Source organism: Acinetobacter sp. F-1, assembly GCF_022869025.1.
GTDB classification, from domain to species: domain Bacteria; phylum Pseudomonadota; class Gammaproteobacteria; order Pseudomonadales; family Moraxellaceae; genus Acinetobacter; species Acinetobacter pseudolwoffii.
Genome location: NZ_JAJKFX010000002.1, coordinates 114588 through 229930, shown reverse-complemented (window position 1 = coordinate 229930; position 115343 = coordinate 114588). Strand labels below are relative to the sequence as shown.

At 43.3% G+C, this 115343-nt stretch carries 106 protein-coding genes, 2 tRNA genes and 1 pseudogene (2 of these 109 cut by a window edge); 49 read left to right on the top strand and 60 right to left on the bottom strand.

Going from position 1 to position 115343, the window contains the following annotated elements:
- Positions 1-707, bottom strand: the 5' portion of a protein-coding gene (locus LOZ91_RS02995; RefSeq protein ID WP_005097690.1) for a transglycosylase SLT domain-containing protein. Its footprint begins 409 nt before the window's first position; only the first 707 of its 1116 coding nucleotides appear in the window; it begins with the start codon at positions 705-707; the stop codon falls past the left edge of the window.
- Positions 708-1069: 362 nt separating this feature from the next.
- On the opposite strand from LOZ91_RS02995, the gene greB reads away from it, so the two are divergent.
- The 5 genes from greB (at position 1070) to epmA (ending at position 4309) form a co-directional block, all read left to right on the top strand.
- Complete coding sequence (greB, locus tag LOZ91_RS02990) at positions 1070-1564, top strand: transcription elongation factor GreB (RefSeq protein ID WP_005097688.1); 495 nt, start codon at positions 1070-1072, stop codon at positions 1562-1564.
- An 88-nt stretch (positions 1565-1652) separates the two neighbouring features.
- Positions 1653-1742, top strand: a tRNA-Ser gene (locus LOZ91_RS02985).
- A 258-nt stretch (positions 1743-2000) separates the two neighbouring features.
- A tRNA-Ser gene (locus tag LOZ91_RS02980) sits at positions 2001-2090 on the top strand.
- 180 nt (positions 2091-2270) lie between these two features.
- Positions 2271-3338: a 4-phosphoerythronate dehydrogenase gene (locus tag LOZ91_RS02975; protein WP_244782641.1), complete on the top strand. Its 1068-nt coding sequence runs from the start codon at positions 2271-2273 to the stop codon at positions 3336-3338.
- A complete protein-coding gene (gene epmA / locus LOZ91_RS02970; RefSeq protein ID WP_244782640.1) occupies positions 3335-4309 on the top strand; it encodes an EF-P lysine aminoacylase EpmA in 975 nt (324 codons plus the stop codon). The genes LOZ91_RS02975 and epmA overlap by 4 nt, the downstream gene beginning before the upstream one ends.
- Before the next feature lie 92 nt (positions 4310-4401).
- Here epmA and LOZ91_RS02965 read toward each other — a convergent pair whose 3' ends face one another.
- From LOZ91_RS02965 to ahcY, 6 genes are all read right to left on the bottom strand, one after another.
- The gene (locus LOZ91_RS02965) at positions 4402-5637 is read right to left on the bottom strand and encodes a multifunctional CCA addition/repair protein (RefSeq protein WP_100355621.1); all 1236 of its coding nucleotides are present in this window, start codon (positions 5635-5637) and stop codon (positions 4402-4404) included.
- A 94-nt stretch (positions 5638-5731) separates the two neighbouring features.
- On the bottom strand, positions 5732-8011 hold the full coding sequence (locus LOZ91_RS02960) for an NADP-dependent malic enzyme (protein ID WP_005169926.1): 2280 nt from the start codon (positions 8009-8011) through the stop codon (positions 5732-5734).
- A gap of 140 nt (positions 8012-8151) precedes the next feature.
- Positions 8152-11028 (bottom strand): bifunctional diguanylate cyclase/phosphodiesterase, encoded by a 2877-nt coding sequence (locus tag LOZ91_RS02955; RefSeq protein ID WP_244782639.1) that lies wholly within the window; start codon positions 11026-11028, stop codon positions 8152-8154.
- A 176-nt stretch (positions 11029-11204) separates the two neighbouring features.
- Entirely contained in the window at positions 11205-11915 is a 711-nt protein-coding gene (locus LOZ91_RS02950) for a 16S rRNA (uracil(1498)-N(3))-methyltransferase (RefSeq protein ID WP_100329084.1), read from the bottom strand.
- A 107-nt stretch (positions 11916-12022) separates the two neighbouring features.
- Positions 12023-12859, bottom strand: coding sequence for a methylenetetrahydrofolate reductase [NAD(P)H] (gene metF, locus LOZ91_RS02945; RefSeq protein ID WP_005097677.1), 837 nt, complete (start codon positions 12857-12859; stop codon positions 12023-12025).
- 261 nt (positions 12860-13120) lie between these two features.
- Complete coding sequence (gene ahcY / locus LOZ91_RS02940; protein ID WP_244782638.1) at positions 13121-14503, bottom strand: adenosylhomocysteinase; 1383 nt, start codon at positions 14501-14503, stop codon at positions 13121-13123.
- 223 nt (positions 14504-14726) lie between these two features.
- Between ahcY and LOZ91_RS02935 the strand changes: the two genes are divergently transcribed.
- A complete protein-coding gene (locus tag LOZ91_RS02935; RefSeq protein WP_244782637.1) occupies positions 14727-15755 on the top strand; it encodes a DUF4917 family protein in 1029 nt (342 codons plus the stop codon).
- Positions 15756-15789: 34 nt separating this feature from the next.
- Here the strand turns inward: LOZ91_RS02935 and LOZ91_RS02930 are convergent, their stop codons facing one another.
- From LOZ91_RS02930 to radA, 6 genes are all read right to left on the bottom strand, one after another.
- Positions 15790-16308: a tetratricopeptide repeat protein gene (locus LOZ91_RS02930; RefSeq protein WP_244782636.1), complete on the bottom strand. Its 519-nt coding sequence runs from the start codon at positions 16306-16308 to the stop codon at positions 15790-15792.
- A 98-nt stretch (positions 16309-16406) separates the two neighbouring features.
- On the bottom strand, positions 16407-16745 hold the full coding sequence (locus LOZ91_RS02925; protein ID WP_100534857.1) for a DUF3325 domain-containing protein: 339 nt from the start codon (positions 16743-16745) through the stop codon (positions 16407-16409).
- Positions 16742-18463 (bottom strand): PepSY-associated TM helix domain-containing protein, encoded by a 1722-nt coding sequence (locus LOZ91_RS02920; RefSeq protein ID WP_244782635.1) that lies wholly within the window; start codon positions 18461-18463, stop codon positions 16742-16744. The genes LOZ91_RS02925 and LOZ91_RS02920 overlap by 4 nt, the downstream gene beginning before the upstream one ends.
- 1 nt (position 18464) lies before the next feature.
- Positions 18465-18821, bottom strand: a complete 357-nt coding sequence (locus tag LOZ91_RS02915) for a hypothetical protein (protein WP_074383383.1) — start codon at positions 18819-18821, stop codon at positions 18465-18467.
- Between the two features lie 209 nt (positions 18822-19030).
- Complete coding sequence (locus LOZ91_RS02910; protein WP_180096890.1) at positions 19031-20035, bottom strand: Tim44-like domain-containing protein; 1005 nt, start codon at positions 20033-20035, stop codon at positions 19031-19033.
- 118 nt (positions 20036-20153) lie between these two features.
- Positions 20154-21545 carry a DNA repair protein RadA gene (gene radA, locus LOZ91_RS02905; RefSeq protein ID WP_244782634.1) on the bottom strand — a complete coding sequence of 464 codons (1392 nt, stop codon included), beginning with the start codon at positions 21543-21545 and terminating at the stop codon, positions 20154-20156.
- 174 nt (positions 21546-21719) lie between these two features.
- Between radA and LOZ91_RS02900 the strand changes: the two genes are divergently transcribed.
- The gene (locus tag LOZ91_RS02900; protein ID WP_005169959.1) at positions 21720-22124 is read left to right on the top strand and encodes a hypothetical protein; all 405 of its coding nucleotides are present in this window, start codon (positions 21720-21722) and stop codon (positions 22122-22124) included.
- A gap of 100 nt (positions 22125-22224) precedes the next feature.
- Here the strand turns inward: LOZ91_RS02900 and LOZ91_RS02895 are convergent, their stop codons facing one another.
- Positions 22225-23571, bottom strand: coding sequence for a sodium:alanine symporter family protein (locus tag LOZ91_RS02895; RefSeq protein WP_005097666.1), 1347 nt, complete (start codon positions 23569-23571; stop codon positions 22225-22227).
- 320 nt (positions 23572-23891) lie between these two features.
- Here LOZ91_RS02895 and LOZ91_RS02890 point away from each other — a divergent pair, with 320 nt between their 5' ends.
- The 7 genes from LOZ91_RS02890 (at position 23892) to LOZ91_RS02860 (ending at position 30039) form a co-directional block, all read left to right on the top strand.
- The gene (locus LOZ91_RS02890; protein WP_244782633.1) at positions 23892-25295 is read left to right on the top strand and encodes an amino acid permease; all 1404 of its coding nucleotides are present in this window, start codon (positions 23892-23894) and stop codon (positions 25293-25295) included.
- 133 nt (positions 25296-25428) lie between these two features.
- Positions 25429-25662 carry a lipoprotein gene (locus LOZ91_RS02885; protein ID WP_005097662.1) on the top strand — a complete coding sequence of 78 codons (234 nt, stop codon included), beginning with the start codon at positions 25429-25431 and terminating at the stop codon, positions 25660-25662.
- Between the two features lie 24 nt (positions 25663-25686).
- Entirely contained in the window at positions 25687-26931 is a 1245-nt protein-coding gene (lysA, locus tag LOZ91_RS02880; RefSeq protein WP_005097661.1) for a diaminopimelate decarboxylase, read from the top strand.
- A gap of 13 nt (positions 26932-26944) precedes the next feature.
- On the top strand, positions 26945-27790 hold the full coding sequence (gene dapF / locus LOZ91_RS02875) for a diaminopimelate epimerase (RefSeq protein ID WP_100534855.1): 846 nt from the start codon (positions 26945-26947) through the stop codon (positions 27788-27790).
- A 93-nt stretch (positions 27791-27883) separates the two neighbouring features.
- Positions 27884-28489, top strand: coding sequence for an alpha/beta hydrolase (locus LOZ91_RS02870; RefSeq protein ID WP_244782632.1), 606 nt, complete (start codon positions 27884-27886; stop codon positions 28487-28489).
- Positions 28490-29425 (top strand): site-specific tyrosine recombinase/integron integrase, encoded by a 936-nt coding sequence (gene xerA, locus LOZ91_RS02865; RefSeq protein WP_005097658.1) that lies wholly within the window; start codon positions 28490-28492, stop codon positions 29423-29425.
- A gap of 230 nt (positions 29426-29655) precedes the next feature.
- Positions 29656-30039 (top strand): hypothetical protein, encoded by a 384-nt coding sequence (locus LOZ91_RS02860; protein WP_034608955.1) that lies wholly within the window; start codon positions 29656-29658, stop codon positions 30037-30039.
- Between the two features lie 180 nt (positions 30040-30219).
- Here LOZ91_RS02860 and LOZ91_RS02855 read toward each other — a convergent pair whose 3' ends face one another.
- Positions 30220-30714 carry an Lrp/AsnC family transcriptional regulator gene (locus LOZ91_RS02855; RefSeq protein ID WP_004645712.1) on the bottom strand — a complete coding sequence of 165 codons (495 nt, stop codon included), beginning with the start codon at positions 30712-30714 and terminating at the stop codon, positions 30220-30222.
- A 112-nt stretch (positions 30715-30826) separates the two neighbouring features.
- Here LOZ91_RS02855 and LOZ91_RS02850 point away from each other — a divergent pair, with 112 nt between their 5' ends.
- From LOZ91_RS02850 to LOZ91_RS02825, 6 genes are all read left to right on the top strand, one after another.
- Positions 30827-31432: a LysE family translocator gene (locus LOZ91_RS02850; RefSeq protein ID WP_005097656.1), complete on the top strand. Its 606-nt coding sequence runs from the start codon at positions 30827-30829 to the stop codon at positions 31430-31432.
- 521 nt (positions 31433-31953) lie between these two features.
- Positions 31954-32706 carry an electron transfer flavoprotein subunit beta/FixA family protein gene (locus LOZ91_RS02845; protein WP_005097655.1) on the top strand — a complete coding sequence of 251 codons (753 nt, stop codon included), beginning with the start codon at positions 31954-31956 and terminating at the stop codon, positions 32704-32706.
- An 18-nt stretch (positions 32707-32724) separates the two neighbouring features.
- Complete coding sequence (locus LOZ91_RS02840; RefSeq protein ID WP_005169982.1) at positions 32725-33657, top strand: FAD-binding protein; 933 nt, start codon at positions 32725-32727, stop codon at positions 33655-33657.
- A gap of 153 nt (positions 33658-33810) precedes the next feature.
- Positions 33811-34470 (top strand): hypothetical protein, encoded by a 660-nt coding sequence (locus LOZ91_RS02835; RefSeq protein ID WP_244782631.1) that lies wholly within the window; start codon positions 33811-33813, stop codon positions 34468-34470.
- 320 nt (positions 34471-34790) lie between these two features.
- A complete protein-coding gene (gene gyrA, locus LOZ91_RS02830; RefSeq protein ID WP_218209260.1) occupies positions 34791-37784 on the top strand; it encodes a DNA gyrase subunit A in 2994 nt (997 codons plus the stop codon).
- Between the two features lie 68 nt (positions 37785-37852).
- Entirely contained in the window at positions 37853-38272 is a 420-nt protein-coding gene (locus LOZ91_RS02825; RefSeq protein WP_005169984.1) for a hypothetical protein, read from the top strand.
- 33 nt (positions 38273-38305) lie between these two features.
- Here LOZ91_RS02825 and LOZ91_RS02820 read toward each other — a convergent pair whose 3' ends face one another.
- From LOZ91_RS02820 to LOZ91_RS02800, 5 genes are all read right to left on the bottom strand, one after another.
- Positions 38306-39406, bottom strand: coding sequence for an ABC transporter permease (locus LOZ91_RS02820; RefSeq protein ID WP_244782630.1), 1101 nt, complete (start codon positions 39404-39406; stop codon positions 38306-38308).
- Positions 39406-40533, bottom strand: coding sequence for an ABC transporter permease (locus LOZ91_RS02815; protein ID WP_244782629.1), 1128 nt, complete (start codon positions 40531-40533; stop codon positions 39406-39408). The genes LOZ91_RS02820 and LOZ91_RS02815 overlap by 1 nt, the downstream gene beginning before the upstream one ends.
- On the bottom strand, positions 40533-41660 hold the full coding sequence (locus LOZ91_RS02810) for a biotin/lipoyl-binding protein (RefSeq protein WP_180075271.1): 1128 nt from the start codon (positions 41658-41660) through the stop codon (positions 40533-40535). The genes LOZ91_RS02815 and LOZ91_RS02810 overlap by 1 nt, the downstream gene beginning before the upstream one ends.
- A gap of 11 nt (positions 41661-41671) precedes the next feature.
- Positions 41672-43138 (bottom strand): TolC family protein, encoded by a 1467-nt coding sequence (locus LOZ91_RS02805; protein WP_244782628.1) that lies wholly within the window; start codon positions 43136-43138, stop codon positions 41672-41674.
- A gap of 137 nt (positions 43139-43275) precedes the next feature.
- Positions 43276-44457 carry a type I restriction endonuclease gene (locus LOZ91_RS02800; protein ID WP_244782627.1) on the bottom strand — a complete coding sequence of 394 codons (1182 nt, stop codon included), beginning with the start codon at positions 44455-44457 and terminating at the stop codon, positions 43276-43278.
- Between the two features lie 262 nt (positions 44458-44719).
- Between LOZ91_RS02800 and serC the strand changes: the two genes are divergently transcribed.
- Complete coding sequence (serC, locus tag LOZ91_RS02795) at positions 44720-45799, top strand: 3-phosphoserine/phosphohydroxythreonine transaminase (RefSeq protein ID WP_074383369.1); 1080 nt, start codon at positions 44720-44722, stop codon at positions 45797-45799.
- A gap of 593 nt (positions 45800-46392) precedes the next feature.
- Here serC and LOZ91_RS02790 read toward each other — a convergent pair.
- The gene (locus tag LOZ91_RS02790) at positions 46393-47325 is read right to left on the bottom strand and encodes a hypothetical protein (protein WP_005097639.1); all 933 of its coding nucleotides are present in this window, start codon (positions 47323-47325) and stop codon (positions 46393-46395) included.
- 239 nt (positions 47326-47564) lie between these two features.
- Here LOZ91_RS02790 and LOZ91_RS02785 point away from each other — a divergent pair, with 239 nt between their 5' ends.
- Together LOZ91_RS02785 and LOZ91_RS02780 are read left to right on the top strand one after the other, a co-directional pair.
- Positions 47565-48050, top strand: coding sequence for a YaiI/YqxD family protein (locus LOZ91_RS02785; RefSeq protein ID WP_005097638.1), 486 nt, complete (start codon positions 47565-47567; stop codon positions 48048-48050).
- Positions 48051-48062: 12 nt separating this feature from the next.
- Positions 48063-48977 carry an EamA family transporter gene (locus LOZ91_RS02780; protein WP_225553850.1) on the top strand — a complete coding sequence of 305 codons (915 nt, stop codon included), beginning with the start codon at positions 48063-48065 and terminating at the stop codon, positions 48975-48977.
- Positions 48978-48986: 9 nt separating this feature from the next.
- On the opposite strand, the gene LOZ91_RS02775 is transcribed toward LOZ91_RS02780, so the two are convergent.
- On the bottom strand, positions 48987-49550 hold the full coding sequence (locus LOZ91_RS02775; RefSeq protein WP_005097634.1) for a PilZ domain-containing protein: 564 nt from the start codon (positions 49548-49550) through the stop codon (positions 48987-48989).
- 26 nt (positions 49551-49576) lie between these two features.
- Here LOZ91_RS02775 and LOZ91_RS02770 point away from each other — a divergent pair, with 26 nt between their 5' ends.
- From LOZ91_RS02770 to LOZ91_RS02760, 3 genes are all read left to right on the top strand, one after another.
- Positions 49577-50812: a lipoprotein-releasing ABC transporter permease subunit gene (locus LOZ91_RS02770; protein WP_005097633.1), complete on the top strand. Its 1236-nt coding sequence runs from the start codon at positions 49577-49579 to the stop codon at positions 50810-50812.
- Positions 50805-51488: a lipoprotein-releasing ABC transporter ATP-binding protein LolD gene (lolD, locus tag LOZ91_RS02765; protein ID WP_005097632.1), complete on the top strand. Its 684-nt coding sequence runs from the start codon at positions 50805-50807 to the stop codon at positions 51486-51488. Before LOZ91_RS02770 ends, lolD begins: the two co-directional genes overlap by 8 nt.
- An 86-nt stretch (positions 51489-51574) precedes the next feature.
- Positions 51575-54040 carry a DNA internalization-related competence protein ComEC/Rec2 gene (locus LOZ91_RS02760; protein ID WP_244782626.1) on the top strand — a complete coding sequence of 822 codons (2466 nt, stop codon included), beginning with the start codon at positions 51575-51577 and terminating at the stop codon, positions 54038-54040.
- Here the strand turns inward: LOZ91_RS02760 and LOZ91_RS02755 are convergent.
- Positions 54029-55003 carry a lysophospholipid acyltransferase family protein gene (locus LOZ91_RS02755; RefSeq protein WP_244782625.1) on the bottom strand — a complete coding sequence of 325 codons (975 nt, stop codon included), beginning with the start codon at positions 55001-55003 and terminating at the stop codon, positions 54029-54031. The genes LOZ91_RS02760 and LOZ91_RS02755 overlap by 12 nt on opposite strands.
- A 126-nt stretch (positions 55004-55129) precedes the next feature.
- Here LOZ91_RS02755 and sppA point away from each other — a divergent pair, with 126 nt between their 5' ends.
- Both sppA and LOZ91_RS02745 read left to right on the top strand, forming a co-directional pair.
- On the top strand, positions 55130-56152 hold the full coding sequence (sppA, locus tag LOZ91_RS02750) for a signal peptide peptidase SppA (RefSeq protein ID WP_005170028.1): 1023 nt from the start codon (positions 55130-55132) through the stop codon (positions 56150-56152).
- Positions 56149-56952 carry an alpha/beta hydrolase gene (locus LOZ91_RS02745; protein WP_159138216.1) on the top strand — a complete coding sequence of 268 codons (804 nt, stop codon included), beginning with the start codon at positions 56149-56151 and terminating at the stop codon, positions 56950-56952. The genes sppA and LOZ91_RS02745 overlap by 4 nt, the downstream gene beginning before the upstream one ends.
- Before the next feature lie 61 nt (positions 56953-57013).
- Here the strand turns inward: LOZ91_RS02745 and purN are convergent, their stop codons facing one another.
- Positions 57014-57643 carry a phosphoribosylglycinamide formyltransferase gene (purN, locus tag LOZ91_RS02740; protein ID WP_074383364.1) on the bottom strand — a complete coding sequence of 210 codons (630 nt, stop codon included), beginning with the start codon at positions 57641-57643 and terminating at the stop codon, positions 57014-57016.
- A gap of 6 nt (positions 57644-57649) precedes the next feature.
- Complete coding sequence (gene purM / locus LOZ91_RS02735; RefSeq protein WP_005097626.1) at positions 57650-58720, bottom strand: phosphoribosylformylglycinamidine cyclo-ligase; 1071 nt, start codon at positions 58718-58720, stop codon at positions 57650-57652.
- 135 nt (positions 58721-58855) lie between these two features.
- Between purM and cxpE the strand changes: the two genes are divergently transcribed.
- From cxpE to LOZ91_RS02715, 4 genes are all read left to right on the top strand, one after another.
- On the top strand, positions 58856-60076 hold the full coding sequence (gene cxpE / locus LOZ91_RS02730; RefSeq protein WP_074383363.1) for a chloramphenicol efflux transporter CxpE: 1221 nt from the start codon (positions 58856-58858) through the stop codon (positions 60074-60076).
- A 14-nt stretch (positions 60077-60090) separates the two neighbouring features.
- Positions 60091-60795, top strand: coding sequence for a DnaA regulatory inactivator Hda (gene hda / locus LOZ91_RS02725; protein ID WP_005097624.1), 705 nt, complete (start codon positions 60091-60093; stop codon positions 60793-60795).
- Between the two features lie 120 nt (positions 60796-60915).
- Positions 60916-62715 carry a rhombotarget A gene (rbtA, locus tag LOZ91_RS02720; protein ID WP_180076234.1) on the top strand — a complete coding sequence of 600 codons (1800 nt, stop codon included), beginning with the start codon at positions 60916-60918 and terminating at the stop codon, positions 62713-62715.
- Between the two features lie 9 nt (positions 62716-62724).
- Complete coding sequence (locus LOZ91_RS02715) at positions 62725-65136, top strand: CSLREA domain-containing protein (RefSeq protein WP_179999219.1); 2412 nt, start codon at positions 62725-62727, stop codon at positions 65134-65136.
- 333 nt (positions 65137-65469) lie between these two features.
- On the opposite strand, the gene LOZ91_RS02710 is transcribed toward LOZ91_RS02715, so the two are convergent.
- The 5 genes from LOZ91_RS02710 to LOZ91_RS02690 all read right to left on the bottom strand — a co-directional run bounded on the left by LOZ91_RS02710 (position 65470) and on the right by LOZ91_RS02690 (position 68772).
- Positions 65470-65883, bottom strand: coding sequence for a DUF3106 domain-containing protein (locus tag LOZ91_RS02710; protein WP_005097618.1), 414 nt, complete (start codon positions 65881-65883; stop codon positions 65470-65472).
- A complete protein-coding gene (locus LOZ91_RS02705) occupies positions 65873-66190 on the bottom strand; it encodes a hypothetical protein (protein WP_005097616.1) in 318 nt (105 codons plus the stop codon). The genes LOZ91_RS02710 and LOZ91_RS02705 overlap by 11 nt, the downstream gene beginning before the upstream one ends.
- Positions 66187-66801: an RNA polymerase sigma factor gene (locus LOZ91_RS02700; protein ID WP_005097615.1), complete on the bottom strand. Its 615-nt coding sequence runs from the start codon at positions 66799-66801 to the stop codon at positions 66187-66189. The genes LOZ91_RS02705 and LOZ91_RS02700 overlap by 4 nt, the downstream gene beginning before the upstream one ends.
- A 167-nt stretch (positions 66802-66968) precedes the next feature.
- Positions 66969-67745 carry an RNA methyltransferase gene (locus tag LOZ91_RS02695; RefSeq protein ID WP_005097613.1) on the bottom strand — a complete coding sequence of 259 codons (777 nt, stop codon included), beginning with the start codon at positions 67743-67745 and terminating at the stop codon, positions 66969-66971.
- Positions 67746-67797: 52 nt separating this feature from the next.
- Positions 67798-68772, bottom strand: coding sequence for a class 1 fructose-bisphosphatase (locus tag LOZ91_RS02690; RefSeq protein WP_244782624.1), 975 nt, complete (start codon positions 68770-68772; stop codon positions 67798-67800).
- Positions 68773-68953: 181 nt separating this feature from the next.
- Here LOZ91_RS02690 and LOZ91_RS02685 point away from each other — a divergent pair, with 181 nt between their 5' ends.
- Positions 68954-69139, top strand: a complete 186-nt coding sequence (locus tag LOZ91_RS02685; protein ID WP_005097610.1) for an NF038105 family protein — start codon at positions 68954-68956, stop codon at positions 69137-69139.
- Between the two features lie 75 nt (positions 69140-69214).
- Here LOZ91_RS02685 and pal read toward each other — a convergent pair whose 3' ends face one another.
- The 7 genes from pal to LOZ91_RS02650 form a co-directional block, all read right to left on the bottom strand.
- Positions 69215-69787, bottom strand: a complete 573-nt coding sequence (gene pal, locus LOZ91_RS02680) for a peptidoglycan-associated lipoprotein Pal (protein WP_005097609.1) — start codon at positions 69785-69787, stop codon at positions 69215-69217.
- 54 nt (positions 69788-69841) lie between these two features.
- Positions 69842-71125: a Tol-Pal system beta propeller repeat protein TolB gene (gene tolB / locus LOZ91_RS02675; protein WP_171255748.1), complete on the bottom strand. Its 1284-nt coding sequence runs from the start codon at positions 71123-71125 to the stop codon at positions 69842-69844.
- Positions 71126-71328: 203 nt separating this feature from the next.
- Positions 71329-72666, bottom strand: a complete 1338-nt coding sequence (gene tolA / locus LOZ91_RS02670) for a cell envelope integrity protein TolA (RefSeq protein ID WP_244782623.1) — start codon at positions 72664-72666, stop codon at positions 71329-71331.
- A 3-nt stretch (positions 72667-72669) separates the two neighbouring features.
- Positions 72670-73119 (bottom strand): protein TolR, encoded by a 450-nt coding sequence (tolR, locus tag LOZ91_RS02665; RefSeq protein WP_005170046.1) that lies wholly within the window; start codon positions 73117-73119, stop codon positions 72670-72672.
- Positions 73119-73817, bottom strand: a complete 699-nt coding sequence (gene tolQ, locus LOZ91_RS02660; protein WP_004279111.1) for a protein TolQ — start codon at positions 73815-73817, stop codon at positions 73119-73121. Before tolQ ends, tolR begins: the two co-directional genes overlap by 1 nt.
- A gap of 26 nt (positions 73818-73843) precedes the next feature.
- Positions 73844-74251, bottom strand: coding sequence for a tol-pal system-associated acyl-CoA thioesterase (gene ybgC, locus LOZ91_RS02655; protein ID WP_004731733.1), 408 nt, complete (start codon positions 74249-74251; stop codon positions 73844-73846).
- A gap of 266 nt (positions 74252-74517) precedes the next feature.
- Positions 74518-75861 carry an amidohydrolase gene (locus LOZ91_RS02650; RefSeq protein ID WP_244782671.1) on the bottom strand — a complete coding sequence of 448 codons (1344 nt, stop codon included), beginning with the start codon at positions 75859-75861 and terminating at the stop codon, positions 74518-74520.
- A gap of 258 nt (positions 75862-76119) precedes the next feature.
- Between LOZ91_RS02650 and LOZ91_RS02645 the strand changes: the two are divergent.
- Positions 76120-76380: pseudogene (locus LOZ91_RS02645) on the top strand (acetamidase); the annotation flags it as partial.
- A 195-nt stretch (positions 76381-76575) separates the two neighbouring features.
- Positions 76576-77313: a hypothetical protein gene (locus tag LOZ91_RS02640; protein WP_244782622.1), complete on the top strand. Its 738-nt coding sequence runs from the start codon at positions 76576-76578 to the stop codon at positions 77311-77313.
- 13 nt (positions 77314-77326) lie between these two features.
- On the opposite strand, the gene ruvB is transcribed toward LOZ91_RS02640, so the two are convergent.
- From ruvB to LOZ91_RS02615, 5 genes are all read right to left on the bottom strand, one after another.
- Positions 77327-78334, bottom strand: a complete 1008-nt coding sequence (gene ruvB, locus LOZ91_RS02635; protein WP_005097600.1) for a Holliday junction branch migration DNA helicase RuvB — start codon at positions 78332-78334, stop codon at positions 77327-77329.
- Between the two features lie 222 nt (positions 78335-78556).
- The gene (gene ruvA, locus LOZ91_RS02630) at positions 78557-79159 is read right to left on the bottom strand and encodes a Holliday junction branch migration protein RuvA (protein ID WP_005097599.1); all 603 of its coding nucleotides are present in this window, start codon (positions 79157-79159) and stop codon (positions 78557-78559) included.
- A 120-nt stretch (positions 79160-79279) separates the two neighbouring features.
- On the bottom strand, positions 79280-80620 hold the full coding sequence (locus LOZ91_RS02625) for a deoxyguanosinetriphosphate triphosphohydrolase (protein ID WP_005097598.1): 1341 nt from the start codon (positions 80618-80620) through the stop codon (positions 79280-79282).
- A 173-nt stretch (positions 80621-80793) separates the two neighbouring features.
- A complete protein-coding gene (locus LOZ91_RS02620; RefSeq protein ID WP_005097597.1) occupies positions 80794-80925 on the bottom strand; it encodes a putative transporter small subunit in 132 nt (43 codons plus the stop codon).
- Between the two features lie 11 nt (positions 80926-80936).
- Complete coding sequence (locus LOZ91_RS02615) at positions 80937-82574, bottom strand: hypothetical protein (RefSeq protein ID WP_005170049.1); 1638 nt, start codon at positions 82572-82574, stop codon at positions 80937-80939.
- Positions 82575-83928: 1354 nt separating this feature from the next.
- Between LOZ91_RS02615 and purL the strand changes: the two genes are divergently transcribed.
- From purL to LOZ91_RS14590, 3 genes are all read left to right on the top strand, one after another.
- Entirely contained in the window at positions 83929-87762 is a 3834-nt protein-coding gene (gene purL, locus LOZ91_RS02610) for a phosphoribosylformylglycinamidine synthase (RefSeq protein WP_244782621.1), read from the top strand.
- A gap of 528 nt (positions 87763-88290) precedes the next feature.
- The gene (locus tag LOZ91_RS02605; RefSeq protein ID WP_051064989.1) at positions 88291-88737 is read left to right on the top strand and encodes a hypothetical protein; all 447 of its coding nucleotides are present in this window, start codon (positions 88291-88293) and stop codon (positions 88735-88737) included.
- Positions 88738-89089: 352 nt separating this feature from the next.
- Complete coding sequence (locus LOZ91_RS14590) at positions 89090-89215, top strand: KGW motif small protein (protein WP_005170067.1); 126 nt, start codon at positions 89090-89092, stop codon at positions 89213-89215.
- A gap of 189 nt (positions 89216-89404) precedes the next feature.
- Here LOZ91_RS14590 and LOZ91_RS02600 read toward each other — a convergent pair whose 3' ends face one another.
- Positions 89405-91147: an FAD-dependent monooxygenase gene (locus LOZ91_RS02600; protein ID WP_180000994.1), complete on the bottom strand. Its 1743-nt coding sequence runs from the start codon at positions 91145-91147 to the stop codon at positions 89405-89407.
- Positions 91148-91318: 171 nt separating this feature from the next.
- Here LOZ91_RS02600 and LOZ91_RS02595 point away from each other — a divergent pair, with 171 nt between their 5' ends.
- The 3 genes from LOZ91_RS02595 (at position 91319) to LOZ91_RS02585 (ending at position 94151) form a co-directional block, all read left to right on the top strand.
- Positions 91319-92194 (top strand): LysR substrate-binding domain-containing protein, encoded by an 876-nt coding sequence (locus LOZ91_RS02595; RefSeq protein WP_244782619.1) that lies wholly within the window; start codon positions 91319-91321, stop codon positions 92192-92194.
- Positions 92195-92223: 29 nt separating this feature from the next.
- Positions 92224-92541 carry a hypothetical protein gene (locus tag LOZ91_RS02590; RefSeq protein WP_005097590.1) on the top strand — a complete coding sequence of 106 codons (318 nt, stop codon included), beginning with the start codon at positions 92224-92226 and terminating at the stop codon, positions 92539-92541.
- A 140-nt stretch (positions 92542-92681) separates the two neighbouring features.
- Positions 92682-94151: a carotenoid oxygenase family protein gene (locus LOZ91_RS02585; RefSeq protein WP_244782617.1), complete on the top strand. Its 1470-nt coding sequence runs from the start codon at positions 92682-92684 to the stop codon at positions 94149-94151.
- 226 nt (positions 94152-94377) lie between these two features.
- Here the strand turns inward: LOZ91_RS02585 and LOZ91_RS02580 are convergent, their stop codons facing one another.
- Complete coding sequence (locus tag LOZ91_RS02580; RefSeq protein WP_005097588.1) at positions 94378-95181, bottom strand: nitroreductase family protein; 804 nt, start codon at positions 95179-95181, stop codon at positions 94378-94380.
- A gap of 73 nt (positions 95182-95254) precedes the next feature.
- A complete protein-coding gene (locus LOZ91_RS02575) occupies positions 95255-96055 on the bottom strand; it encodes an enoyl-CoA hydratase-related protein (protein WP_005097587.1) in 801 nt (266 codons plus the stop codon).
- A gap of 101 nt (positions 96056-96156) precedes the next feature.
- Here LOZ91_RS02575 and LOZ91_RS02570 point away from each other — a divergent pair, with 101 nt between their 5' ends.
- Entirely contained in the window at positions 96157-96726 is a 570-nt protein-coding gene (locus LOZ91_RS02570) for a nicotinate-nicotinamide nucleotide adenylyltransferase (protein ID WP_005097586.1), read from the top strand.
- A gap of 5 nt (positions 96727-96731) precedes the next feature.
- Here LOZ91_RS02570 and LOZ91_RS02565 read toward each other — a convergent pair whose 3' ends face one another.
- Positions 96732-97637 carry a LysR family transcriptional regulator ArgP gene (locus LOZ91_RS02565; protein WP_244782615.1) on the bottom strand — a complete coding sequence of 302 codons (906 nt, stop codon included), beginning with the start codon at positions 97635-97637 and terminating at the stop codon, positions 96732-96734.
- Between the two features lie 103 nt (positions 97638-97740).
- On the opposite strand from LOZ91_RS02565, the gene LOZ91_RS02560 reads away from it, so the two are divergent.
- The gene (locus LOZ91_RS02560; RefSeq protein ID WP_005097584.1) at positions 97741-98346 is read left to right on the top strand and encodes a LysE/ArgO family amino acid transporter; all 606 of its coding nucleotides are present in this window, start codon (positions 97741-97743) and stop codon (positions 98344-98346) included.
- 453 nt (positions 98347-98799) lie between these two features.
- Positions 98800-99363, top strand: coding sequence for a YceI family protein (locus LOZ91_RS02555; RefSeq protein WP_180086505.1), 564 nt, complete (start codon positions 98800-98802; stop codon positions 99361-99363).
- Positions 99364-99552: 189 nt separating this feature from the next.
- On the opposite strand, the gene LOZ91_RS02550 is transcribed toward LOZ91_RS02555, so the two are convergent.
- From LOZ91_RS02550 to dapD, 5 genes are all read right to left on the bottom strand, one after another.
- Positions 99553-100011, bottom strand: a complete 459-nt coding sequence (locus LOZ91_RS02550; protein WP_005170083.1) for a peroxiredoxin — start codon at positions 100009-100011, stop codon at positions 99553-99555.
- Positions 100012-100091: 80 nt separating this feature from the next.
- Positions 100092-100505 (bottom strand): hypothetical protein, encoded by a 414-nt coding sequence (locus LOZ91_RS02545; protein WP_005170085.1) that lies wholly within the window; start codon positions 100503-100505, stop codon positions 100092-100094.
- Between the two features lie 16 nt (positions 100506-100521).
- Positions 100522-101190, bottom strand: a complete 669-nt coding sequence (queC, locus tag LOZ91_RS02540; protein ID WP_244782613.1) for a 7-cyano-7-deazaguanine synthase QueC — start codon at positions 101188-101190, stop codon at positions 100522-100524.
- A 35-nt stretch (positions 101191-101225) separates the two neighbouring features.
- The gene (gene queE / locus LOZ91_RS02535; RefSeq protein ID WP_100357449.1) at positions 101226-101936 is read right to left on the bottom strand and encodes a 7-carboxy-7-deazaguanine synthase QueE; all 711 of its coding nucleotides are present in this window, start codon (positions 101934-101936) and stop codon (positions 101226-101228) included.
- 131 nt (positions 101937-102067) lie between these two features.
- On the bottom strand, positions 102068-102889 hold the full coding sequence (gene dapD / locus LOZ91_RS02530) for a 2,3,4,5-tetrahydropyridine-2,6-dicarboxylate N-succinyltransferase (RefSeq protein ID WP_005097576.1): 822 nt from the start codon (positions 102887-102889) through the stop codon (positions 102068-102070).
- Between the two features lie 318 nt (positions 102890-103207).
- Between dapD and carO the strand changes: the two genes are divergently transcribed.
- Complete coding sequence (gene carO, locus LOZ91_RS02525; protein ID WP_074383340.1) at positions 103208-103933, top strand: ornithine uptake porin CarO; 726 nt, start codon at positions 103208-103210, stop codon at positions 103931-103933.
- A gap of 60 nt (positions 103934-103993) precedes the next feature.
- Here carO and LOZ91_RS02520 read toward each other — a convergent pair whose 3' ends face one another.
- The 8 genes from LOZ91_RS02520 to LOZ91_RS02485 form a co-directional block, all read right to left on the bottom strand.
- Positions 103994-105196: a transport of long-chain fatty acid gene (locus LOZ91_RS02520; RefSeq protein WP_244782612.1), complete on the bottom strand. Its 1203-nt coding sequence runs from the start codon at positions 105194-105196 to the stop codon at positions 103994-103996.
- Between the two features lie 114 nt (positions 105197-105310).
- Positions 105311-106234, bottom strand: a complete 924-nt coding sequence (locus LOZ91_RS02515; RefSeq protein ID WP_005097573.1) for a CysB family HTH-type transcriptional regulator — start codon at positions 106232-106234, stop codon at positions 105311-105313.
- 54 nt (positions 106235-106288) lie between these two features.
- The gene (locus LOZ91_RS02510; RefSeq protein ID WP_005097572.1) at positions 106289-107350 is read right to left on the bottom strand and encodes a sulfate ABC transporter ATP-binding protein; all 1062 of its coding nucleotides are present in this window, start codon (positions 107348-107350) and stop codon (positions 106289-106291) included.
- Positions 107351-107361: 11 nt separating this feature from the next.
- Positions 107362-108255 (bottom strand): sulfate ABC transporter permease subunit CysW, encoded by an 894-nt coding sequence (gene cysW, locus LOZ91_RS02505; RefSeq protein WP_005097571.1) that lies wholly within the window; start codon positions 108253-108255, stop codon positions 107362-107364.
- Positions 108252-109085, bottom strand: a complete 834-nt coding sequence (gene cysT, locus LOZ91_RS02500; RefSeq protein WP_005097570.1) for a sulfate ABC transporter permease subunit CysT — start codon at positions 109083-109085, stop codon at positions 108252-108254. The genes cysW and cysT overlap by 4 nt, the downstream gene beginning before the upstream one ends.
- 87 nt (positions 109086-109172) lie before the next feature.
- Complete coding sequence (locus tag LOZ91_RS02495; protein WP_005170096.1) at positions 109173-109778, bottom strand: alpha/beta hydrolase; 606 nt, start codon at positions 109776-109778, stop codon at positions 109173-109175.
- A 29-nt stretch (positions 109779-109807) separates the two neighbouring features.
- Entirely contained in the window at positions 109808-110821 is a 1014-nt protein-coding gene (locus LOZ91_RS02490; protein ID WP_005170099.1) for a sulfate ABC transporter substrate-binding protein, read from the bottom strand.
- A 178-nt stretch (positions 110822-110999) separates the two neighbouring features.
- Entirely contained in the window at positions 111000-112007 is a 1008-nt protein-coding gene (locus LOZ91_RS02485; protein WP_074383336.1) for a sulfate ABC transporter substrate-binding protein, read from the bottom strand.
- 159 nt (positions 112008-112166) lie between these two features.
- On the opposite strand from LOZ91_RS02485, the gene pabC reads away from it, so the two are divergent.
- From pabC to LOZ91_RS02465, 4 genes are all read left to right on the top strand, one after another.
- Positions 112167-112979, top strand: coding sequence for an aminodeoxychorismate lyase (gene pabC, locus LOZ91_RS02480; RefSeq protein WP_005097565.1), 813 nt, complete (start codon positions 112167-112169; stop codon positions 112977-112979).
- A 1-nt stretch (position 112980) separates the two neighbouring features.
- Complete coding sequence (gene mltG / locus LOZ91_RS02475; protein ID WP_244782611.1) at positions 112981-114039, top strand: endolytic transglycosylase MltG; 1059 nt, start codon at positions 112981-112983, stop codon at positions 114037-114039.
- A 2-nt stretch (positions 114040-114041) separates the two neighbouring features.
- The gene (gene tmk / locus LOZ91_RS02470) at positions 114042-114653 is read left to right on the top strand and encodes a dTMP kinase (RefSeq protein WP_074383333.1); all 612 of its coding nucleotides are present in this window, start codon (positions 114042-114044) and stop codon (positions 114651-114653) included.
- Positions 114654-114737: 84 nt separating this feature from the next.
- Complete coding sequence (locus LOZ91_RS02465) at positions 114738-115154, top strand: PaaI family thioesterase (RefSeq protein ID WP_005097561.1); 417 nt, start codon at positions 114738-114740, stop codon at positions 115152-115154.
- A 108-nt stretch (positions 115155-115262) separates the two neighbouring features.
- Here the strand turns inward: LOZ91_RS02465 and nadB are convergent, their stop codons facing one another.
- Positions 115263-115343, bottom strand: partial view of an L-aspartate oxidase gene (gene nadB / locus LOZ91_RS02460; protein WP_244782610.1) — the final stretch only. It continues 1548 nt past the right edge of the window; the window shows 81 of its 1629 coding nt (coding positions 1549-1629); its start codon lies beyond the right edge, outside the window — the gene reads right to left on this strand; the stop codon is at positions 115263-115265.

Below are 115343 nucleotides of genomic sequence, written 5' to 3'. Positions count from 1 at the left end.
GATTCCTGATAACCAATGGCAGCTAATAAATGCCAATCTAGATCATATTGCTGCGCTGTCTGTTTAAAGCTTGCTTTATAGATCGGTAACCGGTTGCTCAAATCACGTTGAATGGCTGTCCAAGATTCCTCTTTCACCACATTCTGATTATAAAATGAAGCAAGCTGCTTGATGGCACCACTTTGTTTGCCTTTACAGATAAAAGCACTGGCAGTCTGGCTCAAGGGATCTGTGGCAGATTTAAATACCAGATTTAAATTGGTATTCAAGCCATTACTCACCAAAATAGACTGATCACCACAGGTGGCGGAGAATGAAGTCAGGCGCTTATTTTCAATTTCACCTAAATCGGTGGTGGTCATGGCCAGATTGGCTTTGCCCTGAGCAACCCATTGCAGTGCAGTGGCATTATTCGGGACAATTTTAAAATCCAGTTTCACATTCAGACTGTTGGCATAGTTGCGCACCAGGTCATAACCGAAGCCATGCAGATGTTGTCCATCCTGAAATACGGTGGTCGGATTTTCGACTGCAACCACGGTCAGCTTATTGCTATTGACCACATGATCAAACTGAAGTGTGGTCTTACTTGCATTGATACTGTGAAAGGGAATAAATGCAGTGCTCAGTACAAGTGCTTTCAAAGGGAGAGAAGAAATTACAGATCGTAGGCAAAGCCTCGACCCAGTGGATGAACTACTGTGCATGTTGTCTCCGCTACAAGTAATTTATGCCCTAAAAATCACAGCCAACATAGCCAGAAATTTTAACAGTTTGATAAATTCAATAAGGGTTGGGCAGTCATGACGTCATTCAAAATGACAAGAGATTTACGCATCATTATGTAGAAAAACTACATAGATTAAAAAGTAAGCATTTCCGGAAGTAGGTGGCATATTAATGATCTAAAAAACGATTGTCAAATTTTGTACACAAATTATTATTAAAAATAATTTTAAGATAATGAAATATAATGTGATTTTTTTTTGAATTTTTTCATTGTTTTGAAATGGTAAATAAAATAAGCTGTTTGTAAGTTAATACACTGAAAATTTGATCAGCACGACGTATGAAATCCAACTTAATCACCCGTGGTGGACACGATAAATTGGTGGCAGAACTTAAGAATCTCTGGCATGAAGAGCGGCCGGAAATCACCAGAAAAGTGAACTGGGCAGCGAGTCTCGGCGACCGTTCGGAAAATGCCGATTACCAATATAACAAGCAAATTTTGCGTAAGATTGACCGCCGGGTCAGATACCTAGGCAAGCGTCTTGAAGAGCTAAAAATCATCGATTTTTCTCCAGAGCAGGAAGGCAAGGTCTATTTTGGAGCTTGGGTCGAGATTGAAAATGAAGAAGGCGAGCAGAAAAATTTACGTATTGTTGGAGTCGATGAAATTTATGATCATCATCCGCAGCATATCTCGATCAGTTCGCCCATGGCACGTGCGTTGTTGGGCAAGCAGGTAGATGATGAGGCTGAAGTGCTGACACCTTCTGGAAAGAAACGCTGGTTCATCAATTCAATTCGTTATGAAAAACCAGAAAATTCAGCAAATTAATGGAATTGATTTTATTTTGTGCAATTGATGCAGTGAAAGCATGAAAATATTTGCCAAGCGTGATTTTTGTTTATATCATGTCGGCCATGGAAGCGTGGCAGAGCGGTTTAATGCACCGGTCTTGAAAACCGACGAGGGTGTGAGTCCTCCGTGAGTTCGAATCTCACCGCTTCCGCCAAATTCTAAAAACCCAGTCAATTGACTGGGTTTTTTTATGCCTTTATTTTTATATTCATTATCAAGCTAATTCTGATTCATGTCGTTGCTTTATCTTGAATTAAATACCTCTTGGCATCGTTTAAGTATTAACTTCTTTAAATAAAAATACATTTCAGCTTTTGTTTCGACTGATTTTTAACTGAATGAACAGCTTTTGCTAAAAGTTTTGCTAAATTTTATTGCCAAAAATCCGATTTATTTATATGATGACGGCCAAGGAAGCGTGGCAGAGCGGTTTAATGCACCGGTCTTGAAAACCGACGAGGGTGTGAGTCCTCCGTGAGTTCGAATCTCACCGCTTCCGCCAAATTCTAAAAACCCCAGTCGAAAGATTGGGGTTTTTTCTTTTTAGGCAGCAATGATTCAATACTTTATTCATCAATAACCAGCTCATAGCTTAAAACTTGAAAAATGGACGCATGTGCCAAATATAGAGTCAGAGACATCAACGCGCTATCATATGCCCAAGCATCATATGGATCTCATTATGAAAATTGTCGCAGATGAAAATCTGGCATTTACCGATTATTTCTTTTCTGAATTTGCAGACATTCGTCATTGTCCAGGCCGTAGCTTAATGGCACAGGATGTTCAGGATGCGGATGCATTATTGGTACGCTCAGTGACTCAGGTCAATGAAGCACTGCTACAGAATAGTTCGATCAAGTTTGTAGGCAGTGCCACTATTGGTACAGATCATCTGGATATTGCTGCATTGGAACAGCATGGGATTCAGTGGAGCAATGCAGCCGGCTGTAATGCACAAGCTGTGGCTGAATATGTCATTACCGCATTACTGCATGTACGTCCTGAGTTAGTAGATGCCAATGCAACATTTAGCCTGGGTATAGTCGGTTTGGGTAATGTTGGAACCCGTCTGGCTTATATGGCAAAACTTTTGGGCTGGCGCGTGATTGGCTATGATCCTTTGGTTCAAAGAACGCAGGTTGATCAAGTTGAATTTAATGAATTGTTGCAGCAAGCAGATGCGATTTCGATTCATGTCCCTTTAACTCAAACGGGTCTTTATCCAACTTACCATTTATTCAATACGGCTACATTGGCGCAAATGCAGCCTGATGCAATTCTGATTAATTCTGCACGTGGGCCAGTGATTGAAGAGGCCGCCCTGATCCAGGATCTTAAAGCGACACAACGAACCGTGATTTTAGATGTTTTTGAACACGAACCGGTTATTTCAGCAGAGCTTCTGGATCTGCTGACGCTGGTGACGCCGCATATTGCCGGTTATAGCCTGGAAGGCAAGGCGCGTGGTACTCAAATGATCTATGACGCTTTCTGTCAAAATTTTGCTTTTGCAGCACATAAACAGTTCGAAACCCAGCTTCCGGTCTGCAAGCAGTTTTTCCAAAATCAGGATTTAAAAATGGTGCTAAAGCAGTATTTAACGCAAATTTATGATATTGCCCGTGATGATCAAAATCTGCGTGCTTGTGTCAAGGATGGCAAAGTGGATCAGCAGGCTTTTGATCATTTAAGAAAAACCTATCCGCTGCGTCGTGAATGGGCTGCACATGGTGGGCCAAAAGCATGAATAGCACTTATCAGCCGACGTGTGACTTGAATGCCATGCGTGCACGTGCCACCTTATATGCACAAATCCGTCATTTTTTTGCTGAGCGGGATGTATTAGAAGTCGAAACACCAATTTTATCTCAAGCCGGTGTGACCGATGTGCATTTGGCTTCAGTACAGGCGCAGCGTCATGTACTGGCTAAAGCACATACGCATTATTTACAGACCTCACCTGAATTTGCCATGAAGCGTTTATTGGCCAGTGGCAGCGGGCCTATTTACCAGATTTGTAAAGTCTTCCGTGATGATGAACATGGGCGTAAGCACAATAGCGAATTTACCATGCTGGAATGGTATCGCCCGGGCTTTAGCTTAAAAGATTTGATGTTCGAAGTAGCCGATCTGCTTAATGTGACGCTTAAAGCACGTTTTGCTGAAATCCGTCCAACCATTTTGAGCTATAAACATGCCTTTATGGATCGTCTGGATATTAATCCATTGCAAGCGACCTTGCAGGAACTGAAAGACTGCTGTCGCCGTGTCGGTCTAAATTTGGATTTGGGTGAGGATCGGCTCGGCTATATCGACCTGTTATTTTCACATATGGTGGAGCCGAGTCTCGGTTTTGATACCGCAGTATTCCTGACCGATTTTCCGCCTGAAATGGCCTCTCTGGCGAAAACCCGAATCGATGAAGATGGGGAACTGGTCGCTGCACGTTTTGAGTTGTATATCGAAGGTTTAGAATTGGCCAATGCCTATGATGAGCTGATTGATGCTGAAGTTTTGCGCTCACGCTTTGAGACGGATAATGCAGAGCGGGCCAGACTTGGGCTGCATGTCATGCCTATTGATGTGTATTTACTGGCGGCTTTACCGAATATGCCGGAATGTTCAGGGATTGCCTTGGGAATTGACCGCTTGCTCATGATCGCGACCAATCAGATGAAACTGGAGCAAGTGATTAGTTTCCCGGCGGATATTTCCTGATCGGGATTTGATTTTCCTTAAGCTCTTTAGAGGGCTGGGTCTCTGCACTAAATGATTGAAGCAATAAAAAAGCACCCTCGGGTGCTTTGTCTTTATTCAATAGATACCGTTTGTTGAGCTTTAAGTTCACCCAGTGCCTGAATACGCCGTTCAATCAGCATTTCGCCAATATCCGGGCCTTGAATATCGGCAGGCAGGTCTTGTGCTTTAATGGCACGTACTATCTGCATGGCATCAAGTACATATTGCGCTTGTGGATAGGCACGATCTTCCAGTCCTAAACGGCCACGTGAATCACATTCACAAGCCTGTACAAAAGCTTCGACACGCTCGGGACGACGTAAAACGTCCAGACGCTGCAATAATCGCCATAAAGTACCGGGTTTGAGATTAAATGCCTGATGACATTTCAGATGCTCTTTACATACTGCCAACGCCAGTTGCTTGGTATAGGTCGGTACTTTTAAGCGATCACACAGATCATTGACCGGCTTGATGCCACGTTCTTCATGCATGATATGCCGCGGTAATTCTTCAACCGGGGTTAATGCTTTGCCCAAATCATGCACTAAAACGGCGAAACGTACATCCAGGCTATAGTTTTGACGACACGCCTGCTGCAAGGACATCATGGTGTGAATGCCGCAGTCAATTTCCGGATGATATTCAGGGCGTTGCGGAATACCATATAAGGCATCTATCTCAGGAAATAAGACTTTTAAAGCACCACATTGACGCAATACTTCAAAATACACATCAGCATGACGTTCTGTTAAGGCACGTGAAGTTTCTTTCCAGACCCGCTCCGGTGTTAATGCATTCAATTCACCGGATTCCGTCAAGCGCTGCATGAGTGCTAAAGTTTCATCCGCAATCAGAAAACCTGCACTGGTATAGCGGGCCGCAAAACGGGCAATTCGCAGCACCCGTAATGGATCTTCGACAAAAGCATCGGAAACATGACGCAGCACCCGGTTATTCAAATCTTGCTGACCGCCATAAGGATCATAAATCTGACCGGCATCATCCATCGCCATGGCATTAATGGTCAGGTCACGACGGATCAAATCCTGTTCCAGGGTCACACTGATATCGGTATGAAAGTCAAAACCATGATAACCGGTGCCGGATTTACGTTCGGTACGGGCCAGTGCATATTCTTCTTTTGTTTTGGGGTGTAGGAAAACAGGAAAATCTTTGCCTACGGGCTGATAGCCTAAGTCAAGCATTTGCGCCGGAGTTGCACCAACGACCACATAATCTTTTTCGTGATAGGGGTGTCCGAGCAAATGATCCCGAACTGCACCGCCTACTAAATAAACTTGCATGAAAAAACCTCTATTCTTACAAGCATCATGCTACAGAATAGAGGTTTTCTCAAGTTAAGAAACGAGGCGGATGCGTCGTTATCTTGTCATTGGATTAAAGTGCGTCTTGTTCCGCTTGCTGGATTTCTGCAACGGTAAGTGCAGTCATGTTCACCACGCGACGCGTAGTCGCAGTCGGAGTCAAGATATGTACCGGCTTCGCAGCACCCAACAGAATTGGGCCAATCGTCACGTTGTTGCCTGAAGTTGCTTTCAACAAGTTAAACGAAATGTTGGCAGCATCCAGATTCGGCATGATCAGTAAGTTTGCAGAACCTTTAAAACGTGAGTTCGGGAAGGCAAACTGGCGAATATTTTCATCCAGTGCAGCATCACCGTGCATTTCACCTTCAACTTCTAGCTCAGGCGCGATTTCAGACAGGATGTCATATACCTTACGCATTTTTTGCGCGCTGGCATCATGCTGGTCTGAACCGAAACTTGAGTGAGAAAGCAGGGCAATACGTGGGGTCATACCAAAACGGCGCACTTCTTCAGCAGCCAGAATGGTCATTTCCGCCAGCTGTTCAGCCGTTGGATTGGTGTTGACATAGGTGTCGGCAATGAACAGGTTGCGATCTTCAAGCATCAAGGCATTTAGGGTAAAGAAAGTGTTATGACCTTCTTTTTTGCCAATGATGTTGCTGACGAAGTCCAGATGAATGTCGTAGCTTGAATAAGTACCACAGAGCATGCCATCTGCCATGCCATGTTTGACCAGCATCGATGCAATTAAGGTAGAGCGACGACGCGCTTCACGCTGTGCATATTCAGGCGTAACGCCTTTACGCTGCATGATCTGGTAATAATCGTCTGCAAACAACTCATAATCCGGATTCTTTTCCTGATCAACAATCGTGATATTCACGCCATCTTCAAGACGTAGACCCAATTTTTTGATATTGGCTTCAATCACGGCTGGACGACCGACCAAAATAGGGATCGCCAAACCATCATCGACTGCAATTTGAACGGCGCGAAGTACACGCAGGTCTTCACCTTCCGCATAGGCAATACGCTTAGGATTCGATTTTGCCTGTTCAAAGATCGGTTTCATCACGAATGCCGAGTTATAGACAAACTCAGACAAACGTTGACGATAATGCGAGAAATCTTTAATTGGACGTGTTGCTACACCCGAATCCATGGCTGCTTGTGCCACTGCAGGTGCGATTTCAAGAATCAGGCGCTGATCCAGTGGACCCGGAATCAGGTATTCACGGCCAAATGATGCCGATTTCTCACCATAAGTTGCAGCATCCGCTTCGACGTGTGCCATACGCGCAATTGCATGTACACAGGCAATTTTCATTTCTTCGTTAATCGTGGTTGCACCAACGTCTAATGCCCCACGGAAGATGTATGGGAAGCAAAGTGCGTTATTGACCTGGTTTGGATAGTCAGAACGGCCAGTGGCCATGATCACATCATTACGAACTTCGTGTGCATGTTCAGGCAGAATTTCTGGATCCGGATTCGCCAGTGCGAAAATGATCGGATCTTTGGCCATCACCTTAACCATTTCTTTGGTCAGGATGCCGGCAGCAGAAAGACCAAGGAACATGTCTGCACCCGCGATCACATCACCAAGCTGAGTGGCTTCAATGTCCTGTACATACGCTTTTTTAGATTCATCCAGACCTTCACGATGCGTGGTCAGCAGACCACGTGAATCGGCAACGATGATGTTTTCTTTTTTAGCGCCCAAAGCACACAGCAGATTTAAGCAAGATAGCGCTGCAGCACCCGCACCTGATGCCACAATCTTGATTTCGTCAATTTTTTTGCCATTAATTTGCAGGGCATTCAGTAACGCAGAACCAACAATAATTGAAGTACCGTGCTGATCATCATGGAATACCGGAATATTCATGCGTTCACGCAGTTTTTGCTCGATGTAGAAGCATTCTGGCGCCTTGATATCTTCAAGGTTAATCCCGCCAAAAGTCGGCTCTAAGGATGCGATAATATCTACAATTTTATCTGGATCATTTTCAGCGATTTCGATATCGAATACATCAACACCGGCGAATTTTTTAAATAATACGCCTTTGCCTTCCATGACTGGCTTAGAAGCCAGAGGACCAATATTACCCAGGCCCAGCACCGCAGTACCGTTGGTCACTACAGCGACCAGATTACCGCGTGCGGTATACAATGCAGCAGTTGAAGGATCGCGTTCAATCTCAAGACATGGTGCAGCTACGCCAGGCGAGTAAGCAAGGGCTAAGTCACGTTGGTTGACCAATTGTTTGCTTGGTGTAACGCTGATTTTCCCCGGGGTAGGAAACTCGTGATAGTAAAGGGCCTGTTGCTTTAAAGATTGTTCGTCCATCAGTCTCTCGATCGTTGTAAAGATTACCCGGTCAGCGGGTAAAAAATTTATTTATGTCCCCGAATATACCATTTGTTCGCCAGTTCGCACAGCCAAAGACGGCCGTTTTTCCAACAATCTTATTGGGAGAGGGTATAAACTTAGACTTGATAAGTATAAGAATCATTGGTCATATTTTGTGTCAAATACGCAGTGGCTTCCTCTTCTGGCAGCGGTTTGGAGAATAAATATCCTTGAGCGATATCACAGTCTAAATCACGCAGATATGCTAACTGCTCTTCAGTCTCGATGCCTTCTGCCACTACGGTCATGCCCATGGCTTTACCCATCGCCACCATGGCACTGACAATGGCTTCCTGTTTGTTTTTACCAATCTTGGACACAAAACTGCGGTCAATTTTTAGGGTATCAATCGGGAAATCAGCAAGATAGGACAGGGATGAATACCCCGTGCCAAAATCATCCAGAGCAATATGGATCTGTCGCTGTTTGATTTCATTCAGCAGGTTTTTGACTGCTTCCGAATTTTCAATTAAAGAAGATTCGGTAATTTCCAGTTCCAGACTGGCACCTGAAACCTGGTTATCGGCAATGGCCTGATCCAGATCATCGAGTAACTGACCGCGGCGCAATTGCTGCGCCACGACGTTGACTGATACACAAATATGATTAAAGCCCAGATTGTTCCATTGGCGAATCTGTTTGGCTGTCTGCTGGATGACCAGACGGCCAATATCTGAAATCAGGCTGGTCTGTTCGGCTAAAGGGATAAACAAGCCGGGTGGAATAATGCCTTTTTCGGGATGATTCCAGCGAATCAAGGCTTCAAAGCCATAAATGCGCTGATCACTGAAATTAATTTTTGGCTGATAATAAACAATCAGCTCATTATTCTGGATGGCTTTACGCAAATCCCGTTCCAGAAAAATCCCCGTTTCTTGTAGGCCATCACTTTGATTAGAATAAAAGTGAATGGTATTGCCCCCCAGATTTTTAGCTTCGTTCAGGGCCTGTTCGGCACAGTTGTTTAAATAATCGAGTTGACGACCATGATCTGGATAAAATGCCACGCCCATGGAAAGCGTGATCACATAATCCTGACCGTAAATATTAAATGGAGTGGTAAATGCCTGAGCGATGCGTTCACAGTGTCGCTGTACTGAAGGGCGAATATGTGAAATCTCATAGATAATTGCAAAATCATCACCATTCAGATGTGCCACAAACAAGGCTTCTGCATTATTCATGCGCAGGCGCTGCGCGACCTGACGTAAAAGTTCGTCCCCGCCATTATTGGATAGATATTCATTTAATGGACGGAAGCGATCGATATTCAGGCGAATCACGGCCATCTGCTGAATGGAGTCTTTTTGCGAGACCAGATATTGATGCAGCTGATAGTTATAATAGAAACGATTCGGTAAATCGGTCAGTGGGTCATAATTTTCCAGATAAGACAGGCGCTGTTCCTGTAATTTGCGTTCGGTCAGATCCGAGACAATCCCGACATAATGGGTAATCCGGCCTTCATCATCGGTGACGGCATTGATGTGTAACCATAAGGCGGATTGTTTGCCCGACATGAATTTGGCGTATACCTCGCCATCATAGGAGCCAATCTTTTGAAGCTGTTTGATAATACTGGCATGGTTACTGCGCTGTTCAGCTTTATTTTGTGCAACAAGATCGAATAAAGACTTACCGATGATCTGCTCACGCTCAAAGCCACTCAGGTATTCATAGTGAGGATTGACATCAATATAATACAGTTCAGGATTGAGAATAAAAATCCCTTCCGCGGCCTGTTCCAGTACACTGGCAACCAGTTTTAAACGTTCTTGAGAAATACGTTCCTGCTGAATATCACGACGAATACCTACCATTCGCAAAGGTTTGTTATTTTTAGGATCACGGCTAATCACGCGGCCAATATCATGCACCCAGTTCCAGCTGCCATCACTGAGCAGAATCCGGTAAGTGGCATCATAACGCTCAATCTGGCCACGTAAATGCTGTTTCATGTTGCGCTTAAAATAGTCCAGATCATCAGGGTGAATCAGATGCTCTAATTGCAGATGATGATCTTTGGAATCACGCAGAATTTTTTCATCTTTATGATTGGTTAATGTAATGAGACGGTCTTTGATATTCCAGTCCCATGGGCGAATGCCGGCAATCTCATGGGCAAGATCCAGGTTCTGTTGCTGATTTTTCAAATGATGATTAATCTGTTCAATATTATAGGTACGTTCCCGTACTTTTTGTTCCAGTAATTGATTGTTGAGCTGTAATTGTAATTCAATATCTTTGGATTTATTGACTTCAGTTTGCAGTTGCTGGCACAGCTCATCAGTCCAGGCCACTTGCTGTTCGGCATTTTTAACCAGCAGACTGTTTTCTGCATACAAGCGCGATGTCCGGCGATGAATACGATAACTACTATTGGCACACAGCAGAATGACAATCACCGCAAAATTTAAGGCCAGACCGAAGAAGGGATTGGAAAGGCTGACATGATAAATTTGCGACAATAAAAAAGGGAATAAAGAAGGTAAAAATACCAGGCAGAAATAACTGAGTTTTTGGGTCAGATAAGTCAAGCCAAATGCCTGAGTCACAATCAGGAGCAGAGCAGACAAGGTCAGTGCTTCAATATCTTCGAATGCAGGATTGGCCTGCGGCAAATAGTAATAAATTGTATAAATACCGACAGCAATACAGCTCCCGACGGCAAGACTCTGAATCTGTAACCAGCGATGTGCGCCTTTCAAATCATATTGTTCAGGCTTAAAATAAAGTGTGCTCACCAACCAGCATATACTGACCAGTAGCTCGGTCAGAATAAACCAGGTATTAAAATAGGTATTGGAAGGACGATATTGAAGGTGATAAATACAAAAAATATAAAGGCAAATCACCATTATACTGATTAAAAAATAGCGACTATGGCGAAGTGTGTTCGCAATCTGAGCATGATGCAAATGCTGCTGGATATAGTCGTCTTGCTTATCAACCATGTGATTCAATGCCTGTATTCATCCTAAACGTTTTTCCCTATGTATTGTTCTTATAAAAAAACTCCAGGAAATGTGTAAAATTAACTCATCAATAGTTATTATTCTTTCGTCGAGATTAGAGGTCTTAGGAATAAAAATCAACAAAATTAAAGACAAATTTTTACTGGCCTGATGAACTAGAGATTATAGTTCAAAATTGAAAGGGCCACGACAGGAGCTGTTTCGGTACGTAGTACGCGTTCACCAATACACCAGTTTAGAAAACCTTTTGCATTTGCTGCTGTAATTTCTGCCTCACTGAGACCGCCTTCAGGGCCAATCAGCAGGGCAATATCCAGGGTCGCATCTGCCAGTACATCTGTTTCATCTTTATTGGGCGCCAAAACCAGTTTGGTCTTGGGTAGCTCGGTTTCCAACCATTTTTCAAGTGATATTGGTGCTAAAATTTTAGGCACAATATTCAGTCCACACTGTTCACATGCTGCAATCGCGATCCCTTGCCAGTGATCCAGTTTTTTCTGGTCACGATCATACTTCAAGCGCATTTCACAACGATCCGAAGTCAGCAGCTGAATTTCGGAAACGCCCAATTCCACAGCTTTTTGAATCGCATAATCCATGCGGTCGCCTTTGCTCATCACCTGACCGAGCAAGGCCTGGAACTTGGGTGTGCGATTGGCGGGATTAAATGCATTGACCGATACTGTGGCTGATTTTTTAGCAACCTCAGTTAAGGTCACTTCATATTCGCCACCCTGTCCATTGAACAGGGTCGCGGCTTCGTCCGCTTGAGCGCGTAATACCTTTACCCAATGATGAAAAACGGTTTCCGTTAACTCAACCGTAGTATCAACATTTAAGTCTGCTTCAATAAAAAAACGTGGCATGTAAGGATTACTCTCAGATGGAACAAAACAAGACTGCATTGCATTTACACCCTCTTTGTGTTTCTCTCAAAGGGAGAAAATGGGTGAGATCAATGCAGCCTAAAAACTTATGCTAGACCTAAGTCTTTTACAAGTTGGCGTGTAGGATCAGTGGTGTTCATGGTGTAGAAGTGCAAGCTTGGTGCGCCACCTGCAAGTAGACGCTCACAGAATTTAACCACAACTTCGTGGCCAAAGGCTTTGATGCTGGCAGTATCATCACCATAGGTTGCCAGTTGCTTGCGAATCCAGCGTGGAATCTCGGCACCGGTACCGTCCGCAAAGCGGATCAGGTTGCTGGCATTAGTGATTGGCATAATGCCCGGCGCCACAGGAATATCAATTCCGGCTTTCTGGATGCGCTCTACAAAGTAGAAATAAGCATCTGGATTGAAGAAAAACTGGGTTAATGCTGCATTGGCACCAGCTTGTACTTTTTCAACAAAGTGCTGGATGTCTTGATCAAAGCTTTCTGCCTGAGGATGCATTTCCGGATAAGCTGCGACTTCAATCTTGAAATGATCGCCTGAATATTCACGGATAAAGCGAACCAGATCAGCGGCATAGGGTAATTCACCCAAACCAACCTGACCTGATGGCAAGTCACCGCGGAGGGCAACAATACGGTCAATGCCTTGTGATTTGTACAGATCAAGCAGTTCTGCAATACGCGCTTTATCATCGCCGATACATGACAGGTGAGGGGCAACCGGTGCACCTTTGCCATTAAAATCGTTGATGGTAGACAGGGTGCGTTCACGAGTTGAACCGCCTGCACCATAGGTCACAGAGAAGAATTCTGGATTGAGCAATTGTAGTTCTTGATGAACCACTTTGAGTTTTTCCGCACCTACATCAGTTTTGGTCGGGAAGAATTCAAATGAAATTGGAATTTGCTTAGACATGTTGAAATCCTTTTTTTTTATAAATACTGTTTTAATTTTCACCCTCTCCCTGTCCTCTCTTGCGCTTCACTTTAAAGCAGTGCTTAAATTTCGCTCAGGAGAGGAGTATTCATTACTGAATTATGCAGGGTTTTGACTCAAATTCTTTACATACCAAACTTAAGCTTGTCATGTAAATGGCTTGAGAGATTCACCCTCTCTTGCGCTGAACTTCAAAGCTGTGCTTAAATTTCGCTCAGGAGAGGGATAGGGTGAGGGCAATTAGTATTTATAAGTCTCAGATTTAAACGGACCTTCAACAGCAACGCCTAAGTAATCCGCTTGCTCTTGAGTTAATTGAGTCAGAACACCACCAAAACCTGCAACCATTGCAGCAGCGACTTCTTCGTCTAATTTCTTAGGAAGAAGCTCTACACGAATTTGCGCAGCTTTTTCAGATTCTGGAAGATCAGCAAATTTCTCAGCGAATAAATGCATTTGACCCAATACCTGGTTGGCAAATGAACCATCCATAATACGTGATGGGTGACCAGTCGCATTACCAAGGTTTACCAAACGACCTTCAGAAAGAAGGATCAGGTAATCATTTTCATTTTCTGAACGATACACTTGGTGTACTTGAGGTTTCACTTCAACCCACTTGTAGCCACGTAGGTAAGCTGTATCAATTTCAGTATCGAAATGACCGATGTTACATACAACAGCGCCTGCTTTTAATGAATCAAGCATTGCTGAGTCACACACGTGGTAGTTACCCGTTGTAGTCACGATCAGGTCAGTGTTTTGAAGAAGATCAAGATTCACGTCTTCTTTCTTGCCAGTTTGTACGCCATTTTTGTATGGAGATACAACTTCGTAACCGTCCATGCATGCTTGCATTGCACAAATTGGATCAACTTCAGTTACGCGTACAATCATGCCTTCTTGACGAAGGGATTGAGCAGAACCTTTACCTACGTCACCGTAACCGATTACCAGCGCACGACGGCCAGATAAAAGCATATCTGTACCACGTTTGATTGCATCATTTAGTGAGTGACGGCAACCGTATTTGTTGTCGTTTTTAGACTTGGTTACTGAATCATTTACGTTGATTGCAGGAACTTTTAAAGTGCCATCACGAAGCATTTCATACAGACGTTGAACACCTGTCGTTGTTTCTTCAGTGACACCGTGGATTTTAGCAATCACTTCTGGGTATTTTTCATGAACAAGTAGCGTTAAATCACCGCCATCGTCAAGAATCATGTTGGCATCCCAAGGCGTGCCATTTACATTGATTTGTTGTTCAAGACACCACATGTATTCTTCTTCAGTTTCGCCTTTCCAGGCAAACACAGGAATACCCGCAGCAGCGATTGCAGCAGCAGCATGATCTTGAGTCGAGAAGATGTTACATGAAGTCCAGCGAACTTCGGCGCCCAATTCAACCAGTGTTTCAATAAGAACAGCGGTTTGAATAGTCATGTGGATACAGCCGAGAATTTTTGCGCCTGCCAGTGGTTTTGCTGCCGAGTAGCGTTTACGCAGACCCATTAGGGCTGGCATTTCAGCTTCTGCAAGTTTAATTTCTTTACGGCCGTAATCAGCAAGTGAAATATCAGCAACTTTGTAATCTGTAAATGAAGCAGTAACCGCGTTCATCAGGATCTCCTAGGAAAAAATAGATTGGATCGTTCTGTTCGCGGATGCCGTTGTTGATCAGAACGAATGTCTGACCGATGGTCGAGCCTAGCGATTTTACATTTAGTGCCTGTAAAACGTCGCAGCATCCCTCGACTAGCGCAGTATTGTACTTGGAAATTGATTTTGTTCCAATCTTAAATTGATTATTATCTGACTAATAAGAAAATTTTGAGAATAAACTATGAATGATGGTTTTGAGTATGCAATCAAAGACTGGGCTGAAATTAAGGATGATTATGAGAATGGCAATTTAATTATTGGTAATGGGGCGAGTGTTGCTTTGCATCAAAAATTTCGTTTTGATTCTTTAAAAGAAGAGGCTGAAAAATTAAGACTTTTTAATGAGGATATATCTAAACTTTTTATTGAGTTTGATACATCTGATTTTGAATTAATTTTACGATTGGTTTGGCATGCGAAGTTAGTAAATAAGCATTTGGGAATAATTGATCAAAAAATTGATTCAGCTTACGAAAATATAAAAGAAGCTCTTATTAAAGTGGTGAAGGAAGTTCATTGTGAACATTCTGATATCGCGAATCAATTACCTCAGCTATATCAATTTACAAAACAATTTAGAACAGTAGTCTCCCTTAATTACGATTTAATCCTGTATTGGATTTTAATGTATGGAAATAGAAATGAAGATGGACATAGATTTAAAGATTGTTTTCAAGGTAGCGGGCTATTTAGAAATAATTGGCAAGATTTGAGAAATCCTATTCGTAAGGAAAAAGAAGTAACTTTGAGTCTTTATCAACATGGTAATTTATCTATTTTCAGAGATACAAAAAATACCGAAACTAAAGTTCAAAGAGGGGATTTTGAGGGTTTGTTAGAAGTTATTACTTCACAATGGGAAGATAATAAAATTCCTTTATTTGTTGCCGAGGGTACGGGAACTAAAAAGCTTGAATCTATAAAAAGTAGTCCCTATTTGAGTACTATTTTCTATGAAGTTCTACCAGATTTAATAACTCAAAAAGCTAATTTAGTCATTTATGGCTGGAGCTTAGGCAAGCAGGAATCACATTTGGTAAAGCAGATATTTAAGAACAACCAATCAGGTAAGGTGGCTATTTCTATATTTCAAAATAATCAGGAAGAGTGCCATCGAATTTATAGGCTTATAAAAAATGAAAAAGTAGCTCCAAATATCGAAGTAGAATTTTTTGACAGCCAAAGTTCAGGATGTTGGAATAATTCTTAAATAAGAAGCCCATCATCTGACGGGCTTTTCTTACTTATTTAGCTTCAGCAGCATTTGCTTTATTAGTCCAGAACTCAGCCTGTTCTTCATCGCCATCTACGCCTAAACCATTGGCATAAATAAATGCAAGATCGCGCATTGCTTGAACTTCGCCAAGTTCCGCGGCTTGTTTGACCAAAGCAATCGATTTTTCCACGTCTTTTTCAATTACATCACCGCGACGGTAAAAACCGGCCAGCTCTAAAGTCGCAGCAGGGTGCTTCTCGATATTGGCCTTACTTAACCAGTAATAGGCTAACTCAAAGTGAGCTTTAGATTCTTCCGGATCTTCTTCAGTCAGTTCTTTGGCATAAACGGTATAACCTTCACCTAACCAGTACATCGCATCAACCAGTCCGCCGTTGGCAGCTTTCAATGCCCATTCTTCAGCCAGAATGATGTCATCATCATGCTCGCTTTGCATATACAGTTCAGCCAATTCAAATTGCGCTTCAGCATTGCCTGCTAAGGCAAGATTGGTCAGGGCAGCAGAGGGAGAAACACGCTGGGTCATATCAACATCTCAAAAATATTATGCGTAGACTAAAGGTTTAAATTAAAAAAGCCAATCCGAAGATCAGCTTTTCAAGTATGAGGGGGTAAATTAGAATTTTAGACCAAGCAAATGATTGCTGAAATCACGGCGATTACCACACAGATTGAGGCGATTACTTTAATTTTACTTTCCAGATAGCTCAGGCTTAAACCAACGACCAATGCTGCAAAAGTTAAACTGCCCAGCCAATAACTGATCATGTTACTGATTGTACCTGCGAACAGGCACAGGATGAGCGCAATCGTTAATATCACCCAGCCAAGAATGCTGGCTATTTTGGTTTTGGGAGCATCTAGCTCTTTAGCAAAGATCTGTTTCTGATGTTTGGACATCGACGCGGCAAGTGCAAACATACCGAGAGAAGTCAAAGCCCAAATCAATAAGAAGAACATCATGCCTGATTCTCCTTGAGCATCACTTTAGATTTTTTAGGCGGCAAGCCTTTATGGTTTTTCACTTTCTTGAATGCAAACCAGAATAGGATTGCAAGCGCCCACATCGCCAGATCAAAAGAAGCAATCATCCACTGACCATGCATGATGCTGTTCCAGATTGCCTGACCGCCGGTCAGGAAGTTTACAATTGGGAGTAGGGCAAATGCTGCTGTTGCAAGCAGGAGCAGCTCTAGCCAGGCCTGACGATTGCTACGAATCATGGCATAAACTAAGGTCAGCAACCACGCGATAAAGAAGCTGCGAATTTCCCAGTTCAAACGCATGTCCATGTCTGCCGGAATAAAACGGTTGGCATAAAAGTAGGCAGCACAGGCAATCGGTAAACCGATAATTGCCGCGATATTAGTCACTTCCACAAGACGATAACCAAAAGATTTATAGCCTTGCTTTTGTTGTTGTGGTGCGCGTTTGACACACCACAGAATCAAACCAGTCGCAATCATGAATGTGCCGACCACACCAGACATGAACAATAACCAGCGTAGAGCCAAGTCCACGCCACGTGCTTCATGCAATGTGGTAAATACGTTATAAATACCGTTTGCAACTGAAGGTGTTTTCAGTGTGGTTTGATCCAGCTTTAATTCACCCGTCACGCCATTGAAAGCCAGACTCGGATAAACATTACGATAGGCTACGCTGACCCCATTTAAGGCACGAAGTTCAATTTCAGCTTTGGCGGTATTTGGCTGGATGATGTTAATTGTAGCAACCGGATTGTTTTTCCATTGCTTTTCTGCTGCTGCAAGAATGGGCGCTAAGTCTGCCAATGGCGCAGGGCGGGCAGGTGACGCATCGCCACGCGAACGGCGAGCTTCACCCCGTGCAGACATATCACCACGTTCACCACGATTCTCTCCCTCACTACGCGGTCGACGCTGGTCACTATCACCGGATTCAGCCTGAACGCTATTGTCCTGAATCAAGCTCTTACGTTGATCTTGCAGAAATGCGCCTCGATTTTCATAAATCTGGCTGACACCCCAAGGCATCAGGGTAAACAGCAGCAGTAACAAACCGCTAAAGGTAATCATGATATGGAACGGCAGGGCAAATACCGCCGTTGCATTATGGGCATCCAGCCAGGAGCGCTGACCTTTGCCAGGACGGAAAGTAAAGAAATCCTTAAAAATTTTCTTATGGGTAATCACACCGCTGATAATCGCCACCAGCATGAGCAAGGTTGCAATGCCGACAATCCAGCGCGCCCAGATTCGGGGCAGTCCGTACAGTTCAAAATGAAAACGGTATAAGAATGAACCACCGCGTGTTTCACGGGCTTGCAGCACTTCACCGGTTGCACTGTCAATGGTTAGGCGGGTACCGCCACGACGGGCACGCGGATCTTCACCGGCACCGCGAATATTCAGTATGGTGGTATTCTGGCGTGAGTTAGGCAGCTGAATCGCCCAGCTGCCGGCATCCGGATGATGCTGTTGCAGATAAGCCAATGCGACACGGGTCTGTTCGATTTGGGACTTTTGTGGGACTGACTGATGAAATTCCGGTTTCATCCAGATGCTGATTTCATTCTGGAAAAAACTTAAAGTTCCAGTTAAAAAAATCGCATATAAAAGCCAGCCTAAAATCAGACTGGCCCAGGTATGCAACCATGACATCGACTGGCGTGGCCCTTCCTGTTTTGCATCTACTCTCATCTTAATTTCCTAGGAATTTATATGCGATATAGAGCAAAACACTGGGAATTACGATTCCGAGCGTTGCCTTGACAGTTTTGTTGACCATAAATACCCAAATAAAGGCTGCGGTATTCAGGCTAAAACCAATCAGGGTGGCTGACATGGCAGCACTGCTTCCTGCATCCATAAACATCTGGGCAATCACGACGGCAGCCAGCGAGGCAAGCATATAACCGCCGACACCAGCCAGAAGAAAACGATATAAAATCATCCCACGATAAACCAGCAGATTTGCTTTAACTTTATTTTTGCTCGATGGACTCGGTGCAGTAACTGTTTCAGTCGCTATTGCATGCATATTCGGACTACTCATCATCGAAAATTCTATCTATTAAACTTGTTAAGCTATTTCGATGCGAATGATAACAATTATTGTTTATATTTTAAATACGAAACATCAAACTATTTATATGAAAAATAAAAAGAACTATTGGACAGGCTAAAAGGGGGGGTATTAAAAAATATAAGCTTTAAAAATAAAAACAGCGGCTCGAAAGCCGCTGTCTAAATATTATCTGTTCAGAATTAGTCTTGCTGAATACCTGCAACCACCCAGTCCTGATTTGAACCTGCTGGTTTAGTGAAATGCCAGATTTCTGCAAACGGTTGTGGCAAGCTGTTCAAGTCTTCGCTTACCGTACCGGTAAAGCGTACGCTGACAATATACTGACCATTGTCAGTCGATGAATCTACCACCATGGCATTCAGATTTGAAAACTCGGCCACATCCTGATCCTGATTGCTCATGATGTCATTACGCATTGACTGATAAAGATCAGGAGTTAGGTAACGCTGAATTTCCGAAATATTGCTTGCCGTATTCATAGACTGAATGTGGTTAAAACGCTGACGTGCGACACGCAAGAACGCGGCAGGTTCAGTACCATCCGGTAACTGGCTGCCGCTTTGGGTATAAGCCGTGCCGAAAGGCGCAGTATTTGCCGGCGCAGAACCAAACGGTGCATTAGTGCTTGGCGTTTGACCGCCAACATTCTGACCAAAGATATTGCTATTGTCACCACCGCGAGGTGCAGTCGGTGCTTGACCAAAAGGTGCTGTATTCCCAGCACCGCTATTTGGTGCAAATGGATTAGAAGCTACTTTTTTTTTTGCGCCCATCTTACGGAAAATGAAGAAGGCAACAGCAGCAGCAAGCAGGATCCAGATCCAGCCTGGAATACCACCTTTTTCCTCTTCTGCTGGAGCCGCCTGAGCTTCAGACGCTGCCACACTTTGATCATCGGCCAATGCATTGGCAGCTACGGCACCAATCGCAGCACCCGCTACACCGGCAGCAACCATACCACCCACACCTGGGCCAGATTTTTGCTGGGTTGCAGCACCGGCAGCTGGCGCTTGTTGAGCAGGCGCAGCTTGACGAGGTTGTTGATAAGATTGGGTAGGCTGTGCAGAACGTTGCATACCGTGACTTTTACCGCCACCGGCACGTTTTGCTTCAGCAGCAAAAGGCGCAACCAATAATACTGCTGTCAAGATACCTGTAATCAAACCGCGCTGTCGAACTTGCATTCATTTTTCCTATGAGAATAAAACCTATTTGTACAGTCTATTTATATAGGCTTTGTGTGGAATTTCAATCAAAAATCTGTATTTTTTTGCGCTTTACTGCAAATTCACTGCCTGATGCTTAATTTAGCTCATCACTTAAAGACATGGCTTCACTCAGGGCTTCATGCAAACGGGCAACAGCAATAATTTGCACGCCTGCAATGGTTTTTTGCGGTGCATTGCCACGTGGCACAATAATGTATTTAAAACCATGCTTGATCGCTTCTTTCAGACGTTCCTGTCCATTTGGCACGGGACGAATTTCACCAGACAGCCCGACTTCCCCAAAAACAGCCAGTTGTTGTGGTAAGGCCTTGCCACGAATACTGGAAGCGCAGGCCAGAAGTACCGCCAGATCGGAGCCGGTTTCTGTAATTTTAAGACCACCAACAATATTGACATACACATCCTGACCTGAGGTTTGTACACCACCATGCCGGTGCATGACGGCCAAGAGCATATTCAGGCGGTTCTGGTCCAGACCCAGCGCGACCCGTCGTGACTGACCATGCGCATCATCGACCAAAGCCTGTACTTCGACCAGGAGTGGACGCGTGCCTTCACGACTGATCATGACAATCGAGCCCGGAATCGCTTCATCATAACGGCTTAAAAATATTGCAGATGGATTGGACACTTCGCGCAGCCCTTTGTCGGTCATGCCAAACACCCCGAGTTCATTCACCGCGCCAAAACGGTTTTTGACGGCACGGATCATCCGGTAACGTGAATCGGACTGACCTTCAAAATACAGCACACAATCGACCATATGCTCAAGTACGCGTGGGCCTGCCAATGCACCTTCTTTGGTGACGTGGCCGACCAGAAATAAAGAGGTACCGCTGTTTTTGGCAAAGCGGGTCAGCAGGGCAGCGGATTCACGAATCTGCGAGACTCCACCTGGAGCCGATTGTAAGGTCTCGGTATACAGGGTTTGAATTGAGTCCAGAATTGCGACAGCAGGACGTTGCTGGGCCAATACTTCACAAATGCGTTCGACACAGGTTTCTGCCATGACCTTGAGCTGATCGGTTGGCAGATCCAGACGCTGGGCACGTAATGCGACCTGAGACAGGGATTCTTCGCCGGTGACATATAAGGCCGGATTTTTGGCAGAGGCCATATGCGTGGCTGTTTGCAGCAAAATGGTTGATTTACCAATGCCGGGATCACCACCGATCAGAACCACTGAACCCGTCACCAGTCCGCCACCCAGAACCCGGTCAAACTCACTGATACCGGTCGGTAAGCGTGTTTCATGCGAGACTGAGACCTGATTTAAGATGGTGATTGTGGATGCCTGACCTGCATATCCACCCGCGATTTTTGGCTGAGCCCGATGTGTAACCGCAGGTGCAATGCTGACCTCAGTCAGGCTGTTCCATTCCCCACATTCCGAACATTGTCCCGACCATTTCGGATGATCTGCACCACATTGTTCACAACGATAGACACTTTTTGCTTTAGCCATATTTTAAGATGAAGCGATTGAAATTGACTGACAGCATAGCGGTGAATGTGATCTAAAACCAAGCCTTTCACCTGAGAAATCATGGTTTTTACGACAAGGCTTGTCGTTTTTATTTGTGCTTATTCGGATGTTGTGTATCAACGCCGTCTATAATGCCCGTCTTGTTATGCTGAAATGGAACAGATCTTGTCACAATTGCTGAAACATATTGATGCGATCGCACGTGAAAAAAACCGTGATGTGCTGTTTGTGCATTTTGAACAGTATGTATACCCAGATCAGGACGCTCACTCGGTTCGGCAAATGTTTATCGGCTGGTTAGAGCAACAGGGTATCCGTTATATACCGTGTTTGGGCATTGAGCCCACAGTCCGCAGTGACGTGTATTCGGGCAGTCTATATCTGGATGTACCTTTTGACCTGCAGCATAAAACTTATCAAAAACTGAGCGAGTACTTGGAAGATGATCAGGGCAATATGAAAATTGAAGGCATTCAGTTTTTTGTTTTATCTTTAGGACTGGCACTTGAACTCGAATCTGACGGCAAATTACCAGAATGGGGCGGTTTACGCTCATAGAACATGAATATTGGATTTGAATTTCGAATAATTAATAATAAAAAGCCACAATTGATGTGGCTTTTTATTCTCTTGGTTCGGGATTTAAGCAATAAGGCGGTTAATAAAGTTCACCAGATTTACGTCTTGCGATGAAGTCTTTCGATTCCTTGGCAATCACGCCAGACAATAACAGCAATGCAATCAGGTTGGGAACCGCCATCAGACCATTAAAGGTATCGGCAAATAACCAGACCAGATCCAGTGTCGCGATACAGCCGACAAAAACCGATGCAATATAAATAATACGATAGGGTAGAACGAACTTTTCGCCGAGCAAGTAAGTGGCACATTTTTCGCCGTAGTAGCTCCAGCCTAAAATCGTGGAATAAGCAAAGAAAATAATTCCGAAGGTGACGACCCAGCCACCGACACCGGGCAGGAGTTTGTCGAACACGCCAATCGTCAGTACTGCACCGGTCTGATCACCAAATGAATTACCGGCCATGATGTAGCCCATGACCAGAACAATACCAGTAATTGAACAGACAATAATGGTGTCAATAAAAGTACCGGTCATAGAGACCAGACCTTGACGGGCAGGATGGTCGGTTTTTGCTGCTGCGGCTGCAATCGGCGCAGAGCCCATGCCGGCTTCATTCGAGAATACCCCACGTGCTACACCATAACGAATCGCCGCACCAATCGCACCGCCTACTGCAGCTTCACCAGTAAAAGCATAGGTGAAGATCATTTTTAGTGCAGGTGCTACCAGTTCTAAATTGTTGAGAATAATGACCAGACCACCAGCCACATAGCCTACCGCCATGATTGGAACAATCACCGAAGATGCCTTGGAAATCGATTTAATCCCGCCCAAAATCACCAGTGCTGAAAAGGCAGTAATGATAATGCCGGTCATCCAGGTTTCGATCCCCAAACTGTTTTCAACTGCCAGTGCAACAGTATTGGACTGCACTGAACTGCCGATCCCAAAAGAGGCCAGTGTCCCGAACAAGGCAAAAATCAGCGCCAGCCATTTCCATTTCAGGCCACGTTCGATGTAGTACATCGGACCACCCGACATTTCACCTTTTTCATTTTTAATTCGGTATTTGACTGCAAGGACACCTTCGCCGTATTTAGTCGCCATACCAAACAGCGCAGTCATCCACATCCAGAAGACCGCACCCGGACCACCCAGCACACAGGCGGTGGCTACGCCGGCAATATTACCGGTACCAATCGTGGCAGACAGTGCAGTCATCAGTGAAGCGAACTGGGAAATATCACCTGAGTGCTCGGGATGCTTGCCAAAGACCTGTTTGAAGGCCAGTGGCAGCATACGGAATTGCCAGAACAATAAGCGGAAAGTGAGGAATATGCCGGTGCCGACAATCAGTACCAGCATATAAGGGCCCCAGACCCAGCCGCTTAAAGTCTCCATTAAACTTTGTAAATTTTGCATAAAATTCTTCTTATTGATCCATGTCTATGTAATTCGAGATATTGATTAAAAAGCAATTATTGTGCCATCGGTATTCATCCTGAATACTTAAAATGGCGGAATTGTGTTCTAGTTTTTACATGGTTTTGCTGCTTTGACAAGAAGTTTCTTGAATCTCGGGCGTCGAAAAAATAAGCGTTAAGCTGGCGCGAGTGAGATATAAGAAAAATAAATGAACTTTACAGTTTAGGCAGAAAATACAAATGATGTGATTTTTCTTTTTGTATTCAGGCTTTTTTACGTTAATTTGTCGCGAGTAAAACTCGAAGTTGAAATCAATAATGTCAGAAAAATATAACAGTTCATCGGCAGAGCACGGTGAGTTACAGCGAAGCTTATCCAATCGGCATCTACAGCTTATTGCCATTGGTGGCGCCATCGGAACCGGTCTGTTTATGGGTTCGGGCAAGACCATCAGTCTCGCAGGCCCTTCTATTCTGGTGATCTATATGATCATCGGTTTTATGGTATTTCTGGTAATGCGTGCACTCGGTGAGTTGTTACTCTCGAATTTGCAATATAAATCATTCATTGATTTTGCCACGGATCTGATCGGGCCTTGGGCCGGATACTTTGTTGGCTGGACCTACTGGCTGTGCTGGATCACTATCGGGATCGCAGATCTATCCGCGATTATTTATTACCTGCAATTCTTCAATAATGGCTTGCCCTTTAGTCCTGAAGAAGGAGTGATGATCAGCGTTGCCGCGATTGTGTTTATCATGGGTTTGAACCTGGTCACGGTCAAACTGTTTGGTGAAATGGAATTCTGGTTTGCTCTGGTCAAGATTATCGCGATTGTGGTGCTGATTGCCGTTGGCCTGTGGATGGTCTTTACCGGGTTTACCTCGGATGCCGGCACAGTTGCGTCATTTAATCATATCTGGTCACATGGCGGTATCTTCCCGACTGGAGCGATGGGCTTCCTGGCCGGGTTCCAGATTGCGATTTTTGCCTTCGTGGGTGTAGAGCTGGTGGGTACGACCGCAGCTGAAACCAAAGATCCGGAAAAGAACCTGCCGAAAGCAGTGAACTCGATTCCGATCCGTATCATTATTTTCTATGTACTGGCACTTTTGATTGTGATGTCGGTAACGCCATGGAATCAGATTGATCCAAATATCTCGCCCTTTGTGAACCTGTTTAGTCAGGCTGGTATTGCCGCAGCTGCGATCATCATGAACCTGGTGGTGTTGTCCTCGGTGATGTCATCGATGAACAGTGGGGTATTCTCGACCAGTCGTATGCTGTTCGGTCTGTCGCGTGAAGAGCAGGCACCACTTGCCTTTGGTCGCTTAAACCGTCGTGCAGTTCCGGCAAATGCCTTGTATTTCTCTGCGGTATGTTTGTTGCTGGGTGCAGCACTACAGTATTTCGTTCCAGATACCGTCCGCGCTTTCACTTTAGCAACGACTTTATCCACGATTCTGTTTATCTGTGTCTGGATCATCATTATCTGGAGCTATATCGTGTACTACAAAACACGTCCAGAATTGCATGCCAAATCGACCTTTAAGTTGCCGGGCGGTCTGGTGACCTGCTGGATTGTGATCGTATTCTTCCTGAGCATGATCGTGGTGTTGGCGCTGGAAGACGATACCCGTCAAGCACTGATGGTCAGCCCGATCTGGTTTATCCTTCTGGTTATTGGCTATTTCGGTTTCTATAAACAGAAACATAAATAAACCTTATCAATAAAAACGTCAGCGATCTGCTGGCGTTTTTTTATCGCTAAAGATAATCTCTAGGCTTTAGCGCTTTGGTCATGGTGATCATCGCGTTATACTTCATCGAAACACTATTCAATTAGGTGGTCAGATGCATCAAGTCATTTGCTACATCAGTATCTTGGCGACAAGTCTTGTTCTTGCAGCTTGTGGGCAGTCAGGTGCGTTGCACTTGCCGAATGATCCAGATTACGACAAGCGTGCCAAGTATTTGTTATATAAAAATACCGAAGCTGAATCCAAAGCCTCCGATGAAGAACGAGATGCCCCTGTGCAACAACAGTTTGCTGCGCCTGAAGCATCAGATTCAACGACTACACCTTAACGCTTTCAAAGAAAGGATACCTTCATGAGTTTCACCCGCATTAATGGGGTATTGCACGCTGAGCAATGTTCATTACAACAGCTCGCAGAGCAATTTGGCACACCTCTCTATGTTTATTCCAAAGCCACCTTGGAAAAGCATTTTTTAGATATGGACCGTGCTTTTAACTTTATCGATCATCAAATCTGTTTCGCGGTAAAGTCCAACTCCAATCTTGCGGTATTGAATGTATTGGCCAAACAGGGGGCCGGTTTTGATATTGTGACCGGCGGTGAATTGGCACGTGTACTGAAAGCCGGTGGTGATGCCGCAAAAATTGTATTTTCGGGTCTGGGTAAAACTGAAGCAGATATTAAAAAAGCCTTAGAAGTGGGCATTGCCTGCTTTAATGTGGAATCTCATGCCGAGCTGGATCGTATTCAAAAGGTTGCGGCTGAATTGAATGTTAAAGCGCCGATTTCATTGCGCGTGAATCCGGACGTCGATGCCAAAACCCATCCTTATATTTCAACCGGTCTAAAAGAAAATAAATTCGGTATTCCATCTGATAGCGTATTTGCAACCTATCAATATGCGGCGTCACTGGCCAATCTGGATGTGGTCGGGATTGACTGTCATATCGGTTCACAGCTCACCGAAACCCAGCCTTTTGTTGATGCGCTGGATCGTGTCATTGTCATGATTGACCAGCTCAAAGAAATGGGTATCCACCTCAAACACATCGATATTGGTGGTGGTCTGGGGGTGACTTATAAAGATGAAACCCCGCCATCGGTTGAAGAATATGCCAATGCGCTACGTCCAGCATTAGAAAAATTGGGCCTGAAAGTGTATATGGAGCCGGGGCGTAGTATTTCTGCCAATGCGGGTGTATTGCTGACCAAAGTCGATCTGCTCAAACCGACCAATCATCGTAATTTTGCCATCATTGATGCGGCGATGAACGACCTGATTCGTCCGGCTTTATATGAAGCATGGATGGACATTCAGCCAGTGACGCCGCGTAATGATGCTGAAACTAAAGAATGGGATGTGGTAGGTGCGATCTGTGAAACCGGTGATTTCCTCGGTAAAGAGCGTGAATTGGCAATCAAAGAAAATGATGTACTGGCAGTCTTGGGCGCAGGTGCCTACGGTTTTGTGATGAGCTCAAACTACAACAGTCGCGGCCGTGCGGCTGAAGTGATGGTTGATGCAGATCAGGCACATCTGATTCGTGAACGTGAGACGATTGAATCACTCTGGGAACGTGAGCGTTTATTGCCTTAAGGACTAAATCGAGATGTTATTAGAATTTACCAAGATGCATGGTCTGGGCAATGACTTTATGGTGGTTGATCTGATCAGCCAGCGCGCTTATTTGGATCCGGTCACCATTCAGCGCTTGGCCAATCGTAACTTTGGTATTGGTTTTGATCAGCTGCTGGTGGTTGAACCACCAGACGTACCGAGTGCAGATTTTAAATATCGGATTTTTAATGCCGATGGTTCGGAAGTAGAACAATGTGGCAATGGCGTGCGCTGTTTTGCCAAGTTTGTACATGACCGTCAGCTGACCAGCAAAACCAAAATCAAGGTACAGACGAAGTCTGGTATTGTTGAACCGGAATTGGGTGCCAATGGCTGGGTGCGGGTCAATATGGGCTATCCGAAATTCCTGCCACAGGACATTCCATTTTTGGCCGATGCACCGGAAAGCCTGTATGACATTGAGCTTGCTAGCGGTGAAAAGCTGAGCATTGATGTGGTGAATATGGGTAATCCACATGCGGTGACGATTGTACCGGATGTGATTGCTGCCGATGTGGCACGTATTGGCCCACAAGTTGAAGCGCATGCGCGTTTCCCGGCACGGGTCAATGCTGGCTTTATGCAGATCATTGATGAAAAACATGCGCGTTTGCGTGTGTATGAACGTGGGGTCGGCGAGACTTTGGCCTGTGGTACAGGTGCCTGTGCCGCAGCCATTTCCGGTATGCGCCGTGGTCTGCTGTCGAGCAAGGTTGAAATCGAGCTGGCAGGTGGCAAGTTGCAGATCGAGTGGAAAGAAGGCGATGTGGTCTGGATGACCGGACCAACGGCGACCGTGTATGAAGGGCGTCTGGATTTGCGTTATTTTCAGGGTTAATCGGCATTAAGTTTTAAAAAAGCACCGTGCTCAGAACGGTGCTTTTTTTATGTTAGGATGAAACTGAAATTTAATATGCATGATTATGCCTTCATGAATCAGCTTGTATTTTTACCGGGTGCATCTGGCAGCCAAGGTTTTTGGCAGCCGTTAAGGGCAGCATTAACCGAATATCCAGATCAGCAGGTCATTGCCTATCCAGGATTTGATGGGGTGACGCCAAATGTAGCCATTCAAAACCTGTATGATTTGCAAGAACTAGTAAATAGGCAGATTCAGGATGACTCCATTCTGATTGCCCAGTCGATGGGCGGTGTACTGGCAGTTGGGTTAGCGCTTAAGCATCCGCAAAAAGTCAAAGGGCTGGTATTGTTGGCGACATCAGGCGGTTTAAATTTGAAGAGATTTCACTGTGCCGACTGGCGAACAGATTATCGTGAACAGTTTAAAGCAGTACCGAACTGGTTTGTAAAAGATCACACTGAATTTAATCCTGATCAGCTCGCCGGTCTTGAAATTCCCATTTTGCTAATTTGGGCAGATCATGATCCTCTAAGCACCATTCAAGTAGGACAATACTTAGAAAAAATATTTAAACATGCAAAACTGCATATCATCCAAGGCGGAAATCATTTCTTTGCCAACACTCATGCAGATCAGGTGGCAGCACTGATTCAAGATTATCTGGAGCAATTTTAAATGGAGCATGCAGTGACTGTGCCCCCTCAACTTTTGCTCAATATGTGGCTGAAAGAACGTGAAATCCAGAACCAGTCTAAACATACCTTGCAGGCCTATGCTCGTGATGTCTCGGATTTTTTAGAGTTTTGCCAGCGTGAGCAGCTCAATTTAAACGATGTAGAAGCCACAGACCTGCGCCAGTTTCTGGCTGAAAAAGTCGAACAGCATCAGCTGAGTCCCAGCAGTCTTCAGCGCATGCTGTCGTCCATTCGCCAGTTTATGAAATGGGCAGAGCAGGCCCAGCATCTCGCTTTTAATCCGGCTGATGATTTTCAGTTAAAGCGCCAATCGCGTCCTTTGCCGGGCATGGTAGACATTGAAACCGTGAATCAGATCATCGATCAGCCTGCGCCTGAAAATGAAATCCAGCAGCAAATGTGGCTCCGGGACAAAGCGATTCTGGAGTTGCTGTATTCCAGTGGGTTGCGTCTGGCCGAATTACAAAACCTCAGAATCAAAGATATCGACTTTAACCGGCAGTTGTTACGTATTACTGGTAAAGGTAATAAAACCCGGATTGTGCCTTTCGGCTCCAAGGCCAAAGCAAGTGTCATGGCCTGGTTACAGCTTTATCCACGCTGGAATGGCGACTTTGTGCCAGAGGCGAATGTATTTATTACCCAGAAGGGCAATCCACTGGGTGCACGCCAAATTGAAAATCGGGTCAAGTTTCAGGCGCAGCGCGCAGGCGTCAATGTGGATTTACATCCGCATTTGTTACGTCACTGCTTTGCCAGTCATATGCTGTCGAATAGCCGCGACTTACGTGCGGTTCAGGAAATGCTGGGCCACAGTAATTTAAGCACCACCCAGATTTATACTCACGTCGATTTTGATCATCTGGCACAAATTTATGATCAGGCGCATCCGCGTGCACAGCATAAAAAGGATTGATCATGCGCCAAGTGGTAGAAAGTAAGAATCATGAATATATTTTTTTGGCATAAAACTTTCATATTTAAATTTTAAAATGGAATTGAACTGAAAGCTGGCGTTCTGTTGGGCATTTCACTATTGTCTTATTCGTTAAATGCGCCATTTCAGGTATAACAAGAACGAGTAATTAATATTTAAAATGAAGTATGACTGAGCAAAGTCTCAGCATTTGGCGGATGGGAATTGATATGGACACAATAGTGATTGCAGATATAGAACAAAAATATGCACAGTTAAGCGCAGCTCAAAAAGAAATGTTTGCAGGTTATGGTTTGCGACAAATCAAGCATTTTGTGGACATTAGCTTACCGAGTCTTGCAGCGACTTTACCTGAAGGTGCCATCATTCAAGGGATTAATGCCGATGGTAAAGTTCAGGCATTTAATGCAATGACAGGACAATACTATTTATGGATTTCTGATTTACAGTGGCAAGTGTCGAATCGTGCCACCCAAGCGGTCGATTTAAAAGAAGATGCGATTGCGATTTGGACAGTTTTTGAATTATCAGACTATGAATTGGTGGATTTAAGCCATATTCATCGTGATTTTTTAGCACAGGTAACTGCCTAAACTCCCTAGTATCTCGGCTTTACTCAAGAAAAAGGTTGTCTTTAAACAAGGCAACCTGATATTTTTCTTATCGTCAAACTTGCGATCTATCTATCTGCAACATAGCGGGTGCTTTAAGCTGGCTATGATTATTTAGCGCTGGAATTAAAAATACGCCGTCGCCATTCTTAATCCATTCGTTTATAAATCTTCTAAAGGCAATTGGAAACTCTGTTTAATAATCTGACTAGGTAAATCGGTTTTAACACTGGTAATACCATTTTTTTTAGTCAGATGGGTCGACTGGAATTTACGGTAACTTTCCAGATCAGGCACCACAACCTTCAGCATGGCATCACTCTCTCCCAAAATGATATAGCACTCCATCACCTGAGGCAGTTCTTTCATGGCCTCAATAAAGGTGTCAATGGTTTCAGCATCTTGACCGACCAGCCAAATCCGTGAAAACAAAATCAGCTGAAAGCCAATTTTCTGTTGATCGACAATGGTGGTGTAATTCTGAATCACACCCGCATCTTCCAGTAATTTGACCCGCCGCAAACAGGAGGAAGGTGAAAGTCCAATTTCCCGCGCCAGATCATTATTCTGAATACGGCCATTGGCTTGTAAGTGTCGAATGATATTTTTATCAATTCGATCAAGTTTTACTCGCACAGACTTGGTGGATATTTTCATAAATTAGAATAATATTCGAAAAATAAGACTTATTATAAAATAAATTGAAAGCCAATTTTGTAAAAAATCGCAGATACTTGTTTCACTTTCTGGAGTTTGAAAGGAAAAGGAAATGTCTGTATTTGTACTCTTTGCACTGACCGTGCTTCCCCTGATTTTTACGCCTGGACCCGATATGTTATTTATCCTGTCTCAAGTGATGGGTAAAGATGCAAAAGCAGGCATGATGGCGACTGTCGGTGTGTGTTGTGGTTATCTGGTGCATTCGATTCTGGTCGCACTCGGAATTGCCGCGATTATTGTGTCCTTTCCGGTGCTGTTTGAAACGATTCGCTGGCTCGGAATTGCTTATCTGCTGTATCTGGCCTTTGGCCTGTTCAAGTCAGTATTCAGTAAAAATGTGCTGAACATTGAGAAAAAGACGTCAGCCAATCCGATTCAAAAAGGTTTTTTTACTGCGTTATTAAACCCGAAAGGCATGCTGATTTATTTTGCGATTTTGCCGCAGTTTATTGATAAATCGGCCAATACTGTCAGTCAAGGTTTGATTCTGTCCTTTATTTTTATTGGTCTGATTTTTGTGGTGTATTGTGGCTTAAGTATTTTGTTCAGCAAAATCAGCCAGAAAACCCAGATTGATGAACGTAAACAAAAATGGGTAGACGGAACTTCTGGTGGTTTATTGGCGCTTGCAGCAAGCTGGCTCATCATCAATTAAGCCCGATTCAAAAAAGCATACTTTTCACAGTATGCTTTTTTTATAGTTAAAAGCACTTGAAAAAGAGATGACTTTTCCAGCATATCTATAAGTGAGCGGGTTGCTTATTCAGTCAATTGGTCTTTTTAGTGGGCCAAATCCGTTTCAAAGAAGATTTCTGTCTAAAATGACAAATATGATTGTGGGTTCATCCTGCCAGTTTTGCTGCCAACTACTTTCATTTTATTTTGCGTACAGCTTTTCAATCAGAACTATTGATGTGACTAATCAAATAAAAAAATAATATAAATCAATGCTTAAATTTTAAGTAAATGTTTATACATTTCATTGTAATAAATGGATAACAATTAATTGTGAACGCATCGTTCAGGTAAATTTACGCATTTTTACAGCTCTTTGTTGAATTGTGACTTGACCGAAATGCCGTACACATTGCAAGATAGGGCACCTAAAAAAATTTAAGTGAAGAGTTACACTAACTTTTCTCAACATTTACATTTGCTAAAACAGCCGAGGATTACATGAAGGCTCTTGTTGCTGTAAAACGTGTGGTTGATGCCAACGTTAAAGTTCGTGTTAAACCGGACAACAGTGGTGTTGACTTAACCAACGTTAAAATGTCAATTAACCCATTCTGTGAAATCGCAGTGGAAGAAGCGGTTCGTTTAAAAGAAAAAGGAACTGTTTCAGAAATCATTGTTGTTTCTATTGGTCCTAAAGAAGCGCAAGAACAGATCCGTTCTGCAATGGCGCTTGGTGCTGACCGCGGTATTCTGGTTGAAGCTGATGACAGCCAGCTCGGTGCGCTAGAAATTGCTAAAATCCTGAAAGGTGTTGTTGAAGCTGAACAACCACAATTAATCCTTCTAGGTAAGCAAGCCATTGATGACGACTCTAATCAGGTTGGTCAGATGCTTGGCGCTCTAATGGGTGCGGGCCAAGGTACATTTGCTTCTGAAGTGAAAGTAGATGGCGACAAAGTACAAGTAACACGTGAAGTAGACGGTGGTTTACAAACTGTTGAACTTGCACTTCCAGCCATTATTACCACTGACTTGCGTTTGAACGAGCCACGTTATGCAGCGCTTCCAAACATCATGAAAGCGCGTAAAAAACCGCTTGATAACAAGTCGCCTGCAGATTTTGGTGTAACGACCACAACTAAACTGAAAACAGTAAAAGTTGAATCACCTGCAGAGCGTAAAGCTGGCGTACAAGTGAAGTCTGTAGACGAGCTTGTAGAAAAATTGAAAAACGAAGCGAAAGTGATCTAATACAGAAGGATAAAAATCATGAGTATTTTAGTTATCGCTGAGCACGACAACAAAGCATTAAACGCTGCTACTTTAAACGTTGTTGCTGCGGCGCAAAAAATCGGTGGTGATATCACTGTATTGGTTGCTGGTTCTGGCGCTCAAGCAGTTGCTGATCAAGCAGCGAAAGTTACGGGTGTAAGCAAAGTCGTACTTGCTGATGATGCTGCTTATGCAAACCAGCTGGCTGAAAACGTAGCGAAACTGGTTGCTGAATTAGGTAAAGGTTATAGCCATATTCTTGCTGCTTCGACTACCACTGGTAAAAACATTTTACCACGTGCAGCTGCGCTTCTTGATGTGAGCATGATTACGGACATCATCGCAGTCGATGGTCCTAAAACATTCAAGCGTCCGATCTATGCAGGCAACGCGATTGCAACTGTAGAGTCAGGCGAAAATGTCGTACTGGCAACTGTTCGTGGTACAGCATTTGATGCTGTTGCTGCTGAAGGCGGTTCTGCCTCTGTAGAAGCTGCGACTGTTGCTGGCGATGCAGGCATTTCTAAGTTTATCAACGAAGAAATCGTAAAGTCTGAGCGTCCTGAATTAACAGCTGCTCGCATCGTGGTGTCTGGTGGTCGTGGTGTGGGTTCTGGTGAGAACTATCACGCGATCCTTGATCCATTGGCGGACAAGCTTGGTGCTGCACAAGGTGCATCACGTGCTGCAGTAGATGCTGGCTTCGTTCCTAACGATATGCAGGTTGGTCAAACCGGTAAAATCGTTGCACCTGACCTGTACATCGCTGTCGGTATTTCTGGTGCAATTCAGCATTTGGCCGGTATGAAAGAATCTAAAGTGATCGTTGCGATCAACAAAGATGAAGAAGCGCCAATCAATGCAGTGGCTGACTACTGGTTAGTTGGTGACTTGAACACTGTTATTCCTGAATTGGTTTCTAAAATCTAATTCCTGAATACAGTTTAAAACGCCTCTTAGTCTCTGTACCAAGAGGCGTTTTTTATTGGAAAATTTTTAAAGATACTCGGCAGTCGAAACTAGAGTATGTGATTTGGATGAAAAGTGATAAAATCCTGCTTTGCTTTTTCTCCTGTTTTGATCATGTCCTTTTCCAGAACCGCTCATATCCTGTTTATTAGTTTCCTGCTGATTGCGCTCTATGTGAGTATTTGTGTGCATACTGCGTTGAATGCACCGCTGTCAGTAACCCAGTATTTATTCAGTGAGTCGGGCGCTTTTGAAGTGCTTAGTCCTTGGCTATGGTACTTGCTGGCCATGCTGTGTCTGCTAAATACTGAAATTAAACTGAATACCCGGATATTTACCGCTGCTGCTGCGATATTGTTGGGCTTCAGGGAAATGGACTTTCATAAGCGACTGTTTGACGACAGCTTTATTAAAACCAATTTCTATCGCAGTGCTGAAATTCCGCTCATGGACAAGCTGCTGGGCTTTATTTTATTGCTCGGGATTATTTTTCTCTTTATGGTACTGGCAAAAAAATTGGTAAACACCATACGCAGCATGAAAGATTCTTTGAATATTGCGCATTTTTTTATCTTCCTGACCATTGCCTGTGGCGGACTGAGCAAGGTTCTGGATCGCACGACGTCAACCCTCAGGGAGGAATTCAATATTCAGCTCATACCACATACCCAGGTCATGATCATGACCATTGAGGAAGGGGTGGAGATGCTATTGCCGATTCTATTGATTGTGGCGGTGCTGACTTATCGCAAGATACTGAATCAAGCGCATTAAAAGACAGATTAAATCTAAGGAAGATGCCCATTTTGTGTGTGCATCTTTTTTTTGCACTGCTGTTTTTATGTATATTTCGGGTGCGAAAAAATATGGATGTGGTGCACTTGTTTTTGACGCTGAAATAACAGGAAAATGACCACTAAAATGAAGATAATTAACAAGGTTAAGCTGAATATTTCGACACAAAAATACAAGTGTTTATGCTATAATTTAGGGCTGTATTTTAGTTTTTAACTCAGTCGTTTGAGTTAATGATTTTGCTAGTTTTACGACATATAAATACAAGCCAAAACTGGCTTGTAGAATAAGGAGTATGCATGAGCGTATCGGAAATTAGACCGATTGCCATTGAGGATGAACTTAAAAGCTCATATCTCGATTATGCGATGAGCGTGATTGTGTCACGTGCATTGCCCGATGTACGAGATGGTTTAAAACCTGTTCATCGTCGTGTGCTTTTCGCAATGCACGAATTAGGCAATGACTATAACAAAGCTTATAAAAAGTCTGCACGTGTCGTCGGTGACGTGATCGGTAAATATCACCCGCATGGTGACTCTGCTGTATACGAAACCATTGTACGTATGGCACAAGATTTCAGTTTGCGTTACCAGTTGGTCGATGGTCAGGGTAACTTTGGTTCGGTCGATGGCGACAGCGCAGCAGCGATGCGTTATACCGAAGTGCGTATGCGTAAACTGACCCACGAACTCTTGGCGGATCTTGAAAAAGATACCGTCGAGTGGGAAGACAACTACGATGGCTCTGAGCGTATTCCTCAGGTGATGCCCACCCGTGTACCGAACTTACTGGTTAATGGTGTAACCGGTATTGCAGTGGGTATGGCGACCAATATGGCGCCGCATAACATGACTGAAGTTGTGAATGCGTGTCTGGCCTATGCCAATGATCCCCAGATCAGCATCGAAGGGTTGATGGAACACATTTCTGGTCCGGACTTCCCGACAGGCGGTATTATTTACGGTAAATCGGGCATCGTAGATGCCTACCGTACCGGTAAAGGCCGTTTACACATCCGTGGCAAGTATCACTTCGAAGAAGATCCAAAGAATGGCCGTACCACGATCGTGTTTACGGAAATTCCATATCAGGTCAATAAAGCAAAAACCATTGAGCGTATTGCTGAACTGGTTAAAGAGAAAAAACTGGAAGGTATTTCCGAGCTGCGTGACGAGTCGGATAAAGACGGTATGCGTATCGCGATTGACTTGAAACGTGGCGAAAACGCCGAAGTGATCGTGAACAACCTGTTCCAGAACACGCAACTTGAAAACTCTTTCAGCATCAACATGGTCTGCCTGGACAATGGCCAGCCTAAACTGATGAACCTGAAAGATATTATTGCAGCGTTTATCCGTCACCGTCAGGAAGTGGTAACGCGTCGTACCATGTTCGAATTACGCAAAGCGCGTGAACGTGGTCATATCTTGGAAGGTTTAACCGTTGCTCTGGCGAATATTGATGCCATCATCGAAACCATCAAAAGTTCTGCAAACCCGGCTGAAGCGCGTGAGCGTTTGCAGGCAGGTGAGTGGGCAGGTGGCGGTGTATTGGCATTGCTAGAAAAAGCTGGCTCAGTTTCTGTACGTCCGGATGAGATTGAAGGTGAAGACCCAAGTCGTCCGTTTGGTCTGGATGGCGATATTTATCGTCTGTCACCAACCCAAGTCAATGCGATTATGGAACTGCGTCTGCATCGTTTAACCGGTCTTGAACAAGACAAGTTACATGCTGAATATAGCGAAATTCTGGCGCAAATTGCTGAACTGACTGCAATTTTAAATGATTTTAATCTGTTGATGAACGTGATTCGTGAAGAGCTTGCGTTAATTCTTCAGCAATATGGCGATGCACGTAAAACGTCGATTGTTGAATCACGTATCGATTTCTCTCGTGAAGATCTGATTCCTGAAGAGCAAATGGTGCTGACGGTTTCAAAAACAGGCTATGCGAAAACTCAACCATTGTCTGATTACGCCGCACAGCGTCGTGGTGGCCGTGGCAAGTCTGCGACCAGCATGAAAGAAGACGATTACATTCAACATCTGATTGTGACGTCAAGTCATGCGACGGTACTTTGCTTTACCAACGTTGGTAAAGTCTATCGTCTGAAAGTGTATGAAGTGCCACAAGCATCACGTGGTGCCAAAGGTCGCCCAATGGTGAACTTGTTGCCATTAGACGAAAACGAGACCATTACCGCAATTTTACCGGTGATTGATGCACCGAAGAAATTCAAAGAACGTCTGGCGGACTTCAAAGCCTTCGTAAAAGCCAATGCTGCACAACTGCAAAGCAATGAAGTGATTAATGGTCACTTTACGGCACTTGAAGCGGCACTTGCTGAATCTGAAGAGGGTGCGGATGATATTTCTGATGCACTTCGTGTTCAATTGAAAGAGCTAGGTTTAGAACTTTCAACGACCGATCTTGATGATGACATCATCAATGATTTTGCACAGCAGGCTGAAGCGGTTCGTAAAAACTTCTATGTGTTTATGGCGACTGAATACGGTACGATTAAACGTGTAGAACTTGAACAGTTCTCGAATGTGCGTTCAAACGGTTTACGTGCGATTGAACTGAATGGCGATGACACTTTAATTGGTGTTGCGATTACTGACGGCGAACAGCAAATCATGTTGTTCTCGAACGAAGGTAAAGCCATTCGCTTTGCAGAAACTGATGTACGTTCAATGGGTCGTTCAGCCAAAGGTGTGCGCGGTATGCGCGTGACCATCGGTGCAGCAGCCTTGCTGGAAGAAAGCGAAGAAACTGAGATCGAGTCTGATGATGAAGATGCTGCAGATTCAGCATTGATCAGCCGGATTGTATCTTTAGTTGTTGTCCCTGAAACTGGCGAAGTATTGTGTGCTTCTGAAAATGGTTATGGTAAACGTACCCCGGTGGATGACTTCCCGACCAAGAAACGTGGCGGTAAGGGTGTGATTGCACTCAAGACCTCAGAACGTAATGGTCAGTTAGTCGGTGCAGTAGCGATTGATGCATCTAAAGAGCTGATGTTAATTTCCGATGGCGGTACTTTGGTTCGTACCCGTGCCTCTGAAGTGGCTCAAACCGGTCGTAATGCACAAGGTGTTCGTCTGATCCGTCTCGGTAATGAAGAGTTACTGGTTGGTGTGGTTTCAGTTGAAGCTGTTGAAGAAGATGAGTTTGTTGAAGCGATTGAAGGTGAAGAATCTTTAGTAGCAGAAACAGATGTAGCAACTGAAACAGATGCAGTAGCTGAACATGTTGAAAAAGATGGTGAAAACTCAGTAGAAGAATAAGTGTTCTATTGATAAAAAGGGCGCTTCGGCGTCCTTTTTTATAAATCTTGACTGAATGAAGGTAAGCGATGAAAACCCAATCAATGTTGTTAGCGGCAGCAGTTGCATTAAGTGGCTGTAACTCAATGGACAATATCCCAAACCCAAGTCCTGAGCAGGAACAGGCAGCACAGCTGGCCTATGAGGATTTGCGTGATGGGAAGTATGACGAGTTTCTGGATCAGCTAGAGCCGCAATTGCAAACACAGTTTAAGGACAACGAAAAGCTGATGAAACGCTTTTCACGTTCAATTCCGAAAGGTGAATATAAGTCTAAAACTTTAATGACCAAGCAGATTGAAGAAGCAACCAACCAGCCTGGCCAATATAAGATCAGCTATGAAATTGCCTATCCAAATAATCTGGTGCAGTATGATGTCAGTTTCGACCAGCCGAATGGTAGCAACAAGATTCGTAATTTTAATATTCAGGTCTTTGGCGAATCTTAATCCATAAGTTGATGGCAGCATAAATCCAATGCTTTATCTGCTTTGACTCACTTGAATCAAACGTCGATAAGCCAAGAAAAAACATAAACTGCCTATCAGCCCCAGATATATCAGTTTAGGCAAAATCAGTGCGGTCGGTACACCCATCTGATTCAGTTGAATAAACATCTGCACCATTTGGGTAGAAGGCAGTATCTCAGCGATCACTTGCATCCAGATGGGCATAGCTGCATGTGGCCAGGCAGCACCGGATAAAAAAAATAGAGGGATAGAAGTAAAAACAATTACATGTCCAGCGCGTTCCGGCATATCCAGAAAACTGGCAAATAGGCAGGTGATTCCAATCACAGTATAAACGAAAACCGGCACAGCTAGCAGCATGCCGAATAGGTTACCCCCTCGCGGATAATCAAATAACCAAAAGGTAAATCCAAATAAATAAAAACAACCCAGACAGCCAATGCTCAATATCGCTAAACATAGCCCAATCAACGCATTTGAGTTTAACTGCACTTTTCTTTCGCGGTACATCAGAATCAGCATATTCAAACCTAAAAAAATGGTCTGATGAATGATGAGAGGGGCGACCGCAGGAAAGACATAACTGCCATAGCCGGAGAGCGGATTAAACAATGGAATCTGATGCACTGATAGGGCAGGAGAAAAATCTGAAACCTGGCCAAAACGTTCAGCATAGTCTGCCAAGGTCTGCTCAAGAGAGGTCGCTAAACCGATCCCCATCTGTTTGGTGACTAAAAAATTGGCAGCACTTAAGTACAGTCCTATTCCACCCGTTTCACCATGCCTTAACGTTTGCGATAAATTGTCCGGTAGCAGCAAAATCCCATCCGCTTGTTGCGATTCAACCCATGTTTTGGCTTCGGCGAAATTGCTGGTAATCGCCTTGATTTCAACATTCGGGCTTTGATGGACTTGGCCAATAATCCGCGTGCTCAAGTGACTTTGTTCTGCATCAACAATAATAATTGGTAAGGCTTCGGCTTGCTGTGCCTGATAAGCAAAGGGATAAAAGAAGCTATAAAACAAGACCGATAAAATCAGTGTGGTAAAGATAGCGCCGTGGCTGGCAATATCTTTAAAGCTGCGCAGATAATAAAACCAAAGGGATTTCATCAGGCTGCTCCTTTGGCTATTTTCTTGAGAAAAATATAGGCTAGCAGTGCGTACACCACCACATAGGCCAGCAAGATCCATACAGCTTGCAGTGAGATCTGCACTGGACTGCCAATCATCCATTGTTCAGTTTGTAATTTGGCATAAGGAGTAAAGGGGATAATATTGGCCCAAAACTGGGTGAATAGGGGTGCATTATTTAAGGGTAAAGTCACCCCGGCAAAGCTCAATGATGACCCACCATATACAGCAATCAAGCCGAAAGATTTACTTAAATCTTGGGTGGCCAGCACCACCGCAGCGCTTAAAAATGCATAGGCGCTATACAGCAGCAATTGTGCCAATAAAATCAGACCAAGCGAACCGGCAACAAACCAGCCGCGAATTTCAATCATCCAAAACATCCACGCCCAAGTCCATAGACTAAAAATAGCCACATAGACCAGATTTTTAGACACTAAAGCCATCCAAATGGATGAGTTGCTAATCCAGCTTGTTAAGGTCTGCCGCTTCAGTTCCTGACCGACGGAAAATGCCACACAACAACACAGCAGTAAATGCAGAACTGCGAGAATGACATAAGGTTCTAGATATAACTCATAATTCAATTGCGGATTATACAAAGGTGAGATTTTGATCTGTGGTGTCGGTGCTTGGATATAGGGCAGTCGATTCACCAGATAGTGCTGTTCAGTAAACTCAGCTAGGGCTTGTAAGGTACTCACCAGCATGGCTGAAGAAATTGTATTGCCGATACTGAAATAACTCTGGTTAAAGGCAATGCTAATTTCTGCATCCTGAGCACGAACAAAACGTTGTTCGGCACCATTTGGAATATGGATATAACCCCAAATTTTATTTTCATTCAGTAGGTGTTCAACTTCAGCGACTTGCTGGGATACCGTTTCAATTTTAAGGGTATGATTGAGCGAGACATGTTGATAGATGCTTCGGCTGAGCGCACTTCGGTCTTGATCAATAATGGCAATGGGTAAATGAGTAGGCTTGCCCTGCGTAAACATGCTGCTGAATAAAATAATTACCAGAGCGGGTGCCAGCGTAACCAGGCACAGATCCCATTTTTCTCGGAGCAAATAGCGTAGTTCGCGCCATATACCCAGCCACATTAGGGTGTCTCTTTAAGTTTAAATAATACGCTCATACCGACTTTCAGTTCAGGTATGGTTTGTGTCGGTAGCAAATGCAGTTTAAAACTTCTCACATCATAGCCGCCGGTTTGGCGGGTGGTTTTAATGGTGGCAAACTCACCTTCAGCGCTAATACTTTTGATCTGAAAACTGGCTGTTTGATCCAAGGCTGGAATATAACCTTGAATGCTTTCTAATTTTTGAAATGGAGCATACTGGTCTTCGCGAATATTCAGGCTTACCCACATCTTCTCTTCAATCAGGCTGACCACGGGCACTGCGGTTGCGACCAGCTCAGATATTTTGCCATAAGTTTTAGACACCGTTCCATTGACGGGGGCCAGCAATTCGGTTTCTGCTTCTAGCGCATTGGCTTCGTTTAGAGCAGCCTGGGCAATGTCTACTTGTGCATCGGCTGAACTCTTTTGCTGCGGGGTGCTGCCACGCTTGGCACGTGCATATTGCTGATAGGCGGCCTCAGTCATTTCTAGCGCAGATTGACTGGCTGCATACAGTTCATCACGGCGCTGACGTGAAATCACACCTTCCTTAAATAGATTTTCCCCACGCTGATAAGATACTGTGGCGAGATTTTGCTGTGCTTTTAGCGATTGCCAGTTGGCATACAGACTCGCGACATTTTCTTCCTGCGAGCCACGTTCAGCTGTGGACTGTAAGGCCAAAGCCGATTGTAAGGCTGCTGTAGCTTGCTGTTTTTTGGCTGCAATTTCCGGGCTATTTAAGCGAACCAGAACATCGCCTTTTTTAACTCGCTGACCTTCTTCCACATAGATTTCTTCAATCCGGCTTGGCACTTTGGTGGCCACCTGAATCGTTTCAGCCTCGACACGACCTTGCAATTCAATCGGCGTCGGTTGATAGCTTTTCCATAATCCAAAAATAATCACGGCCAGCAGAATAGGCAGCAACGCCAGCAGTAGATATTTTTTCTTTTTGGAGATTTCAGGAGGCTGCTCATCGGTCGAGGTCGTCGCGTGATTTTCCTCTAGCGTTGCTGATTGGGTCTGTGGAGCGGGAGAGCTTTCTGTTTCGGTAGATGAAACCGCTTCATTCACAGGATCATTGGGTTTTTGATCGTCGTTCATGTTCGGCTCCATTAGCGAATATAGTGAGTATTGGTGTGTTGAATATAATTGGGAAATTCGGTAATCGAGCCATGGCTTTGTAACAGGGTGGCCAGTGACATCACATATTTATAGGCATTCAAGGCAGTTTCGGCTCGTAGCCCGCTAAGCATGTTTTGGGCATCAATGACCTGTGTTGCTGTTCCGATATCCTCTTTAAAGGACAACTCTTGAATGCGTAAATTTTCCTGCGCAGCTTTTAGATTTTGTTCCAACAAAGCATGACTTTGCTGTGCACTCAAGGCTTCGCTATAAGATTTATAAATCAGGTTTTCAATCTCTTGCTGGGTGCGTGAGGTGAGCAGTTCTGTGGCATAGCGTTTGAGCTCGGCCGCCTGAATATTTTTGTTTTTATCAATCCCTGAAAACAGGTTATAGCGTGCGGCAACACCGACAATCCAGTTTTGATTCTGATCCAAACTATATTCACCAAAAGCAAAGACATTGGGTTTTTTTGCTGCTTGCTGAGCTTTGACATTGGCTTGTGCTAATTGGGTATCTAGCTGCATTTTTTGAATCAGCGCAGAGTTTTGACTAAAGGTTTTCAGTAGTTGATTTAAAGCCTGTGGCTCGGTCTGATTGACAAATAAAGGTGTCGACAGTTCAGTGATACTGCTTTGTTGCAGCAGATTATTCAGTTGAAATAGACTGGCATTTAAATTGGTTTGCATATTTTGCTGACTGCGCTCGGCATTATTACGCGCCACTTCAAACTGCATGCGCTGGCCTTTGCTAATAAAACCTTGCTGTTCCATTTTTAAGGCATTGCGATAATGCTGTTGCATGGCATTCAGATTAAATACTGCTGCTGCATGGAGTTGCTTTTGCAGTTGCACATTAAAATAACTTTGAATCAGTTCGAAACGCTGCGTGTCTTGTTGCTGTTGATTACTGAGCTGACTGCGACCGACCTGAAGATTGGCAATCTCCTTGGCGCTATGAGTCAAACCACCGGTATAAAGCGGCATCATCATGGACACGGTAGGACGAATCACTTGATCTTCGAGTACGACCTTGGAGGTATCGGGAATTAAGCCTACACCATCATGAATCGGTTGTTGTAAACCTTCTTTTAAAGGATTGGCAATATTCGCAGCTAAATTAAACTCATCAATTTTATTATTTAAGCCATTGGTGAGAGATTGCTCCAGGTTGTTTTTAAGAGCACCCAAAGGAATATCTAATTCATTACGAAAGGCATAAGCACGCACATTCAGATCGACACGTGGTAATCCCAAACCTTTTACCGCTTCAGCTTCAAGTTTCGAGGCTTGTTCCAAGCTTTGATAGGCCTGACTGCTGTAAGAAGACTGCAATAACTGTTTTTCGGCGTCTTGAAAACTCAAAGTCTGGGCGTATAGACTCTGGCTATTCAACCATAGGCCTGACAATAATCCACACCCCAAAAATAATTTACTTTTATAGTTCGTCATATTCATGCAAGCAGATGGCCAAAGTGAAGAATAAGTTGATTTGTGTACATTATAAATCAGTGGTTTGCAGCTCAGTAAGGGGCATGGTTGTAGTATTGTTTATTTTACATCTGTCTAGCATCAAGGACGCTTGCGCGTCCTGACTAACTTAGGGCGGTTCTTTTGAAATTTTCATCATTCATGCAAAAATCTAAACAATCTTTTAAAACCCCTACGGCTCTATAAATATGCTCCGGTTTATCCAGATAAATTTGTCCATTATTTAACACTTCTAGACCCGCTCTATTTAATTCAAGTTTATGTCTCTCATCAATGGGAACAATAAATTGAACAGTAGGACGTTTTCGGTTCACATCATAGCGGAATAACCATCTATTATTTTTACTTTGATACAGAATGGAATAATAGCTCTCCGTATCTTTTCCGGTGAGTTCATGGTCTGGAAAAAGTTCATGGATAATATTTTGTAAGCTTTGTTCATCTACCGTGGTAACAATTCTTTGATTCTGAGGATATATAATGTCTTGTTGAAGATTTGAGGGAGTCGGCTCTTCTGAAACTTCATCAGTCCTTAATTCAGTTTGTTGCTCAATGGGTTGTGCTGTAATGACGGTGGGTGCAGATAAGCCTTTTAAAACCGTATCGCTAATTGCACGTTCGACTGCTTGTTTAACGAAGGGTTGAATTGATTCAAGGAATTTTGTATTGAGCTGTCTTGGAATATTGGCTTGCTGAGCAACATAACGTACAAAATCAATATCGACTTCATTAATTGATTTTTTGATTACCGCTTTAAACTGTTGGATATACTGATTCTCTTCGGCAAAAAATCGTAATTTTTCTACATGGAAATTATCATGTTTGAATTCTGCTAATTGAGTCAGTTCTTCGGCTTGATGTTTAGTGAAATCAACAACCAGAAAAGGTTTTTCATCCATAATATTTGGATTAATGAGGTCAGTAAAAAAACGCCATTCACGTCCATTGGTAATGACGCCAATGGTCACTCCCAGAGTAGAGTTAAAATATCGGGAGAGTTGTGGTGCGTGATTTGTTAAATTACTTGCATAAGATTTGGCTTCAATAAACATAACCGGTTGACCATTACAATATAGCGCGTAGTCAACGCGCTCTGTTGATTTGACACCAGGAAAATCAGCGGCAAACTCTGCCAGTACTTTCGTTGGATCATAAGGACTGAAGCCTAAAATATCCAGAAGTGGCAATATAAGTGCTTGTTTGGTGGTTTCTTCAGTTGAGCAATGCGCACCGACACGTTTAACATGCTCAATATATAATTTGAGGCGATTAATAAAGTTATCCATTTTTTCCCTACTTATAATTTTTCAGATTATTTTTTAATCATTGTGAGTTCATCATAATAGTTTTATTTTTAAACTCAAACATTTAATAAAAATAGGCATAATAAGTTTAATTAACCCTATAAATGGTCAACTTATCTTGTGAATCTACATTGATTTTTTGACTGTAATTACAGTTCGAGATTGAAATAATTTTGTGCAAGACCTTGCCAGATATGGTTAAATGCCATCATTTTATTGTGTCTCACATAGATAAGGAAAACTCATGCGCGCGTACAACTTCTGTGCTGGTCCTGCTGCATTACCGACTACCGTACTTGAAAAAGCTCAAGCTGAAATGCTTGACTGGCATGGCAAAGGTCTTTCGATCATGGAAATGAGCCACCGTAGTTCCGACTATGTGGCCGTGGCTGAAAAAGCGGAAGCAGACCTACGCAAACTCATGAATATTCCCGAGAACTACAAAGTATTGTTCTTGCAGGGTGGCGCATCCTTACAATTTTCGGCAATTCCATTGAACTTGCTGGGTAAAAATAACAAAGCGGACTATATCCATACCGGAATCTGGTCTGAAAAGGCATTGAAAGAAGCGCAACGCTATGGCGATATCAATGTCGTAGAAGCAGGTATCAAAATTGATGCTAAACACGCGATTAGTGCGCAAAGCGAATGGAAGCTGTCTGCCGATGCCGCCTATGTGCACTATGCAGACAACGAAACTATTGGTGGTCTGCAGTTTGCCTCTATTCCTGAAACAGATAAGCCCCTTGTATGTGACTATTCGTCAAGCATTTTATCTGCGCCACTTGATGTATCAAAATTTGGTGTGATCTATGCAGGTGCGCAAAAGAATATCGGCCCAGCGGGTTTAACCCTGGTGATTATTCGTGAAGATTTACTGGATCAAGCCAAAGCTGAAATTCCAAGTATCTTAAAATACTCAGATCAAGCCAAAAATGGTTCTATGGTAAATACGCCGTCGACTTATGCATGGTACTTGTCTGGTCTGGTATTTGAATGGTTGCTGGAAAATGGTGGTGTAGAAGCCATGCATAAAGTGAACCTGGAAAAAGCCAATCTGCTTTATGGTTATATCGATCAAAGCGATTTTTATGCCAATCCAATCTTCAAAGAAAATCGTTCAATCATGAATGTGCCATTTACTTTGGCCAATGCAGATCTTGAAAAACAATTCCTGAAAGAAGCAGAAGCCCAGCATTTATTGAATCTTGCGGGTCACCGTTCTGTCGGTGGTATGCGTGCCAGTATTTATAATGCAGTGCCATTAGAGGGCGTACAAGCCTTGGTGAATTTTATGGATGACTTTGCAAAACGCAATGGTTAATCCCTGAAATGTAAAAACCCAGCATAGGCTGGGTTTTTTTATGCATTCGGTTATGTCAGGGAATTTAAAAAATAAAAGTATGCAGGGTGAAGCCGCAGATCAGCATTCCCAACATGAAAAAAAGGCATGACATCATATCAATATTATAGCGAGAGCTAAGATGATGCTCGACCTGGTCTAATGTTTCTTCTTGCACGATTTTCATAGATATTTATTGTCCGATCTATTTATCGTTAATACTATTTGTTGTGAGTATTTTTATCATAAAAAATTGATTAAATAAAGTACATTCTTGATTAAAGTTCATAAATTTTCATTTTATTTAAATATCAGCTTTGGATTTGTCTGAACTTATTCGTATGCGAAATCAAAGTCTTATTTTTACAAGATTTTTAGGATTCGATTGCATGTATAAAATGAATTCATGTGAATTTAACAATGTGGATAACTCGATTTTTTAAATGATTTAAATAGGTTATTAAGCTAGAAAAAATGGGTAAAAAATAATCAAAAAAATAAAATTAAAAACAGAAAATACGGATTAAAAAAAGAAGATCCCCATCAAAAAGAAGATCTTCTTTGTTTATTTTAACTTAAGCTGATTTTCTATAAATATTGGCCTGAATCCACAGATTTCCACGAATATATTGACCAATCTGGAAATTTTTATGCTGCTCATTCCGCGTTGCAATCCGGATCAAGGTGGCTGGTTGACCTTCATCATGAATCAGCGTGACATCATACAGGGTATAGTCCTGATCCATAAACTGCATGGCAGTTTTACCGACAATATTGCCCTGAAACCAGGCTTCATCTTCCTGGCCCATGGTTTCACCATAAAGATAAGCCACCATTTTAGAGAAATCTACAGTAACAGGTGCTTTATCTTCTTCTGAGTGTGGCTGCCAGGCATCAATCTGTTCCTGCAAATTATCGGGTGCCACGCCCTGGTTGGCTGCCAAAATATCATTCAAGGCACGGTGATGCTTGATCGAAGCCGGATCATCCACCACCAGATGTTCATGGTCAGCCACTGCTTCAAGCTCATAGGCCCAAGCATTCAGATTCACCACATAGGACTGGTCTTTTTCATAATGCGGATGATTGACGCTATACAGACTATCGAAAGCATAAATAATATTGTTGGCACCCAGATTCAGACGTAATACCGCCTGAGTATTGGATTTGCAGGAAATAATTCGGTCGATGGTCGCTTTGACCTGATAAGGACTATCAAAGCAGGGGAATGCAGTTTTTACTGCTTGCGGCTTATTATTTTCTATGGCGATCACTTGGCTCAATTGCACCGCAGCTTTGCTCGGCCCCTGAATCAGCCAGGTATTTTCATCCATATCACATTCTTGTGTGCAAATGCCCATCGGCATAATAGGCGCATCAAGAGCTTTGCCTAACCACTGTGGCACATCTGTACCTGGATTCTCGGTGAGTAATGTCCAGTGTTCGACGTGACTACCGAAATTCTGATCATCAATGGTGATGATCTCTGGGCTATTCTGATTTTTCATATGCACAATTGATCTTGGATGACTTATTTATAGTTAATCGAGGGTCATTGCGATTTTTCAAGTCAATCGAATGAATTTTCAAATTAAATGCAGCCAATTTTTTTCTAGACTAAATCACAGTCGTTGCTCAAATCAAATAGATTCAAAAAAACATGAGCGACAGCAGCGATGAAAATGCAACGATTTAATCATCAACCTGATCCTCTCAATTTGCTAGAATACCCAGGATTTATACCTTAATGGGAAACCCTGTGTTGCCATTCAAACTTTGGGTCGATGCTGATGCATTACCCCGTATTTTAAGAGATGTGATTATCCGTGCGTCGGATCGCTATCAGTTGGAAGTGACTTTTGTGGCTAATCAGTCGGTGGGCATTACGCCTTCAGTCCGGATTAATTCAATTCAGGTGATGAGTGGCGCTGATGCTGCAGATAAAGAGATTATTCTGCGCATGAAAGAGCATGATATTGTCATGACCCAAGATATTCCCCTGGCGGCAGAAGTGATTGAAAAGGGCGGGATTGCCATTCATCCACGCGGTGAAGTGTATACCACGGCCAATGTCAAAGCACGTTTACATCTAAGAGACTTTATGGATAGTTTGCGTGGTGCCGGTGTACAAACGGGTGGGCCACCTCCGATTTCAGAGCGGGATAAGCGTGAATTTTCAAGCGCACTGGATCAAACCATTCAAAAACAAAAACGTAAAACATCTGCACTTTAAGAGCAATCGCGCATGCCAACACACACCAATATGGTTGTGACCTATCTTTTATTGGTTTTTATCTGGGCCACTACACCGCTAGCCATTGTCTGGAGTGTAAGCGATCTGCATCCGCTCTGGGCACTGGCACTGCGATTTTTTCTGGCATTGCCTTTTGCATTTATCTTGTTGTGGCTGTTTAAAACCCGTTTTCCTGTCGATTCTCTCTCGATGCACAGTTATCTGGCTGGAGCTTGCAGTTTTATTGGCTCGCAGATTTTTACCTATCTGGCCACGGATTATCTCAGCTCAGGCATTATTGCGCTGATGTTTGGTCTGGCACCTATTATTACCGGATTGATTGGCCGTTTCGTGTTTCAGCTCAAGCTCTATCCTTCACAGTGGTGCGGGATGGCGATAGCCCTGACTGGTTTGGCAGTGATTTGTCTCGGTGGTAAAGACCAGCACATTCAGCCAATCGGTATTGGTCTGATGCTACTGAGTGTGTTTATCTATTGTGTTTCGATGTTTTGGGTCAAAAAAGTCAATGCACCTTTACAACCGATGGCGCAAGCGACTGGTTCCATTGCAGTTTCAGCAGTCATGGCCTGTGCCATGTTGCCTTTTATCTGGCAATTTGCGCCAACCCAAATGCCTCAGGCAAAATCACTGATCGGGCTAGGATATGCCGTGGTGATGGCTTCGCTGATTGCCATGTTCTGTTATTTTAAACTGGTACAGAAAATCAGGGCGACCACCTTGTCTTTGACGACGGTATTGACTCCAATGCTTGCTTTATTCGTCGGTGTGCTTTTGAATGATGAAAGCTTGTCGGGTGAGGCCTTAATCGGTGTCGGTATTTTGTTGACGGGTTTATTGTTGTATTTTTCCAGAGAAATTAAAGCGAGCTATGCAGCTCGCCTTCCATCCAGTATTCACAATGACTAAATCAGTGATTTAAGCAAAGTTGGCTTTGACACATTCACCCAGTTTGACACGGTCTTGTGGGTGCATGGTAATGAAATAAGCACCGGTCCGGAATTTGCTATTTTCTTCTTCACGACTGTAGGCCACTTGGGCGGTTGCCGCAATATGGAAGAAATTTTCCGGGTGGCTTAAAGTCACGTGCAGATAGGTGCCTTCAGTGATGGGGCGGTCACTAAAGAAACTAAAACCGGTTTCCGAAAAGTTCACCTGCTCTGGTACAGGTAACATGCTTTGTACAATTGCGTCATACAAAGAACCGGTAATAAGGTTTAATTTTTGGTTGAATAAGGATAAGATTCGAGCAATTTGTTGATCTTTTTCAGATAATTGTTCTAATTCGTAGTTAACCGCATGATCAAATTGATCTAGCTCTGCAAGTAGTAGAAAATAGCGGGGCAAGACAAAGTTAGAGTCATAAGGATCATTTAAGGCAACATCATCGGAAATAATCTGATAATTAATTCGTAAGGCAGCATCGATGCGAGACATAACGCGTCTTTCCGTGTATCCGTTTGGATGCTGTACATTTTCCATAATTTATTACCTCGGACTAGATGGTTATGTTTAAACCAATCTCGCTGTATATAGGGTTGAAATATACTCGCGCACGGCGTAGTAACCACTTCATTTCTTTTATTGCATTGGTCTCAATGATCGGTCTCACGCTCGGTGTAGCAGTCCTCATTACAGTTTTGTCTGTGATGAATGGGTTTGACCGAGAGTTGAAAAATCGTGTCTTGGGAATGATACCTCAAGCTACTGTTTCTTCAACGCAAATTCTAACAAATTGGCCCGAACTTGCAAAGCAGATTGAGCAGCATGAGCATGTCCAGGGGGTTGCACCATTTACCCAATTACAGGGCATGCTGACGGCACAGGGACAGGTTGCCGGGATTATGGTCAGCGGGATTGAACCCGAGTATGAGAAAAAAGTATCCATTATACAAAACCATATGGTCGAGGGCAGTATTGATAGCCTGAAAAAAGGTGAATTTGGTATTGTTCTGGGCAAGCAGATGACCGATGCCATGGGGGTCGGTTTAAACGATAATATTACTCTGGTATTGCCAGAGGCGACCCCTTCACCAGCAGGTGTGGTGCCTCGTTTCAAGCGCTTTAAAGTGGTGGGAATTTTCAGTATTGGTGCTGAAGTCGACTCGATGATGGGATATATCGCTTTAAATGATGCTTCAACTTTATTGCGTCTACCAGATGGTGCACAAGGCGTGCGTTTAAAACTGGATGATATTTTTGTCGCACCGCAAGTGTCTCAGGAAATCGTGCGGGATTTACCAGCCAACTTCTATGCATCTGACTGGACTTATACTCATGGTAATCTGTTCAGCGCGATCCAGATGGAAAAAGCCATGGTCAGCTTGTTATTATTCCTGATTGTGCTGGTTGCGGCATTTAATATCGTTTCATCACTGGTGATGGTGGTGACGGATAAAAAATCGGACATTGCGATTTTACGGACTTTGGGTGCTTCGCCTGCCACCATTACCAAAATCTTTATGGTGCAAGGCACGGTGATTGGGGTGATTGGGACATGTGCCGGCGCAATCCTCGGGATTATTGCAGCGACTAGTATCAGTAGCTTTATTGGCTGGTTAAACAATACCTTGGGTCTGAATATGTTTGATGCCTATTTTATCAATTATCTACCTTCTTATTTGCGCTGGCAGGATGTCTTGGTCATTGTCGGCTTGTCATTGGCCTTAAGTTTTGTCGCGACGATTTACCCCGCTTTACGTGCAGCAAAAATTCAACCGGCAGAGGCTTTGCGTTATGAGTAATCTGATTTTAGATGCCCAGAATATTCACAAATCCTTTACCGATGGCAAAGCCACCGTCGATGTGATTCGAGGCTTGTCGCTGCAGGTCAAAGCAGGTGAGTTTGTCTCGATTGTCGGTTCGAGTGGTTCTGGTAAAAGTACCTTATTGCATGTTTTGGGTGGACTGGATCGACCAACATCAGGGCAAGTGATGGTCAATGGTCGCCGTTTCGATACCTTGTCCGAAGCAGAGCGCGGCTATGTGCGCAATGAGCATTTGGGTTTTGTGTATCAGTTTCATCATCTGTTGCCAGAATTTACGGCACTGGAAAATGTAGCCATGCCCCTGATGCTCCGCGATAATGTGAAGTTTAAAGAAGCCAAACAGCAGGCTGAATACTTGCTGGAGCGGGTTGGTCTTTCGCATCGTCTGACACATAAGCCAGGTGAATTATCGGGAGGGGAGCGTCAGCGTGTGGCCTTAGCGCGTGCAGTGGTGGGCAAACCTAAACTGATGATGGCGGATGAACCGACCGGAAATCTGGATCGTAAGACTGCAGCAAAGATTTTTGAACTGCTCACCGAATTGCAACGTGAATTCAATATGGCGATGCTGATTGTGACGCATGATGAACAACTGGCACATGCTGCAGACCGAATTTTACATATGCAGGATGGTCTTTGGGTCACACCCTAAATCAAGAGAATATTCGCATTTGATTGAAGCTCACTCCGGTGGGCTTTATTATTGGGTAAAATAATAACCATAAAGAATAAGATCCAATGTTGCAGTGGCTGTGTATCGGCTGGATTTTAGGCCTGGCCTGTATGGGGAAAAGTTTTCTGTCTGTTCAACTGGGCAGCACGGTCGTTCTAATCGCGGTATTACTGTGGTATCTGGGTTGCCGTAAATTAAAGCACATTTTCAACACACCATTACGTAATTTGGTCATGACTGGTTCAAGCCTGCTGTTAGGATTATTTCTAGGCCATGGCTATGCCAATCTGCAACTGTCTGAACGCTTGTCGACGCGTGAATATGAAGTCTCCGAAAAACAGATCGTGGTGTATATCAAAAACCTGAATAAACTTGGTAAGCAGAATATCCAGCAAGCTCTGCATGTGCTCAGTCCTGATGGCAGTACAGTTAAATGGATGGGCTTTTTGCCTGTCCAAGAACCCGTGACTCAATCCAGTTTGATAAATACGCAGATAAAGCAGCACTCCCTTGAACTTGGACGATATTACTTAATTCAAGGCCAAATCCGACCTCATCATAGTTATGCCACACCCGGATCTTTTGACGCGGAAAAGTGGGCATTACAGCAAAATATCATGGCCGGTTTCCGAATCAAGAGCATTCAGGAGTTACAACCGCAACAACTTTATGTGCTTGGTCATGGCAAATATTTACGCCAGCAGCAAAATTTACGTCCGCGAATTTTACTTTGGGTAGAGCGGCAGCGACTGGCATTAAGAAAATTTGTAGCCAGGCAACCCGTACAGTATAAAGGTTTGTTATTGGCCTTATTAAGCGGTGATGAAAGCCTGTTAGATCCAGCGACAGAGCGACAATTCCAGCGTTTTGGTATGAGCCATTTATTAGCCATTTCCGGGCCGCACGTTCTGATCTTTGCCTTGATGGTCTGTGGTACTTTGCAATATCTGATTTCAAGATTTATGCCGCATATTTATCTGAAATGGCCAAGGCAGTATTTTTTGAGCCTGCCTTTTTTACTGTGTGTCTTGCTGTACTGCGCCTTTGTGGGCTTTGAAATTCCAGCGCTACGCACTTTATTGATCTGCGTGATTGTGACCTTTACCTTGTTGCTCAGGCAAAGTGTGCAAGCTTTAAAATTACTGATTCTGAGTGCTGCCTTATTATTGCTCTTTGATCCTTTCAGTATTTTGTCGGCTGCATTCTGGCTGTCTTATGGGGCCTGCTTTGTTTTGCTGCGAATCTATCAGACCATTCAGCAGCAACCGCGTCAGACAGAACAAACCTTATTACAACGGCTATATTTTGCGTTGAAAGTGCTGCTGGAATCACAATGGAAAATCTTTCTGGCGCTATTTCCCTTGATGATGCTGTTTTTTAAGCAAATCGCCTGGATTACCCCATTCAGTAACCTGGTCGCGATTCCATGGATTGGGCTGCTGATTGTGCCTATAGATATTCTGGCGGCTTTGTTGTTTTTTATTTCAGAGCCACTTTCCAGTGTGGTATTTCAATTGAATGATGTTTTCATTCACATGCTGCTGGCATTTCTGGATCTGCTTGATCGGCTGTTTGCTCCACAACTGATTCCGGTGGCGATGAATGTCTGGATGATTGCGCTGTGTATTCTGGCCTTAATGATTGTATTTTTACCGCGTGGCCTATTGCCCAAAAGCTGGACGGCACTTGCCTGTGTGCCGCTGTGTATTCCTCAGCTCAATCAGCATGCATTTCAGCTCTCTATTCTGGATGTGGGGCAGGGACAAGCAATTTTTCTTCGGGATGGAGCGCGTAGCATGATGATCGATATGGGTGGCTATTATGATGAAGAAAAATTCAGTATCGGTCGACAGGTGATTCTGCCATTTCTGTCTGTGCAAGGTGTGGGTAAGCTGGATCAACTGATTTTAACCCATCTGGATCAGGATCATAGTGGCGCTTATCACAGTATTAAACATCAATTGAAAATTAAAGAAGTATCGTCCAATCAGATTCCTGAAATAGCGCACTCCTCCCGTTTTCAGTTCTGTCATCAAGGTCAGCAGTGGCAATGGTCTGAAGATATTCAGTTTAAAATTCTGGCACCTCGGCAGCATCAGTTAAATACAGCTCATTTCAATAAAAATGACCGGTCTTGTGTGGTATATCTGCAAGTTAAAAATGCCGGGCCTTATCAAAATTTTTTACTCATGGGCGATGCGGGTTGGGAGACTGAGTATCAGCTGCTCCAAGATTATCCTGAGCTTAAAGTTGATGTGCTGGTGCTTGGACATCATGGCAGTCAGCACAGCTCAGCCTATCAGTTTTTAGAAGTTTTACAGCCTAAACTGGCAATTGTTTCGGCAGGGAAATTTAACCGTTATGGCCATCCGAGCCAATTGACTCAGCAGCGGCTCAAAGCCCTCAATATTCCGTTACTGAATACGGCAGAGCAGGGTAGTCTGCACTTTCAGCAACAAGACTCAAAACTGGTACTTTCAGCCGAACGACATCAATGGCAATGGTTATATCGTCAGTCTTTAAATTACTGATTCTAGAGCAGGCTGATCTTTAGGCAGAGCTTGCATTCTCAAGGCGTTCACTTTGGCCAAAGCCTGTTCATGCTCCAGTGTATAAAGATTACCCAAATCTTGATGCGCATTGAAGCGTTTATAGCTCCAGTGATAATGTTCAGGATGGCGGCGGATTAAATCTTCAATACTGTTGATAATAACTTGCGTACCCTGATTGGCATTGCCACTATAAATTTTCTCATCAACTGCCTCGATGAAGATATCAAAACCATCTTCGGTATTCCGCAGGGCATATAGAAACAGGGCGCGGGCTTTGGTCTTTTGAATCAGCTTGGCACTTAAATTACTGGTGGCCAAAGGCACCCCAAAATACGGTATATATTCACCACCGACATTTGGGGTATGGTCTGGCAAGATCACGGTGGTGCCACCTTGTTTTAAGGCCTTAAAAATCTGACGGACGCCAGATTCATCGGTCGGCACCAGATGTGCCTGTTCGCGGCTACGCGCAGCCCGTACAAACTGATCCGCTGCCTGATTTTTTACAGGTTTATACATAATGGTCATGGAAGTAAACTGGGCGACATAGGCATTCATGATTTCCCAGGTACCAAAATGCGGCACAATTAACACCAGACCTTTATTCTGTGCCAGTGCATCATGAAGGAGATCTTCGCCAATAACGCGATGCACACGTTTGATATTTTTTTGATTGCTTGAGCCCCAAATGGTAAAGAACTCGAAATATGACATTAATTCATTGCGAACCGCAGCACGGTTAATACGCTCACGTTCGTCATTGGACAGTTCAGAAAGGCTGATCTCGAGATTGAGGCGAATGATTTCCGAAGTTTTGGTGACTTTGAAACTGTTCACAATAAAGGCCAGAAGACGGGCCATCCATCGAGAAACCGGAAGCGGTTGGCGGCTAATGTATTTGAGTAAACCGTAAGCTGAATTCCGTGAGTCCTGTTTGGTCATTGATTTCGTCTAAGTACAATAAAAAGAGAACAAAATTTATTATAGGCGAAAACGTTTTGTTTAGACAGAATTACCCGATTCAGTGTATATAATGGGTTCAATATAAATCAATTTATTGGATTATTTATGTCCGATTGGCCACCAAAACCTGAAAATCAAATACAAAATACGCAACAGCCAGTTCAACCGACTGGTCCGGAATGGAAATTGCTGGAAAAAGCGGTTTTAGCTTCGGTTGAAGAGCAGCGCCGTGCGCGCCGTTGGGGAATTTTCTTTAAATTCCTGACTTTTGCTTATCTGCTTGTGGTGATTTTGGCACTCGGCAAGAGCTGTAGTTCAGTTTCCTCAGATGCCAGCGCTGGCGCAGGTGCTCATATTGCCGTCGTCGATATTATTGGTACGATTGCTGCCGACAAGCAGAGTGTCAACAGTAGCAATACGATTAAATCGCTGAAAAAAGCTTTTGAAAATAAACAAAGTAAAGCCGTAGTGCTGAATGTCAACTCGCCGGGTGGTTCACCGGTACAGTCCGATGAAATCTGGCAAGAAATTCAGTATTTGAAAAAGCAGTATCCCGAGAAAAAACTCTATGCAGTGATCGGTGATACCGGTGCTTCGGGTGCTTATTATATCGCTTCTGCTGCGGATGAGATTATTGTCAATCCATCGAGTTTAGTTGGTTCGATTGGTGTGATCATGCCAAATTATGGCGTGAGTAATTTGCTGCAAAAGCTTGGTGTTGAAGATCGCACCATGACTTCAGGTGACAATAAAGCCTTGCTGTCGATGACTCAACCAGTCGATCCTGCACAAAAAGCCCATGTACAAGGTGTCTTGGATAATGTGCATAGTCACTTTATTAATGCGGTAAAACAGGGGCGTGGTAATAAACTGAAATCAACCGACCCTACGATTTTCTCTGGTTTGTTCTGGACCGGTGATCAGGCGGTGAAATTAGGAATTGCAGATCGGATTGGAAGTTTAAACACCTTGAAGCGCGAACTTAAAACTGAAAGAGCCTTGAATTATACGATTGAATATAGTCCATTTGAGTCCGTATTGGGTCGCATGGGCTCATCGATTGGTGACGGAATTGCCACTTCAGTTGCGCAGAAACTTCAGTCAGAAAACAGTACGACATTGCAATGAAACCATTGATTCATTTCGCGCACGCCAATGGCGTGCCATCGAAAGTCTATCAAAAGCTGTTTGATGGACTGCAAGATGATTACGATATTATCTATGTGCCGCTCTTAGGGCCTGATAAACGTTATCCAGTGGATAATCATTGGAAAAGCCTGACTCAGCAAGTGATTGACAGTATTGTGCGTCAGTCAAAAGGTCGACCGGTGATTGGTTTGGGACATTCTCTAGGATCAGTATTAACTTTCCAGGCTACCTTACAGCGTCCCGAACTGTTTTTGCAGATGATCATGCTGGACCCGCCGATGATTATGGGTAAAGAGGCCTTTGCCTTGCATCTTGCGAAAACTTTGCGCTTAAAAGCTTTGGACAGAATGTCTCCGGCAGGTCTGTCCAAGCGCCGTCGTGATCATTGGGATTCACGTGAACAGGCAGCTGAATTACTGCGTCCTAAAGGTTTTTATCAAGACTTTGATGCCGATTGCTTCCAGGCCTATATTGAGCATGCCTTGCAAGATGATCCGATTCGGGGCGGAGTAGAACTCACCATCCCTAAAAAGGATGAAGTGGCCGTGTTTAGAACCAATCCCTCACTGTGGTGGTTGCCTCAGGCGAAACCGAAAGTTCCGGTACATTTGGTCGTGGCTGAGCAAGGTCCATTTCTGGCCCGCAAGTTCCCGCAGCAGGTCGAAAAGAAATTTGGTATTCCTTTTACCGTGGTAGAGGGAGGACATATGTTTCCATTGGAACAACCCGATCAGGTAGCGGACTTGGTAAAGCAATTGATTCAGCAACAATCTGTTTGAATCATTAAAAAGAGAATATAAAAAACGCATCCGAGGATGCGTTTTTTATATTTAAATGATGTTAAAACTTGCAGAATTGAACAGGTTCTTGCATTTTCTCGTTTCGATATAGCACACCGTCTTCAGTGTATTGAATCGCACCGCTGCAAATCCATTCCACGACTTGAGGATAGATTACATGTTCAAGGCTATGCACACGCATTGCCAAACTGTCTACCGTATCGTGGTGAGAAACCTTGAGCACACCTTGAGCAAGCGCTTGGCCTGCGTCAAGTTCAGCCGTGACATAATGCACCGTACAGCCGTGCAGAACATCACCGGTATTGAGTACACGCTGATGGGTATGCATGCCTTTGTAATAAGGCAATAGAGAAGGGTGAATGTTCAACATTTTCCCCTCCCAGGCTTTTACAAATTTTTCACTTAAAATTCGCATAAAGCCGGCAAGTACCACCAGATCCGCATCCCAGTCCAGCAGTTGCTGATGCATCACATCATCAAACGCTTCTCGGTTTGGATATTGCCTGTGTTCAATAACTGCAGTTTGAATTCCTGCTTGTTGCGCACGCGTTAAAGCAAAGGCTTCAGGTTTATTGGAAATCACGCCGACAATTTGCCCTGAAAGATTGGCATCAATCAAGGCTTGTAGATTTGATCCGCTACCTGAAACAAGTACAGCAATTTTAATCATGCGAAATTATGCGAAGATCACACGAATTTTTTCGTCTGCACCTGCAACCGATTCAGCATTGTCTTGAATCTGACCCATTGTCCATGCTTTCTCACCAAGACCGTTGAGTAATTCAACAGTTTTGTCAGCTTCATTTGCATCAACCACAAGTACCATGCCGACGCCACAGTTAAAGGTACGATACATTTCAAACTGCTCTACACCGCCTTCACGTTGTAAAAGTTTGAATAGCTCAGGCCATTCCCAAGAAGATTCATTCACAAGCGCTTGAGCACCATTTGGAAGGACGCGAGGTAAGTTACCTGGCAAACCGCCACCGGTGATGTGTGCCATTGCGTGTACATCGACATGTTTAAGCAATTCAAGAATCGATTTGACATAAATACGGGTTGGTTCCATTGCAACATCTGCAAGTGGGCGACCATCAACGATTTGAGTTAAATCAACATTTTTCACGTCTAGAATTTTACGAAGCAGTGAGTAACCGTTTGAGTGCGCACCTGAAGAAGCAACACCAACTAAAACGTCACCGGCTTTGACTTTAGAGCCATCAATAATTTTGCTTTGCTCAACGACACCGACACAGAAACCTGCAAGATCGTAATCTTCGCCTTCATACATGCCTGGCATTTCAGCAGTTTCACCGCCGACCAGTGCACAGCCAGCAAGCTCACAACCAGTACCGATACCAGTGACAACATTTGCAGCAACATCCACATTCAAATGACCAGTTGCATAATAGTCGAGGAAGAACAGTGGTTCAGCACCACACACGAGAAGGTCGTTAACACACATTGCCACCAGGTCTTGACCAATTGTGTCATGACGGTTCAAATTCAATGCTAAACGTAATTTTGTACCCACACCATCTGTGCCAGATACGAGAACAGGTTCTTCATAACCTTTAGGAATTTTACAAAGTGCACCAAAGCCACCTAGACCGCCCATAACTTCGGGACGTGAGGTACGCTTAGCGACAGATTTGATACGATCGACTAACGCGTCGCCCGCTTCAATGTCGACACCTGCATCTTTGTAGCTTAAACCAGTATTTGGGGTAGAAGTTGAGTTGCTCATAATGAAGTCTCCGCATTCGCGGTGGCGATTATAACCTGAATATATAAAACTCTTATGGTATTTCTGATCTAAAATGCTATCTTTATTGAAATATTTTAATTTTTAGAATGATTAATAGAGAAAAGGCGAAACTTTATGGTAGATCGCACATTGCGTCGCGTGTTTATCCTAGCTGGGATAGCTTTATTGTTATGGACTTTATACTTATTAAAACCCGTTGTAATTCCATTTGTTGCAGCACTTTTAGTGGCTTATCTATTTAGCCCGCTGGTGGATAAATTGCATGATGTGGGTCTGCCGCGTTGGCTTTCTATTAGTATTGTTTTTATCGGAATCGGAATTGTACTGACCTTGGCCATCTGGTATTTAGTGCCACTGATCTGGCAACAGTTGATGTATGCACGTGACAATATACCCGCGATCATTGGATGGATTAATTCGACCTTTTTACCGTGGTTGTCCAATACCTTTAATGTCGTTGAAATGGAAATTGATACCAATCAGATTTCTGATGTGGTCATGAATTATGTACAAACCAATTATAGCGCAGACAGTATTCAGGCATTCTTGTTACGCCTTGCTCAATCCGGAATTAATTTTCTCCAGATTGGCGGTACGATTGTCTTAATTCCCATCATTGCCTTCTATTTCCTGCTGGATTGGGATCGTATGCTGGGGAGCTTGCGCCGCCTGATTCCGCGTCCTTATGAAAAAAGTACACTAAAAATTGTAGGCGAATGTCATAGCGTGCTGGGTGCTTTTGTTAAAGGGCAGTTTCTGGTCATGATCTTGCTGGGAATTGTCTATGCGGTGGGCTTGCAACTGATTGGTCTTGAGGTTGGATTGATTATTGGTATGGTGGCAGGTCTGGCCAGTATTATTCCTTATCTGGGCTTTGCAGTCGGTATTATCGCCGCGGTGATTGCGACCTTATTGCAATTTGGGATTGACTGGTGGCAACTGGTATTGGTCGGCATTGTGTTTATGGTCGGACAGGCAGTTGAAGGTTATATTCTGCAACCATTCTTGCTGGGCGATAAAATTGGTCTTTCTCCTGTTGCCGTAGTATTTGCCGTATTGGCAGGTGCACAGCTGGCAGGCTTCCTGGGAATGCTGATTGCATTACCGGTGGCAGCCGTCATTGTGGTACTACTGCGGCATGTACGCGAGTACTATGAACACACAACATTTTATGGCGATCGGGCCATTGTGATGCAAGATGCCTCTACTGGTTCAATCAATATCGAAACAGCAGACTTAGATGTTGATATTGAAATGAAAAAGCCAGAGAAAAAACCGCTGCAAGCAGAGGAGAACTCAAGTAAAATTCATGATCCCCATGGTAAAGACTCATAAGGCCAAAAAATCATATGCGTCAATTGCAGTTAGATATAGAACCTCAGCTCGATGCCCGAATCAGTGATTTTTCAGGGCCGGGTTGGGGGCATGTGATTGATGCAGTGCGTCAATTACATGCAGGCTTAATCAGCCGTTTTTATGTCTATGGTGGGGCGGGTACAGGAAAAAGTCATTTATTGTCTGCTATCTGTGACTCTTATCTTGAAGTAGGGAAATCTGCGATTCAGGTCTCTTTACTTGAGCTTCTAGATGCACCGACCGAGGCGATTACCTCGCTGGATCGTTTTGATCTGGTCGCACTCGATGATATTGAAGCGATTAGTGGTGTGCCGCATTGGCAGCGCGCAGTCTTTCATCTGATTAATTATAATAATGAAGGCGGCGGACAGCTGGTATTTTCTTCACGCTTTGCGCCGATTGAACTTAAGCTTGAGCTACCAGATCTACAGTCACGCTTAACACAAGCGGTGAGTACCCGTGTGCCGAGTGGTAGTCTTTATGCTGATCGTTATGCGCTGGTTTCATCCGTACTGGATCGTCGGGGGATTCATTTAGATCCTCAAATTTTTGACTATTTACTGAGTCATGGGCCACATCAAACTTCGGTACTTCTTCAGAGATTAGAGCAAATTATTCAACTGCTTAAGGGAGAAAAACTGAAGGTCAGCAATGCCAATCTGCGACAGATTTATGCCTTGATTGACGAATATCGGTAAATCATAAAAATTCTTGAGTAATTACTCAGTCTATGCCACAGTAAGGCAAAATAATTCACAGTTGCAAGGATTCTGCAACTTTAGAAGAAAAAGAAAGAAATAAAAATTAAGGAGAAGGTTATGCTCAAGAAGAGCATAGGCATGGCTTTGCTGTGTATGGCAGGGCAGGCGTATAGTGCAGATATTATTGTAACCACGACAGAAGATATTGAAAAAGATGACAAGGAATGTTCACTTCGAGAAGCCGTTGAATATATTAACCGGGGCTTAGCCAAAGAAGGTTTTATGGGATGTGGTGGAGAAAATTCATCCAGTACCATTATTTTAAAAGAAAAAAATACTTATGTGCTCAATAAGCATATAGCAATCAAAAAATCTCTAAGCATTCGGTCTGTAGCTGATAGCGATGAAGAATTCAGTACAACTGAAAAAACACTGGGTCTGCATAATGCCCATATTCAAATGCAAGGAACTGACAATCTATTTCGCCTTAACAGCACAGATACACTAGTTCAGCTTAACTTAAAAGAACTAGACCTCGAAGGCTGTGGCAAAGTCAGTTGTGCTGAACAAGGTGGTCTGATTCATAATAAAGGCCAAGTGGTGGTTGAATATAGCCGTTTATTTAATGGTGCAGCCAATTTGGGTGGGGCAATTTATAATACGGGACAATTTGGTCAGAACTTTCTCAGTCGTGTTGAAATTAAAAATAGCCTGATTGAAAATAACAAAGCACAACGAGGTGGCATTTTATATAGCGAGTTGCCCGCTTTCCTTATCAGGCAAAGTGTCCTTAAAAATAACCAGACCTTAAATAACTCGGCGGCCAATATTTATAGCGCCGGGCAGTTTGCTGACACAGAGAATCTTCAAAACATTAGTGCCGAAGTATTAAGTAGTACCCTATTAAAAAATAAGGGGACACTCATTAATGTCATGGACGGGATGGGATTAAATAACCTAACGATCGTTGATAATGCTGATACTGCTTTACGTATGAATGCCCCGGCTGGCAGGGCTTATGTGGCAAATAGTATTATTTTAAGAAATGGTGCACAGGACTGCCAAATTGAAAACGGCGATAAAACCCTGATTCAAAACAATCTGCTGACTGTGTCCTGCGGTACAGGGGATGCTGTTGCTCCAAATGAGCTTTGGAATGGTACACAAATCTTAGCCGAAGCTTCAAATAAGAGTGAAGGTGTTTGTCAAACCTTGAGTGAAAATAGCACAGCCATACTTTGTCCATACAGCGTTGCTAAAGGGCAATTTCTTGGTTATATGCGTCCACGTATTTTATTAAGTCATAATCAGGTCAGCGACTCATCTATTGTAAATAGAGGTACAGCGCTTAATCTTGCAGCCCCGACAGTGGCATGTGAAGCTGCTGACCAGCGTGGTATCAACCGTTTAATGGATAATCTGTTCTGTGACCGTGGTGCGATTGAAATCACTGTGCCAACCTCAGGGAGTCTGGTTGGACAAGACCTGTTAAAAGGTGAAATTGCCAAATTTTCAATTGAATCCTTTTTGGGTGATAGTGATTTAATTCCAAAAGAACAATGCAATGTCATGGTTGGTCAACAGCCGACAGGTGAGCCTTGGCAAGATGGATGTTTGAAAGTTGTGCAAACTAAAACAGAGTCCAAAGGTAAAACACGCATCGATATTCATGGCAATGTGGTGTATACCCCAGATTCGACTTGGCATGGGGCAGATATCTTCGAGCTGCAAGTGGTAACCACATCCACGCGATTTAATAAAAGTAAACCTTATCTGACCATTACCACTCAAATCGTGCAGGAGCCAAAAAATGAAATGGAAGACAAATCAGTCAAAACTTCAGGTGGTGCATGGGGCTTTGGTGGGCTACTGATTTTAATTGGGTTAATGGGTTTGCGCCGTGAATTAAAAGATTAAGGAAAAATCATGAAAAATTATAAAAAAGGACTGCTTGCGGCCATGATTTTATCTGCCATGAGTTTGATGGCAGCCGAAGATAAAACCATCTATGTCACCACTTTGGTGGATGAAGACGGAGAGAACAGTAATGCCTGCTCTTTGCGAGAAGCGATTAAAACTGCAAAATTAGATAAATCCTATGGCGGATGTAACGTCGGCCGTACGCTTCGGCTGGATGGTTCAGCCCCAGACGTGATTCAGCTTGAAGCGGGTGAATACAAATTAGACAGCGAACTTGTCATTGAGTCCGCGCTCAAAATTTATGGAAAAACGCCCTTTAGTTATACCAGTCGTAGTCCGATTACGAATTTATACCCAACCCGTGATGCTTTAAAAACCACGATTTCAGGTCAGGGAAAAACCCGTCTCTTTAACAGTATGGCCAGTCAATCCAGTCTGGAAGTCTATCATCTCATCTTAAAAGATGGTTATGCGGCAAAAAATACACAGGATAAGGGCAATGGCGGTACCTTTTATGTCGCGGGCCCCTTAAGCATTAATAGCAGTGAAATCGTAAATTCCCGGGCAGATGCAGAAGGGGGTGCTATTTATACGGTGGCGATGAATACCGAAAGGAGTGTGATCATCCAGGATTCGCTGCTTCACCAAAATAAGGCAAGTTCATATGGTAGTGTGCTGGCTATGGATTGCCAGGGGAATTTAGGGACGACTCAAACCAATGTAAAAGTTAGTTCTAGTAGTATTGTTAAAAATGGGTCAGAAAATACGGCCAGCATTCTTGATTTTTGTGGTTATGCAACCGTAGAGTTGAATAATTCTACCATTGCCAAAAATACTGCGAGTCAGACAGGGCATATTTTGCGTATGACCAATCAAGCCAATCGCCCTCTCAGTGCCTTTTCCAGTTTAACTGCCTTAAGTAATACTATTGTTGAGAATGCAGCTCAATCTACTTTATTTTATGACAAAACAGGTTCTAAATATTTCTATTTTAATGTTTTAGCATTTAATCAGGGCTTATCTTGTGAATATGTCTTAAATCAGGGGAATCCGACTAAGGAGCAAAGCGTCGTATTTACTACTGTTAAAAATGCCATACAAACCACTGGACTATCACGTTGTGTATTGCCAGAGTTAGATGCGGATGAAACTTCAAACAATCTTGACGTTTCTAACAGCACGATAAACAACTTATTAACAGCTTATATTGAGCCTGCAATTGATAACCGTTTTCTAGGCATGTATTACCCACGTGATAATGGAACAGCTACAGATTTGGTAGATGTGGGGGTAAGTGGCTGTGCTGAACAGGATCAACGTGGCATTGATCGGGTGGTGGGATCTACTCTTACCTTAAATCCAGATGCAAAAAATAGCTGTGAAATCGGTTCAATCGAAATCCGACGTCTGACCGTAGCAGATATCACAGATCTGAAAAATAGCAGCTTGGTCGATTTGAATAATTTTTATCAGGACAATATAACTGACATCAAAAGTATTATTGCAAATAAGAATACGCCAGCAGAGGAAATACCTGGTTTAAAGGAAGAGTTAAAAGAATACGAAGATTTACTTAAATATACCAAGCAATATCAGCAATACCGTGCAATTTATGTCAATCCCTTTGTGCTGGCCATGCCTCAGGAAACCTTGATGGGCAATACGGTTCAAACCAAAGTCTTGAATGCACAAAATTATGATATTAGTGTTAAGTCTTTAGGAGTAGGTGAGTTAATTGGTACCGGTAGTTCGACCAGTGTGAAGGGTGATCCGAATGACCCCAATCTTAAGTGTGAATGGAAGCCTGATCTCAACCGGATCATGATGTATCGTACCGATGGGAAAATGACCAAGGCAACAGATATGGAATTCTGTAGCTATACTCTCAAAGATAAGGCCACGGGGATCAGCAGTGCTGGAATTTTAAAAGCAGCTTTTAACAATATTGCACCGATTGCCAAGAGTGATGAATACTGGATTAGCCCAGAGAATAATCTGACAGTGACTGTGAATCCACTTGAAAATGATAGTGATGATGGTGATGGGCCTCTACCTTCAGGAAAGTCGGCTTTTTATCAGGATAAAGAGGGAAAAGAGATTCCAATTCGTATTGTGAAGATTCCTGCCGGAGTTTCTCTTAATGCAGAGCGACAAGGCCCTTGTCCTGATACTTATCAGCGCGAGACCTGCTATGGTGGAAAACTGACATTTAGTGTGAGAAATAACTTAAGCCAGGCAGATTACAGCATGCAGTATACGATTTTTGATGCAGATGAAAAAATGTCTGAAACAGCAACGATCCTGCTACGAAATACGGTAAAAAATACCAATACGTCATCAAGTGGCGGTGGCTCATTCGGAATTTGGGGACTATTCGGATTATTGGGGCTGGTCGCTTATCGCCGTCTAAGAAAATAAAACCTAATTGGAAAATTCAAAAGCCTCCATTTGGAAGAATGCTGATCAGTTAAGGAGTTTAGCAATAGACGCTTTAACTTTTTAGTGGTTCACGATGGAGTCTTAAGGTTTTAAATCAAATATTTGTCATATCATTTGTGACTTTGGTTTTGCTCAAATGAGAAGCGGAGTTTCACAAGGAAGGCATCTTGCGGAGCAATACACCTCATGCATCCAACAGTTGCGGATGACTTTTCCACCTGGCAAATATGATCATGAATTTAAAAAAGAAAATGCCAGTCAATTGTTTAACTGACTGGCATTATCCATTTGGAGGCTTTTTATATGGGTCGCTTAATGCGAGCTAGAGGGTGGTTGAGTCGTTTGCTGGTATTTGAGAATGTACTCTTCCCGAATGGCAAGTCGTTCTTCAGGTTTGGCATTTTGCATGCGTAAGCCAAGTTCTCGACGTTCCTGACTGCTCATCATTTGCCAAGTCTCACGCATTCTTTGTTTTTCAACCTCAGGAAGCTGGGTAAACCAGTCCATACGCTGCTGTAAGCTGACGCTCTGCTGTTCTGGAATTTCCTTGAGGGACTGATAGCGTTTAATAAGTGCCAACTGTTCGGAATCAGAAAGACTATCCCAGGTATCGGAAACCTGAGTATTTGCATCTTTAGAAAAGATCCAAAAACGTTCAAATCCTGCAAAACTGGTTTGCAGAAAACTGAATGCACAAAAAGCAATTGCCAATCTTTTAGCTGCCATGTGGAACTTTGTCCTCACCTAGAACCATTAGCATTTCTAAATCTTCAAGCATTTGTGGGGACAGTTTCGGTACTGACACCATTTGGGTTTGCGGCTCATTGTGGCTAGAAATATTGGGTAATACTACAACACCTGCAATTGCTGCTGCCAAGGCAAAACCTGACATTTTTAAAAATGCAAAACGTGAATGTTTAGAATCCTGAATTTCTTCAAGAACATGGTGCATGACAACAGGTTTGTGTTTATGTTGTTGTGCCAGTCCATCGAGTTTGGAAGTTACTTGTTTTAAGAAATCATCTTGATTCATTCGGATGACCCTCCCAGATATGGATTTAAATGTGCCAAAGAGGTACGTAAGCCTTGAATAGCACGGTGATAATGAGTTTTTACACTGCCTTCTGAGCAGTCCATAATTTGTGCGGTGGTATGCGTATCAAATCCTTCCCAAGCTCTCAGCATAAATGCCTGCTGCTGACGTACAGGTAGTTTGGCAATGGCTTCCTGGATTTCTTCAGCTGTCACTGCCTGATCCAGAAAGTCCAAAGGCGTCGGTGTAGCTTCGTCCACGATATCCTCAAGTTCAATTTCGTCATCATCCAGACTGACTTTCTTAAAAAATGAAAACATCTGACCACGCCGTGCTTCTTTACGACGCCAATCCTGTAATTTGTTGTTCAGAATTGTATAAAATAGGGGATACCATTCTTCAGTACTTTTTTCCGCATAGGATTTATGTAAGGAAATGAAAGCTTCCTGAACCAGATCCATGGCAATACCATGATGACCTTGAGTTGCACTTTCCATCATCACCAAGGCGCGTCCAGTCACATCTTGCATAAAATTCTTCAGACGTGCTTCAGCCGTACTCTTCAGAATACTTACATCGTGTGATTGCAACTGTTTTGGTGCTAAATCCATAGAGATGGAAAATCCTGTCATTGGACACCCACCATGATTCCCAAGTTCATAATCATATAACGTTGGGAATTATGGTTTGGTTGACAATTAAGTTTATTATTTTTGTAGTGTAATCTATTTTATAAACGGGCAGGGCCGAATTAAAACACTGTAACCTAAATCCCTAATTAGATACGTTGACGTACCATTTCAAAGAAACAGATCGATCCTGCAATCGCAACATTTAAGGATTCCTGACCACCCGGCTGCGGAATACTGACAGCTTCTGCGTGTTGCATTGCATAATCAGAAACGCCTTGACCTTCATTGCCCAAGATCCATACGCAAGGTTTACCTAAATCTTTTGAGTACAGACTTTCGGCACGATGTGAGCTGGTGACGTATACAGGAATTTGAAATTGCTCAAGAATTTGTTCAAGTGCAATATTTTCAAAAGTTTGCAGCGTGAAGTGCGCACCCATACCGGCACGTAATACTCGTGGTGACCAAAGTGATGCAGAACCTTTGGTGCAGACAATCTGTTCAATACCGGCTGCTGCTGCAGAGCGAAGCAGGGTACCAACATTACCCGGATCCTGTACATTTTCCAGAATTAAAGTGTCGGCTTTAAAATCCAGTGCATAATTTGCTGTCGGTAAAGTGACCACAGCTAAACAGGCTAAAGACGTTCCTAAGGTGCTTAAATCTTTGTATAAAGATTCGCTTAAAACAAAGACCATCCCTGTGTATTTTGCGAGAATTTTCTCGAAATCAGGATGCGAAAGTGCATGTTCAGTGGTAAAAATCGAATCAATTTTACGGTTTTCATGCAGCCAGGCGAGAGACAGATGCGTGCCTTCCAGCACAGTTTGCCCCTGTTTTTTACGATAGGTGTTTTGTTCAATCAAACCACGTAAGTGTTTAATTTTTGGATTGTCTTTTGAATCAAGAAAAAAAGTTGGCATGGGAGATATAATCCACGGTAGCCGATTCAATATCGGCTACCGCTATAAAAAATTAGTTATGATAGCTGGTCACAAGATCAACTTCGTTTTTAGAACCGATAATCACTGGCACACGTTGATGTAGATCGGTTGGTTCGATCTCCAGAATACGGACACGGCCTGTGGTGGATGCGCCGCCAGCCTGCTCCATGAGCATACTCATTGGGTTGGCTTCATACATTAAACGCAGACGACCAGCTTTAGCCGGATCTTTAAAGTCGTATGGATACATGAAGATACCGCTACGACAAAGAATACGGTGAATATCGCCCACCATACAGGCAACCCAGCGCATATTGAAATCTTTTTCACGAGGACCGGTTTTGCCTGCCAATAATTCATCGATATAACGTTGTACTGGTGCTTCCCAGTGGCGTTGATTCGAGGCATTGATCGCATATTCTTTGGTATCTGCAGCGACTTGAATCGCTTCAGAAGTTAGCAGGAATTCTTGAGTTTCCGGGTCAAAGGTAAAGAACACTACGCCTGCACCGACAGTCAATGCCATCATGGTCGATGGACCATACAGTACATAACCTGCAGCCACTTGATTGACACCGGCTTGCATAAAGTCTTCGGCCTGAGTCACGGCATTTTTCGCAGGAAGAATCGAGAAAATCGTACCCACACACATATTGATGTCGATATTACTTGAACCATCGAGTGGATCGAACAAGACCAGAAATTGACCATTTTCTTGTGCAGGGGTGAATTCATCCAGTTCTTCTGAGGCCAAACCACCGACATGCGGATGTTGCTGTAAAGCATCAATCAGATAATCATTGGAAATGACATCCAGTTTCTTTTGCTCTTCGCCTTGAACATTTTCATGCTGTGCACTTCCCAATACACCCGCTAAAGCACCTTTTTGCAGCAACAGATCGATGTCCTTGCAAGTGCTTGCAATCGTTTCAATAACTTGTGCAAGTTCAGGTGTGAGATTCCCGCTTTGTTGCTGTAAAAACTGGGATAAGGTGCAGTATGACATAAGGGAAAACTCCAAGACTTAAATCGGGAAAAAATGATCAAAACGATATGCGGCTATATTTTAGATGAGAACGTACTAAAAGAAAAATTAAACTGGATTATTTGTATCGATTTTGCCCTTGCAACTCCTGTGGAAAGTGCTATGTTGAAGGCAAGGGAAAATTGAGAATAGGAGCACAGATATGACAACATTAAAGTTTGATGCGACTCCAACGCCAAGTGAAGGCATTACTTTAGATGATATCTCTGAAGACAAGATGAAAGAAGCCTGGCGGGATTATGAAGCAAAACCAGAGTACAAACAATTCAATAAACACGACCTGATTGAATCGATGCAAGCAGTTGAACCAGGCCAGACCGTAGAATAAACAGATTTGTTCATTCAACCCAATAAAAAGCACTCAATCATGAGTGCTTTTTATTTGATACGCCAGCATTGAAAGTTATTTTAACAATGGTGGTACCGCTTCATAATTAATTTCAACACGGCGGTTTTCTTTCCAGGCATTTTCATCATGACCTGGATTGATTGGCATTTCCTTACCATAGCTGACGGCTTCTAATTGAGCAGCATTTACACCAGTAGTCACCAGGAAGCTTTCAACAGCTTTGGCACGACGCTCACCAAGCGCCATGTTGTATTCACGGGTACCACGTTCATCGGTGTGACCGGTGAGTGCGACACGTGAATTGGCATTGGCCATCAGGAACTGTGCATGTGCTTGTAGTGTACGAAGATCTTCATTGCTGAGTTCAGTACTGTCATAGTCAAAATGTACGACACGTTTTGCCAAGAAAGCCTTGTTTTCCGCAGTGACACCCTTTGCCGATGCACCCGCCATGTTTTGTGCATTTAATGCAGCATCTTCACTCAGACCTTGCGTATCCACTGTGGTTGAGCTGGTTGTATCTAAACCGCCGGTTTGAACTTCAGCGGCAGGTTTACGGCTCGCACAACCTGTCATGACGACAGCTGCTGCTAAAAGTGGTAAGGCAAATAATTTTACTTTGTTCATCTTCATCTCCATGAAGTTTGATTATGGGGTAAAAGGTTTATACAGATACCAATGTTATTTTGGTGCCCAAGCCGGTTCACGGACTTCGCCCGTTTCACTTGGCAAGTTCATACGGAAACGACCATCTAGTGACATGATCGACAGAAGTCCGCGCGCGCCTTCACGTGTGGCATACACCACCATCTGGCCATTTGGCGAGAAACTTGGTGATTCGTCTAGAGTTGTTGGCGTCAGAATATTATTTACACCAGAGTTCATGTCTTGAACGGCAACCCGATAGTTACTGCCGCTTGGACGATGAACCAATGCAAGTTTCTTGCCATCTGCGCTCAGCGTACCACGTGCATTAAATGCACCACGGAAGGTCAGACGTTTATTGCTACTTGAAGCGAGATCATGGCGATAAATCTGTGGAGATCCACCACGATCAGAAGTAAAGATAAAGGATTTTCCATCTGGAGCATAACGTGCTTCGGTATCGATCGCACTGTCATTGGTCATACGTTGTAATTGACGTGTTTCCAGATTCATCTGATAGATTTCCGGATTGCCATGCATGGATGCAGTAAACAGCATGCTCTTGCCATCTGGAGAGAAACTTGGTGCGCCATTTAAGCCACGGAAACTGGCCAGTTTTTCGCGTTGTCCTGTGGCCAGATCCTGTACATAAATTGCCGGACGTTTGGTTTCAAACGAGACATAAGCAATTTTTTTGGCATCCGGTGTCCAGGCTGGAGAAAGAATCGGATCACGCGAAGTCAAAATGGTTTTTGGCTGTTCGCCATCGGTATCAGCAATTTGCAAGGTATAACGTTGTTCTGGTGTTGCTGGATTACGCAGTACATAAGCAATACGTCCAGTAAAATCACCTGGAATGCCAGTTAATGCCTGATAGATGGCATCACTGATCATATGCGCTGCCTGACGGGTACGTGAGGCTGGAACAGTTAGTAATTCATTTAATAGATATTGTTTTTTTTCGATATCGTATAACTGATACTGGATTTCAAAAGAACCATCCGCTGTGGTTTTTGATGAACCGGTCACGACATAGGGAACGCCAGCGGATGCCCAAGCTTCTGCATTCGGATTATTTAATGTGGCAGTCGCAGGCAGGTTTTTTGAAGCACTGGTAAATCTGCCTGAACGATTCAAGTCATTTTCAACAATAGGATAGATGCTCTGATCCTGACTGAATGGCACAATGGCGATTTTAGGTGCTGCCTCAGGTGCCTTGGTAATTTCCAGATGCAACTGGGCATAGGACTGAGTTGCCAATACAGGACTTAAAGCGCCAATGATTGCGAGGCAGAGTAGGTGTTTGCGAGTCTTTTCCATCATTCGTTATTTACTCAAATCAACGGATTTATTGTATAGGTAGCTTGGGCTACATCATCGCATGGATTTAATAGAATAAAACCAGGATTTTATGACCAAACTGTTATGACACTGTGAAAAATGAATATTATTTAATCATATTAAAGTGAAGTTTAGCTGAAAAAACCAAGCCATCACCTCAATAATGTGTGATGGCTTGGTTTTTATTGTGCGGTAAAGGTTGATGTAAAACTTCGTGCTTCTCGACGTGCATCTGGATCTGAAGGCATCGGATACGGCGCAGCAGCCCGCACCGCAGCTTCGACACTGGCTTTCATGTCTGCATCACTTGAGTTCACGATGACAGAAACCACACCGCCATTGTCATTCAAGGTCACACGAGCAGTAGCGCGCTGACCTGACGATCCCACTGGGGTATCCCAAGCACGTTTAATTTTATTTTCGAAATCACGTTTTGCAGTAGACGCAATCCGTTTTGATTCCGCTTTTTTCTGAGCAGCTTCTTCAGCGGCCTGTTTGGCTGCTGAAGCCTTGGCATCTGCCTCTGCTTTGGCTTTTGCATCGGCATCTGCCTTACGTTTTGCATCCGCGTCTGCTTTTGCCTTTGCAGCAGCATCGTTTTTGGCTTTTGCATCGGCATCCGCCTTACGTTTTGCATCCGCCTCAGCTTTTGCTTTAGCTGTCGCCTCTGCTTTGGCCTTTGCAGCAGCATCGTTTTTGGCTTTTGCATCGGCATCCGCCTTACGTTTTGCATCCGCCTCAGCTTTTGCTTTAGCTGTCGCCTCTGCTTTGGCTTTTGCATCCGCATCAGCTTTACGTTTCGCCTCCGCATCTGCCTTACGTTTTGCATCCGCGTCAGTTTTTGCTTTAGCTGCCGCCTCAGCTTTGGCTTTTGCATCCGCGTCAGCTTTCGCCTTTGCAGCAGCATCTGCCTTGGCTTTCGCAGCGGCATCGGCTTTTTGTTTGGCGGCCAAATCCGCTTTTTTCTGAGCATCTAATTTGGCTTTCTGTGCAGCGTCCGCTTTACGCTGTGCATCGATTTCAGCCTTACGAGCAGCTTCGGCATCTGCCTTGGATTTTTGTGCTGCCTCCGCTTTTGCTCTGGCTGCTGCCTGTTTCGCCTGTTCGGCAGCTTCGGCACGTTTCGCTGCTTCAGCAGCTTGTTGTACAGCCTTGGCTTGCGCTACCTCTTTGAGTTCCTGCTGGGCTTTTTGTGTATCCACTTTCGGTGCAGGCGGAGCAGCAGGTGTGGCAGGCGCCGCTGTCGGAATGACTGGCGCAGGCTCAGGACTAGGTTCAGCTGTTTGAGTAATTTCTTTTGCGACATTTTCATGTGCAGTTTCCTCAAACGGCGTTTCTTCTCGGGTGACCGGTTTGAGGTCCTCAGGTTTGATCAGGACCGTTTTAATCTGCTTCGGCGGTTCAGGTGGTTTACTCATGCCAAGATAAAGTAAACCCACCAAAGCCACGGCATGGATTCCTAAGGTGAATCCAATCGCGATGGCTTTTTTCTGAAATGGTGGCTTTTTATAATCTTTCATACATTATTCTAATGGCTGGGTCAGTAAACCGACCTGAGATAAACCGGCATCCTGCAGGCTGGACATCAAGGCCATGACATCGCCATAAGGACGGGTATTGTGGCCATTGATCACGACATTCAGCACTTTATTGTCATTTTGTGCCTGTGTTTGCGCTTCAACAAGGGCAGCAGTCAATTCATCCAGCGTGACTGGGCCAGTGGCCTGATTTTTATGTTCTAAATAATATGAACCATCTTCTTTCAAGGTGACAATGGTCGGTGCATCTTTAGATTCAATCGGTAGCCCATTGGCCTGAGGTAGGTCGACCTTGATGCCACTGGTGATCATGGGTGCAGTGACCATAAAGATCACCAGAAGCACCAGCATCACATCAATATAAGGTACGACATTCATGTCACTTTTCAGTGGCTTTTTAATACGCTGAAAGCGTCCTGAACCTTGAATCGCCATTAGTCTTTGTCCTGAGTTATGCCCACGGACTGACGTTGTAGCAGTGCCACCATTTCTTCAGCAAACAGGGCGCGATCAGAGTAAACGGTTTCACCTTTGGCCGTGAAATGGTTAAAGGCCAACACCGCTGGAATAGCTGCGAACAGGCCAATGGCAGTTGCAATCAGGGCTTCAGCAATACCAGGTGCAACCGTCGCCAGCGTCACCTGATCGACATCTGCCAGGCCAATAAAAGCGTTCATGATGCCCCAGACGGTACCGAACAGACCAACATAAGGTGCAACCGAACCAATACTGGCCAAAGCACCGAGTCCTTGCTCCAGATGACCTTGATCACGGCTCAGGCCGACACGCAGAATACGCTCTGTTCCTTCAATGGACTGGGCAGTCGGTGCATGGCGTTTTTTCAGTTTCAGGAACTCACCCAGACCCTGATAGAAAATATCTTCAAGGCCAGTGCGTTTAGAATTGAGCTGGGCATTGTTATACAGGGTATTCAGTTCAGCGCCAGACCAGAAGATTTTCTGGAAATGTTCATCATCGGCCTGGGCTTTTTTATAACTCATATAGAGTCTGGCAATCAGATACCAGCTATATATTGAGGCTAACAGAAGAGAAAGCATCACCAGTTGTACGACAGGGCTTGCTTGTAAAATAAGATCTGAAACTTGAAGAGATGATTCTAACTGAGTCGCCATAGTTGTTACGTGTGCCAATAAATTTTTTAGTCTTGTTCCAATTCTTTTTGAATTAGTTCGCGTATTTCATCCGGGAGTCGACGTGGTCGCATCTCTGCACTGATACATGCCAACTCAACCTCACCCGATGCAAGCATGATTTCACCACGATAAATATTTTGTTGCAATACAAATGATGAAGCTTTACATGAAATCACACGTGCAGTAACAGTAATTAAATCATCCATCAGGATGGGGCGCATATATTTGACATTAATTTTGTGTACCACAAAATTATATTCTGCCTGTTGCCAGTAATGACTGACTCCGGCAGCACGCAGCCATTCGGTACGGGTACGTTCCATATAGCGAATGTGGTTAGCATGGTAGACAATACCACCTAGATCAGTATCTTCAATATATACGCGGATATTGAATTCAAAATGATTCGCCATAGTTTTGTTCCATGCAGATGTTCGAAATTTTTGCTTGTTTTTTGGAGAGAGGAAAATCCTTGAATTTGCCGGATTCCTGTCCAAAGTCAAGCAATTTAGCGGGACAAAGTTTAGCATTTTGAGTTTTGAGACCAATGGCACAAGATGTCAAATCTGGCTAGAAATAGTCAAGAGGAAGCGCAGAGCACCTGATAGCTCATTTATAAAACAGCAGAAGATGATGAAATGCGCGAGCTCATCAACTCGCGCATTTTTATAGCAGGCAATTAACCTTTATTGTTCTGTTTCCAGTTGGCCTGAACCTGTTCAGCCACTTTTGGATAATCCAGAATAAAGCGCACATGACTTTCGACACCGGTTTTTAAGGTCGCATCATCGACAATAAAGTTCGGATTATGGTTTGGCGCGGCTTTAGCCGGATCTTGATCGGCCGGCGTGGCACCGACAAAGACAAACAAGGATGGCATGAGCTGGCCATAGTAAGCAAAGTCTTCACTCGCACTGGCATTATTATCCAAGACATGCAATTTATCTTCACCGTGGACTTTGGCCAGGGTCGGTTGCATCAGCTTGGTCAAAGTTTTGTCATTGGTGGTGACCGGGGCATAAGGCGCAATTTCGACTTTCACCTTGACATCGTTGGCTGCTGCATTGTGTTCTAGCATCTTCGGTAAGTCTTTCAAAAGGCCTTGACGAACGTCTTCGCTATTTGAACGAATGGTTCCCACCATATTGACCTGATCCGGAATCACGTTACCGGTTGTACCACCCTGAATGCTACCAATACTGACCACGCCCATTCCTTTGGTCAGATCCGCTTTACGGCTGATCAAACTTTGCAGATTGGTGACCATCTGGGCAGAGGCATAAATTGGATCTTTTCCTGCCCAAGGCATCGAACCATGAACCTGACTTCCATTGACCTGGATGCGTAAATGATCGGCACTGTTTAAAATGGCACCATCTTTGTAGAAGATATTGCCACTTGGCATACCGGCCATGACATGCATACCGAAAATGACTTCAGGTTTTGGATTTTTCAGGGCGTCGTCCGCAATCATTTTACGCGAACCAATCTGATCGCCTTGGGTAAAGTTATCAATATCTGCACCACCTTCTTCGGCTGGCTGGAACACAAATACCACCGTTCCTGCAATTTTATCTTTGTTGGCGGCCAGAACTTTGGCTGCACCCAGTAACATGGCGGTATGCGCATCATGACCACAGGCATGCATCACATAAGATTCTTTGCCCTGATAAATGGCTTTTTGTTTGCTGGCGAATGATACCGGTGCAGTTTCCTTAATTGGTAATGCATCCATATCTGCACGCAATGCCATGACCGGGCCGGGTTTACCACCTTTTAGTACACCGATCACACCCGTTTTGGCATAACCTTTTCGTACTTCAATCCCATAGGATTTTAATTCTTTTTGAACCAGTTCCGAGGTTTTAAATTCCATATTCCCCAGCTCAGGATATTGATGAATATGCTGGCGTAATTTTATGGTGTGCGCTTCAGCCGTTTGTACAGAATCATCAATCCAGTCGGCCAGACTGAGTTGGCTACAGAAAAGAAGAGGAAGACAAAGGGAAATCTGCTTATACATATTCATACTTGGGGAGAACCTTAAGAATTTTAAATGGTTAAAGTGATTCTCTAGGATTGCATATTGATTTAAATTTGACCAAAACTCTCTAAGTATTATGATAATACCTTTAAGGTATATTGCTTGTTAGACCTTGTTCTAAAAGAGCTTTATGAATACTTTTACATTGTAAAATTATGTACCCTTATTTATTTTCTATATGCTAAAGGTATCAAAATTATCAATAAGACAAAATAAAAACAAATATCAAAAATAGATCAGGACAAGATTCCGCGACAATCATTAACGCAACCTTTGGGCGAAAATGATGAGTTGTGGATTACTCTAGGTTTAGATGAAGACTTAGACGAAGCCATGCGTAAATCGACACGCGAAGCAATCCGTTTTTTGGTCAATGAATACGGAATTTCAGAAGAAATTGCTTATGCATATTTAAGTGCTGCAACGGATTTTAAAGTATCGCAAGTGGTAGATAAAACCAAAGGTATTCACGCGATGATTCGTAAAGCGGACTTTTAGGAGTTTAAGAAAAAAGAGAAGTAATTTTTTTATTTAGTTTTTTGTTTTGTGCTTTTGCCAACTGATTTAGACATGTCAGTTGGCTTTTTCTTTTGTAATGGTTTGAAAATTTTTAGAATATCAATAATAAAAATTTATTGAAATGAAATGGGGAAATTGTGGCAGAGCAGAATAATAATGCAGTGATGATTTCAATTGCCATGGACAGTGCCACAGCAGCCTTTTGATCAAACGGCAAGTGTTGTAGAGAATCCAAATAGAAAGATGGAGCTTGATCTCAATCATTCGACAGATACGACAGCAATTTCATCATTTACTTTATCTGTCATTATTGCGCTTATTTTAGGTAGTTTCGCAACTTGGCTTGCTTATTGGTATGGACGTAAGAGTTTTCAACTCACAGAACTATCTTTTAAAGTAGTAAGTGAAGATATTAAAGAAGCAGCAGAATCTCATAGAAATATGACTAAACAACTTATAGAAAGTCAAGAAAATTTAAAAAGAGTTGAATTACAAGAAGAATTTTATAGAGGTTGGAAACTTAAGTTAATAGACGATCTTGCTGTATTGAAACCATTAGTGCATAAATACATTACATTGTTAGGCTCTGTAGCTTTAGTACTAAATGATGTGAAAGACTGGTTCAAAAATAATGAATACGAAGATATGCGTTCAGAATTAAAGAGTTTAGAAGATGATATATTCCCTTTAATAGCTCGTATTAGTACTCATTTAAAAATATTAGTAGAGGAAGATCATGAATTAGTATCTGAATGGGACGAATTTGAGCGTTATCTCACTCAGCTACAAATCATGTGTATTACCGCGGTAATTGATAAAGAAGGTATTGCTGATAGTTTCAAAGCTCTAAACATTGTAGTAGATTCTCTTATTCAAAATTTGAAATCTATATTCAATAAAAAAGCAGCCTAAGCTGCTTTTTGAATCACTTTTCTTTTGGCTCAGGTGGTGTCAATCCAAACTGTAAATAGGCCATATTGGTGGCAATACGGCCACGTGCAGTACGCATCACATAACCTTGCTGAATCAAATATGGTTCAATCACATCTTCCAGCGTACCAGAATCTTCTGCCATGGCAGCAGCCAACGCTTCAACACCAGCAGGGCCACCATCAAAACGTTCTAATAACATCGATAGATAACGGCGGTCTAAAGTATCTAAACCATCTTTATCGACTTTGAGCATGTCCAAAGCACGTTGCGCCATATCCTGATTAATTTCACCAGTGCCTTTGACCTGAGCATAGTCACGTACACGACGCAATAAGCGGTTGGCAATACGCGGTGTACCCCGTGAGCGACGGGCAATTTCTTTTGCGCCATCACCGGTCATGGGTACATCCATCAAATTGGCTGAACGTTTGACAATGTGGGTCAAATCTTCAACTGAATAAAATTCTAAACGCTGTACGATGCCGAAACGGTCACGCAAAGGAGAGGTAAGCAGACCTGCACGTGTGGTTGCTGCAACCAGGGTAAAGGGTGGCAAATCCAGTTTGATTGATCGTGCAGCAGGCCCTTCGCCAATCATGATGTCGAGCTGGTAGTCTTCCATCGCTGGATAGAGAATTTCCTCAATCACCGGTGAAAGACGGTGGATCTCATCAATGAACAGGACATCACCTTCTTCCAGATTGGTCAGCATGGCGGCCAAATCACCGGCACGTTCTAGCACCGGACCTGAAGTCGACTTAAGATTACCGCCCATTTCGCGGGCAATAATATTCGCCAGCGTGGTTTTACCCAGGCCGGGCGGGCCAAAAATCAATGTATGATCCAGCGCTTCTTCACGGCCACGGGCGGCACCAATAAAGATTTCCATTTGCTCTCGAACCACAGGCTGACCAATATAGTCATCGAGTGAGGTTGGACGGATGGCACGATCAAAATGATCTTCTGGTTTTTCAGAACCACTGATGAGACGGTCTTGCATATCTTTTGAGTTAATCTCTATGGTTTATTTGAGGTGAATAAAGTCATAGCCTCAAAATGCTTTAACAATTCGTATGCCATTGTGCAGGCATGCTCTTACTTTTGACAGGGCAAAAGTAACAAAACCCTTTGCAAAAATAATGGCACATCCTATGCCATATTTCTGCGGCAGCATCCATGCTGCCTTCTCATCTTCATTTTGCAGCGAATATTTAAATCAGTATTAACGATTCATCGATTTTAATGCGGCACGAATAATGTCGCTGGCTTCAGTGTAATCTGCTTTAACCGCATTAATCAGTTTTTGCGCTTCAGCAGGTTTATAACCCAAAGACTGTAATGCAGCTTCTGCTTCAGCCACGGCTGAATTGCCCATAAACTGAATCTGTGGTGCAGTTGAATTGCTTGGCGCAGCACCTGAAGCCATGGCTTTAAAACGGTCACGTAATTCAATCATTAAACGTTCAGCGGTTTTTTTACCGACACCGGGAACTTTGACCAAGGTATTCACATCTTCATTTTCAACGGTATGAATCAGCATTTCCACACTTAAAGTCGAAAGAATACCCAAGGCCATTTTGGGACCCACGCCGTTGACTTTGAGTAAGGTGCGGAAAATGGTTTTTTCCTGAGCATTGATAAAGCCATACAGCAACTGTGCATCTTCACGCACGGCCAGATGGGTCCAGAGTGTGACTTGTTGTCCTTTTTGCAGCTGGCAGAAAGTCGTCAGCGGCGTATCAATTTCATAACCGACGCCATTTACATTTAACAGTACGGTGGGTGCTTCTAAAGCCAGTACTTCACCAATCAGACATCCAATCATCTTTTATCATCACTAAATTCAGTTTTGCTGCATAGTAGTCAGCATTTTCCGGAAAGGCAAAATCTGCCGCTGTAAAATAGATGATTTTATTACAATCATCCTCCCATACAGCAGAATATTTTATAACAATCCGGCTTTATTGCCTTGTAATTCCTGCGACAGGTTATAAGCCTGATGATCAGAAAATTTCGAAACAATATCCAGCACCTGCATGATATTGTCATAATGGCTGGCGCTAAAATTCGCCCCTGAACGTTGCAGAATCGACATCAAGCGCTGTTCTTTAAAACTCAGGTTTTTATGCGGCGTTGTTAAGGGAATAAAGGCATCCAGAATATTTTGCAAACATTGATGCGCGATAATTTCCAGTCCTGCTTTTTGCGGATGCTCAAAAATTTTATCCCGTGCCAGTTCTTTGGCGCGATTAATCCCGATTTCAATGTCCGCAGTACAATATTGCAATAAAGTACCTTGTAACTGACCCGATAAAATCTGGTCATGATGACGGGCAAAAGCCGTTGTCACTTCATCGACCAGACGTTTCATGACCCGACCACGCAAGGCGGCAATTTTTTGCTGCCAGGTGGTATTGCTCATGGCGATTTCAGAAGGAATACCATAATCACCGAGCAGATTTAAAAAGACCGGCTCAACTTCGTCATAACTGAGCATATTCAGGCTAATACCATCTTCAAGGTCAATCAGGGCATAACAGATATCATCAGCCGCTTCGAGCAGATAGGTCAGTGGATGACGGCAGTAATGATATTCAGCTAACTGAATCAGTCCGAGTTGTTCTGCAATCTGCTTTAAAATCTCTTTCTCGGCCTGATAGCAGCCAAACTTGGCCCGATTGCTGGCAGGTAAATCGACTTGAGATGCCATGGTTTTTGACAGCCACGGATATTTTAAATAAGCCCCTAACGTGGCATAAGTCAAACGCATGCCGCCATCATTGGGATGGTAATCGATTTTGGTCAACAGGCGTAGACCTTGGGCATTGCCTTCAAACTGACGTACATCGGCTTCTTGTTCAGGACTGAGATCTTTTAAAAAATCGGTATGCGATGCATCGTCGAACCATTCTCGAATGGCATATTCACCGGCATGGCCAAAAGGGGGATTACCAATATCATGTGCCAGACAGGCAGCCTGAATAATGGCACCGACATCGGCCGGGGAAATCCAGGGCGGTAACTGATCTTTTATTTTCTCTGCGGCCAGCATCCCGAGTGAACGCCCAATACAGGACACTTCAAGTGAATGTGTGAGTCGTGTATGAATACCATCGTGCTGGGTTAAAGGGTGAACCTGAGTTTTACGGTTCAGCTGGCGGAAACTTTGTGAAAAAATAATACGGTCATAATCTTTGTGGAACGGGCTACGTGCCAGTTCAGTACTTTGCTTTTTACTACCAATCCGAACTGTCGAAAGCAGCTCTAACCAACGCATTTGAGTCATTTATCATTATTCAATTCTTTGCTAAGTGCATCATGCCAAAAAAGTAGCAACAGCACTAGAGTGCTGCGACATGAATTGTCGGAACAAACAAAACTCTGTGGAAATTTCAGCTGAACAATCGCTATAAAAAAACAGGTCATATCGACCTGTTTTTATCTCATGATAGAAGTGGACTAAAGCAAATCTTCACCACTGATCTTGGCTTCCTGGATGTCTTTATAGACCCCCATGCAAATGACGAACAAAATCATCGTCGCCACCAATGGCCAAAAAAGTACATATAGGGTCATAAATTGACTACTCATCTGAAATCTCCTTATTTACTTTTCTCAGATACCTGGTGAAATTCAATCACCATCTTATTGATTTGTTTAAAATCAAATCGTTCTTTGCTATTCATTAAAGTCAGTACTGTACAGACAATGGCGCTGCTGCCGTAGGCGGTCAGGGAACTCAATAGCGTGCCATAATCACGCAGGAAGCCGATGGTCCATGGAAGGAAGCCGATACTGGCCAGAATACCGACCACCAGGCCGACTTTCTTGCCAAAGAAGCCAAAGCTCATCAGACCCAGTACCACACCAATACCGATGGTGGCCATAAGCTCAAAACTGAGTGCGATCAGACCCTGAATTGGCAGCCATTCAAATCGAACCACCAGAAAGCTTAAAAATGCGATACCGACAGACCAGTTAAAGGCACGGGCATTGACCTTGTCCCAGTACAGGCTGGCAATCACCGGGAATACGATGGCACCCCAGAGTGCACCGACGAAAATCAGCATCGCTAGAATGTCGAATTTAAGCGTGGCAATTAAAATACCGAGCATGGTGGCTACAATCATGGTCATCCGGCCAATAAACAGCATCTTCTTCGGATCAGGACGATTTTTAGCAATCTGTTTGCCATAAATATCGGTCATTACGATGGCAGACAGGGCAGATAAATCCGAATCCGCCGTTGACGAAAGCGCGCCAATCACCATGACAAAGAGTAAGGCTACCATAAATGGAGACAGATACGTTGCTGCCATTTGTGGAATCAGGTTGTTCAGGTTGCCATCAATCGGCTGAATACCGGCAAATAGCGCCAATAATCCGAGCATTCCCAAACCGACGACAATCGCGGCATAACCGATGGTTGCAGTAATGAAGCTGGGTTTGATCAAGTCTTTACGCACTGCAAACAGGCGTTGGGCGATGGTCTGGTTACCAATCGCATAAGCCAGTACCGCCACAAAAAATGGTGCACCCTGTTCTAAAAATGCGGTTTTCGAAAAGAAATCCAGTTGTTCCGGTTGCAGATTATGCATGCCGGTCTGGAACAGTGAGGGGCCGCCCAGGGTGAAAAATAGCGTCGGAATAATGATCACTGCCGCCACAATCATGGCGACCAGTTGACCAAAGTCGGTAAATACCGAGGAGCGGAAACCTGACCATAAAGTATAGGACAGGACGCCAATTCCGGTAATCAAGACCCCATGGATAAAGCTGAGGGGAGACAGAATTTCAACCAGCGCACCTGCTGCGGTAAAGTTTACCATCAGACTGATCACGCTCCCGACAATGTTGGAGCCTGCCAGAATCATCTGGCTCTGGTTACCATGCCGTGCATGCATGATTTCTGCCAAAGTGTGTGCATTGGGTGCCAGGTCGCGGAAACGTTTGCCGAATGGGTAGATAAATAAAATCATCAGTGCACCCCACAAACCATAGTGTAAGGCACCGGAAACACCGTATTTATATCCGGACGAAGCTGCTGCATAAAATGAAGCGGCCCAGATCCAGGTGGCGGTCATACTGGCCGCAGACATTCCAAATCCGATGGAGCCATTCGAGACCATATATCCATCGACATTTTCATTTTTTTGCTTAATGCGTAACGACAATAGAAAGGTGATGCCATAGAAAAGCACCATCAATAGTACAGTTGCTGTACTAGTGAATTGAAACATACATACTCCTTAAGCGGGTCACCTTTTGTTTTTGAAAATTAAATCATTGGCAACAGATTAAGGCTCTAGATTAGACAGAGCAGTGAAGCTACAGAAAATAAAAAAACCAGCGTCTGAATATCAATTGGATATTCATATCTGCAGCAGAAAAGAGGATGATTCATGCGTCCTGAATGTGGACATTTCCTCAGCAATTGGCGTAGAGGTTAACATAAAATCATCAAATTTACTGATGAAGTCATTAATTATGTAGATTCTTTGCTGATATAAGGCTATTTTTGATTTCAACATCTTATCAAATATAGATTTGTTGTTTCTATATTTTTATAGGAATTACAGGTATTTATTGCATGGTTTTTTATTAGAATAAAGATGGATGTCAGTCAGAAAATGAAAAAGTAACAAAATTTTAATATTGCTTATTTTCTTCATTATGAGTAGTGATTTTTTTAATAATAGCCTAAAAAACTTTCATTAATTCATGTCTGATGATGCTTATATATTCTGAATTTTTGCATAAGAATAGAGACCGAGAATCAGTTTGAATTTAAGCTGTATATTTTCAATTGATTAGCTTGAAAATAACCTATTTCATAGAGGTAAAATAAGAAATTTTTAAATAAATTTGCTAAGTCAATATATTAATAACAAGAGGCTTAATATCCTGGAAATTTATTTGCTAAAATAGATCTATTAATTTTAAGTTTAGCTCTTTATTAGAAACTATGATTGAGGCTTATATGTGAGATTCAGGTATCTTTAAATAGAGCTCAGATATTAAGATGAGTGAGCGGGATAATCTGGGCTACCGGATATTATTGAAAGTTGATTGAAGCAGGCGATATAGTTTGCTCATACAGACAGGCTCGAAAAGGAAGAACAGCGGGGCAGAGTCTTAAATCCTGCAATGGAGCCCGGAATGGGGATAGCTGGATACAAAATTATTTCAGTAGTGCAACTCGCCGACAGAGAGATGAGCTAAAAAATGAACTCGACTGTTTCAGTCTATCCCGAGAAGCTTTAGCCTAGCCTTAATAAGTTTTTTATAACGGCTCAAGAATAAGTTCTGTACGCATTTTAAGTGGTCTTGCTGTTGAAAAATAATACAATTTTCTTAAGTGAAATTATTGTTAATCGGTTTTGATTTTTCTTTAACAAATTGTGTTAATCTACGCGACTACATTCAATTTTCCTGCCTGAAAATAAACACAATATTTTAAAAATACAGAATATTTCAGCCGTAGTTTTCGTATTTGCCATCTAGCCGATTTCCTTATTTCACAGTAGAATATGCGCTCTCTCAAGTCACATTGTGGCATGGTTGTTCAGACCATCCCGTGGAGCCAAAATCAGCATGTTTATCGTTGCCGGTGCACCCGCACATTCTTCTTTTAAGAAAACTCAACTATTATCGCGTTTGACGTCAATTAGTTCTGTTCAATCAATTGAAAGTCAATGGGTCTACCTCTTTGACCAAGCGCTCAGCGAGCAACAACAGCAATCAGCTTTACAGCTTCTCAACGATGGGCAATCTTTTGAATTGCACCAGGCTGCAAGTGATGAAATCCAAATTTTAGTGACACCGCGTGTCGGCACCATCTCGCCTTGGTCTTCTAAAGCTACAGACATTTTCAAAAACTGTAATACGCCGGTTCATCGTCTTGAGCGCGGCGTTTTATTTACGTTGAAGGGTCTAAAAGACGTATCAAATGAAGTTCAACAGATTTTGCATGACCGTATGACTGAAAGCGTATTCAATGCGATTGAAGAGGCTGCGGTACTGTTTGTTGAAACAGCACCAAAACCACTGAACTCGATTGATATTCTGGGTGAAGGTAAAGAAGCACTGGTTAAGGCCAATAATGAATTTGGTTTTGCATTGTCGATGGAAGAAATTGATTACCTGACTGAAGCGTTTATCAAGCTGGGTCGTAATCCAAATGACATCGAACTGATGATGTTTGCACAGGCAAACTCTGAGCATTGCCGTCATAAAATCTTCGGTTCTGAATGGACCATTGATGGTGAAGTTCAGCCATTGTCATTGTTCCAGATGATCAAGAATACTTATAAAGAATCACCTACAGATGTATTGTCGGCTTATAAAGACAATGCTTCGGTGATTGTCGGTTCGGATACCCAGCGTTTTTATCCAACCAAAGAAGACAATGGCCAGCAGGTTTATAAATATAAGAGTCAAGCCGCGCATATCTTGATGAAAGTGGAAACTCACAACCATCCGACAGCGATTGCACCATTTGCCGGTGCTGCGACAGGTTCGGGCGGTGAAATCCGTGATGAAGGTGCGACCGGTCGTGGTGGTAAGCCTAAAGCAGGTTTAACCGGCTTTACAGTATCTAACCTGAACATTCCGGGCTTTGAACAGCCTTGGGAAGAAAACTATGGCAAGCCATCGCGTATGGCATCGCCGCTACAAATCATGATTGAAGGCCCATTGGGTGGCGCTGCGTTTAACAACGAATTTGGTCGTCCTGCCTTAAATGGTTACTTCCGTACCTTTGAACAAAACATCAATGGCGATGTTAAAGGTTTCCATAAGCCAATCATGATTGCCGGTGGTTATGGCAACATCCGTCCAGATCACGTTGAAAAAGATCCAATCTTGCCGGGCGATTTATTGATCGTGCTCGGTGGCCCTGCCATGCTGATCGGTCTCGGCGGTGGTGCAGCATCTTCTGTAGACAGCGGTAAACTCGGCGAAAACCTGGATTTCGCTTCGGTACAACGTGAAAACCCGGAAATGGAACGCCGTTGTCAGGAAGTGATTGATACTTGCTGGCGCATGGAAGACCAGAACCCGATCGTGTCTGTACATGATGTGGGTGCAGGTGGTGTATCGAATGCCATGCCTGAACTGGTGAATGACCATGAACTCGGTGCGGTGCTGGATCTGCGTAAGATTCCATCGCTTGAGCCGGGCATGTCGCCTATGGAGATCTGGTCAAATGAAGCGCAAGAGCGTTATGTACTGGCGATTCGTCCATCTTCTTTAGAATTATTTGAATCGATCTGTGCGCGTGAACGTTGTCCGTTTGCGGTACTCGGTGAAGCAACTGAAGCGCGTCACTTAACCGTTGAAGATCCGTTATTTGGCAACAAGCCAGTGGATATGCCAATGCAGGTAATGCTTGGTGGTACACCGCGTATGAGCCGTTCATATGAAACCATTGAACGCAAAGGCGATGATTTCGACGCGGCTAAAGTCACAGATCTGAAAGATGCGATTTATCGTGTTTTGAAAAACCCGACAGTGGCTTCTAAATCATTCCTGATCAGTATTGGTGACCGTTCGATTACTGGTATGGTGGCACGTGATCAAATGGTCGGTCGCTGGCAGGTTCCGGTGGCGGATGCTGCGATAACAACGACAAGCCTAGTAGGCTACACCGGTGAAGCGATGGCGATGGGTGAACGTCCACCAGTCGCATTGCTCAATCCTGCTGCATCGGCACGTTTATCAGTGGCTGAATCAATCTCGAACATCATGTCTGCAAAGATTGAAAAAATCAGCGACATTAAATTGTCTGCAAACTGGATGGCTGCTGCAGGTCAACCGGGCGAAGATCAAGCGCTATTCGAAGGTGTAAAAGCCATCGGTATGGAAATGTGTCCAGCACTGGGTATCGCAATTCCAGTCGGTAAAGACTCATTGTCAATGCGTACCACCTGGAATGACGAAGGCGAAGACAAGTCTGTCACTTCTCCAATGTCAGGCGTGATTACTGCATTTGCACCTGTGACCGATGTTCGTAAAACATTGACCCCTGAATTGAAAAATGAAGAGTCGGTACTGGTTCGTATTGACTTGTCTAAAGGTCAGTTCCGTCTAGGTGGTTCGATTCTGTCTCAGGTGTATAAAGCAATCGGTTCTGTGACGCCTGATGTCGACAGCTTCGATGACTTCAAAGCATTTTTCGCTTTGGTTCAAGACTGGAACAACCGTGGTCTGATCAAGGCATATCATGACATCGGTGATGGTGGTTTATTGGCGACTGTTGCAGAAATGATGTTCGCATCACGTTTGGGTGTAGCACTAGAAGATCAATCAATTGCAAGCTTATTCGCTGAAGAAATTGGTGCAGTCCTTCAAATTGCCAAAGCAGACTGGGAAGCGCTACAAGCTGAAGTTGCAGCATCTACCCTGAAAGATGCCATTCAGGTGGTGGGTACGGTAAATAACACGGATCAGTTATCTGTAAACGGTCTAGTACTTGAACGTGCTGATCTGCAAGTGGCTTGGACGGAAGTATCCCACCAAATCCAGCGCCTACGTGACAACGTACAAACTGCGGATCAGGAATTTGCTCTTATCACTGACAAATCTCATGCAGGTATCATTGCGAAACCGACATTTGATTTGAATGAAGCGATTGAAGCGCCGTACATTAATTCACGTCGTCCGAACATGGCGATTCTGCGTGAGCAGGGTGTCAATGGTCATATCGAAATGGCAGCAGCATTTGATAAAGTCGGCTTCAATACCGTTGACGTACATATGAGTGACTTGCTGGCAGGTCGTATCAGCCTGGATGATTTTGAAGGCTTAGTGACTTGTGGTGGCTTCTCTTACGGTGACGTGATGGGCGCTGGTGGCGGCTGGGCAAAATCAGTATTGTTCAATACTAAACTGCGTGACCAGTTTGAGAAATTCTTTAACCGTCAGGAAACCTTCTCGCTGGGTATCTGTAACGGCTGTCAAATGTTGTCTCAGTTGGCTCCGCTGATTCCGGGTGCTGATGCTTGGCCACGTTTCCACCGCAATACTTCTGAAGTGTTTGAAGCACGTGCGGTGAATGTTCGTGTGGAAAAATCAAACTCTGTATTGCTTCAGGGCATGGAAGGTTCGATTCTGCCGATCGCTGTAGCACATGGTGAAGGTCGTGCGGTTGCAACTGCGGAAAACTTTGCTGCGCTCAACGCATCGAATCAGGTGGTTCTGCGTTATGTAGATAGCTTGGGGAATGCAACACAACATTATCCATTGAACCCGAACGGCTCACCGGAAGGTATTACCGGTGTAACCTCTCAAGACGGTCGTGCAACAATTATGATGCCGCACCCTGAACGTAACTTCCGTGCGATTCAGCATTCTTGGAAACCAGAAGACTGGGATCAAGATGGTGCTTGGTTACGTATGTTCCGTAATGCACGTAAGTTCATTGGTTAATCGATTTTAGATGATGAAAAGGGGTCGCAGTAGCGGCCCTTTTTTTATGTATATTTCGGAGTTAACATCGTTTAAATAATTCAAATAAGTAACCAGTTTAGATCATGAAAATGTTTACATATTTTATCTTTGCATTATTGTGTTTTAGTGCAGATTATAACTTTGCAGATGGTGCATATTTAAAAATAGAAATAACGGCAATAACCATTTTAGGACTCGTTTCCTATAGTCTGGTTTATTTGACTCTCTTCGAAAAAATGTCGGATGAGCTGTATAGTCCACATTTAAAAATCATCTTGTGTTTAGCTTTGCATTTGATCGCTGTTGCGATCTTTTATATGAAATATCGTAAACACTACAGATCTACTAAATCATGAAAATATATTGAGATTCAGGATAGATGTTGAGCTTTTTGACAATGATGATGCATATAAAATAAAGAGGTACCTCATGCCAAGAATATTTATCAGATTCTCAAGGTGCATTTTACTTATTTCACTATTCACATTGGCGGGGTGTGATACATACATGTGGCGAGCTAATATCAAGCATTTAGATGAAATAAAACAAAGTGGTTATTTGCCGAAACTCAATCGTGATCGCGATATCGAAGGCCCTGATGTGAATCAAAACGGAATTCGTGATGATATTGATCTCTATATTGAAAAGAATTTTATAAATATGGAACAAAGACAGGCGGTAAAACAATTGGCTATGGTTCTGCAAGAGAGCTTATTACTCGATACTTCTCAGCAATACCCGCTACGAAAAATTGCATTTGAAAAATCGCGCGCGATAGGCTGCATTTACGAGCGTTTTTCTCAAGATACTTTGTACAAACCATCCAATGTCGTTCAGCATGTCATTGCAGTCACCACAAACACAAAACAGCGCTTTAAGGCGTATTTAGCTTTTAGTAAAGCGATGGATGGTAAAAGTATCACACTTCCAAATGAGAACTTATGTAATGAATAATTCATGCTTACAGCAAAGTCACTTCTCATGTGGAAATATCAGAAAATTACTAATCATTAATTTTCTTAATTTTTAATAAATAACATTTAAAAATATTAACTTAATTATACTTTATGGAAAAATAATTTAAAAATATCTATAATTACTTAATTCGTATCCACCTTGGGGTGGATTTTTGCTTTTTAAGCATTCTGATTTTTTAATTTAACTTCTCCCACTGAACTTGGTTTAGATTTTGCTTTCATATTGTATATAAAGTGCTATGGTATGTTTTATGCACAACTTTATTGCACTATAAAAGAAAGATGGAATAGATCAGTTCAGTATCAATTCTCAAGTATGAGGTGATGACATGGCTAAAACACTTAGAATAATGGATAAGGCGGCAATGCGTCAGAAAGGCTGGATGTTGTTTGCTATTGTCGTAGGACTACAAATATTGTTTGTTGTGGGCAGTTATTTGATGCAGGGTTCTTGATATTTGGCTTTAAAAAAGCCACCGAGAGGTGGTTTTTTAGTTTTGTTTCTATATTTGCTTTTGTTCGGGCATGAGGAACATTGCTCCGAAAGACAAAACCCCTTCGTCAGACTGATAGAATGACTATATCCCACAGGCTGACAGGTGACATCCATGTCGATGGTCAATTAAATATGATTGATGGAATAGTTAGATTATGAGTTGAACTTGCTTCAATACCGCCTTTAACGTATTTTCATAATCAAAAGATGCATTGGTACTGTCCTGATAACGCCAAGCCACATAACCATCTGGACGAACCAGCACCGCACCTGATTCATGAACTTCAGACTTGGCATTCCAAGTACCATAGACATCACGATACTCACGTGAACCAATCTGAATTACATCTAAATAAGGTAAATCTAGAGTCTCGGCAGCCAATCTCCAGCCTTTACCTGATAAACCTGTCAGTAAGGTAAAACGGCCTTTACCGCTAATATCCAAAGTGGATTGCTTTTGGCCTTTGCTATTGATTAGCCAGGTATGTGGAACTTTGGCACCTGGACGAGTCGTGGCTTGCAGATAAAGCTGTTCATCTTTGTCAAAGATCTCAGGCTCAGCTTCATTCATTACCGCATTTGAGCTATAGCGCTGATTCAGTTCAACACCTTGGGCATTAAATTCAAAATGCTTAATCTCAAGTGCTTCAAATAACTTTTTACGAATTTCGGCACCTTGCTCATCTTCAGCAAAAATACGTTCCAGCATTTGTTTTTGCGTAGTGATGCCTTGGTCAAAACCAAAGACTTCTTTTAAATGCTTATAGTCAAAACGAGACTGGTTGGCACGTGCGACTATCTGCTTGCCTACAGGCGCACGTTCAGACGTATATGAATCGAGGAGGGAAGGTGCGGCCCAACCTTTGATTGCATAGGCGAGTTTCCAGCCAAGGTTAAACGCATCCTGCATACAGGTATTTGAACCTAAACCGCTTGAAGGCGGGTGACGGTGTACAGCATCACCACCACAGAACACGCGGCCTTTAGAATATTCAGTTGCCCAAGTCTGGTTTACATACCAGTAGGACAGTTTTTGGATTTCAACATCTTCCACTTCAGCGCCAACAAATGTATTCAGACGCGATCGAACCTGTTCTTCAGTCACTTGTGGCTCGCCTTTGGAAATGTCAAAGCCCCAGCCCATAATCCATTCATTCCAAGGCGTAATGGCACGTAGCAAGCCCATGCCGAGATCACCAAAGCTGGCTTCAGGATTGACGATCCATTGCAGAATGGCAGGGCGGTGCTGAATATATTTGCTTAAATCGGCTTTAAAAGTCACATAGACTGTACCCGCACGCGCCATCACACCTTCGAGTGGTAGCTCAAGTTGCTCAACCACTTTTGAGCGTGCGCCATCCATACCAATCAGATATTTGGCTCTTAAACTAAATTCTGTGTTGGTAATCCGGTTCAGGAAAGTAGCGGTGACACCATCTTCATCCTGAACATGCGATAAATATTCAGTATTGAAGTTATAGATTGCACCGCGCTCCCCGGCATTCTTGACCAGTAAGGCTTCCATTTTCGGCTGAATCAAATCCACCAATGGACATGGACTGCCTTTGATATAGTCGCCATGACGTTCATCACCTGTGCCCCAAGCGCTTAAACGGGCAATTTCTTCACCGACCAGACTGGTGGTAATCAGGCTTTCGCCCATGTGTTCCCACGGTGTCGCAATTTCTTTGACTTGTTCTTCAATGCCTAAATCACGTAATACTTCCATGGCACGCTGATTGGTAATATGCGCACGCGGACTATTGGCCAGCCAGTTAAACTGTGTGAAGAGTTGAACTTTGACCCCATAATTTGCCAGTGCTAAACCTAAGGTCGATCCTGCAGGTCCTGTGCCAATCACCAATACGTCAGTATCGTAATGCTGTGTCATACATGACTCCATGTGTCTGTCTGAAGAACAAGATTTGAATATATTTACAATCCAGTGTAGTGAAATTCAGGCAATACAATAGGAGTATTCATATAAACTATAGGTCTATTGAGATTCTTACTACTTTCTCGTTTGGCAGCTTAAAATGCCTGAGAATATGCGGCTGAGTTTATGGAACTTCGACATTTACGTGCTTTTTTAACAGTAGCTCAGAAACAGAGTTTTACCAAAGCAGCAGATAAGCTGTTCACGGCGCAGCCTTCTTTAAGTCAGCAGATTAAGGATCTGGAGCAGGAAGTCGGTGTAATGCTGTTTGATCGTTCATCCCGGCAAATCAAACTGACCGATGAAGGGCAAGCTTTTTTGATTCATGCTGAACAGGCGCTTGAAAGTGCCAAACTGGCAGTTGCCGCGGCGCGTCAGGTGGCGCAGCAGAAAAATAACCAGATCCATATTGGCTTTTTAAATGTTGCAGAACTGAAAGTGATGCCAAATATTCTGGCCAAACTGAAGCAGAATATTCCTGATTTAAAAATTCATCTGCATAGTCTGACCTGTATGGAGCAGATTCAACGCCTGAAAAATGCCGAGCTGGATTTGAGCTTTACCCGCTATTGTCTGCAACATCCCGATTTTGACAATATTCATTTAATGAATGAACAGATTTATCTGGTGGCAGCCGAGTATTTACATCCCACAGATCGGCCATTGAAGTTACAAGAACTGAAAAATCATCAGTTGATTATGTGTGAGCAAAATGCCTCGCCAGTCTTTTATGCGCAGTTGAATCACCTGATGTCTTTTGAACAATTGCAGCATGACCAAATACTGTGGGTTACCAATGTGTTGCAACATATTAACCTGATCAATATGGGCATGGGTTTTAGCTTCGTCCCGGAATATCTGCTGCGTTTTTTAAATGAGCATGTGAAAATCGTGCAAACAGATCAAGTCCTGCCACAATTAGGACTTTATGCAACATTTAACAAGAATTCTCATAATTCTGCATTGAATATTATTACCCAGGCACTGGACAATAGATCTTAAATAAGCCATTGAAAATGTTGAAGGGAAACATGCTAAAACTCATTTATTATGTACCAGATGAACATCTTGAAGTGACTAAGGAAGCCTTGTTTAAAGCGGGTGCAGGCGGCATCGGAGATTATACCCACTGTGCCTGGCAGGTACTGGGAACAGGACAGTTTAAAGCGCAGCAAGGTGCAGATCCTTATATTGGTGAAGTCGGGGAATTAGAGCAGGTTGAAGAGTGGCGAGTAGAAATGCTGGTTGCTGATGAAAAGGCGGTCGAGGTCGCCAAAGCTCTGAAAGCAAGCCATCCTTATGAAGAGCCTGCTTTTGAGTTTATTCAGCTCCTGGATATTAAAGTCTAAACGTGCAACCTTATTGCTGCTAGAAGTAATGGTGCGCATCGTGTTTTAGCGTACCATCAGCTTATCTGTTTAAAATGATTAACCTCCTTTTATGAGTATAAAATCAGTCATCATCATAAAAATAAAACAGGAAAATAATAATGCAGTGGTCAAAACAGCTCGGCAATATCCTCAAGAATACGCTCAGTAAAACTATCAAACATGGTGCGGGAATCCTGCATAGCCGCATTCCCTATTCTCATGACAATCCCTATCTGGATGGGATATTTGCGCCACAACGACAGGAGCATTTTGCTACTCAATTGATGGTAGAAGGGCAAATTCCTGTAGAATTGGAAGGTGCGCTGATGCGGATTGGCCCGAATCCGATCACGGTAAAGAACCCACGAAATTATCACTGGTTCACCGGTGATGGCATGATTCACGCGCTGAAACTCAAAGCTGGTGAAGCACATTGCTATAAAAGTGCTTATGTCGGATCGGCCAGTGTGCAGAAAAAATTGCATAGACCACAGATTTCAGGGAAAACGCGTGGAATCGCGGATGCGGTCAATACCAATATCATCCACTTTGCCGGGAAAATCTGGGCACTGGTCGAAGCGGGGGCTTATCCGATCGAAGTAAATCGTGAACTGGAATCAAAACGGCATCAACTTTTTGAAAATGATCAGGATTTACCGTTTACGGCTCATCCGCATATCGACCCGGAAACAGGAGATATTCATGCGGTTTGTTATGATGCCTTGAATCATCATCAGGTTTTTTATTTACATATTGATGCTCAAGGCAAACTGCAACATCATGTCGAAATTCCAGTCAAACATGGCCCGATGGTGCATGACTGTGCCATTACTCAATCTCAGGTGCTGATTCTGGATTTGAATGTCAACTTTTCTATGCGTAGTGCCTTAAAAGGCTCACTATTACCCTATCAATGGAATCCTAAACATCAGGCTCGTATAGGTATGCTGCCTTTTGGTGGCAGTGCGGCAGACATCCGCTGGTATGAGATTGATCCCTGTTTTATTTTTCATACGGTCAATGCTTATGACCTGAACACAGGTGATGTAGTGATGGATGCAGTGGTACATTCCAAGGCACTGGTCAGTTCCATTCAGGGACCAATAGAAGATCAGGAGATTCGGCTGGAAAGATTGATCTTCGAGCAGCAAACAGGAAAAGTCACTCGAACTGTATTATCCAATATCAAGCAGGAATTTCCGCGGATCAATGAAGCCTATACAGGGCGGCCTTATCGCTATGTCTATAGTATTTCCTTTGCCGGCTTTGATGATCCTTATCATGTTAGCAGTAATACACTCTTGTACCATGATCTGGAAACCGGCAGTACAGCAAGCTATTCCTTTGGAGCAAACTGGGTTACAGGTGAGGCAGTTTTTGTCGCCCGAGAAGGTGCTCAAACAGAAAATGATGGCTGGCTGATGTCTTATCTACACGCCTTGGATGGCAGTCCATCGAAAGTGGTGATTTTAGATGCGCAATATATTCAGAAGGGGCCTATTGCCACGATTCATTTACCGGTTCGTGTACCCGTCGGATTTCATTGTAACTGGATGGATGACCGGAAATTGAGAACTTATTATTCTTAGATTTTGATGATGCACAAGCACTTTGGGTGCTGGCACAGTCTCATATCGCGTGAAGATTTAAATCTTTATTTAATAGGTTGATGTTACTTTGAAGGATGAGAAGGGTAGGTCTAAATTAACCGAGATCCCAGGTTAGGCAGAAAATTCATTTCTGAATCTCTGCCTAAGAGTGGTATTCATATCGCCAAGAATATCAAATCAAAGATTTATTCTTCTATTGCTACTGTTAAACTTTCTGGATAAATAACTCACGATCAAAACGGTATTGCGGGAAGAACACGCCGTCTTTGGCGCGTTCACCTGCACCAATCACCATGACTGGATATTGCTGATCATTTAAGCCCAAGATATCGCGTACCATCGGTTCATCAAAACCTTCCATCATGCAGCTGTCAAAACCATAAGCACGTAAGGCCAAGACCAGATTTTCGCAAGCCAGTGCCGTTGTTTTGGTTGCCCAAAGTTTGGCATCATTTGGACTAAAGGCAGAAACAGGCATCTGTTTATCTAAAGTGCGGGCAACTTTGAAAGCCACTTTTTTAAAGTTGCCAAAGACATTTAAATAACCGGTTTTATAGTTATATGGAATGTATTTATAGTATTTTTTGATGGCAGCTGGCGCTTCCGGATATGGAAATTCATTGACATTCCGTTTGGCCATTTCATCAATACGGTCGGTACGTGCCACACAGATAATCAGCTCAGAAGCCGTTTTTGCTGCCAGTTGGCTCATGCAGGCTTTGACCAGTCGCTTTTTCTTCGCCGGGTTTTGTACCACATAAAATGTCCAGGGCTGCAAGTTTGACGAATTGGGAGCCAGCAACGCCAGATCCAGACAAGCATCAAGTACATCTTCTGGAATTGGTTTTTTGGTAAATTTACGCACTGAACGACGACTTTCGATCACTTTACGGAAATTATCGACATCAATATCCTGTGGAGCAGGTTCATAATAACGTTTTTTATCAGGATTGGCGCTATCAATGGTTTCAGGAGACTGGGCAATAATGGATGAATTTTCAGTAGACATATTCTTTATTCTTACAGGTAAAGGAATCAATGAGGCAGTCTAAACCAGCTCATTGAGATCCTAAGTTTGAAAATTAGTTGAATTGTGTGAAATCAGGTTTACGTTTTTGCATAAAAGCTTGTACGGCTTCCAGCATTTCCGGAGAGCCAACGCGCTGCATGAAAATTTCTGCTTCATGATCGATGCAGGCCACAATTTCATCCAGATTATGTTTCATCAAGGCTTTGGTTTGCTTCAAAGATGCCAAAGGTAATGCTGCTAAAGTCTGCGCCTGTTTTTGTGCAGCCGCATAGGCATCTTCTTCAATACTATTCACCAGACCGGCACCGAGTGCTTTTTCGCTATTGAATTTTTGTGCAGTCAGCAATAATTCAGCCGCTTTATGATAGCCCGCCTGCTGAATCAGCAATTTGCTTGAAGCGCCTTCAGGCGATAGGCCCAGACTGACAAATGGAATCTGGAACAGGGCAGTATTGTCACTATAGACCAAGTCACAATGCAATAAGATGGTTACCCCAATCCCGATTGCAACGCCACGTACCGCTGCAATTAAAGGCTTGGAAAACTTGGCAGCCGCTTTGAGTAAAATAAAGGGCGGGCCTTCAGCCGCAGGGGCCTGACCTTTCTTGGCAGCAGATTTCATGAAATCCTGCATATCATTGCCCGCGCTAAAGTCCGTGTCCTGACCGCGTAACACCACCACACGCACCTGATTGTCCTGATCTGCTTCATCGAGCGCTTGAGCAATCCATAAATACAGCTCGCTGTATAAGGCATTTTTCGCTTCCGGGCGATTGATGGCTAAAGTGAGTACGCCATGTTCTAAATTCGCATGCAAATGCTCATGAGGTTGTTGAATACAGCTCAGTGTCATCGTACTATCCTTGCTTTAAAACTTAATTTGATTTTATGAGATTGATTATGTCGCATATTTATTGGGGCGGCACAACTCATGAGTCATAAAAATGATCTGTTATGAACTATACATTTGATTATCTGGTTTTCATTGGCCGTTTTCAGCCTTTTCATCTGGCGCATATGCAAACCATTCAGATTGCTTTGGAACACAGTCAAAATGTGATTTTGGCCCTTGGTTCTGCGCAGAATGAACGCAATATCAAAAATCCATTTCTGGCTTCGGAACGTGAAGCCATGATCCTTGCAAATTTTAGTCCGGAAGATCAGGCGCGGATTCAATTTGTAGAAGTCATTGATGTTTATAACGATGAAAAATGGCAAAAACTGGTGAAATCGCTGATAAATCAGGCCATAGAACCGAATGCCAAAGTCGGACTGATTGGACATTTTAAAGATGATTCTTCATATTATTTAAAATTTTTCCCGGAATGGGAAATGGTCGAACTGGAAAGCCTGGAAGGTGCTTTATCCGCTACGCCGATGCGTGAAGCTTATTATCGCGGTGAAATTCAACGGGATAAATTTCCACAAGGCACGATTGAGTTTCTAGAGCAATTCCAGCATACCGAAACCTATCAGCAACTCAGTCAAAAATTTGTCCAGAAGGATAAAAGCAATCTGGCCTGACTCGATCAGATGGCTAGAGGCTGATTCATGGTGGTCTGAGCATGCTGTTTTAAACATTCACCCAGAATCGCCAGAGCAGGAGACTGCTGTTTCCAGTGATGCCAATACAAGGGGACTTCAATTCGCATTTCACCGGAAAGTTCAATCAATTGTCCTGATTCCAGCAAATGCCGGGTTTGATAATCCGGCAACCAGCCATAACCCAAGCCCATGACAATGGCATCAAAAAATGCATGCGTCGATGGAATAAAAAAGTGAGGATATTGTGCCGGACTCAGGCCAAATTCTTGCTGGATATACTGGGTATGCAACTGGTCTTTTTCATTAAACAGAATCGCCGGTGCGTGGCGTAAGGCATCACGATGTATTCCTTGTTGAAACCAGTTCCGGGCAAATTCAGGCGTGGCAACCAGACGGTAGTGCATTGGTCCAATCCGCTCGGCCAGACAGCCTTTCATGGCTTTGGCTTCAGTGCTCAAACAGGCATTGACCAGTCCGGCTTCCAGTAAATGATGGGTTTGTGATTGGTCATCCAGTTGAAAATGCAGCACAATTTTATGCTGGATCAGTTGGGCTTGTAAGGTCGGCAATAACCAGGTCGCAAGTGAATCGGCATTGGTGGCAATATTCAGACAGTAAAAACCTTCCTGTTGTACCTGTCCGCCCAAATCCTGCATCAAATTCTGTTCTAGCAAACGCTGATGCTGTAAATAATGCAATAAAGTTTGTCCAGATTGAGTCACGCGACAAGGCCGGTCTCTCGCCAGCAGCAAGTGTCCCAATTGTTTTTCCAGACTCTGAACACGAAGGGTCACTGCTGAGGCAGTAATATTGAGTTGTTCTGCCGCCAGATCAAAACTTCCAGTTTTTGCAACCGCGTAAAAAGCATCACATTGTTTCGCATTCAGCATCGCTACAATCTAAGAAAAATTTAGTTAAATTGATATTAACTTAGTTTTAATGAATAGCTTCCTTTTTGTTGAATAATTCATGTATTCAAAAAAGGGGAATGTGATGTTCAGTTATATGGTCAGTGGCTTTGCTGTAGGTATGAGCCTGATTGTCAGTATCGGGGCGCAGAATGCCTTTGTACTAAAACAGGGTTTAAAACAGCAGCATATCTTCCTGGTCTGTTTGACGTGTGCCTTGTCTGATACTATTTTGATATTATTAGGTGTTTTTGGTTTTGCTCACATCATTGAACATTATCCAAATGCGGTTATGTTTTCTAAATATATTGGCGCAGGATTCCTGTTTTATTATGGTCTGCAACATGCAATCAATGCATTTAAATCAACAGAAGTTTTGGCTCCAAGTGATCAAGTTACAGCACATTTTTTACAAGTGTTGATGATCTGTCTGGCATTTACTTGGTTAAACCCGCATGTTTATTTAGAAACCGTCATCCTGATTGGTTCAATTTCAACGCAATATAGCCTAGGAAAATGGTGGTTTGCGCTTGGTGCGGTCTGTGCATCCTGGTTTTTCTTTTTTAGCTTGGGCTATGGGGCAAAGATATTGACACCCTGGTTTCAGCATCGCCATGCCTGGAAGGTTCTGGATGCTCTCATTGCTTGTACCATGTGGATCGTCGCAGGGTCATTAATTCTAAGCATTTAATTCAACTGGTAATATAAAAATCCTCAATTGAGGATTTTTATATTTTGAACAAGAGAATGCGAGTAAGGTCTGTAATTGATATTTGTCTAAACATTCTGTTTAAACATTTTTCAAAGAGAATCACAATAGAAAATGGAGTTTGCAGTGCTCGCTGTGTAAGCAAATTTTACTTCAGATTTTGTTGGAATATATGATCATATTTAGGAGATGAATTTTAAAATCAAAGTATTAACAGTCTCCATTCGATGAGCATACTTCGATTAAGCCATTTCTTAAAAATAAATACTAACGATTATTTTTTCCATTAGTCACTAAGGGTTTTACAAAAACTTCAGTTAACTGGTATAAAAATAACGAAAACAAAAATTCTAAAACTGAAAAGAAAATTTAATTTCAGCTTGAAGCGTGTATCTAAATCCGATCAATAAGAAATTAAACAAGGTGGATTTAAAATTGAAAACAACAATAAAAACTGGACTGATTGGCCTGGCAATCTGTTTATTTTTCAGCAGTCAGGCTTTTGCAAAATCATGGACGCTCACTCCTAAAAGTGATGTCGGCTTTGAGATCAAGTCAATGGGACTGACTGTGGTCAAAGCCAAGTTTAATCAGGTGCAATCCAGCATGCAGTTTGATGCCAAAGCACCGCAAAATGCTTCAACGCATCTGGTCATGGATGTGGAGAGTTTGAGTTTTAATAAACCGTTATTGAAACATATGATTTTGGGTGAAGACCTTTTTTATGTTGAAAAATACAAAACGGTAAGTTTTAAAAGTATCCAGTTTAAAGACCTGGGCAATGGTAAATACAATGTTTTAGGTAATTTGACTTTGCGTGGTGTGACCAAACCGGTGATTTTTGAAACAACCTTTAAGTCGAGTCTGTCTAATGACAACTTGCTCGAAGTCCAGGCATTTGCAGTGATTAACCGCAGTGATTTCGGCATGAGAAAGGGGATTGCAGGCGTAGGAGAGAAAGTGAATCTGCATCTCTCGGGTCATTGTGAAGTTAATTAAGGATGTCTTAAACAGTCTTTTAATAGATCTTTTATGTGGTCGCTTTTAGCTTAATAGACTGCTGCATGTCTATTGCTTAGCTTTAAAAATTGAAGCATAGAAGACATATAAAATGCTTGTATTACATCAAAGTAATCACAAAAAAAGCCCGATTTTTTTCGAGCTTTTATCCTTGCAGGAAATAGTCAATTAAGCACTTTGCAGAGCTTTTAAATCTTCCAGGACTTGTTCGGCATGACCTGCGGCTTTGACTTTACGATATTCTTTGACCAGTTCGCCGTTATGGAAAATAAAAGTCGAACGCTCGATCCCCATGACTTGTTTGCCATACATGTTCTTTTCTTTAATCACATCAAAGTGATTACACAGGATTTCTTCTTTATCACTGATCAGATTAATACTCAGATTCTGCTTTTCAGTAAAGTTTTGATGGGCTTTGACCGAATCACGAGATACGCCAATAATTGTGGTATTTAAAGCATCAAACTGGTCTTTTAAACAAGAAAATCCGACGGCTTGAGTGGTACAACCCGGAGTAGAATCTTTAGGATAAAAATAAATCACCAGCCATTCTGTATCCAGCTGGGTTAAATTGATTTCAGCTGTCGTTGCAGGGAAACTCTGGTCAAGCAAACTGATGGCAGTCATATTAACTCCTGTTTTATTTAAATTTTTCAAAAAAATAAGCCACATTATAGTGGCTTATTTCATCAAAGAATAATGAGATATTATTTCTTCGGCGCAGCTTGAGCTGATTTCATTGCTTCTTCAGTCAAAGTTTTCAGTTTGCCTGTTAACTGTGGACCAAAACATGCTTGCAGGTCTTTATTCTGCTTCTGTACAAAAGCTAAAGTTCCAGGACTTTTCTTCTGATTAATGGTGCTTTGAATTTCCCATTTTTGTGCATTGGTTAATTTACCATCTGCTTCAACAGCACAAGTACAATACTTACTGACTTCAGCAGCTGTCAGTTTTTTACCTTTGCCAGTTTCATCTTTACAAACATTGATCAATGCAGATTTCACATTGGTGCTTTTATAAGCTTGTTGTAATTTGTCATCAGCTGCCTGAGCTGTTGTTGCGAACATAGCAGCAGCTGAAACAATTGCTGAAAGCACGATGCTTGATTTTAAATTCTTCATAAACTCTACCTTGTTATTACGGTATATAACGTGTCGGGTCTTCAACACCTGCGTCCGCAAAACCCTGTTTACGTAAACGGCAACTGTCGCATTTGCCACAGGCACGTCCTTGGTCATCTGCTTGATAGCATGACACCGTTTGACTGTAGTCTACGCCATGTTCAATACCTAAGCGAATAATATTTGCTTTGGATAAATGTAACAAAGGTGTTTCAAATTTGAGCGCCTGACCCTCTACGCCAACCTTGGTTGCAAGGCGTGCCATATTGGCAAATGCGTCAATAAATTCCGGTCGGCAATCCGGATAGCCCGAGTAATCAACCGCATTAATTCCGATCACAATTGCTTCAGCTTTAAACACTTCTGCCGCTGCCAGGGCATAAGAAAGGAAGATGGTATTGCGTGCAGGAACATAGGTAATCGGGATACCTGCCTGCTCATGATCCGGCACGTCAATGCTATGATCGGTAAGGGCTGAGCCACCCAGATTGCCCAAGTCGATATTGATGACACGATGTTCTACACCGGCACGTTGAGTTAGTGCTTTGGCTGCATCGAGCTCTGTGGTCGAACGCTGACCATACTTAAAACTGATCGCGATACATTCGTAGCGTGCCTGTGCCCAAGCCAGACATGTAGTTGAGTCTAATCCGCCAGATAACAGAACAATGGCACGAGGGCGCATAAGCTGATTCTCCAAAAAAGTAACTTTACAAAAAATTAACGACCAGTTTCATCATTCCATAACAACTTGTGCAGCTGTAACTGGAAACGAACAGGGAGATGGTCTTCTAAAATCCACTGAGCCAAATCACGCGCCAGTTGCGGTAAACGAACCGCGCCTTTTTCAACCGCAAATGCAGGCGAGAACCAGACTGTACTGACTTTCTCTTGAAGCTGATACTGTTCAAGCTGCTGCTTTGACCATTCATAGTCTTCACGGTTGCAGATCACAAACTTGATTTGATCATGTGGCGTTAAATGATCCAGATTGGATAACAAATTTCGTGCAACTTCACCTGAAGTTGGGGTTTTTAAATCTAGAACTTTGGAAACGCGCGGGTCTACTTTAGCAACATCTAAAGCACCACTGGTCTCTAAAGAAACCTCACAACCTAAATCAGCAAGGCGCTGCATTAAAGGCAGGGCATTCGGTTGAGCCAGTGGTTCACCACCGGTCACACAGACATAGGGTGTTTTAAAATCGAGCGTGGTCTGAATAATTTCATCCAGAGACTGACGCTGACCACCTTCAAATGAATAGGTGGTGTCACAGTATGTACAGCGTAACGGGCAGCCGGTTAAGCGGATAAAAACCGTTGGCAAGCCCGCAGCATTGGCTTCACCTTGTAATGAATAGAAGATCTCCGTAATGCGTAAACCCGCAGACGGATCAGAAACTGGAATTGCGGAAGAACGAAGCGTATTCATAACAAAACTAACCACTGAGAAATAAATAACCGGGTATAAAAATAAAAATCCCTACGATCATGACTGATCGTAGAGACGGGGAGCGCTTGAAGCTCCGAGGAACACCAATGTGCCCTCTAAGTTAAGACATATTAGTCTTCGCGTAATAGATCGTTCAGGCTGGTTTTAGAACGAGTTTGCGCATCTACTTTTTTCACGATAATTGCAGCATAAAGGCTGTAAGTACCACATTTAGAAGGCAGACTACCTGCAACAACGACTGAACCTGCTGGTACGCGACCATAGTGAATTTCACCAGTGGCACGATCATAAATCTTGGTCGATTGACCAATGAATACGCCCATTGAAATTACAGAACCTTCTTCAACGATCACGCCTTCAACGATTTCAGAACGTGCACCGATAAAGCAGTTATCTTCAATAATTGTCGGGTTGGCTTGAAGTGGTTCAAGTACACCACCAATACCAACACCACCAGACAAGTGAACATTTTTACCAATCTGTGCACATGAACCCACAGTTGCCCATGTGTCCACCATCGTACCTTCATCTACATAGGCACCGATGTTGACATAAGAAGGCATCAAGATCACGCCTTTAGCCTGGAACGAACCTTTACGCGCCACCGCAGGAGGAACTACACGTACGCCAGCCGCTTTGAATTGTTCTTCAGTCCAGTCTGAGAATTTAGTATCTACTTTGTCATAGAAACGAAGATCACAAGCTTGCATTGGTTTGTTGTCGTTTAATTTAAATGATAACAATACCGCTTTCTTAATCCATTGATGAACAATCCATTCACCATCGATTTTTTCAGCAACACGTAAAGTACCATTGTCTAGACCAGCAATTACGTCCTCAACTGCTTGACGGATTTCAGCAGGGCAATCTGCAGCTGTGAAATTCGCACGATCTTCAAACGCTTTTTCAATGATTGTTGAAAGCTGCGACATGATCTTCCTTCCAGAAAAAATTTTCTAGATTTTACACTATATTGCATTAAAAATAGTTGAGCAGACTGAAAATAGATGAAAAATAGCCAAAAGTGTGGGAAGTTTGAAATAATGAACGTGATAAGTGTTATTTTTCATTATTTTAAAATGTAGTAGAAGTGTTAGAAAAAGCCAGGTTATCAACAAGAAAAACTAATTTGTATCAAAAAATAACAAAAGATCAGCAAAACATGAATAAAAAATATTTTTTAAGTCCTTTATATTGAACCCATCACGAATAACTAATGATCAAAATAAGTTCTTTTGAGGAGAGAAATAATGAAGTCTTTACATAAAATTTTAGCAGTTTCCATTTTGGCTGCAGCAGCTGGCTCTGCTATGGCTGCTGATGAAACAATCGTAACAGATGAAGGTGTGGCATCTTTTTCTTTCTTTAAACCAGCAGCTGTTCGTGCTGAAGTCGGTACTACAGGTTATGGTGGGGCAATTTCTTGGAATGCTAACCCATATGTCGGCGTGACTTTAGGTTATAACGGTGGTGACATTTCCTGGTCTGATGATATCTCAGTAAATGGTACGAAATATGACCTAGATATGGACAATAACCTGACCTATTTAAATGCTGAAATTCGTCCTTGGGCGAACTGGTTCTATATGGCAGCCGGTGTTGCATATATTGACAATGATTATGGTTTACGTGGCCGCCCTGGGACAGATGGTGAAATCAGAATTGATGGTTCAACATTTGGTGCAGATGTAGGAGATGTAGTAGGTAGTTTATCTTACAAAAATAATATCGCACCTTACTTAGGTATTGGTTTCTCGCCGGCAATTACCAACCGTTGGGGCGTATTCGGTGAGATTGGTGCCTACTATAATGGTAATCCTACTGTAGATTTATATAATACAGGTAGTCAGACAGCAACAAGTGTAAATGGTCGTCCAATTACAGATGCAATTGATACAGAAAGAGATAAAATTCGTAACGACAATGAATACGAATGGCTTCCAGTAGCCAAACTGGGTGTAAGCTTCCGCTTTTAAGCTTGAGCTGCATAAAAAAAACGAGCTTCGGCTCGTTTTTTTATATTTTCTAAAAATACTTTAAAAGTGATAACCCAGTTTTAAGCCCACGATCCAGGCACTATTGTCAGAAACAGCAGATAAACCCGCTATCTGAGGCGTAAGTGACTCAAATGTTGAGACCTCAGGTTTTTGAAATTTTAGATAATAGAATCCTGTGGCAATATCCCAAGTATCTTGAATCTTGTAAAGATGAGCTAGTCCAATACCCCAATATCCATCACTCGGATTTAATGTCGAAGCCGGATTTCCTGTACCGGAATCCCATAAGAGTTCGATAGAATTTATGCCAAAGGAGGACCATTGATGTGCCAGACCAATTTTGGCAGACCATTGATCCTCCCGATAATCAATCATCTTGAATGATTCTAATTCTGGGAATTCTAAGGCCGCATAGTCAATCACTGCACCGAATTTAGGCGGCTGAATGACAAAATTTTGCCAGTTTAACCAGCGTAATGTGCCATAAAAGGCATTTTGATAAGGCAATCCTGTTTGAAAATCCAGATGGATGGATTGAGGGGTTTGAATCTGGGTATAGGGGGAGGGATTGGTGCCTACGACAATCGATTCAGCAGTTTTATGATGGTGAGCAATGGCTGAACGGTAAGTCAGCGCAGTTCTAAAAAAATATTCGGGTAGTTGATAACTGAATCCTGCAAGCCAGCCCCAAGCGGGATCTTGTTCAAATGTAGCCCGATAACCATTAAATATATAAAAGGTTTGCCCGGATAAATATAAGCTTCCTTCCAGACTTTGATAACTTAGCCCTGTATAAAAATTCCAGTGATTATCCGGTTGGAAGCCGATTAATGATGTGAGATTGTGGCTATCAAACTGGATACTCGCGGCTTCAACAGAAAGCGCTTCACCTGCAAAAACAGGATTATAACTATAAGCCACATCTACATGATAAGGCTGATCATAAATCAGTCCCCATGATAGTTGAGGGTGAAGCTGTAATTTTAAGGCAACATTAGAGATAAATTGCGTACTGGCAAGTTGGCCCGTAGAAAAGTCAGTAATACCCAGTTGTTGCAGCTGCTCGGTATGCTGTACCTGACCGCTAATATCAGGGCGAACCCAAGCCAATGAAATTTCAGCATAATGATTTTTTTCAAAAAAAGACTGAATACTTTGATTGGACTGTTCAAAAGCAGCGCTATAACCTGACCCAGAAAAAGCGCAGCCCATACAGAAAAGAGCAAATTTGCTGTCGATCATATTGGTATAATTCAACTTATTATTAATGTGATTATGCTTGATATTTATACAGATTATCCACTTGAAAATAATAAAGAGGCTCGCTGGCCTCTTTGACTGAAAACTTATATATTTTTATTCGTCTGGATAGGCGACTTTTTTAAGCGCTTTAATATCGGCATCCGGCGAGCACAGGGAAATAAACTCGTAGCCATAACCACGTAGTAAATGTCCTTTACGTACCGCAATCCAGGTGGTATTCATGCCAAAAATATCCGTTTTAATCTGCTTTAAACGGTAATCACGCTCCGGGTCATAAGCGACATCGTTGACAATGCCGACGCCCATATTCATTTCCACATAGGTTTTAATCACATCGGCATCGAGTGCGGACATGACGATATCGACATCAAAGCCGGCTTCTTCAAAGGCGGTATCAATCTTGGAGCGACCGGTAAAACCACCATGATAGGTAATAATCGGGTAATGGGCCAGATCTTCGATCCGGATCTGATCTTTAGTTGCAAGTGGATGATTTTGCGGCGTAATAATACTATGTTGCCAGTTATAATAAGGTACGCTGGCCAGATTGTCTTCAGTCGTCAGTGCTTCGGTTGCAATACCGATATCGGCTTGACCTTGCAGCAGCATTTCCGTGATTTCTACCGGGCTGGCCTGTTGCAGAATCAAATGTACTTTAGGAAATTCTTTTTTAAATTGGCTGACAATCGGCGGTAGCACATAGCGCGCCTGGGTATGCGTGGTGGCAATGGTCAAGGTACCTTCATCAACTTTATTAAAATCATCAGCCAGACGCTTAATATTATCGGCATCGACCAGCATGCGTTCTACAATTCCTAATAGTGCCTGACCCGGCTCGGTTAAACCCAGTAGACGCTTACCCTTACGGATAAACAGCTGTACGCCAAGCTCATCTTCCAGATCTTTAATATGCTTACTTACTCCAGACTGCGAAGTATAAAGTGCAGCTGAGGCTTCAGTTAAATTAAAGTTCTGTCTAACCGTTTCTCGTATAATTCTTAATTGTTGGAAATTCATAATTCTCTTTACCCTAGAAGAGGATGGGGCATTTCGAAGCCCCATCTTTTGGTCTTAAGCGACCTGATTTTCAAATAAATGCAAGTTCACTGCACTTAACCACACGGTTTGATTGGGGCGGAATTGGTGTGCTCTTGCTTCATCAGGTGTCAGTAAGATTTCAATCAAGTTACCCTGACGGTCATTCAGTTCTGCAACGACTTTACCCGCAATCCATAATTCACGTATGAAGGTGGCCTGAATGGCATTGTCTTGTGGCTGTGCATGAATGCGCAGCTCATCAGGACGTGCGAATAAAATCACTTCACCTTGAGCAGCATTTTTTGCGCCATCAAAGTGAATGCGATCTTGCCCGAGCTGAATAATGCCGCCGTTGTTCTGGCCTTCAAAACGATTGGCTTGACCCAAGAAATCAAACACAAATGGGGTTGCCGGCGTTTCATAGACCTCACGTGGCGAACCGATCTGTTCGACATTACCTTTGTTCATCACCACAATCTGATCGGCCACTTCCAGCGCTTCTTCCTGATCGTGGGTCACAAAGATCGAGGTGATGTGCAACTCATCATGCAAGGTACGTAACCAGCGACGTAATTCCTTACGGACTTTGGCATCCAGTGCACCGAAAGGTTCATCTAGCAACAGCACACGCGGTTCAACGGCTAAGGCACGTGCCAACGCAATACGCTGACGCTGACCACCTGAAAGCTGAGCAGGGTAACGGTCAGCCAGAAAACCCAGCTGAACCAAATCAAGTAAACGCGTAACACGTTTTTTAATTTCCGCTTCAGATGGACGGGTTTTACGTGGGCGAACACGCAGACCAAAAGCAATATTGTCAAATACCGTCATATGACGAAACAGGGCATAATGTTGAAACACGAAGCCGACTTCACGTTCACGTACATGAACATTGGTCGCATCCTGACCTTCCAGAATGACCTGACCACCATCTGCAGATTCTAGACCTGCAATAATCCGTAGCAGCGTGGTTTTGCCGCAACCTGATGGGCCGAGCAGGGCCACCAGTTGACCATCTGGAAAATCCAGCGAGATATTTTTAAGTGCATGGAATGCACCAAAGTGTTTTTCAATATTTTGTACTTGAATACTCATGTTGGCATTCCTTAAGAAACTGTAGAATCTTGATTACGTTTGTCCTGTTTTTCCTGGCGCAGTTCCACCCATGTTTTTAAAATCAGGGTGACAATTGCGAGGAGAGCCAGAAGCGAAGACACGGCAAACGCAGCACTAAAGGTATATTCGTTATAAAGAATTTCGACGTGTAGCGGTAAAGTATTGGTTTCACCGCGGATATGACCGGATACAACCGATACCGCACCAAACTCACCCATGGCCCGCGCATTACACAGAATCACGCCGTAAATCAGACCCCATTTGATATTTGGCAGGGTCACTTTCCAGAAAGTTTGCCAGCCAGATGCACCGAGCACAATCGCAGCTTCTTCTTCTTCCGTGCCTTGTGCTTCCATTAATGGAATTAACTCACGAGCCACGAAAGGTACAGTAATAAAGATGGTCGCCAGGACAATGGCAGGCACTGCATAAAGGATCTTGATGTCATTGTCCATTAGCCAAGACCCCATCCAGCCTTGCGTACCGAAAATCAGTACCAGCATTAAACCGGCAATCACGGGAGAGACCGAAAATGGCATATCAATCAAGGTGGTCAGGAAGGATTTACCCCGAAAGTTAAACTTCGCCACTGACCATGCCGCAGCCACACCAAATACCACGTTCAGCGGTACGGCGATTGCAGCAGTCAAAAGTGTAAGTTTGACCGCAGATAAAGTATCTGGATGCACCAATGCCTGTGTATAAACACCAATTCCCTGTTTAAAGGCTTCCACAAAAACCAGAATCAAAGGCAGGATCAGGCAGCTCAAGAAGAAAATCAGTGCAATAGTGATCAGGGTATAACGTACCCAGGTTGGCTCACGGGTTGCATCACGGGATTGCAGTTTTTCAGCCAGTGCATTGCTGTTGGTATTCAAACTCATCGTGCAGTTCTCCCGGTACGGCGGCTGGCCCAAGCTTGCAGTAAGTTAATCAGGAACAGCAGGACAAATGAAATCAGCAACATCACCACCGCAATTGTGGTTGCACCGGCATAATCATATTCTTCTAAACGGGAAATAATCATCAGTGGGGCAATTTCTGTTTCAAAAGGCTGATTCCCGGCAATGAAGATCACCGAACCATATTCACCAACACCGCGAGCGAAAGCTAACGCAAAGCCAGTGATAAGCGCAGGAAGTAAAATCGGGAAAATCACCTTGGTCACAATTTGCAAGCGATTTGCCCCGAGTGCAGATGCAGCTTCTTCCAGTTCAGTTTCCAGATCACTGAGTACCGGCTGTACGGTACGAACCACAAAAGGCAGGCCAATAAAGATTAGAGCCAGCGTAATACCAATCGGGGTATAAGCAACCTGAATACCAATCGGTTCAAGATACTGACCAATCCAGCCAGTCGGCGCATATAAAGAGGTCAAGGCAATACCGGCCACCGCTGTTGGCAGCGCAAAAGGCAAATCGACCAAGGCATCGACAATACGTTTGCCCGGGAAGCTATAACGTACTAGACACCAGGCCAATAACAGGCCAAACACCACATTCACCAGCGCAGCAATAATGGCTGCACTGAAACTGAGTTGTAGGGATTTTTGAATACGTTCAGAGCTCAGGATTTCCCACAAGCCTTCCCAGCCAATGCCCAGTGATTTAATAAAAACAGCAGACAGCGGGATTAAAACGATTAATGATAAATACGCTAGGGTAAAGCCTAGAGAAAGACCAAATCCTGGCAGCACTCGGGATCGCTGCGACATGATGACTCCTCAAAAGAGAGAAAGCTGGTTAAAACTAACCAGCGAAAATTAAAAAAAGAAATTGGACACAAGCATAATTTGCAACGACTAAAATGCAAATTTGAAATAATACTTGCTGTCATCAGTATTGCTGATATGTTGCATAGTCTTTTCTGAAATCAAATACTGGGCAAGTTCAGGAAAAGGGCCAAATCCTGAAGCGACATTGACATGCCCCACCTGTCCGAGATTAATCGGTTTGAGTTTCCAGGCTTTGGCCAGAAACTCGGCATCTGCATAGCTTAACCAGGGATCATTTTCACTGATTAATAACGTGGCCGGAACCTGAATCTGCACTTGCTGAAAATAATGGCTGTAATCGGTCTGGCTGTTACGAACGAAACCATTTTCCCCAAAACGTGCCGGATTGGCAGGCGCGACCAGAATCAGCTTTTTAACTTTAGCAGCCAATTCTGGATGTTGTGCCAGTGCTGCGACCGAGGTTAAACAGCCAAAGCTGTGCGCTACAATCTGTACATCATCTTGAATATCTTGCAGGGCTTTGACAAATTCAGTGATCCATTCCTGCAAAACGGGATGATTCCAATCTTTTTGTTGCACACGAGAGCATCGACTGAGCTGATGTTGTAAGCATGTTTGCCAGTGATTGTATTCGCTACCACCTACACCTGGAACAATAAGCGTATGTATCATGTCGATGCTCCTGTCAGATCAGCTGCGAATTACTTCGCGCTGTTTGCCTTCACAATCTGGTCGAAAATACCGCCATTCTCAAAATGCGCTTTTTGCACTTTTGCCCAGCCGCCAAATTCCTGATCAATCGTCACCAGTTTGAGTGGTTTGAACACATGATTATATTTCTTTAAAGCTACTTCACTGCGTGGACGATAATAATGTTTGCCTGCCAGGTCTTGACCCAATGGCGAGTACAGGAAGTTTAAATAACCTTGAGCCAGATGCTTATTGCCTTTTCTCGCTGCATTTTTTTCTACAATCGCCACTGGCGGTTCAGCCAGAATAGACAAACTTGGCGTGATAATTTCAAACTTACCTGGTTGCTCACGAATCGCTAAGTACGCTTCATTTTCCCAGGCCAGCAAGACATCACCGATCCCACGCTCGGCAAAGGTGGTAGTTGCACCACGCGCACCTGAATCCAGGACTTTGGTGTTTTTATAAATTTGGCGAACAAATTCTTGTGCAGTCGTGTCATTGCCACCGGCCTGATGTTTGGCCCATGCCCATGCCGCCAGATAGTTCCAGCGCGCGCCACCTGATGTTTTCGGATTCGGGGTAATAATACCGACACCCGGTTTCACCAGATCGCCCCAGTCTTTAATCCCTTTGGGGTTGCCTTTATGCACCAAAAATACGATTGTTGAGGTATACGGTGTCGAGTTTTGTGGCAGTTTCTTTTGCCAGTCTGCTGGCAACAATTTGGCTTTTTCTGCAAGCACATCAATATCGGCTGCGAGGGCCAAAGTCACCACATCTGCATTCAAGCCATCAATAACAGAGCGGGCCTGTTTACCAGAACCACCATGGGATTGCTTGAAGTTAATTTTTTGACCCGTACGGCTTTCCCAGTATTTGCCAAAACTCTTGTTGACATCTTCATACAATTCACGTGTCGGATCGTAGGAAACATTCAGAAAATCACGTGCTGAAGCACCTAATGAGGTTGCCGAAATCACAGCAGCCAGAACCCCAAGTTTTATTGTTTTTGAAATACTCATTAGAAACCTCAATTTCTTACACGTTTTGTAACATAGCTGCAGAATAAACCTATTCTTTATGCGTAAAAAATAAATAAAAACGAATTTTATATGAAAAAAAAAGATAAGACGGAGCTGAAGTTATTGAAATGAAAATGGCCTTATCAATAAAGGCCATTGTTTCTGCTGGACTGCCTCATTATTTCGTATGATTTGCCTTTACAATTTGATCAAAGATCCCGCCATTATCGAAATGTGCTTTTTGTACCTTGGTCCAGCCACCAAATTCTTTGTCGATGGTGACTAACTTTAAAGGTTTAAATACGCTGCTATATTTCTTTAATACTTCGCTATTACGTGGACGATAGAAGTTCTTCGCAGCCACAGTTTGCCCCGCAGGAGAATACAGATAATTCAAATAAGCTTTGGCCAGGTTTTCATTGCCATCTTTCCTGGCATTTTTCTCTACAATTGCCACCGGTGGCTCGGCCAAAATTGACAGACTTGGCGTGATGATTTCAAATTTACCCGGCTGTTCACGAGTAGCGAGATGGGCTTCATTTTCCCAAGCCAGTAATACATCACCGATCCCGCGCTCAGCAAAAGTGGTGGTGGCTCCACGTGCGCCTGAGTCCAGAACTTTGGTCTGTTTATAGATTTGACGCACAAAATCTTGTGCTTTGCTGTCATTGCCACCAGGTTGATGTTTGGCCCATGCCCATGCCGCCAGATAGTTCCAGCGTGCACCGCCAGAAGTTTTCGGGTTTGGCGTAATGATCTCTACTCCAGGTTTCACCAGATCTCCCCAATCTTTAATCCCTTTTGGATTGCCTTTTTTGACCAGAAAGACGATGGTGGAGGTATAGGGGGTCGAGTTTTGCGGGAATTTTTTCTGCCAGTCTTTAGGCAGCAGACCTCTCGCTGCAATTTCATCAATGTCGGCCGCCAGCGCGAGGGTCACGACGTCTGCATCCAGACCATCAATCACAGCACGGGCCTGTTTACCTGAACCGCCATGCGACTGTTTATAGTTCACGTCCTGACCCGTGGTTTTTTTCCAGTATGCGCTGAATTCCTTATTAAAATTGTCATATAATTCGCGGGTTGGGTCATAAGACACGTTCAGGAAATCTTTTGCAGACACACTGAAAGCAGTGGCCGAAACCAGTGCAGCCAATACCCCAATTTTTAATTTACCAATATTCATTTTTGCCTCAATTTTTTTAGCTTTTGTTGGACAAGGCAAGAATAGCTGGAGATATTTTGCATAAAAAATAATTAAAAATGCATTTGATGTGAGTAAAAGAGATAAATCGATGGAGCTTATCTCTCAGTACTCAATTGTTGATTTGAGAGGCAATAAAATATGCTCTGTTTGAAAAATGCGAAACATGTCAGTGAGATAGAAGTACTCGATCGGGCCTTTCATTATGGTGATGGCTGTTTTAGCACGGCCCGGATTCGACAGGACCGGGTGGAATTATATGATCGTCATCTGGCACGTTTGCAGCTCAGTAATCAAAAATTAAGTTTGCATGCTGATTTAGCTCTGATTGCAGAAAGTTTAGAACTTTTACGTGAATCAGAAAGTCAGCTGAATGGAACATTAAAGATCGTGCTGAGTCGTGGAGTCGGCGAGCGGGGCTATAGTTTGCCAGAGCATCCGGCGGATCTGTGGGTATTTTATTATCCTCAAGCCCTACATGATTTAAAGTATGAACAGATCCAAAGTGGGGTATTACAGCAGGCACTGGGATTGACCATGCCGGGTCTGGTCGGACTAAAAACCTTGAATCGCCTGGAGCAGGTTTTGCTCAAGCAGGAGGCGGATCAGCGCGGTTGGTCTGAGGCACTGGTGACAGATGTACAGGGCGGGGTTGTCGAAGGGGTGAGCAGTAATTGTTTCATTTGTATAAACAATACATGGATTACGCCGGAACTTCGTTATAATGGCGTCTTTGGGGTGATGCGTGCAGAAATTCTACAACGGATGCAAGATCAGGGAATTGCCTGTCAGCAACGTTACATCGATATGGAGGAAATAGCCCATATTCAGAGTCTGTTTTTTTGTAATGCGCTAAACCCGATGAAAATTGTCACTCAATTTGAGCAGCGATCTCTGGATGGCGATGCTTGTATTGAACTTTTTAACCGTCTTCGATTAAATCAGATGTCTTAATATGTCAGCTTCCAAGTCTAAAGCCAAAAAGAACAATACAGCCAAATTTTCGTCACTTTTCAAAGGAATTGCCTTCGTCCTGATTGGACTTGCCTTGATTTTGGCACTGGTCTTAAAAAGCAGTTTGTGGAAAGACTATCCTGTAGACGGACAAAAACAGCTGCTGGCGATTGGGTCAGGGGAAACCTATTCTGGTTTTATTGACCGTCTGGCCAAAGAAAAGCAGGTCAGTTTCCCGATTATTCTCAAGCTTTATCAGCGCATCCTGATTCATGACACCATGAAAGCTGGCGTATATGAAGTGCGCCAGGGCATGAGCATTCGTCAGGTTCTGGATATGATCTCCAATGCTGAAAATGCCCAGATGAACCGGATTTTGGTGATTGAAGGAACCACATTCAAACAGCTGATTGATGCTTTGAAGAAAGATGATCTGGTGACCAAAGAAGTGTCACATTTGCCAACGGCACAACTCCTTAAAGAGCTCAATATTCCATTTTCACATCCTGAAGGTCTGTTTGCACCGGATACATACTTCTTTGCTAAAGGTGAAACTGACCGTAAAATTTTAACCAATCTGTATCAGCGCCAGATGAAGGCACTGGATCAGGCCTGGGAAAAACGCGTGACTGATCTGCCCTATCAGAATAAATATGAAGCGCTGATCATGGCGTCGATCATTGAAAAAGAAACCAGTGTGGATAGTGAGCTAGAACAGGTTTCTGGAGTGTTCGTGCGCCGTTTAAAAATTGGCATGCGTTTACAGACCGATCCCACCGTGATTTACGGAATGGGCGATAGCTATAATGGCAATATTACCCGCAAGGATTTACGTACGCCGACGCCGTATAACACCTATACCATGTCTGGTTTGCCGCCAACGCCAATTGCACTGCCAAGTAAGAAAGCCATTGAAGCAGCCATGCATCCGGATAATTCTGACAACCTGTATTTTGTCGCCACGGGCAATGGCGGACATACGTTTACGACCAATCTGAATGATCACAATAGAGCAGTGCAGGAATATCTGACCATTTTACGCTCGAAGAATAAGGAATGAGTATGTTTATTAGCTTTGAAGGCACAGAAGGTGTAGGTAAAACCACACTCATTCGTTCGATCTATGACGATTTTATGGCCCAAGGCAAAGATGTGATGCTTACGCGCGAGCCGGGTGGTACGCCGATGGCCGAGCAGATCCGTGCACTACTTCTGGCTGTGAATCATGAAGAAGCGATGGCGCATGATACCGAATTACTATTGATGTATGCGGCGCGTGCCCAGCATTTGGCACAAGTCATTCTGCCAGCCTTAGCAGCCGGAAAAATTGTACTCTGTGACCGTTTTACTGATGCCAGCTTTGCCTATCAATGTGCAGGTCGTGGACTCAGTGAAACAAAGCTGCAGTTATTAAATGATCACTTTGTGGCACGTATGCCGGACATCACCTTCTGGTTAGAAGCACCGATTGAACTGGGAATGAACCGGGCACGCGCGCGTGGCGCACTGGATCGCTTTGAACAAGAGAAAGTCACTTTCTTTGAGAAAGTAAGAGCCGGCTATGAAACGTTGTGGCAGCGTCATCCGGAACGGATCAAACGTCTGGATGCAACCCGTACACCGGAGCAGGTATTCGAGCAGGCTTTAAGTTATTTGAAGTCTGGTTTAAATTGAAATCCTGTTTATTTTAATTTTCACTAGGTAAATGTGTGAAAAATCTTCTATATTGAAGGCAATATAGAAGATTTTTTTAATAAGATGAAAACGACCAAAACCGAAATCCAACAATTTTTACAACAAGAATTTCCACAAAGCCTAGAAAAATGTAGGATCGAAGCCGTTGTTCCACGCGGCGCAACTTTGCTGTATCAGGTTAGCGCACAAGAGTTGCGTCCGGGTGGTACTGTTTCTGGCCCAACCATGATGACCTTGGCCGATCTTGCCTTATATGTCGCTATTCTGGGCGAAATTGGCCTGGTGGGTTTGGCTGTCACCACCAATCTGAATATCAATTTTCTCCGTAAACCTTCAGGTGGCACGGATTTGCGAGGAGAGTGCAAGCTTATTAAAGTCGGTAAAGTTCTGATTGTCGGGGAAGTCTGGATTTATTCAGTAGACCTTGATGAGCCAGTGGCGCATGTTACTGCGACTTATGCTATTCCACCTCAACACTAAACACCTGAAGAATAGAAGTTCAGTGATATAAATAGCCTAAGCTTAATTAAGTAGGTGAGCGCTAAAAGACAGGGAGATATGATTTAAAAATCATATCTCCCCAATAATCTAAATATTGACCAAGGGTGTTTCTACTTCAAAATTCACCGGATTTAGAATGGTCTTGCGTAATTCAGGCAATAATTCCGG

Bases quoted from the DNA above. Each gene is read 5' to 3' on its own strand.
- greB (WP_005097688.1), top strand. From the start codon at position 1,070: ATGAAATCCAACTTAATCACCCGTGGTGGACACGATAAATTGGTGGCA.
- LOZ91_RS02975 (WP_244782641.1), top strand. From the start codon at position 2,271: ATGAAAATTGTCGCAGATGAAAATCTGGCATTTACCGATTATTTCTTT.
- epmA (WP_244782640.1), top strand. From the start codon at position 3,335: ATGAATAGCACTTATCAGCCGACGTGTGACTTGAATGCCATGCGTGCA.
- LOZ91_RS02965 (WP_100355621.1), bottom strand. From the start codon at position 5,637: ATGCAAGTTTATTTAGTAGGCGGTGCAGTTCGGGATCATTTGCTCGGA.
- LOZ91_RS02960 (WP_005169926.1), bottom strand. From the start codon at position 8,011: ATGGACGAACAATCTTTAAAGCAACAGGCCCTTTACTATCACGAGTTT.
- LOZ91_RS02955 (WP_244782639.1), bottom strand. From the start codon at position 11,028: ATGGTTGATAAGCAAGACGACTATATCCAGCAGCATTTGCATCATGCT.
- LOZ91_RS02950 (WP_100329084.1), bottom strand. From the start codon at position 11,915: ATGCCACGTTTTTTTATTGAAGCAGACTTAAATGTTGATACTACGGTT.
- metF (WP_005097677.1), bottom strand. From the start codon at position 12,859: ATGTCTAAGCAAATTCCAATTTCATTTGAATTCTTCCCGACCAAAACT.
- ahcY (WP_244782638.1), bottom strand. From the start codon at position 14,503: ATGAACGCGGTTACTGCTTCATTTACAGATTACAAAGTTGCTGATATT.
- LOZ91_RS02935 (WP_244782637.1), top strand. From the start codon at position 14,727: ATGAATGATGGTTTTGAGTATGCAATCAAAGACTGGGCTGAAATTAAG.
- LOZ91_RS02930 (WP_244782636.1), bottom strand. From the start codon at position 16,308: ATGACCCAGCGTGTTTCTCCCTCTGCTGCCCTGACCAATCTTGCCTTA.
- LOZ91_RS02925 (WP_100534857.1), bottom strand. From the start codon at position 16,745: ATGATGTTCTTCTTATTGATTTGGGCTTTGACTTCTCTCGGTATGTTT.
- LOZ91_RS02920 (WP_244782635.1), bottom strand. From the start codon at position 18,463: ATGAGAGTAGATGCAAAACAGGAAGGGCCACGCCAGTCGATGTCATGG.
- LOZ91_RS02915 (WP_074383383.1), bottom strand. From the start codon at position 18,821: ATGATGAGTAGTCCGAATATGCATGCAATAGCGACTGAAACAGTTACT.
- LOZ91_RS02910 (WP_180096890.1), bottom strand. From the start codon at position 20,035: ATGCAAGTTCGACAGCGCGGTTTGATTACAGGTATCTTGACAGCAGTA.
- radA (WP_244782634.1), bottom strand. From the start codon at position 21,545: ATGGCTAAAGCAAAAAGTGTCTATCGTTGTGAACAATGTGGTGCAGAT.
- LOZ91_RS02900 (WP_005169959.1), top strand. From the start codon at position 21,720: ATGGAACAGATCTTGTCACAATTGCTGAAACATATTGATGCGATCGCA.
- LOZ91_RS02895 (WP_005097666.1), bottom strand. From the start codon at position 23,571: ATGCAAAATTTACAAAGTTTAATGGAGACTTTAAGCGGCTGGGTCTGG.
- LOZ91_RS02890 (WP_244782633.1), top strand. From the start codon at position 23,892: ATGTCAGAAAAATATAACAGTTCATCGGCAGAGCACGGTGAGTTACAG.
- LOZ91_RS02885 (WP_005097662.1), top strand. From the start codon at position 25,429: ATGCATCAAGTCATTTGCTACATCAGTATCTTGGCGACAAGTCTTGTT.
- lysA (WP_005097661.1), top strand. From the start codon at position 25,687: ATGAGTTTCACCCGCATTAATGGGGTATTGCACGCTGAGCAATGTTCA.
- dapF (WP_100534855.1), top strand. From the start codon at position 26,945: ATGTTATTAGAATTTACCAAGATGCATGGTCTGGGCAATGACTTTATG.
- LOZ91_RS02870 (WP_244782632.1), top strand. From the start codon at position 27,884: ATGAATCAGCTTGTATTTTTACCGGGTGCATCTGGCAGCCAAGGTTTT.
- xerA (WP_005097658.1), top strand. From the start codon at position 28,490: ATGGAGCATGCAGTGACTGTGCCCCCTCAACTTTTGCTCAATATGTGG.
- LOZ91_RS02860 (WP_034608955.1), top strand. From the start codon at position 29,656: ATGGACACAATAGTGATTGCAGATATAGAACAAAAATATGCACAGTTA.
- LOZ91_RS02855 (WP_004645712.1), bottom strand. From the start codon at position 30,714: ATGAAAATATCCACCAAGTCTGTGCGAGTAAAACTTGATCGAATTGAT.
- LOZ91_RS02850 (WP_005097656.1), top strand. From the start codon at position 30,827: ATGTCTGTATTTGTACTCTTTGCACTGACCGTGCTTCCCCTGATTTTT.
- LOZ91_RS02845 (WP_005097655.1), top strand. From the start codon at position 31,954: ATGAAGGCTCTTGTTGCTGTAAAACGTGTGGTTGATGCCAACGTTAAA.
- LOZ91_RS02840 (WP_005169982.1), top strand. From the start codon at position 32,725: ATGAGTATTTTAGTTATCGCTGAGCACGACAACAAAGCATTAAACGCT.
- LOZ91_RS02835 (WP_244782631.1), top strand. From the start codon at position 33,811: ATGTCCTTTTCCAGAACCGCTCATATCCTGTTTATTAGTTTCCTGCTG.
- gyrA (WP_218209260.1), top strand. From the start codon at position 34,791: ATGAGCGTATCGGAAATTAGACCGATTGCCATTGAGGATGAACTTAAA.
- LOZ91_RS02825 (WP_005169984.1), top strand. From the start codon at position 37,853: ATGAAAACCCAATCAATGTTGTTAGCGGCAGCAGTTGCATTAAGTGGC.
- LOZ91_RS02820 (WP_244782630.1), bottom strand. From the start codon at position 39,406: ATGAAATCCCTTTGGTTTTATTATCTGCGCAGCTTTAAAGATATTGCC.
- LOZ91_RS02815 (WP_244782629.1), bottom strand. From the start codon at position 40,533: ATGTGGCTGGGTATATGGCGCGAACTACGCTATTTGCTCCGAGAAAAA.
- LOZ91_RS02810 (WP_180075271.1), bottom strand. From the start codon at position 41,660: ATGAACGACGATCAAAAACCCAATGATCCTGTGAATGAAGCGGTTTCA.
- LOZ91_RS02805 (WP_244782628.1), bottom strand. From the start codon at position 43,138: ATGAATATGACGAACTATAAAAGTAAATTATTTTTGGGGTGTGGATTA.
- LOZ91_RS02800 (WP_244782627.1), bottom strand. From the start codon at position 44,457: ATGGATAACTTTATTAATCGCCTCAAATTATATATTGAGCATGTTAAA.
- serC (WP_074383369.1), top strand. From the start codon at position 44,720: ATGCGCGCGTACAACTTCTGTGCTGGTCCTGCTGCATTACCGACTACC.
- LOZ91_RS02790 (WP_005097639.1), bottom strand. From the start codon at position 47,325: ATGAAAAATCAGAATAGCCCAGAGATCATCACCATTGATGATCAGAAT.
- LOZ91_RS02785 (WP_005097638.1), top strand. From the start codon at position 47,565: ATGGGAAACCCTGTGTTGCCATTCAAACTTTGGGTCGATGCTGATGCA.
- LOZ91_RS02780 (WP_225553850.1), top strand. From the start codon at position 48,063: ATGCCAACACACACCAATATGGTTGTGACCTATCTTTTATTGGTTTTT.
- LOZ91_RS02775 (WP_005097634.1), bottom strand. From the start codon at position 49,550: ATGGAAAATGTACAGCATCCAAACGGATACACGGAAAGACGCGTTATG.
- LOZ91_RS02770 (WP_005097633.1), top strand. From the start codon at position 49,577: ATGTTTAAACCAATCTCGCTGTATATAGGGTTGAAATATACTCGCGCA.
- lolD (WP_005097632.1), top strand. From the start codon at position 50,805: ATGAGTAATCTGATTTTAGATGCCCAGAATATTCACAAATCCTTTACC.
- LOZ91_RS02760 (WP_244782626.1), top strand. From the start codon at position 51,575: ATGTTGCAGTGGCTGTGTATCGGCTGGATTTTAGGCCTGGCCTGTATG.
- LOZ91_RS02755 (WP_244782625.1), bottom strand. From the start codon at position 55,003: ATGACCAAACAGGACTCACGGAATTCAGCTTACGGTTTACTCAAATAC.
- sppA (WP_005170028.1), top strand. From the start codon at position 55,130: ATGTCCGATTGGCCACCAAAACCTGAAAATCAAATACAAAATACGCAA.
- LOZ91_RS02745 (WP_159138216.1), top strand. From the start codon at position 56,149: ATGAAACCATTGATTCATTTCGCGCACGCCAATGGCGTGCCATCGAAA.
- purN (WP_074383364.1), bottom strand. From the start codon at position 57,643: ATGATTAAAATTGCTGTACTTGTTTCAGGTAGCGGATCAAATCTACAA.
- purM (WP_005097626.1), bottom strand. From the start codon at position 58,720: ATGAGCAACTCAACTTCTACCCCAAATACTGGTTTAAGCTACAAAGAT.
- cxpE (WP_074383363.1), top strand. From the start codon at position 58,856: ATGGTAGATCGCACATTGCGTCGCGTGTTTATCCTAGCTGGGATAGCT.
- hda (WP_005097624.1), top strand. From the start codon at position 60,091: ATGCGTCAATTGCAGTTAGATATAGAACCTCAGCTCGATGCCCGAATC.
- rbtA (WP_180076234.1), top strand. From the start codon at position 60,916: ATGCTCAAGAAGAGCATAGGCATGGCTTTGCTGTGTATGGCAGGGCAG.
- LOZ91_RS02715 (WP_179999219.1), top strand. From the start codon at position 62,725: ATGAAAAATTATAAAAAAGGACTGCTTGCGGCCATGATTTTATCTGCC.
- LOZ91_RS02710 (WP_005097618.1), bottom strand. From the start codon at position 65,883: ATGGCAGCTAAAAGATTGGCAATTGCTTTTTGTGCATTCAGTTTTCTG.
- LOZ91_RS02705 (WP_005097616.1), bottom strand. From the start codon at position 66,190: ATGAATCAAGATGATTTCTTAAAACAAGTAACTTCCAAACTCGATGGA.
- LOZ91_RS02700 (WP_005097615.1), bottom strand. From the start codon at position 66,801: ATGGATTTAGCACCAAAACAGTTGCAATCACACGATGTAAGTATTCTG.
- LOZ91_RS02695 (WP_005097613.1), bottom strand. From the start codon at position 67,745: ATGCCAACTTTTTTTCTTGATTCAAAAGACAATCCAAAAATTAAACAC.
- LOZ91_RS02690 (WP_244782624.1), bottom strand. From the start codon at position 68,772: ATGTCATACTGCACCTTATCCCAGTTTTTACAGCAACAAAGCGGGAAT.
- LOZ91_RS02685 (WP_005097610.1), top strand. From the start codon at position 68,954: ATGACAACATTAAAGTTTGATGCGACTCCAACGCCAAGTGAAGGCATT.
- pal (WP_005097609.1), bottom strand. From the start codon at position 69,787: ATGAACAAAGTAAAATTATTTGCCTTACCACTTTTAGCAGCAGCTGTC.
- tolB (WP_171255748.1), bottom strand. From the start codon at position 71,125: ATGGAAAAGACTCGCAAACACCTACTCTGCCTCGCAATCATTGGCGCT.
- tolA (WP_244782623.1), bottom strand. From the start codon at position 72,666: ATGAAAGATTATAAAAAGCCACCATTTCAGAAAAAAGCCATCGCGATT.
- tolR (WP_005170046.1), bottom strand. From the start codon at position 73,119: ATGGCGATTCAAGGTTCAGGACGCTTTCAGCGTATTAAAAAGCCACTG.
- tolQ (WP_004279111.1), bottom strand. From the start codon at position 73,817: ATGGCGACTCAGTTAGAATCATCTCTTCAAGTTTCAGATCTTATTTTA.
- ybgC (WP_004731733.1), bottom strand. From the start codon at position 74,251: ATGGCGAATCATTTTGAATTCAATATCCGCGTATATATTGAAGATACT.
- LOZ91_RS02650 (WP_244782671.1), bottom strand. From the start codon at position 75,861: ATGTATAAGCAGATTTCCCTTTGTCTTCCTCTTCTTTTCTGTAGCCAA.
- ruvB (WP_005097600.1), bottom strand. From the start codon at position 78,334: ATGCAAGACCGTCTCATCAGTGGTTCTGAAAAACCAGAAGATCATTTT.
- ruvA (WP_005097599.1), bottom strand. From the start codon at position 79,159: ATGATTGGATGTCTGATTGGTGAAGTACTGGCTTTAGAAGCACCCACC.
- LOZ91_RS02625 (WP_005097598.1), bottom strand. From the start codon at position 80,620: ATGACTCAAATGCGTTGGTTAGAGCTGCTTTCGACAGTTCGGATTGGT.
- LOZ91_RS02620 (WP_005097597.1), bottom strand. From the start codon at position 80,925: ATGAGTAGTCAATTTATGACCCTATATGTACTTTTTTGGCCATTGGTG.
- LOZ91_RS02615 (WP_005170049.1), bottom strand. From the start codon at position 82,574: ATGTTTCAATTCACTAGTACAGCAACTGTACTATTGATGGTGCTTTTC.
- purL (WP_244782621.1), top strand. From the start codon at position 83,929: ATGTTTATCGTTGCCGGTGCACCCGCACATTCTTCTTTTAAGAAAACT.
- LOZ91_RS02605 (WP_051064989.1), top strand. From the start codon at position 88,291: ATGTGGCGAGCTAATATCAAGCATTTAGATGAAATAAAACAAAGTGGT.
- LOZ91_RS14590 (WP_005170067.1), top strand. From the start codon at position 89,090: ATGGCTAAAACACTTAGAATAATGGATAAGGCGGCAATGCGTCAGAAA.
- LOZ91_RS02600 (WP_180000994.1), bottom strand. From the start codon at position 91,147: ATGACACAGCATTACGATACTGACGTATTGGTGATTGGCACAGGACCT.
- LOZ91_RS02595 (WP_244782619.1), top strand. From the start codon at position 91,319: ATGGAACTTCGACATTTACGTGCTTTTTTAACAGTAGCTCAGAAACAG.
- LOZ91_RS02590 (WP_005097590.1), top strand. From the start codon at position 92,224: ATGCTAAAACTCATTTATTATGTACCAGATGAACATCTTGAAGTGACT.
- LOZ91_RS02585 (WP_244782617.1), top strand. From the start codon at position 92,682: ATGCAGTGGTCAAAACAGCTCGGCAATATCCTCAAGAATACGCTCAGT.
- LOZ91_RS02580 (WP_005097588.1), bottom strand. From the start codon at position 95,181: ATGTCTACTGAAAATTCATCCATTATTGCCCAGTCTCCTGAAACCATT.
- LOZ91_RS02575 (WP_005097587.1), bottom strand. From the start codon at position 96,055: ATGACACTGAGCTGTATTCAACAACCTCATGAGCATTTGCATGCGAAT.
- LOZ91_RS02570 (WP_005097586.1), top strand. From the start codon at position 96,157: ATGAACTATACATTTGATTATCTGGTTTTCATTGGCCGTTTTCAGCCT.
- LOZ91_RS02565 (WP_244782615.1), bottom strand. From the start codon at position 97,637: ATGCTGAATGCGAAACAATGTGATGCTTTTTACGCGGTTGCAAAAACT.
- LOZ91_RS02560 (WP_005097584.1), top strand. From the start codon at position 97,741: ATGTTCAGTTATATGGTCAGTGGCTTTGCTGTAGGTATGAGCCTGATT.
- LOZ91_RS02550 (WP_005170083.1), bottom strand. From the start codon at position 100,011: ATGACTGCCATCAGTTTGCTTGACCAGAGTTTCCCTGCAACGACAGCT.
- LOZ91_RS02545 (WP_005170085.1), bottom strand. From the start codon at position 100,505: ATGAAGAATTTAAAATCAAGCATCGTGCTTTCAGCAATTGTTTCAGCT.
- queC (WP_244782613.1), bottom strand. From the start codon at position 101,190: ATGCGCCCTCGTGCCATTGTTCTGTTATCTGGCGGATTAGACTCAACT.
- queE (WP_100357449.1), bottom strand. From the start codon at position 101,936: ATGAATACGCTTCGTTCTTCCGCAATTCCAGTTTCTGATCCGTCTGCG.
- dapD (WP_005097576.1), bottom strand. From the start codon at position 102,889: ATGTCGCAGCTTTCAACAATCATTGAAAAAGCGTTTGAAGATCGTGCG.
- carO (WP_074383340.1), top strand. From the start codon at position 103,208: ATGAAGTCTTTACATAAAATTTTAGCAGTTTCCATTTTGGCTGCAGCA.
- LOZ91_RS02520 (WP_244782612.1), bottom strand. From the start codon at position 105,196: ATGATCGACAGCAAATTTGCTCTTTTCTGTATGGGCTGCGCTTTTTCT.
- LOZ91_RS02515 (WP_005097573.1), bottom strand. From the start codon at position 106,234: ATGAATTTCCAACAATTAAGAATTATACGAGAAACGGTTAGACAGAAC.
- LOZ91_RS02510 (WP_005097572.1), bottom strand. From the start codon at position 107,350: ATGAGTATTCAAGTACAAAATATTGAAAAACACTTTGGTGCATTCCAT.
- cysW (WP_005097571.1), bottom strand. From the start codon at position 108,255: ATGAGTTTGAATACCAACAGCAATGCACTGGCTGAAAAACTGCAATCC.
- cysT (WP_005097570.1), bottom strand. From the start codon at position 109,085: ATGTCGCAGCGATCCCGAGTGCTGCCAGGATTTGGTCTTTCTCTAGGC.
- LOZ91_RS02495 (WP_005170096.1), bottom strand. From the start codon at position 109,778: ATGATACATACGCTTATTGTTCCAGGTGTAGGTGGTAGCGAATACAAT.
- LOZ91_RS02490 (WP_005170099.1), bottom strand. From the start codon at position 110,821: ATGAGTATTTCAAAAACAATAAAACTTGGGGTTCTGGCTGCTGTGATT.
- LOZ91_RS02485 (WP_074383336.1), bottom strand. From the start codon at position 112,007: ATGAATATTGGTAAATTAAAAATTGGGGTATTGGCTGCACTGGTTTCG.
- pabC (WP_005097565.1), top strand. From the start codon at position 112,167: ATGCTCTGTTTGAAAAATGCGAAACATGTCAGTGAGATAGAAGTACTC.
- mltG (WP_244782611.1), top strand. From the start codon at position 112,981: ATGTCAGCTTCCAAGTCTAAAGCCAAAAAGAACAATACAGCCAAATTT.
- tmk (WP_074383333.1), top strand. From the start codon at position 114,042: ATGTTTATTAGCTTTGAAGGCACAGAAGGTGTAGGTAAAACCACACTC.
- LOZ91_RS02465 (WP_005097561.1), top strand. From the start codon at position 114,738: ATGAAAACGACCAAAACCGAAATCCAACAATTTTTACAACAAGAATTT.